Origin of the sequence: Sediminitomix flava (assembly GCF_003149185.1) — a bacterium.
GTDB classification, from domain to species: Bacteria; Bacteroidota; Bacteroidia; order Cytophagales; family Flammeovirgaceae; genus Sediminitomix; species Sediminitomix flava.
This window is the reverse complement of record NZ_QGDO01000002.1, coordinates 461,373-576,715: the sequence shown is the minus strand read 5'-3', so window position 1 is coordinate 576,715 and position 115,343 is coordinate 461,373. Positions and strand designations below refer to the sequence as shown.

The 115,343-nt window shown below is 36.3% G+C and carries 88 protein-coding genes and 1 pseudogene (2 of these 89 cut by a window edge); 52 read left to right on the top strand and 37 right to left on the bottom strand.

Annotated features, from left to right (window positions below):
• From BC781_RS09510 to BC781_RS09500, 3 genes are all read right to left on the bottom strand, one after another.
• On the bottom strand, positions 1-1,319 hold the 5' portion of the coding sequence (locus BC781_RS09510) for a cryptochrome/photolyase family protein (protein WP_109617006.1). It extends 157 nt beyond the left edge of the window; 1,319 of the gene's 1,476 nt are visible here — the first part of the coding sequence; the start codon lies at positions 1,317-1,319; the stop codon falls past the left edge of the window.
• Between the two features lie 110 nt (positions 1,320-1,429).
• A complete protein-coding gene (locus tag BC781_RS09505) occupies positions 1,430-1,834 on the bottom strand; it encodes a hypothetical protein (RefSeq protein WP_109617005.1) in 405 nt (134 codons plus the stop codon).
• Between the two features lie 79 nt (positions 1,835-1,913).
• Complete coding sequence (locus BC781_RS09500; protein WP_109617004.1) at positions 1,914-2,573, bottom strand: class I SAM-dependent methyltransferase; 660 nt, start codon at positions 2,571-2,573, stop codon at positions 1,914-1,916.
• A gap of 176 nt (positions 2,574-2,749) precedes the next feature.
• On the opposite strand from BC781_RS09500, the gene BC781_RS09495 reads away from it, so the two are divergent.
• The 4 genes from BC781_RS09495 to BC781_RS09480 all read left to right on the top strand — a co-directional run bounded on the left by BC781_RS09495 (position 2,750) and on the right by BC781_RS09480 (position 8,781).
• Entirely contained in the window at positions 2,750-3,493 is a 744-nt protein-coding gene (locus tag BC781_RS09495; RefSeq protein ID WP_109617003.1) for an ABC transporter ATP-binding protein, read from the top strand.
• 28 nt (positions 3,494-3,521) lie between these two features.
• The gene (locus BC781_RS09490) at positions 3,522-5,534 is read left to right on the top strand and encodes a CPBP family glutamic-type intramembrane protease (protein WP_109617002.1); all 2,013 of its coding nucleotides are present in this window, start codon (positions 3,522-3,524) and stop codon (positions 5,532-5,534) included.
• A gap of 205 nt (positions 5,535-5,739) precedes the next feature.
• A complete protein-coding gene (locus tag BC781_RS09485) occupies positions 5,740-7,080 on the top strand; it encodes an OmpP1/FadL family transporter (RefSeq protein WP_109617001.1) in 1,341 nt (446 codons plus the stop codon).
• 12 nt (positions 7,081-7,092) lie between these two features.
• Positions 7,093-8,781 carry an SGNH/GDSL hydrolase family protein gene (locus tag BC781_RS09480; protein WP_109617000.1) on the top strand — a complete coding sequence of 563 codons (1,689 nt, stop codon included), beginning with the start codon at positions 7,093-7,095 and terminating at the stop codon, positions 8,779-8,781.
• 96 nt (positions 8,782-8,877) lie between these two features.
• On the opposite strand, the gene BC781_RS09475 is transcribed toward BC781_RS09480, so the two are convergent.
• The 6 genes from BC781_RS09475 to nirB all read right to left on the bottom strand — a co-directional run bounded on the left by BC781_RS09475 (position 8,878) and on the right by nirB (position 19,666).
• A complete protein-coding gene (locus tag BC781_RS09475; RefSeq protein ID WP_109616999.1) occupies positions 8,878-10,332 on the bottom strand; it encodes a rubredoxin in 1,455 nt (484 codons plus the stop codon).
• A 31-nt stretch (positions 10,333-10,363) separates the two neighbouring features.
• Positions 10,364-13,882 carry a nitrate reductase gene (locus BC781_RS09470; protein ID WP_109616998.1) on the bottom strand — a complete coding sequence of 1,173 codons (3,519 nt, stop codon included), beginning with the start codon at positions 13,880-13,882 and terminating at the stop codon, positions 10,364-10,366.
• Positions 13,883-14,026: 144 nt separating this feature from the next.
• Entirely contained in the window at positions 14,027-14,722 is a 696-nt protein-coding gene (locus BC781_RS09465) for a response regulator transcription factor (RefSeq protein ID WP_109616997.1), read from the bottom strand.
• A gap of 32 nt (positions 14,723-14,754) precedes the next feature.
• Entirely contained in the window at positions 14,755-16,590 is a 1,836-nt protein-coding gene (locus BC781_RS09460; RefSeq protein WP_109616996.1) for a sensor histidine kinase, read from the bottom strand.
• 183 nt (positions 16,591-16,773) lie between these two features.
• Positions 16,774-17,142 carry a nitrite reductase small subunit NirD gene (gene nirD, locus BC781_RS09455; protein ID WP_109616995.1) on the bottom strand — a complete coding sequence of 123 codons (369 nt, stop codon included), beginning with the start codon at positions 17,140-17,142 and terminating at the stop codon, positions 16,774-16,776.
• Between the two features lie 31 nt (positions 17,143-17,173).
• Positions 17,174-19,666 (bottom strand): nitrite reductase large subunit NirB, encoded by a 2,493-nt coding sequence (gene nirB / locus BC781_RS09450; RefSeq protein WP_109616994.1) that lies wholly within the window; start codon positions 19,664-19,666, stop codon positions 17,174-17,176.
• A 137-nt stretch (positions 19,667-19,803) separates the two neighbouring features.
• On the opposite strand from nirB, the gene cobA reads away from it, so the two are divergent.
• Positions 19,804-20,571 carry a uroporphyrinogen-III C-methyltransferase gene (gene cobA, locus BC781_RS09445; protein WP_211323716.1) on the top strand — a complete coding sequence of 256 codons (768 nt, stop codon included), beginning with the start codon at positions 19,804-19,806 and terminating at the stop codon, positions 20,569-20,571.
• 545 nt (positions 20,572-21,116) lie between these two features.
• Here the strand turns inward: cobA and BC781_RS09440 are convergent.
• Complete coding sequence (locus BC781_RS09440; protein WP_109616993.1) at positions 21,117-22,301, bottom strand: molybdopterin molybdotransferase MoeA; 1,185 nt, start codon at positions 22,299-22,301, stop codon at positions 21,117-21,119.
• Positions 22,302-22,382: 81 nt separating this feature from the next.
• Here BC781_RS09440 and BC781_RS09435 point away from each other — a divergent pair, with 81 nt between their 5' ends.
• The 8 genes from BC781_RS09435 to BC781_RS09400 all read left to right on the top strand — a co-directional run bounded on the left by BC781_RS09435 (position 22,383) and on the right by BC781_RS09400 (position 31,230).
• On the top strand, positions 22,383-23,081 hold the full coding sequence (locus BC781_RS09435; protein ID WP_109616992.1) for a Crp/Fnr family transcriptional regulator: 699 nt from the start codon (positions 22,383-22,385) through the stop codon (positions 23,079-23,081).
• A 498-nt stretch (positions 23,082-23,579) separates the two neighbouring features.
• On the top strand, positions 23,580-24,851 hold the full coding sequence (hemA, locus tag BC781_RS09430; RefSeq protein WP_109616991.1) for a glutamyl-tRNA reductase: 1,272 nt from the start codon (positions 23,580-23,582) through the stop codon (positions 24,849-24,851).
• Positions 24,852-24,856: 5 nt separating this feature from the next.
• A complete protein-coding gene (locus tag BC781_RS09425) occupies positions 24,857-25,336 on the top strand; it encodes a globin family protein (protein WP_245935602.1) in 480 nt (159 codons plus the stop codon).
• A gap of 26 nt (positions 25,337-25,362) precedes the next feature.
• Positions 25,363-26,178, top strand: coding sequence for a c-type heme family protein (locus BC781_RS09420; protein ID WP_109616990.1), 816 nt, complete (start codon positions 25,363-25,365; stop codon positions 26,176-26,178).
• Between the two features lie 99 nt (positions 26,179-26,277).
• Positions 26,278-26,754 carry a hypothetical protein gene (locus tag BC781_RS09415; protein ID WP_109616989.1) on the top strand — a complete coding sequence of 159 codons (477 nt, stop codon included), beginning with the start codon at positions 26,278-26,280 and terminating at the stop codon, positions 26,752-26,754.
• Between the two features lie 25 nt (positions 26,755-26,779).
• The gene (locus BC781_RS09410; RefSeq protein ID WP_109616988.1) at positions 26,780-27,826 is read left to right on the top strand and encodes a ferredoxin--NADP reductase; all 1,047 of its coding nucleotides are present in this window, start codon (positions 26,780-26,782) and stop codon (positions 27,824-27,826) included.
• 138 nt (positions 27,827-27,964) lie between these two features.
• Complete coding sequence (gene ccsA / locus BC781_RS09405) at positions 27,965-30,472, top strand: cytochrome c biogenesis protein CcsA (protein ID WP_109616987.1); 2,508 nt, start codon at positions 27,965-27,967, stop codon at positions 30,470-30,472.
• A 44-nt stretch (positions 30,473-30,516) separates the two neighbouring features.
• Positions 30,517-31,230 (top strand): cytochrome c3 family protein, encoded by a 714-nt coding sequence (locus BC781_RS09400; protein ID WP_109616986.1) that lies wholly within the window; start codon positions 30,517-30,519, stop codon positions 31,228-31,230.
• A 96-nt stretch (positions 31,231-31,326) separates the two neighbouring features.
• Here the strand turns inward: BC781_RS09400 and BC781_RS09395 are convergent, their stop codons facing one another.
• On the bottom strand, positions 31,327-32,223 hold the full coding sequence (locus BC781_RS09395) for a haloalkane dehalogenase (protein ID WP_109616985.1): 897 nt from the start codon (positions 32,221-32,223) through the stop codon (positions 31,327-31,329).
• Between the two features lie 202 nt (positions 32,224-32,425).
• Between BC781_RS09395 and BC781_RS09390 the strand changes: the two genes are divergently transcribed.
• From BC781_RS09390 to BC781_RS09375, 4 genes are all read left to right on the top strand, one after another.
• Positions 32,426-33,019 carry a Crp/Fnr family transcriptional regulator gene (locus BC781_RS09390; protein ID WP_109616984.1) on the top strand — a complete coding sequence of 198 codons (594 nt, stop codon included), beginning with the start codon at positions 32,426-32,428 and terminating at the stop codon, positions 33,017-33,019.
• Positions 33,020-33,114: 95 nt separating this feature from the next.
• Positions 33,115-33,711: an NAD(P)H-dependent oxidoreductase gene (locus BC781_RS09385; RefSeq protein WP_109616983.1), complete on the top strand. Its 597-nt coding sequence runs from the start codon at positions 33,115-33,117 to the stop codon at positions 33,709-33,711.
• A 252-nt stretch (positions 33,712-33,963) separates the two neighbouring features.
• The gene (locus tag BC781_RS09380) at positions 33,964-34,563 is read left to right on the top strand and encodes a GNAT family N-acetyltransferase (RefSeq protein ID WP_158281434.1); all 600 of its coding nucleotides are present in this window, start codon (positions 33,964-33,966) and stop codon (positions 34,561-34,563) included.
• A 56-nt stretch (positions 34,564-34,619) separates the two neighbouring features.
• Positions 34,620-35,936, top strand: a complete 1,317-nt coding sequence (locus BC781_RS09375; RefSeq protein WP_109616981.1) for a SpoIID/LytB domain-containing protein — start codon at positions 34,620-34,622, stop codon at positions 35,934-35,936.
• A gap of 129 nt (positions 35,937-36,065) precedes the next feature.
• Here the strand turns inward: BC781_RS09375 and BC781_RS09370 are convergent, their stop codons facing one another.
• Positions 36,066-36,458, bottom strand: a complete 393-nt coding sequence (locus BC781_RS09370) for a hypothetical protein (RefSeq protein WP_146201662.1) — start codon at positions 36,456-36,458, stop codon at positions 36,066-36,068.
• Between the two features lie 509 nt (positions 36,459-36,967).
• Between BC781_RS09370 and BC781_RS09365 the strand changes: the two genes are divergently transcribed.
• From BC781_RS09365 to BC781_RS09345, 5 genes are all read left to right on the top strand, one after another.
• Positions 36,968-38,128 carry an efflux RND transporter periplasmic adaptor subunit gene (locus BC781_RS09365; RefSeq protein WP_109616979.1) on the top strand — a complete coding sequence of 387 codons (1,161 nt, stop codon included), beginning with the start codon at positions 36,968-36,970 and terminating at the stop codon, positions 38,126-38,128.
• A complete protein-coding gene (locus tag BC781_RS09360) occupies positions 38,121-41,237 on the top strand; it encodes an efflux RND transporter permease subunit (protein WP_109616978.1) in 3,117 nt (1,038 codons plus the stop codon). Before BC781_RS09365 ends, BC781_RS09360 begins: the two co-directional genes overlap by 8 nt.
• An 11-nt stretch (positions 41,238-41,248) precedes the next feature.
• Positions 41,249-42,634: an efflux transporter outer membrane subunit gene (locus BC781_RS09355; protein ID WP_109616977.1), complete on the top strand. Its 1,386-nt coding sequence runs from the start codon at positions 41,249-41,251 to the stop codon at positions 42,632-42,634.
• A gap of 233 nt (positions 42,635-42,867) precedes the next feature.
• A complete protein-coding gene (locus BC781_RS09350) occupies positions 42,868-43,872 on the top strand; it encodes an NAD-dependent epimerase/dehydratase family protein (RefSeq protein WP_109616976.1) in 1,005 nt (334 codons plus the stop codon).
• 329 nt (positions 43,873-44,201) lie between these two features.
• Positions 44,202-45,116 (top strand): PepSY-like domain-containing protein, encoded by a 915-nt coding sequence (locus tag BC781_RS09345; protein ID WP_158281433.1) that lies wholly within the window; start codon positions 44,202-44,204, stop codon positions 45,114-45,116.
• A 178-nt stretch (positions 45,117-45,294) separates the two neighbouring features.
• Here BC781_RS09345 and BC781_RS25400 read toward each other — a convergent pair whose 3' ends face one another.
• From BC781_RS25400 to ppk2, 8 genes are all read right to left on the bottom strand, one after another.
• Entirely contained in the window at positions 45,295-45,579 is a 285-nt protein-coding gene (locus BC781_RS25400; RefSeq protein ID WP_146201661.1) for a hypothetical protein, read from the bottom strand.
• 335 nt (positions 45,580-45,914) lie between these two features.
• The gene (locus tag BC781_RS09340; RefSeq protein WP_109616974.1) at positions 45,915-47,207 is read right to left on the bottom strand and encodes a porin; all 1,293 of its coding nucleotides are present in this window, start codon (positions 47,205-47,207) and stop codon (positions 45,915-45,917) included.
• A gap of 421 nt (positions 47,208-47,628) precedes the next feature.
• Positions 47,629-49,443: a right-handed parallel beta-helix repeat-containing protein gene (locus BC781_RS09335; RefSeq protein WP_109616973.1), complete on the bottom strand. Its 1,815-nt coding sequence runs from the start codon at positions 49,441-49,443 to the stop codon at positions 47,629-47,631.
• Between the two features lie 250 nt (positions 49,444-49,693).
• Positions 49,694-50,701, bottom strand: a complete 1,008-nt coding sequence (locus tag BC781_RS09330; protein ID WP_109616972.1) for an LLM class flavin-dependent oxidoreductase — start codon at positions 50,699-50,701, stop codon at positions 49,694-49,696.
• Between the two features lie 167 nt (positions 50,702-50,868).
• Positions 50,869-53,628 (bottom strand): T9SS type B sorting domain-containing protein, encoded by a 2,760-nt coding sequence (locus tag BC781_RS09325; RefSeq protein WP_109616971.1) that lies wholly within the window; start codon positions 53,626-53,628, stop codon positions 50,869-50,871.
• A 276-nt stretch (positions 53,629-53,904) separates the two neighbouring features.
• Complete coding sequence (locus BC781_RS09320; RefSeq protein WP_109616970.1) at positions 53,905-56,658, bottom strand: T9SS type B sorting domain-containing protein; 2,754 nt, start codon at positions 56,656-56,658, stop codon at positions 53,905-53,907.
• 138 nt (positions 56,659-56,796) lie between these two features.
• Positions 56,797-57,306: a DUF6702 family protein gene (locus BC781_RS09315; RefSeq protein ID WP_109616969.1), complete on the bottom strand. Its 510-nt coding sequence runs from the start codon at positions 57,304-57,306 to the stop codon at positions 56,797-56,799.
• A gap of 140 nt (positions 57,307-57,446) precedes the next feature.
• Positions 57,447-58,220, bottom strand: a complete 774-nt coding sequence (ppk2, locus tag BC781_RS09310; protein WP_109616968.1) for a polyphosphate kinase 2 — start codon at positions 58,218-58,220, stop codon at positions 57,447-57,449.
• A 325-nt stretch (positions 58,221-58,545) separates the two neighbouring features.
• Between ppk2 and BC781_RS09305 the strand changes: the two genes are divergently transcribed.
• Positions 58,546-59,865, top strand: a complete 1,320-nt coding sequence (locus BC781_RS09305; RefSeq protein ID WP_109617979.1) for an aspartate kinase — start codon at positions 58,546-58,548, stop codon at positions 59,863-59,865.
• Between the two features lie 115 nt (positions 59,866-59,980).
• A complete protein-coding gene (gene porZ / locus BC781_RS09300; protein WP_109616967.1) occupies positions 59,981-62,173 on the top strand; it encodes a type IX secretion system anionic LPS delivery protein PorZ in 2,193 nt (730 codons plus the stop codon).
• Between the two features lie 65 nt (positions 62,174-62,238).
• Here porZ and BC781_RS09295 read toward each other — a convergent pair whose 3' ends face one another.
• The gene (locus BC781_RS09295) at positions 62,239-62,604 is read right to left on the bottom strand and encodes a hypothetical protein (protein ID WP_109616966.1); all 366 of its coding nucleotides are present in this window, start codon (positions 62,602-62,604) and stop codon (positions 62,239-62,241) included.
• A gap of 405 nt (positions 62,605-63,009) precedes the next feature.
• Here BC781_RS09295 and BC781_RS09290 point away from each other — a divergent pair, with 405 nt between their 5' ends.
• The 7 genes from BC781_RS09290 (at position 63,010) to BC781_RS09260 (ending at position 69,237) form a co-directional block, all read left to right on the top strand.
• On the top strand, positions 63,010-64,362 hold the full coding sequence (locus BC781_RS09290; protein WP_109616965.1) for a Na(+)-translocating NADH-quinone reductase subunit A: 1,353 nt from the start codon (positions 63,010-63,012) through the stop codon (positions 64,360-64,362).
• 91 nt (positions 64,363-64,453) lie between these two features.
• Positions 64,454-65,641 (top strand): NADH:ubiquinone reductase (Na(+)-transporting) subunit B, encoded by a 1,188-nt coding sequence (locus BC781_RS09285; RefSeq protein WP_109616964.1) that lies wholly within the window; start codon positions 64,454-64,456, stop codon positions 65,639-65,641.
• The gene (gene nqrC / locus BC781_RS09280; RefSeq protein WP_109616963.1) at positions 65,628-66,425 is read left to right on the top strand and encodes an NADH:ubiquinone reductase (Na(+)-transporting) subunit C; all 798 of its coding nucleotides are present in this window, start codon (positions 65,628-65,630) and stop codon (positions 66,423-66,425) included. Before BC781_RS09285 ends, nqrC begins: the two co-directional genes overlap by 14 nt.
• Positions 66,426-66,472: 47 nt before the next feature.
• Positions 66,473-67,123 carry an NADH:ubiquinone reductase (Na(+)-transporting) subunit D gene (locus BC781_RS09275; protein ID WP_109616962.1) on the top strand — a complete coding sequence of 217 codons (651 nt, stop codon included), beginning with the start codon at positions 66,473-66,475 and terminating at the stop codon, positions 67,121-67,123.
• Positions 67,124-67,162: 39 nt separating this feature from the next.
• The gene (gene nqrE, locus BC781_RS09270) at positions 67,163-67,774 is read left to right on the top strand and encodes an NADH:ubiquinone reductase (Na(+)-transporting) subunit E (RefSeq protein WP_109616961.1); all 612 of its coding nucleotides are present in this window, start codon (positions 67,163-67,165) and stop codon (positions 67,772-67,774) included.
• 85 nt (positions 67,775-67,859) lie between these two features.
• The gene (gloA2, locus tag BC781_RS09265) at positions 67,860-68,258 is read left to right on the top strand and encodes an SMU1112c/YaeR family gloxylase I-like metalloprotein (protein ID WP_109616960.1); all 399 of its coding nucleotides are present in this window, start codon (positions 67,860-67,862) and stop codon (positions 68,256-68,258) included.
• Positions 68,259-68,316: 58 nt separating this feature from the next.
• Complete coding sequence (locus BC781_RS09260; protein ID WP_109616959.1) at positions 68,317-69,237, top strand: phosphodiester glycosidase family protein; 921 nt, start codon at positions 68,317-68,319, stop codon at positions 69,235-69,237.
• A 55-nt stretch (positions 69,238-69,292) separates the two neighbouring features.
• Here the strand turns inward: BC781_RS09260 and BC781_RS09255 are convergent, their stop codons facing one another.
• Positions 69,293-70,780 carry a SusD/RagB family nutrient-binding outer membrane lipoprotein gene (locus tag BC781_RS09255; RefSeq protein ID WP_109616958.1) on the bottom strand — a complete coding sequence of 496 codons (1,488 nt, stop codon included), beginning with the start codon at positions 70,778-70,780 and terminating at the stop codon, positions 69,293-69,295.
• Positions 70,781-70,791: 11 nt separating this feature from the next.
• Positions 70,792-73,986: a SusC/RagA family TonB-linked outer membrane protein gene (locus BC781_RS09250; protein WP_109616957.1), complete on the bottom strand. Its 3,195-nt coding sequence runs from the start codon at positions 73,984-73,986 to the stop codon at positions 70,792-70,794.
• A 493-nt stretch (positions 73,987-74,479) separates the two neighbouring features.
• Here BC781_RS09250 and BC781_RS09245 point away from each other — a divergent pair, with 493 nt between their 5' ends.
• Positions 74,480-74,986: a hypothetical protein gene (locus BC781_RS09245; RefSeq protein WP_109616956.1), complete on the top strand. Its 507-nt coding sequence runs from the start codon at positions 74,480-74,482 to the stop codon at positions 74,984-74,986.
• A gap of 285 nt (positions 74,987-75,271) precedes the next feature.
• Here the strand turns inward: BC781_RS09245 and BC781_RS09235 are convergent, their stop codons facing one another.
• Positions 75,272-75,784, bottom strand: a complete 513-nt coding sequence (locus BC781_RS09235) for a cupin domain-containing protein (protein WP_109616954.1) — start codon at positions 75,782-75,784, stop codon at positions 75,272-75,274.
• On the bottom strand, positions 75,781-76,881 hold the full coding sequence (locus BC781_RS09230) for an NAD(P)/FAD-dependent oxidoreductase (protein WP_109616953.1): 1,101 nt from the start codon (positions 76,879-76,881) through the stop codon (positions 75,781-75,783). Before BC781_RS09230 ends, BC781_RS09235 begins: the two co-directional genes overlap by 4 nt.
• A 105-nt stretch (positions 76,882-76,986) precedes the next feature.
• Here BC781_RS09230 and BC781_RS09225 point away from each other — a divergent pair, with 105 nt between their 5' ends.
• From BC781_RS09225 to queD, 4 genes are all read left to right on the top strand, one after another.
• Positions 76,987-77,475, top strand: coding sequence for a hypothetical protein (locus BC781_RS09225; RefSeq protein WP_109616952.1), 489 nt, complete (start codon positions 76,987-76,989; stop codon positions 77,473-77,475).
• A gap of 311 nt (positions 77,476-77,786) precedes the next feature.
• Positions 77,787-78,812 (top strand): hypothetical protein, encoded by a 1,026-nt coding sequence (locus BC781_RS09220; RefSeq protein WP_109616951.1) that lies wholly within the window; start codon positions 77,787-77,789, stop codon positions 78,810-78,812.
• A gap of 120 nt (positions 78,813-78,932) precedes the next feature.
• Positions 78,933-79,955 carry a DNA polymerase III subunit delta gene (gene holA, locus BC781_RS09215; protein ID WP_109616950.1) on the top strand — a complete coding sequence of 341 codons (1,023 nt, stop codon included), beginning with the start codon at positions 78,933-78,935 and terminating at the stop codon, positions 79,953-79,955.
• A 64-nt stretch (positions 79,956-80,019) separates the two neighbouring features.
• Positions 80,020-80,376 carry a 6-carboxytetrahydropterin synthase QueD gene (gene queD, locus BC781_RS09210; RefSeq protein ID WP_109616949.1) on the top strand — a complete coding sequence of 119 codons (357 nt, stop codon included), beginning with the start codon at positions 80,020-80,022 and terminating at the stop codon, positions 80,374-80,376.
• A 95-nt stretch (positions 80,377-80,471) separates the two neighbouring features.
• On the opposite strand, the gene BC781_RS09205 is transcribed toward queD, so the two are convergent.
• The 4 genes from BC781_RS09205 to BC781_RS09190 form a co-directional block, all read right to left on the bottom strand.
• Entirely contained in the window at positions 80,472-81,065 is a 594-nt protein-coding gene (locus BC781_RS09205) for a hypothetical protein (protein WP_109616948.1), read from the bottom strand.
• Between the two features lie 136 nt (positions 81,066-81,201).
• Complete coding sequence (locus BC781_RS09200) at positions 81,202-82,662, bottom strand: TolC family protein (RefSeq protein ID WP_109616947.1); 1,461 nt, start codon at positions 82,660-82,662, stop codon at positions 81,202-81,204.
• 93 nt (positions 82,663-82,755) lie between these two features.
• Entirely contained in the window at positions 82,756-86,022 is a 3,267-nt protein-coding gene (locus BC781_RS09195; RefSeq protein WP_109616946.1) for an efflux RND transporter permease subunit, read from the bottom strand.
• Between the two features lie 11 nt (positions 86,023-86,033).
• Positions 86,034-87,224 carry an efflux RND transporter periplasmic adaptor subunit gene (locus tag BC781_RS09190; RefSeq protein ID WP_109616945.1) on the bottom strand — a complete coding sequence of 397 codons (1,191 nt, stop codon included), beginning with the start codon at positions 87,222-87,224 and terminating at the stop codon, positions 86,034-86,036.
• A 531-nt stretch (positions 87,225-87,755) separates the two neighbouring features.
• Between BC781_RS09190 and BC781_RS09185 the strand changes: the two genes are divergently transcribed.
• From BC781_RS09185 to BC781_RS09175, 3 genes are all read left to right on the top strand, one after another.
• The gene (locus BC781_RS09185; protein WP_109616944.1) at positions 87,756-89,648 is read left to right on the top strand and encodes an amidophosphoribosyltransferase; all 1,893 of its coding nucleotides are present in this window, start codon (positions 87,756-87,758) and stop codon (positions 89,646-89,648) included.
• Between the two features lie 217 nt (positions 89,649-89,865).
• Entirely contained in the window at positions 89,866-90,447 is a 582-nt protein-coding gene (locus tag BC781_RS09180; protein WP_109616943.1) for a chalcone isomerase family protein, read from the top strand.
• Positions 90,448-90,656: 209 nt separating this feature from the next.
• Positions 90,657-92,711, top strand: coding sequence for a transketolase family protein (locus BC781_RS09175; RefSeq protein ID WP_109616942.1), 2,055 nt, complete (start codon positions 90,657-90,659; stop codon positions 92,709-92,711).
• A gap of 95 nt (positions 92,712-92,806) precedes the next feature.
• Here the strand turns inward: BC781_RS09175 and BC781_RS09170 are convergent, their stop codons facing one another.
• Complete coding sequence (locus BC781_RS09170) at positions 92,807-93,547, bottom strand: polyprenol monophosphomannose synthase (RefSeq protein WP_109616941.1); 741 nt, start codon at positions 93,545-93,547, stop codon at positions 92,807-92,809.
• Between the two features lie 196 nt (positions 93,548-93,743).
• Here BC781_RS09170 and BC781_RS09165 point away from each other — a divergent pair, with 196 nt between their 5' ends.
• The 4 genes from BC781_RS09165 (at position 93,744) to coaBC (ending at position 97,248) form a co-directional block, all read left to right on the top strand.
• Positions 93,744-94,553, top strand: coding sequence for a hypothetical protein (locus BC781_RS09165; RefSeq protein ID WP_146201660.1), 810 nt, complete (start codon positions 93,744-93,746; stop codon positions 94,551-94,553).
• Positions 94,554-94,748: 195 nt separating this feature from the next.
• Positions 94,749-95,579 (top strand): outer membrane protein assembly factor BamD, encoded by an 831-nt coding sequence (locus tag BC781_RS09160; RefSeq protein WP_109616939.1) that lies wholly within the window; start codon positions 94,749-94,751, stop codon positions 95,577-95,579.
• A 78-nt stretch (positions 95,580-95,657) separates the two neighbouring features.
• On the top strand, positions 95,658-95,960 hold the full coding sequence (locus tag BC781_RS09155) for a DNA-directed RNA polymerase subunit omega (RefSeq protein ID WP_109616938.1): 303 nt from the start codon (positions 95,658-95,660) through the stop codon (positions 95,958-95,960).
• Between the two features lie 91 nt (positions 95,961-96,051).
• Positions 96,052-97,248: a bifunctional phosphopantothenoylcysteine decarboxylase/phosphopantothenate--cysteine ligase CoaBC gene (gene coaBC / locus BC781_RS09150; protein WP_109616937.1), complete on the top strand. Its 1,197-nt coding sequence runs from the start codon at positions 96,052-96,054 to the stop codon at positions 97,246-97,248.
• A gap of 119 nt (positions 97,249-97,367) precedes the next feature.
• Here the strand turns inward: coaBC and BC781_RS09145 are convergent, their stop codons facing one another.
• Entirely contained in the window at positions 97,368-97,946 is a 579-nt protein-coding gene (locus BC781_RS09145; protein ID WP_109616936.1) for a superoxide dismutase family protein, read from the bottom strand.
• A 411-nt stretch (positions 97,947-98,357) separates the two neighbouring features.
• Between BC781_RS09145 and BC781_RS09140 the strand changes: the two genes are divergently transcribed.
• The 3 genes from BC781_RS09140 to BC781_RS09130 all read left to right on the top strand — a co-directional run bounded on the left by BC781_RS09140 (position 98,358) and on the right by BC781_RS09130 (position 101,368).
• Entirely contained in the window at positions 98,358-99,074 is a 717-nt protein-coding gene (locus BC781_RS09140; RefSeq protein ID WP_158281432.1) for a DUF2490 domain-containing protein, read from the top strand.
• An 83-nt stretch (positions 99,075-99,157) separates the two neighbouring features.
• Positions 99,158-100,057, top strand: coding sequence for a type IX secretion system protein PorD (gene porD / locus BC781_RS09135; protein WP_109616934.1), 900 nt, complete (start codon positions 99,158-99,160; stop codon positions 100,055-100,057).
• A gap of 153 nt (positions 100,058-100,210) precedes the next feature.
• On the top strand, positions 100,211-101,368 hold the full coding sequence (locus BC781_RS09130; protein ID WP_146201658.1) for a hypothetical protein: 1,158 nt from the start codon (positions 100,211-100,213) through the stop codon (positions 101,366-101,368).
• Here BC781_RS09130 and BC781_RS25860 read toward each other — a convergent pair.
• The 4 genes and pseudogenes from BC781_RS25860 to BC781_RS09110 form a co-directional block, all read right to left on the bottom strand.
• Positions 101,358-101,879 (bottom strand): annotated as a pseudogene (locus BC781_RS25860) (IS630 family transposase); the annotation flags it as partial. The gene BC781_RS09130 and the pseudogene BC781_RS25860 sit on opposite strands and share 11 nt — an antisense overlap.
• A 40-nt stretch (positions 101,880-101,919) precedes the next feature.
• Positions 101,920-102,342, bottom strand: coding sequence for a helix-turn-helix domain-containing protein (locus BC781_RS09120; RefSeq protein WP_109616932.1), 423 nt, complete (start codon positions 102,340-102,342; stop codon positions 101,920-101,922).
• A 238-nt stretch (positions 102,343-102,580) separates the two neighbouring features.
• Positions 102,581-105,571, bottom strand: coding sequence for a protein translocase subunit SecDF (secDF, locus tag BC781_RS09115; protein ID WP_109616931.1), 2,991 nt, complete (start codon positions 105,569-105,571; stop codon positions 102,581-102,583).
• Between the two features lie 151 nt (positions 105,572-105,722).
• Complete coding sequence (locus BC781_RS09110) at positions 105,723-106,094, bottom strand: hypothetical protein (RefSeq protein WP_146201657.1); 372 nt, start codon at positions 106,092-106,094, stop codon at positions 105,723-105,725.
• Positions 106,095-106,561: 467 nt separating this feature from the next.
• Between BC781_RS09110 and ade the strand changes: the two genes are divergently transcribed.
• The 6 genes from ade (at position 106,562) to gpmI (ending at position 113,199) form a co-directional block, all read left to right on the top strand.
• A complete protein-coding gene (gene ade / locus BC781_RS09105) occupies positions 106,562-108,193 on the top strand; it encodes an adenine deaminase (protein ID WP_109616929.1) in 1,632 nt (543 codons plus the stop codon).
• Between the two features lie 287 nt (positions 108,194-108,480).
• On the top strand, positions 108,481-109,236 hold the full coding sequence (locus BC781_RS09100; protein WP_146201656.1) for a hypothetical protein: 756 nt from the start codon (positions 108,481-108,483) through the stop codon (positions 109,234-109,236).
• 207 nt (positions 109,237-109,443) lie between these two features.
• Positions 109,444-109,980, top strand: coding sequence for a hypothetical protein (locus BC781_RS09095; RefSeq protein ID WP_109616927.1), 537 nt, complete (start codon positions 109,444-109,446; stop codon positions 109,978-109,980).
• 13 nt (positions 109,981-109,993) lie between these two features.
• Positions 109,994-110,581, top strand: a complete 588-nt coding sequence (locus tag BC781_RS09090; RefSeq protein WP_158281431.1) for an outer membrane beta-barrel protein — start codon at positions 109,994-109,996, stop codon at positions 110,579-110,581.
• A gap of 139 nt (positions 110,582-110,720) precedes the next feature.
• Complete coding sequence (locus tag BC781_RS09085) at positions 110,721-111,467, top strand: hypothetical protein (protein WP_109616925.1); 747 nt, start codon at positions 110,721-110,723, stop codon at positions 111,465-111,467.
• 223 nt (positions 111,468-111,690) lie between these two features.
• Positions 111,691-113,199, top strand: a complete 1,509-nt coding sequence (gpmI, locus tag BC781_RS09080) for a 2,3-bisphosphoglycerate-independent phosphoglycerate mutase (protein WP_109616924.1) — start codon at positions 111,691-111,693, stop codon at positions 113,197-113,199.
• A gap of 133 nt (positions 113,200-113,332) precedes the next feature.
• Here gpmI and BC781_RS09075 read toward each other — a convergent pair whose 3' ends face one another.
• Together BC781_RS09075 and BC781_RS09070 are read right to left on the bottom strand one after the other, a co-directional pair.
• Positions 113,333-113,965 carry a bifunctional nuclease family protein gene (locus tag BC781_RS09075; protein ID WP_109616923.1) on the bottom strand — a complete coding sequence of 211 codons (633 nt, stop codon included), beginning with the start codon at positions 113,963-113,965 and terminating at the stop codon, positions 113,333-113,335.
• Positions 113,966-114,193: 228 nt separating this feature from the next.
• Positions 114,194-115,343 carry the end of a TonB-dependent receptor gene (locus tag BC781_RS09070; protein WP_109616922.1) on the bottom strand. The gene runs 1,235 nt beyond the window's last position, so the window shows 1,150 of its 2,385 coding nt (coding positions 1,236-2,385); its start codon lies beyond the right edge, outside the window; its stop codon occupies positions 114,194-114,196.

The following is a 115,343-nucleotide window of genomic DNA, read 5'->3' as shown; positions in this document are numbered from 1 at the left end:
TCCCATATCGGTTCCCAATCTCCTTTCGGATAGTCACTCATTTTACGAATGTAATTTGATCCTCCGATGTAAGGTTTTGTAGCAAACAGTCCTCCATCTGCAAACTGACTCATGCCATAGACATTTGGAACCATCACCCAATCATAAGCATCTATAAATAACTCCATGAACCATCTGTAAACTTCATTGGGATCAAATTCGCAGAGTAACATGAAATTGCCTAAAATCATCAAACGTTCAATATGATGACAGTAGCCTGTTTCGAGTACTTTCTTAATTGTATGATCAATAGGCGCAATTCCAGTAGTAGCATCGTAGAAGCTTTGTGGAATTTTTCTTGAAAATCCCCAATAATTCTTAGTTCTAGATTCAACTCCTTTACAGATATACATTCCTCTTATAAACTCTCGCCATCCAATAATCTGACGGATAAATCCTTCGGTAGAGTTTAGAGGGATTTCATTTGTTTCAGCATAGGCTAAACTTTGCTCAATGATATCTTGTGGCAAAATCAAACCTGTATTGATGAGGGGAGAAAGTATGCTGTGATTGAGAGTAGATTCATCCTTAACGATTGCATCTTCATAAATTCCGAATTCATGAAAACGTGTAGCTAAGAATTGTTTAAGCCAGTTTTGAGATTCTTGAAAAGTGAGAGGATAAAGAGGGCTGTCTGTGAGTTTTCCTAAATTATTATCGAAGTGTTTTTGAATATAATTGACAGCGTCTTTCCATAATTCTGAGGTCTTTGGGAATTCTACGGCAGGTGGTGTTTTGCCTTTCGGATATTTCTTTCGGTTATCTTGATCGTAAGTCCATTTTCCACCAACAGGATTTTGTGTATCATCTATGAGAATACCTCTTTTCTTTCGCTCTTGTTTGTAAAACGTTGTTTGGAAAAAAGACTTCTTATCAGCTCTAAAAAAAGCGGAAAGCTCTTCTTCTGTATTTAGAAAAGATGGATTATCGTAGAAAACTATTTTCTTTCCTTGACTACATTTTTGAATTCGTTTTTCTAACCAATCATCTACGGGATTGAGGATATGAATTTCTGAAACATCAGTAAGCTCAGAGAGTAAAACCCTTATATCAGATCGCTTTTCATGAGCCTCAATATATACTATGTTTATGCCTTTCTTTTCCAAATAGCTTTGGTAGGCTTTCATACTAGCTCGGTGAAAGGCTAGTTTTTGTTTATGAAATGAGTATTGTCTAAAAAAAAGAAACTCTTCAATAAGGTAAATTACATTTCCATTTTTCAATAATGGACTTTCTTGAAAGAGTTGATGAGGAAAAACGAGGTTAATAGCTTTACTCATATTTTGGGTATGAATTTGTTTAGAGGTATAAGCTATTAAAATTAGAAATGTTTACAGATTCAAACCAATAAAAAAGAGCTAGTCTGTGTATTTGACTAACTCTTCTTACGTTAAGCATTACTAGGTTCCATTTCAGGAGAAGGTTTCCAAAAGCTGAAACTTCTTAACCATGGATCGCTCAATGTCTTTTTAACCATCAGATCCATTTTATCATATATTTCTTGAATAACGGTTTTGGCTTTGTTTGCACTATATTCTGTTTTGTTGAAAACCAATCGTACATCTATGGCATCTCCATAGGCCATAAACTCAACAAATGAAGCTTTACCGATATGTAATAATCTATTTTCTTTATCGTATTGGAGTTTATTAGGTCTTGTAAGATAAGTAGTGAATTCTTCCCCCAATTGTTCAGATAGAAGAAAACCACCCATTTCAAGATCAAATTTTAATAGGTATTCAAATTCCGAAGTGCTGTTTCCCTTAACAAGGCACTCTTTAAGTTTTACAACCATTGTTAGTGTAGTTAAAAAGTTATTAGTTTAAAAATCTTAAGCTTACAATTTATAATACAATCTTTGTACCTCTATTGTTTTAATCAGATGACATCTCTATGAATTCTGAGGGTTTTTGAAGTTTTATAATTCTGAAAACGCCATTAAATCCTCCATTCTGATTTTCCTCTATTTTCAGATTTGTAGAACTCAGAATATTTCCAACTTGGCGATTGATGTCTGAAAAGACAACGGACGTGACCATATTCAGAATCTTTCGTCCTTGTGAAGGAACTTCATGATCAGGGAGAAATTTATCAAAAATCATTACATGTCCGCCAGGTTTGAGTACACGTTCTACCTCTTGAATACAACGGACAGGGTCTGGGATGACAGCAATGATAAGGTGAAGAATGACTGCATCAAAGTGTTTGTCTGGAAAATCGAGATGATGACCATCCATGAGTTTTATATTCACATCAACTTTTAGATCATTAGCCCTTTTTCTCAATTTATTAAGCATCGCAGGCGTGATATCTATGGCAGTGATATCATTCTGATTTTTAAGATAGGGTAAATCTAAACCTGTACCAGCACCTAAAATCAAAATCTTGTCATTAGGTTCAGGTGCTAACATATCTATAGATCGTTTTCTTTGCGTACTAAAATACGATGCTACCCAATCATACAGTGGTTCAAGCAAGGTGTATCGCATTTTATTCCAGTCATTGGAATGAATCATATTTTGAGAGTGTGGCATAAGTGAAGGTTTAATTGATATCGGAGCAAAAGTGACTCTATAAATATAAACACATAATCGTTTTTTTGCAGTTCATATTTGTATGGACGTATGATATTGAGTGACTTAAGTACATATAGGTAATTAGTAATAAAAAGTTTATATTTAACATTATACTTTTACTTACCCAATTTTTTATGAGTAACCTACTTGAATTAAATCATATTCATAAGTCTTTTGGTACCAAAGAAATCATCAAATCCCTTAGTTTATCTTTGGAAGCAGGAGAAATTTATGGTTTGTTAGGCGTAAATGGCGCAGGAAAAACCACAACCCTTTCCATGTTAGCAGGCTTGCTAAAACCGAATGAAGGAGAAGTTTTTGTAAACGGAGTCGATATGATTGCTGAGAGTATTTCGGCACGAAAACATCTAGGCTTTCTTACGGGAGAAATGAAACTTTATGATCGTTTGACAGCCAAAGAACAACTTGAATTTTTCGGTAAATTGTACGGCATACCAAAGAAAGAAATAGCTCAACGAATAGAAGAGTTGATCGATCTTTTTCAGATTGAAGAATTTAAAGACCAATTGTGCAGTACACTTTCTACAGGTCAGAAACAACGAGTAGCAATTGCTAGATCCGTAATTCATAAGCCATCTGTTATTGTATTGGATGAGCCTACTACAGGTTTGGATATTATGTCTGCCGAGCAAATAACAAAATTTATCCATCACCAAGCTAAGGTGGAAGGTAGAGCTGTGATTTTCTCAACACACAACCTGTCTGAGGTAGAGCGTTTGTGTGATCGAATTGGAATTATTCATGAAGGACATTTAGCGTTTCAGGGTACACTTTCTGAAATCTTAGATCAGACGGAATCGAAACATCTTCATGAAGCCTTTTTTACTTTGGTAAATAATGAGGCTGTAACCATCTAATTTTTTGAACTAAATCACTACTCATACAATGAAAGCTTCAAAATTTATTTTTCAGAAAGACCTTTTGGAAATTAAACGTGATAAGAAAATGCTTTTTCTATCACTGCTTCTTCCTATGCTGATGTATCCTATGATTTTTTTACTCATGGGAATTGTACAACAAGCAGATCAGCCTAAGAAAAATGATATTAAGGTGGTACTACCTTTAGCTTTAGAAAATACAGCTTTAGCAGATTCTCTGAAGAAAATAGAAATTCTAGAACCTAAGTTTGTCGAAAAATCAGAGATCAATTTTGACAGTCTAGGAAGCACTATTGCGATTGATAGGACAGTAAAAATAGACAGTAATCAAGTCGAAAGTTATTCGTATAAGCTTTACTATGACAATACTTTAGGGAAGCTAGACGATGCTGTCCACAAGGAAATAAAACCGCTTTTTAAAGAGCTTAATAAGCAAGTTGCAAAAGAACGATTGGCGAGCCTTAACCTTACTGATGATTTTTTAAATCCTGTAAAACACGAATCAGTAACGCCAAAGTCAGATAAAGAAGGACTTTTTCTCAAGATTGTTCAGTTTATCCCCGCTTACTTTTTGTTCTTCATTTTGATTGGTACAAGTGGAGTTGCCGTAGACCTAATTTCTGGTGAAAAAGAACGTAAAACGCTTCAAACGTTATTTACAGCACCAATTCAAGTAATGGATTTGATTTGGGGTAAATTTATGTCGATCTCTACTGTGGCGACAGGAGCGGCAATAGCCAACCTTACAGGACTCTTTGTTGGTGTCACTATTCAGATGAGCGTTTTAGGGGCTAATACATCTAAAATTCCGATAAACATAGGATTAGAGCAAATCTTGTTGATGCTCCCAATTTTGATTTTGGCAGCAAGTCTGATTAGTGCTGTGTATATCGCTTTATTGGTGCAAGCTAATACCTTTAAAGAGGCTCAGAGTTACATGGGGCCAATAATGATGATCTTTATGGTACCAATGTTTTTAGTTGGTAATTTAGATTGGAATATGATGACAACAGCTATTCCGATCATGGGACCACTACTAGCTATGAAAGAAATTGTACTTGGGCATATGGATTGGAGTTTATGGATAATCACAATGCTTTTCCAAGTCTTTTATGTTGGTTTAGCTATCTATTTTGCTCAATTGGTATTTATGAATGAAGGTATCGTTTCTGGCGAAAAACTGAACTTCAAATCAATGGTTCAAGATGTGAAAAAGGATACAGGGCATATCGGTATGCAGTATGCTTTATTATTCTTTGGAGTTGCACTTTTTATCATGGTATATGGAAGTGCATTATTATTCAAAAGTCTAGATGCCAAGTATGCTTTACCAACGGTGCAATTGGTTACTTTTGGAGGATTGACCATTTTATTTACTAAATGGTTGAAGTTAGAAATGAAGCCTACGCTATCATTGAATAAGCCAAAGTTGAAAGAAGTAATTGGAACATTATTTATGGCGGTAGGATTCTTTTTCCCGATTGCTGCTTTTGTTACCTACCTATTCGACGATTATGTGATGATGTCACCAGAGTTGATGACAGACTTTTTTGAGAAAGAATCACTCATTGTACTGTTGCTTGTAATTGCAGTTACTCCAGCTATTTTTGAGGAATTGGCATTCAGAGGCTTTATCTATAAAGGTATATTACAGAGTTTTGGACCTAAAGTAGCTATTGTAATTTCAGCATTGATGTTTGCCTTTTTCCATGGAAATTTATTCCAATTACCAGCTACAATCTTGATCGGTTTAGTAACAGGTTATATGATTTGGAAAACCAGATCGCTATACCTTACTGTTCTATATCACTTTATTCATAATGGTTTAGCTGTAGTAAGTTCTAAGCTAGGTAAAAATGAGGTAGCCGTTTATCTTGAAAGTCAGCAATTATTCTTCATAGTAGGAGGGCTATTGTTTGGTGCTTTTGGTTTATGGTTAGTAAGTTCTAGAAAGAATACAGAACAGCTTGCTGAGGATAAAGTGGAGAAGCCTGAGGAAGAAGTTTTAGAAATTGGATAAGAGTTGATTACTATATCTAAATATGGAGACTGTCTTTTTGAGGCAGTCTTTTTTTCATTCTAAATTTATCGTTAGCCTTAATTAAATGGTCAATAAATTGTAAAATAAACATTTCTGTCAACGGAAATTTGTGTAAACCATGGGCTACAAATCTGATCGGTATAAATTAACAATGGTCGCTATACAGCCATAATGTTAAACTACTATGAAGATCAGAAGTCGTTTCATATTCTATATACTTTCATTATTATTTATCCCTTTTGAGTTAATCGCAGGAGGGTATCAAGTAAATCTGCAAGGAACAAGACAAATTGGTAGAGGGCATGTAGGGGTTGCATTTTATCCGGATGCGTCATCGCTATTCTTTAATTTGGGAGCAGCCGCTTTTGTTGAGCAAAGCCAAATTACATTAGGAGGGAGCCTAATTTTGGGAGGGACTACTTTTCAATCTCAAAATAACCGTGCTGAAGGTTTATTTGGTACAACTCAATATGAGACAGATAACAAAGTAGGTACGCCATTTTTTGCTTACGGGATTTATGTTCCTAACACCGATAATGAGATTTTATCAAGAATGACATTCGGCTTGGCTGTTTTTACGCCATATGGTAATAGTGTTGATTGGGAAGATAATTGGATCGGTCGCTATGCCTTTGAAGAAATTACACTAGAGACATTCTTTATTCGACCTACTGCAAGTTTTCAGATTACAGAAAATTTGGGTTTTGGAGCAGGTCTTGACTTTATATTCTCAAATGCAAATTTACAAAGCCAGTTACCTATTGATGGAGAGCCTTCGGGTTATGGAGAGTTTGATGGTTCTGGAAACTTAGCAATAAGTTTTAGCGCTGCTTTATATTGGGATATCAATGACCAATGGTCTTTAGGTTTTAGCTACAGACATGGAGTAGATGTAAAAGTGAGAGGTGATGATTTTAACTTTAGATCTCCTTCAAGTCTAATTTCTGATACACCTTATGACCCTGATACTTTTGACCCAAATAACTTTTCTCCTACTCAAAGTTTCTTCCAAAATACGAAGTTTGATACTGAAGTACCATTGCCTTCAACATACACTTTAGGTGTTGGATATTTTCCTACCGATCGGTGGTCTATTGGTTTTGATGCAACTTTGGTAGGTTGGAGTGCTTACGAAGAACTTAGGTTTGAGTTTAATCAGCCTGTACAAGGCTCCTTTTTTACTACAAGTGTACGAGATTATTCTGATGGATGGATTTTTAATATAGGAGCTGAATATGACTTGTTGGTTGACCAATTAATAGTGAGAGCAGGAGCTTACTATGATGTATCTCCTGTAGATGATGGCTATATGACTCCAGAAACTCCAGATGCGAATGCTTTGGGTATCTCAGCTGGTTTGAGTTATCAGTTTACAGATCGATTTGGAATAGATGTAGCCTATCTTTTTTTGGATAAAGAAAAGAGAAGTAATACCGTTCCAGAGGGAGTTGAAACCAATGGTCTGAATGGTACTTATAAGTCTCAACTTCACATCCCAAGTTTTGCACTTCAATACAAATTTTAATTGCGAAGAAGTATGAAAAAAGCATTCTACTATCTCTTTCTACTATTTAGCTCTTTGGTATTTGGATGTGCAGAAATAGATGCACCAAGCCCGAGTGCAAGAGGTGAAAATGTAACGCTAGATTTTACAAATTATATCGCAATAGGAAATTCACTGACAGCGGGGTTTTCTGATGGCGCTTTATATCTAGAGGCACAAGAGACTAGCTTCCCCGCTATTTTAGCAGAACGTTTTCAAACGGTAGGTCTGGAAGGCTTTGAACAACCATTGATGCCAGAAGGAAATGGGGCAAATGGATTAACTGAAGGAAATGGTTTAGCTGGACATATTAGCTTAAATGGATTTGATGAAAGTACTGGTGCTCCAATACTAGGTGTTTTACCTCCAAGTGCTAATCCTTATGAGAAGGTAAGTAATACAGAAACGCTTAATAACTATGGTGTACCAGGTTTGAGAGTCTCTGAAATAAATATTCCTGGTCTAGGTATAAATACAGAATTAGGAAACCCGTTCTTTTTCCGAATGATTTCAAGTGATGATGCAATGAGCACTTATCAGCAAGTAGTCGTGGAGAAAGACCCTACATTTTTTACGTGTTGGTTAGGGAGTAATGATATCTTGGGTTACGCTTCCTCTGGCGGTGTTGATGGAATAGAAGGCAATGCTGAAGGAAGAACAGGCCTGACACCGATCAGTGATTTTGAGAATGCTTATAATGCATTCATAGATGCACTTATTGCAGATGAAGAAACACAAGGGGTATTATTAAACCTTCCAAGTGTTATGGCTACCCCTCTTTTTACAACAGTTCCTTGGAATGGTTTGCCTCTAGATGCAGCTACCGCCAATGTTGCTAATTTAGCTTTAGCAAGTATTTTAGACCCTCAAATTGAAACACAAGCTATTGTAACTACTGTAATTCCATCGGTTGTTGATCAGCTTGTACAAGGTGGGCAATTATCTGAAGATGATTCTGCGGCTTATATTGCAGATTATACCGCAGCATATATAGAAAACCCAGAAGATCCACAACCTGAAGGAGGCTGGGACACAAATATAGTAGATGCAACAACAGCAGGGGTAAATCAAGTTATTGCTTCAGATGAGTTTCAAACAACGTTAGCACAGCAAATCGCAGGGTTGAAAGCTTTAGGTTTTTATCCTGATTTTGTAGAAGGAGCTAATCCTTTAATTGCAATTGATGAAACGAGTCCTACTGGATTTAGAAATTTAGTAGAAGGGGAGTTAGTATTGCTTACAGCTTCCTCAAAGTTGAGCTTATTGGCACAAGTAATTGCAGAAGGTATCGCTAGTGGTTCGCTAAGCCTTGAAGATATTTTACCTGCTTTATTAACAGATGAAAACTTTCTGAATTTAGAAGAAGTAGAGAATGTGAATACTTTTACAGAAGCCTATAATCAGGTTATAGAGAATAAAGCAATGGATGAAAATCTAGTTTTATTAGATATCAATTCCATTCTTAATGATATAGTGGAAAACCCTGTCTCACAAGATGGCTTAACGCTCTCTACAGATTTTATAAGTGGAGGCCTATTTTCTTTGGATGGCACTCATTTAACTCCTAGAGGCTATTCTTTTTTAGCCAATGAAGTGATTAGGACATTGAATCTAGGGTTTGGTGTTCGAATACCTTCTGTCAGTATTTCTCAGTATCGTGGTGTTATTTTTCCAAATAATTAATCATAGAGGAAATCTTAGTTTTTTGTGCATAAAAAAGAGCCCTTGACAACTAAGCCAAGAACTCTGCGGTCTATTTTGATGTGTAGTTGCTGTTATTTATTCCACATTTGCATTTCCATTACCAACCATTTCTACGAAAGTGTCTTTCGGATTTCCGCAGACACTACATTCGTAGTCATCGGGTAATAACATAAATAAAGTGCCTTCTTTAATATTCTGCTCAGGGTCTCCCAAACTCTCATCATATACTGTCAAGCAGTTAGGACATTGATAGTTAAGTTGAACCTTATGTTCTACTGGAGTATCAGATTCAGATAAATAAGAAGGAGTATCAAGTTGCTCATAATACATATGACTTACTTCAATCATGAGAGTCGGAAGTGTTTCTTTCCTAACATCCCTTGCGTAGTAAGTATATTCTGAGTTGTTTGGATCAAAGCCTTTCGCATAAAGGATATTGTAGGTATCGTTATTCCAATTATCATCCTTTAGCGTACGTTCAATAACTACTGTTGTAAACAGAATTAGTGCATTTTTCTTGATTGTGAAAGTCAATCCATATGTACTGATATCTTGCTTGTCTAAAGCTCTTACTAAGTAATTCTTAAGTGCTAATGCTTCTTCATCCAAAACAGGAAGGTGCCAATTCAATTCAAGAGCTGAATGCCTAACGTTCAATCCGAACTTTCCTAGCAGTTTTTCCCAAGTGATCAGCTCACGCTTGTCAATTCCTTTTACAATAAAAGATTTCCAAGGAGTAAGACTAATCTTCCCTACTTTAGTGTCTTGACATAAGAGGCAAAGTACTTTTAGAAAAGAAATGCTGTATTTATTATTTCTCCAATAAAGCCCTAACCAATATTTTCCATCAGGTAAACGGTTCATTCCTTCATAGTAAGGGAATGGGTCAGATGGAACAGCCAATTGATTTTCTATTGGAACAGTATTTAATTCTAAAGATGAAGACGATTTTATTTTCTTCCATTCTTCATCCCAGTTTGTGTCTTCATTTAAGAGCTCATTTTGCTCAATGAATCGAGATATTTTTACAAGGTCAAAGCTGTAAATCAGTTCAGGACATTTCCAAAGCTTGGTATCTGAATCCGATGATCTGATATAGCAGAACCAATAGTTTTCTTTCTCAGAAGCAATAAAATTGAGATGCCCAGTGTATAATGGAACCATACTTTGGGCAGGGTCTACTACATTGATTTTTATATGAGGTTGGTAGTCAAAGGTATCAAGAATGTAATGATACATATGAGGGGCCAACCAAGAACTCGACGCCATAACGTCAAGTGCAGCGTATGAACTTACTATATTTTGATAGCCATCTTCATCACAATCATATTGTGTCTGAATAGATTTGAAGGTAGCTTCTAGGGTATCTCTTTTTTTCTCGGCAACAGGGAATAGGATATCTTGTCTGGAGCCAAAATGAATATAATCAGCTCCAAGTTCTTCTGCCGTAATGATAATTTTTAATAGGTCACCAGGAGAAATTATTCCCCCTTTCACAAATACACGTACTAAGTCCCTTTTGTTCAGCATGATAATGATGCGTTAATGTTGTTCCTTGATCTTACACTGAAGCTTGTGCTTCTATCAAGTATTGATCCAAGATATCTTTGACCTCAGGTTTACAACTACCACAGCCTAGACCTGCCCCAGTCTGTTCACAAAGCTTTTTGTAGTCGGTACAACCCGATTGAATATGTTGTTCGATATTGCCTTTTCCTACATTTCCACAAGAGCAGACAACTTCGCCCAATACTTGTTGTTTGTCTGAAGAACCTCTTAAAAGTTCTTCCCTTTTCTCTGAGAGTTCTGTTTGATTGGCTATAAGATTCTTGTATTCTGCAAACTCAGCTTTATCGCCCATCAAGACAGCCCCTACCAATCTGTCTTTATAAACGATACACTTTTTGTAGTATCGTTTTGCTTTGTCTAGGAGTATTATCTCGTCGTAGCCTTTCGCTTTTGAAGGAACATCTACCATACCTAGTGAACAAAGGTCGAAGGTAGAAAACTTCAAAATGTTCATCGGTACTGTGCCTTTGTAGAGTGTCAGGCGATCTCCTGCTATAAATCTAGACATGATATCAGACATTTCCTCCGCAGCAGCGGTTGTTCCGTTTAGCTTTTGTTCAAACTCAGCAACTTCACCAACTGCAAAAATATCTGGGTCTGATGTCTGAAGATAAGCATTTACTACTAAACCTCTGCTAGTAGTTAGCCCAGCTTCTTTACCCAGTTCTACATTTGGTCTTGTTCCGATAGCATAAACTACGGCATCACAGTTAAGTAATTTACCACTTTTCAGCTCAGCATAGGCAGAATTATTTTCGCTATCATAATTCACTTCTTGAACTTGATCGTTGGTATAAACTTGAATACCTAAATCTTCAACATGTTCTAGAAGTAATGAACTAGCCATTGGGTCTAACTGACGTTCCATCAGACGAGAAGCAAGCTGAACGATAGAAACGTCAACATCCATCTCTCTTAGTGCAGAAGCTAACTCTAAACCAAGCAATCCTCCTCCAACTATAACGACATGACCTTGTCCATTGATATACGTTTTCAAGGCATCTGCATGAGATTTATTACGCATAGTGAATACGCAAGGCAGATGAACGGGTGTTCCTGGAGGTAAAAAGGCTCTACTTCCTGTGGCAATAATCAAACGGTCATAAGTATACGTTTGCCCCCTGTTATCGGTGATTTCTTTATTTTTTCTGTCAATATGATCTATGGTTGTATTGACATAGATCGAAGCATTTAAGGCTTCAAATTCTCCTTTTCTAAACTTTAAAAGTGATTCAAAATCTAGTGATTCATTGACGTATTCGGGTAATAAAACTCGATCATAGAAAGGAATCTGTTCTTTTGAAAATACTAGGATTTCATCTTCTTGATTCAATGAACGATAGGTCATTAAGAATCGGTGAGAAGCAGCTCCAGCTCCCACTATGATGATGCGCTGTTTTTCTTGTTTATATTTTTCAACTTGAACTGCCGCATATTTGAAATCAGGTTCACCCGATATTGGATCAAGAATTCGGCTAGTCAAGTTATTTGTTCTTGCGTATGAATGTTCTAGAATTTTTCCCCAGTGCATCGGAAGGAAAACAACTCCTTCTCTGATTTTGTCTGTGATTTGTGCTTCAACTCTAACATTTCCTCTTCCGTTCGAAATTTGTACAATATCTCCTTCCGAAATGTTTCGAGCGTCTGCATCTGCAGGGTGAATTTCTAGATAAGGTTTTTCAATGTGCGTGTTCAGACGGTTAACCTTTCCTGTACGCGTCATTGTATGCCAGTGATCTCGGATACGCCCAGTTGTTAGTACTAGTGGATATTCTGAAGTTAGGGCGTCCGAGTCATTGGTATTTATTGAAGTGTGAAGATGCGCTTTACTATCTTCTGTATAAAATTTAAAGTCGGTGAAGAGACGTTCTGTCCCTTTATCTTTGTCTTTTAGGTATGGCCATTGGATCGAACGATGTTTTTGAATGGTTTGGTAGTCCAAACCATCAATGTCAATCTTCGTTCCTTTGGTCATCTGTGTATATTCTATAAATACTTCTTCTGCATTTTTTTGGTTAAAGCCATGATAACCCATTTTTCTTGCAAAACGAAGGAATATTTCTAAGTCAGGTAAAGCTTCTCCAGGAGCGTCAACTACTTTAGGTAAGTAGCTAATTCTTCGCTCTGAGTTTGTCATTGTACCTTCTTTTTCCAACCAACCAGCAGCAGGTAATACCAAATCTGCAAATTGTAAAGTATCAGACCTTCCAGAGATATCTTGAACAATCACAAAACGAGCTTTTTTGAGGGCTTTTTCTACTAAGTTTGAATCAGGTAAACTGACCATTGGGTTTGTACAAACAATCCAAATGGCTTTCATATCACCTCTTTCCAAGGCTTCAAACATTCGAGTAGCAGTGTAGCCAGGGTTTGGAGAAATAGCATCTACTCCCCAAAAATCAGCTACTTCAGCTCTGTGGTCAGGATTCATCAGATCACGGTGAGCTGCAAGTAAGTTTGCCATACCTCCAACTTCTCTACCGCCCATGGCATTAGGTTGACCTGTAAGTGAGAATGGACCTGCACCTGGTTTACCAATTTGACCAGTGATCAAGTTTAAGGCTAAGAGTGAAAGGTTCTTATCAGTTCCTTTTGCACTTTGGTTAAGTCCCATCGTCCACATGGTTAAGAATCCTTTCGATTCACTAATCCATTGAGCAGCTAACTTGATATCACCCTCAGGAAGACCACATATTTCAGCATACTCACTTAGGCTATGCTTGAAAACTTCCTCTTTGTAAGCTTCGTAACCCGAAACATGTTTTTCAATAAAATCTACGGCAATATTTCCTGTTTCAATCAGATGTCTTCCGATAGCGAAATGAAGCTGAGCGTCAGTTCCAGGTTTCAATTGTAAGTGTAGATCGGCAGAAGAACAGGTTTGTGTTTTACGAGGATCAACCACAATGATTTTTACATTAGGATTTTCCTCTTTATGTTTTTCAATTCTTCTGAATAGAATAGGGTGACACCATGCAGGATTTGCGCCTGTGATAAAGAACGTATCGGCTAGTTCGATATCATCATAACAAATCGGCACAGCATCGTCACCTATAGTTTTTTTATAGCCAACAACGGCAGAACTCATGCATAAGCGTGAGTTGGTGTCGATATTATTTGTTCCAAAAAAACCTTTGGTTAATTTATTTGCGATGTAATATTCTTCTGTAAGACATTGCCCCGAAACGTACATTCCGACTGAATCAGGACCGAATTTCTGAATAATTGACCTGAATACGGCTGTAGCTCTTGTGAAGGCTGTATCCCAATCTACTCTTTTAAGCGGATGGTTTTTACTCCATCGCATTTGAGGGTAGAGAAGTCGGTCTTTGGTGTCAGAAACTACGTAATTGAGATTCATTCCCTTCGAACACAACATCCCTTTGTTAACAGGGTAATTTTCATCTCCTGTTACTTTTATTTCTCCTTTGAGGCTTTTTTGAACCTCAATTCCACAACCTACACCACAATATGAGCAAGTTGATTTGAATTTAGATGTTGTTTTATTCATGGTATTATTTCTTGAAGTCAATTCATCCTACCACGAATATAAGAATTAAAATTAAAATAAGTAAAAATACGTACGTAATTTTGTAATTATACGTAAATAGTTTTGTTTGGGGAGTTTAAGGGCTTAAAAAGACGGGTTTTATTCTTATTTAGAAATAAGCAAATTATATAATTCTGGTTCTTCGCTGACCTTACGTACGAGTTCAACGGCTGATTTTACTTCTAGCTTTTTCATGATATTGAAACGATGAGCCTCTACAGTACGTACTGATTTACCAATTTCTTGTGCAATATCTTTACTACTTAAACCATCAACGACATAAGAAAGAATCTCTTTTTCTCTTTTAGTGAGGTCGATATGTTTTTGAGGAGTAGAAGGTTTAACTACTTTTTTACTAAGAAAGTCTTCACCTTGTTGGCTTAAATATTTATTTACCAAAACATTGGATACAGCTCCACTAAAATATTTACCTCCGTTATTAATGGTATGTATTGCTCTTAGAAATTCTTCATTTCCAGCATCTTTTAATACATAGCCCATCGCACCTTTATTAACTGCATCTAGGATATATTCTTCATCATCATGCATGGAAAGTATCAGAATTTTTACATCTGGATTTAATCTCTTCAATTCTGTGGTCGCCTCAATGCCATTCATTTGAGGCATTTGAATATCCATTACAATAATATCGGGCTTAAGTTCCTTGTATTTTGCAATAGACTCTAAGCCATTAGATGCTTCATCAATTACTTCAATATCTTTTTCATTTTCGAGCAACATCTTTATGCCATTTCGGACAATGACGTGGTCATCGGTAAGTAAAATATTAATCTTGTTCATTTTCTTTTGATTTTTTGAGTTAACTAAAGTGTTTAGTTCATAGAAGAGATTATTCCGTTAAGTGGGACTTTAAGCTCTGCTTTGGTGCCCTCTCCAACTGTGGATCTTAATTTGAATTCTCCGTTTATGAAGTTCGTTCGTTCTTCCATATTGATTAGACCAAGCCCTTTTTGGTCTTCTTCCATTTCGTGAAGTTTAAAACCGATACCATCGTCAATGACTGAGAGTGTGATCTGACGAGTATCGTGCTCAAGGAGAATTTTGATATTTTCTCCATCGGCATATTTTATGGCATTATTTACTGCTTCTTGTACAATTCTGTAAACATTGACTTCAACAGCAGGCTCTAATCGATTCATAAAGCCTGTTGTATTGACAAATTCAACATTGTACTCAGAAAGTCTATCTGCTTCTTTGGCAAATTTATTTAGTACCGAAACGATGCCGTAATCACTCAGTGAAGAAGGAGCAAGGTTAAAAGCAATTCTTCTAGACTCAGAGATAATTCCTTGTACAAGTTCTTTGATTTCCTTGATCTGCTGATATGCCCTTTTTTCATGTTTAAGGTTGACAGATTCAAGTTTGAATTTTAATCCCGTTAGCAATTGGCCAACTCCATCATGTATATCTTTTGAAATCCTTTTTCGTTCTTCTTCTTGCCCTTGCATAATGAGGGCAGAACGAATCTGTTGATCCCTGATTTCTTTATCTATTTTTTCTCTATTGATTTCTTTAGACACTTCCTCAGCTTCTTTCTGAGTGGTTAAATCTGCACCTACCATCAAGATAAACGTACGACCGTTGTTGTCAACTTTGATGATATTCATGTCAAACCAAATGAAATCGCCTTCCAGAGAAGTTACTTTCACCTCACCATTCCAAACACCTTTGTTGAGAACTATATTCCACAAGTTTTCCACGAAGTCTTTTGGATAGCCTTCTTCGATAAGCCATGTTTTGATATTTCTGACAGCTCTTTCGCCTTGAGGATATTCCATTAAGTTTGTGAAGAAATCTGTTTGAAGGAAGGTGTTACCCTTCTCATCTGCTTTTGCTAAAAGTTGTGGAGGAGGGGTTTCTTCTTCTTCTTTATCCGTTAGCACTTGATACGCTAACCCTAAAGAGTGATATAAACCTTCTGTTTCTTTCAGTAATTTTCTTGTGTGAGCTTTAGAGTCTTCTAACTCTTGTACTGTTTCTTTTACTTGGCGAGCAGTTGGTCTAAAAATGAAAAAGAGTTCGAATGCTACAATACTTAAAGAAATCAGTAATAGCATTAACTCTGTATCTTTTAATCTTTCTACTCTTTGGTCGGCTTCGTGATTGTACTGAAATACAATTTTGTCCATGAGGTTGAGGTAATCACTTTCATTGGATAGAATTGTATTGAGATTTGCTTTTAGTTCTTCAGGGCTAGATTGGTGATTAAGAATAGAGTCTGATGCATTTAAAATCTTTATATAAAAAGGACTCATCTCTTCGTATAAGGCATTTACTTTAGAGCTGTTGAGTGAGCCATCGGTAAAAAATGAAGAGTTCTTGAGTTTAGTGTGTGAATCATTCCAAAGTGATCGAGCTTGCTTTAGTTCTTCTTGTAAGGAAGGTAAATCTGCATTTTCTACAGGGTGAATAATCTGTAAGGCTACTTTTGTGATTTTCTGACTAAGCATACGTTGCCTACCTGCAATATTGACTACTGTAGCATCTTGTTGTTGGCTATTGATGAAGTTCTGAATGAGAACTTGTGTAGCAAGCATAACAATTACAACAATTGAAATTGCTACGATATACAGTCTTCCTAAGCCTCTAAAGTTTAACTCACGTAGTTTTGTGTATAGGTTGGCGATATAGGTTTGCTCTTCGTTCACACTGGTATATTTAGTTTTTGAAAATCAATAGATTCACTAAATATACATATTCTAAGTATTTGTACCTATTGAATATGTAAAAAGCCTATTTGAGTATTGTGAAAAGAAGGTTTAAAAGAAAGGAAATCTTCAACTCAAAATTGGTGAATGAGCCAAAGCCCATTCACCTTGAGTTTACTTGAGTTAGGATAGTCCGATATATACGTTTTCGTTTTCAATTTTTACAGGATAAGTAGCGATAGCACTTTCATTTCCATTCAAATTCTCTCCAGTTTTTAGAGAGAAAGTTTTCTTATGGAAAGGACAGGCTACCTTTGGTTCATCTCCATGTGAGCCAATCATACCTCTAGATAAGATGGCTTGCATTTTATGAGGACAAACATTTTGACATGCATACCATTCGCCTCTGCTTGTAAAGTTGAATACAGCAATTTGTAAATCACCCACCTTTACACATTCTCCTCCTTCTTTTGAGAAATCATTTACATGTCCAACGAGCTCCCACTTAGTCACTTCCGTTGAAGCTACAGTTTTATAAATAGTATCGATCATGATTCAAAATTTTAAGTCTAGAAGAATTGGATTACCACTTTACAGGTTTCTTTTGCTCTCGCATCGGCTCGAACTTGATGTTTGGATCTTTTTCGTCGCTATTCGCAAAGTGTCTGAATTTCTTACGAAGTTCTGGGTTGTTTACCACTTCAGTCCACTCACATTTGTAGACATCGATCAATTGTTGCATATCTCTTTCGAGCTCTTCACCAATTCCAAGCGAATCGTTGACAACAACATCAATTACGTAGTCGAGTCCACCTTCCAATTTGTTCATCCAAGTAGCCGTACGGTTCAATGGTTCAGCCGTTTTGATGTAGAACATCAGGAATCTGTCTAAGTATTTGATACAGTCTTCGGAAGAAATATCAGCAGCAAGTAGCTCGGCATGTTGAGGTTTCGAACCACCGTTACCACCTACGTACAAGTTCCATCCTTTTTCAGTAGCAATGATACCGAAGTCTTTACCTCTAGCCTCTGCACATTCACGGATACATCCAGAAACACCACCTTTCAATTTGTGTGGTGCACGAAGACCTTTGTATCTATTTTCTACATCGATAGCAAAAGTAACGGAGTCATGCAGACCGTATCTACACCAAGTAGAACCCACACAACTTTTGACTGTACGAAGTGATTTACCATAAGCATGACCACTTTCAAAACCAGCATTGATCAATTCTTCCCAAATATCTGGTAAATCACCTACGTGAGCACCGAACATATCGATACGCTGACCACCAGTGATTTTCAAGTACAAGTCATATTTCTTTGCGACTTGACCAAGTACAATTAGTTTGTCAGGCGTGATTTCACCACCAGCAACTCTAGGAACTACAGAATAAGTACCTCCTCTTTGGATATTTGCAAGGAATCTGTCGTTGGTATCTTGAATTGTGGCTTGCTCAGTGATAAGCTCATTCCAAGTACTCGCAAGAATAGAAGCTACAGCAGGCTTACAAGTTTCACATCCGTTACCTGTACCGTATTCTTTCAGTAGTTGGTCGTAAGTACGAATGTTTTTCACCTTAATGATACTAAGCAATTCTTGACGGCTGTAATCGAAGTGTTCACAGATTACGTTTTTCACTTCTTTACCCATTTTCTTATGAACATCCTTCATAAGATCAGTCACCATAGGAATACAACCACCACAACCTGTACCCGCTTTTGTACAAGCTTTGATTTCGTCAAGATTAGAAAGTTCTTGTTCTTCAATAGCTGAACATAGTCCACCTTTAGTCACATTTTCACAAGAACAAACTTGAGCTGTATCTGGTAAATCTGCTACGCCATTGCCAATTGGTGCTCCACCTTCACGTTGTTCAGCGATGAGATCTTCAGGGTGAGGAGGAAGAGGCATGTCGTTGAGTACCATCTGATGAAGGATATTGTAGCGAGAAGTATCTCCTACAAGAATTCCACCTAATAGCTTTTTACCATCTTCTGAAATATTTATTCTTTTATATAGTTTGTTGTATTCGTCTGCTACAACAATTGTTCTTCCTGTATTTTCTTCTAATAAAGCATCACCGAAACTACCGACATCAGTACCTACAAGTTTTAGTTTTGTAGACATGTCTGCACCAGTAAATGGAGTGAATTCTTCTTCAGCAATTTGAGAAGCTACAATTTCAGCCATATCGTAACCAGGTGCTACAAGACCGTAAATCATATCTCTATAAAGTGCAACTTCCCCTATAGCATATATACTTGGGTCACTTGTTTGTAATTGGCTATTAACCACAATACCACCACGAGGACCTACCGCTAATCCACTTTGTCTACCTAGTTCATCTCTTGGTTTGATACCTGCAGAGATAATGACCATATCGGTAGGGAGCGTTTCATCATTTTGGAATCCTAATGCTTCAATTGAACCGTTTCCTAAAACTTTCTCAGTTCTTTTAGATAAATGGAATTCAATGCCCATTTCTTCCAAACCAGATTGAAGCATTTGTGCGCCTCTATCATCCAACTGACGAGGCATCAGACGGGGAGCCATCTCGACAACCTTAGCTTTAAGCCCCATATCGATCACAGCCTTTGCAGCTTCAAGACCTAAAAGACCGCCACCAATTACTGTAGCATCTTTACATTGCTTTCCATAATCAAGAATTGCATCAAGGTCTTCTAGGGTTCTGTATACAAAAACACCTTTCTTATCAACTCCCGGAATTGGAGGTACAAAAGCAGATGAACCAGTAGCGAGTACTAGGTGATCATAACTTAATTCTTGTCCGTCATGTGTTTTAATAGATTTATCTTCTCTATTAATATCTGTGACAAGTGTTCCTGTGATCAGTTCGATGTCATTTTCTTCATACCATTTTCTAGAAGCCATAAATAGGTCTTCTTTATTTTTAGATTGGAAGTAGTCACTTAGGTGTACCCTGTCATAAGCAGGAAGTACTTCTTCTCCGAAAACGGTAATTTTTATTTGACTGCCTTTTACTTTGGCTCTGATTTTCTCACAGAATTTATATCCCACCATTCCATTCCCTACAACGATTACATGCTTCATGTGCTTTTGAATTTAGAAGTTGAACCTGTCTTTTACGTAGTTTTTTTATTTAATTTTTAAATTAAATACGTAATATTACTTAAATTTACTTACATTTAAGGAAGAAATGCAAGTAACTACTCAAAAAATCACTCAAAATGATGAAGAATAAATACGCAAAGCTCACTTTGGTGGGTGCAGGACCCGGAGATGTAGACCTTATAAGTGTAAAAGGAATAAAAGCATTGGAAGCTGCAGATGTAGTTTTATATGATGCTTTAGTTAATCCTAAGTTATTAGATTATGCTACTAAGGCGATCAAGATATTTGTAGGGAAGAGAGCTGGAGATCATTATAAGTCTCAAGATGAGATTAATGAGTTGATTATTGAGAATGCTTATGAGCATGGACATGTAGTAAGATTAAAAGGTGGTGATCCTTTGGTTTTTGGTAGAGGACAGGAAGAAATAATTGCCGCATCAGCACATGATATTCCAATAGCAGTAGTGCCAGGTATTAGTAGTGTGACGAGTGCTCCGTCTTCAATTGGAATTCCAATTACAAGAAGAGGAGTGAGTGATAGCTTTTGGGTGATTACAGGAACAACACAGTCAAACTCGCTATCGAAAGATTTGAATTTGGCAGCGCAGTCTTCAGCTACAGTAATGGTTTTAATGGGACTTAGAAAGTTATCTCTGATTGTACAACTCTTTAGTATGTACAGAGATGCCGATGAGCCAGTGGCAATTGTTCAGAATGCTACTTGTGAAAACCAGAAACATGTGGTTGGAACACTTTCAGATATAGAAGAACTAGTTGAAAAAAATAAGATAGGAACTCCAGGAATTATCATGATAGGGGAGGTGATCAAACATAGGACACCTTCGGAATTAGTAGAGCTATGTAATGTTCAAAGACAAAATTGATAGAGAGTAATTTTATAGAGTAAGGGCGGCGTGTTACGCTGCCCCTACCTCATTATCTATCTCGTGGTAAAAAATAAATTAATTAGTATTGAGTAGTAGAAAGGGAACAGGGCTTTGCTCTGTTTTCCTTTTTTTAGTTTATAGTGACTTATGTATAAACTAATTTTGAATCTATTTTATTTTAAACTTCCTTTTACAGTAGGTAAAGTAGTTCATTTACTTTCTTGTAGTCTTCATTTTTTGTCTTGACACAAAAAACGAAGCAAAAAAAGTCAAGTCCCATTCAATCGTCCTCCCCACATTCAGCCCAAGCTACGCACGATGGGACAAACCGCCCTATTATACGTGTTTGCGGGTTGTTCGCCACAAAAGCGGAGAAGCGAATGCAAGTGGGCTGACCGTTTTTTATGTGGCTTGATTTTCTTTGGTTCGTTTCTTTGATCAAGCAAAGAAATGAACACTAACATTTGAATAAGAAAGACAATACCCTCTGTGAATGGATTAGTATGAATGGAAAACAAACATATTTTCTTTCGCTAACCTTCTTAAAAAACTCTCACTTCCACCAACTCACCTTCTTTAACTTCAGCCTGTTCAGCAGAGATATACACATACCCAGAAGAGTTTATAAATGAACGTAGCATAGAAGAGGCTTGCTTACCCATCACACTCACTTTATGATTTTCTATTTTAGCCTTTAAAAATTGAGCACGATCTCCCTTTTTCTTAAAATCATGAGCTAAGGGAATAAGAAAAGTGCTTAACTCTTTGAATCCATTTCCTGAAAATTGATGAAGAGCAGGAAGGACATACTCATAAAAACAAGTAAGAGATGCTGCGGGATTTCCAGGAAGTGCAAAAACGTAGCAGTCGTTTAGTTTTCCGAAGAATAATGGCTTACCTGGTTTTTGTTTCACTTTATAAAAAATCTCTTGACAGCCTAACTCTCGAAGACTACTCCCTATATAATCATAATCACCAACTGATATTCCTCCAGAAAGTAAAAGGAAATCCATTTCGGTCGTAGCTTTAGAAATTGCTTCCATCACTTTGATTTTATTATCTGGAAGATGTTGAACTGAGGCTACAGGAAAGTTTGTATTTTCGACGGCTGCTTTCAGTCCTAGCGAATTTGATTCATAAATTTGACCGAACTCTAATTCTTGACCTGCTTTTATGAGTTCATCTCCATTAACGAAAATGCTGATTTGTGGCTGTTTTTGAACGCATAATTCAGTTATTCCGAAAGATGCGATAAAACTCAGTGTTTCGGGGGTGAGTAAAGTACCTTTAGCTACAGCTACTTCTCCTTTTTGTATCTGCTCTCCGATAGGTCGGATATTTTGCATTGCTTTCAATTCTTGTGCATCAAAACGGACTAAGCCATTTTCCTCTTTTGCTTTTTCTTGTACGATAATAGCATCAGCACCATCGGGGATAGGAGCCCCTGTAAATATTCTAATAGCCTTTCCTTTTTCTAATTTTTCTAACTTGGTATGACCTGCAGGAATAATAGTCTGAATTTCAAATATTTTTTCGTCACTAAAATCTTCAATGTTGATAGCATATCCATCCATTGCTGATTGGGCAAAAGGAGGGAGTGAAATATTTGCATGTAAATCTTTGGCTAATATGTAGTTGAGTGTTTTTTCAATTGGTAAATTGAGGTGCTTATCAGATGTTTTTATATGCTGTTTAACTAATTCTTTAGCTTCTTCCACTGAGATCATAGTGTGTATATATTTTGAGTGATTGATTATTATTTTTTAATAAAAGTACGTATTATTACGTATAAATAAAATAAGTTGTTTATGGATTGTATCAGTTGCGAAAATACAAATTGCCTTATTAAACAAAGTTGCTTTACTACTAATATAGCCGAGGAAGACCTCTTTATCAATGCGATTAGGTGCAAAAAAGGGCAAACATTTATATTAGAAGGAAGTCCTATTTACGGTTTGTACTTTATTCAGAGTGGTAGAGTAAAAGTGAGTACAACAGGTTATCAAGGGAAAGAACAAATTCTTCGTTTTGCAGGAGAAGGGGAAGTCCTTGGGCACCGAGGCTTTGGGGTGAGCGAAATATACCAAGTGAGTGCTACTACTTTGGAAGATAGTGTGATCTGTCACGTTTCAAATAGTAATCTCGAATCCCTTTTTGCTAAATATCCTGAGTTCACCTTTAATATGATGCAGTTTTATGCACAAGAGCTGAATAGAAGTGAAACTAAGGTTAGAAAGTTGGCTCAAATGAGTGTTCGTGAAAAGGTGATTGATACTTTATTGTATATCAACCGCAAATTTGGACACAATTATGCCTATATGAGTTTGGAGCTTTCTAGGAAAGAAATTGCGGATTATGCAGGTACTACGGATGAACAAGTTATTCGAATAATATCGGCACTTAAAAAAGAAAAGTTAGTGATCTCACAAGGTCGTAAAATTGGAATTCCTGATGTAGATCTTTTGAAAAGAGAGATTGCGGAACATAATTTTTACCTAGATTCTTAGCTTTATGACTGAAATGATGTACCAACAGATATAAACTCAGACTATGATATAAAATAGTCTGAGTTTTTTTTATCTAAATATGTAGATGGACAAATGTTTTTAGTATTAAAAATACTGTTTTTAGAGTTGCTATAAGAACTCATAAATGTAGGAGAGAGTCTAAAGACTCCTGCTTTCATCCTCAAATCCTTAGATCACTTCGTTAACTCTAAGGATAGTTACACTCGTTTTCTTATGTCCTAGTACTTAGATAGAATAGAAAATCCTTATTTAGCGGTAGAACTACTTATATTGAAAGCTGTTGATAATAAGGGTATTACTTACTTTTTTGACTAAAACTGCTAATTCGCAGAATTATTTGGGATAAAAAGCCCGTCATCTACTGAATTTTAACATAGGAACGATCTACGTACCACTATAACTTTGTAACAGAAAGTTCAATCAAATCTTGCTATCTCAAAGTTGATGGCTTGAGAGTAAGAAAATTAAAACGGTGGTATGTTAAAGAAAGAACTCTATATTTTTTCAATTTCTCATCAATCAGCTTCTGTAGAGCTTAGAGAAAAGTTTTCTATTTCAAAGACAGAAACAGCAGACTTTCTACGTAAACTCAAAGAAGTTTTAGGGATAGAAGAAGCAATTGTTTTATCTACTTGCAATCGAACAGATATCTATTACTTGCACCCAATCGGGATGCGTTCTGCAATCTTGAAATTTATTTGTGCTTTTAAGACTGCAGGAGAATCTGATGTGTACAAAAAGTATGTTTTCAGTTGTCAGGGCGATGATGCTTTAAAATACCTTTTCCGTTTAAGTATTGGCTTAGAATCTCAAATCTTCGGAGACCTTCAAATCTATTCGCAACTAAAAGATGCATACCAATTAGCAACTGATGCAGATATGGTGAAAAGCTATTTACACCGTTTAATGCACTCCATCTTTTATACGCACAAACAGATTTTGAATCAGACCTCTTTCCAAGAAGGAGCACTTTCAGCGTCTTATAATACAGCCAAGAAAATCAATCAATTGATTGAAAGTCGATCTGATAAAATGGTCAATGTGTTGGTTATTGGTGCTGGTCAGATGGGGAAAGACCTTTGCGATCACTTGGCAAAGTTTGGAATTGAAAATGTAGCAATTACAAATCGAACATTAGAAAAAGCTAAGGCTATTGCTGATGCATATGATTTTGCCATTTTTCCTTTTGATGAGCACAAAGACTTAATTCCACATTTTGATATCATAGTGAGTACGATTGAACAAGGAAGTTTCCTGTATCAGAAATCAGACTTTTTAAATGCAACGACTTTAGCTGTTTTTGATTTGGGAGCACCTCGAACGGTTTCTCCTGAGGTGGCGGAGCTTTGTGAGTGTTTTTATGATATCGACCAAATTGCGGCTTTAACAGAAACGACTTTGGCTTTCAGAAAAAATGAAGTACCCAAAGTAGAACAACTTATTGACGAAGCTGTCGAGCAATTTAACCTTTGGTTGGATGAATCTTCGTTTACGCCTACCGTTCGCCAATTTAAAGAAGCCTTGGAAGAACTTCGTAAGTCGACACTTTCAAATTATATGAAAGAAATGTCTACAGCAGATTATGAAGTAGTAGAAGAGGTGACTTCAAAAGTGATTCAAAAAATAATAAATATACCAGTAGTTCAATTGAAAACTGCTTGCCAACGGGGTAATGTTGAACAATTGAATCAGTCTCTTAAAGAGCTATTTATGCTGGATGAAAATCAATTCTCAGAAACTAAATCCTAAACATTATGAGTTTTTTCAAATCATTATTCGGTAAAAAGAAGAAAGAAGTAGTAGAAGAAGGTCCGATCTCTACAAAGCAGAAAGAGCTAGTACAAAGTACTTTTGCCATTGTAGCACCTATTGCAGACAAAGCTGCCGAGATTTTTTACAATAAGCTTTTTGAACTAGATCCTGCACTTCGTCCACTTTTTAAGGGCGATATGTCTGAGCAAGGTAATAAGTTGATGACAATGCTTGCAGCTGCTGTGAAAGGACTTGATGATTTAGGAGCCTTAGTTCCTGTAGTACAAGATTTAGGTAAAAGACATGTTGACTATGGCGTAGAAGATTCACATTACGATACTGTAGGAGCAGCCTTACTTTCTACCCTAGAAGTAGGATTGGGTGAAAATTGGAATGAAGAGGTAAAAGAAGCGTGGACAACAGTTTATACTGTATTGGCTACAACTATGAAAGACGCTGCGGCTACTGTAGAAACCGTCTAATTTTTTTCAATACAAAATACATTTTTATGATCTCATCTACTTACAACAAATTTCTATTAGGCATCAGCTGTGTACTAACTTTAGGAGCCTGCCAACCCTTACCTGAAGAAACAGCTGAAGCAAGTACTGATAAAGTTTACTCTATTGAGGAAGCTTTCGAAATCGTAGCTAAGGAAAACGATATTGCCCGAACCCTTTACACCAAAGCAATTGTAGGGGCAGGGAAGAAAAAAGGATTGAAATTCGATGAGGACTGGGAGAAAGACCATGTAGAAGCAGGTCCGCTACCAGCACTATTTTTAAGAGGAATTGCAGGAGATATCCGTAAAAAAGGCGAGGTACCTTTGGGCTTGTTCTTAGGTTCTGATTTTCCGATTCGTAAATCGAATAAATTCAAAGGAAAACAAGCAGAGCTATTTGCTGAAATGAGAAATGACTCTGTTCCGAAGTTTTTCTTTGACGAAGAAAATCAGCTCTATACTGCCATGTTCCCCGATTTCGCTGCAGCAACTCCTTGTGTGAGTTGTCATAATGATCATCCTGAAACTACAAAAACAGATTGGAAGATGGGAGACATCCAAGGTGCAACTACTTGGACTTACCCTAAAGATTCTGTTTCCTTCAAAGAATTAAAAGAAATAATTATGGCTTATCGTGGTGGTGCAACGGCAACGTTCAACGAGTATATCGCGAAGACAAAGTCATTTAAAGAGAATGAAATTCCTAATGTAGGTGAGTTATGGCCTACGGCGGGGTATCAGATTCCGAGTTCGGAGGTATTTATTGATAGTGTGGCTATCCTAACATCTGAAGAAACCCTAGAAGGTATTCTTCAACTCTAAAACTAGAAAAAACCAATTCAATATAACTAACAAGAGATAGTCCAGATTAACTGAGCCTCCTTTTCCAAGGAGAAGGAGGCTATTTATCCCCGAAAAATCATGAATACAAAACGCTATTTGAGTATCGGAGGGACTTTATTTATCCTCTTTCTGCTTCAAGAAATATTTGAGTTGAGGTGGGTAGCTTTGGAAGAACTTCAAGAAACACAATCATACAGAAGATGGTCTGGTTTAGGATTATTCCTAATCATTGCTTTCCAATGGACATTAAGCTTAATTCGTGTTGTTCCATCTTGGCAGACGTTATCCATAACCTTTAAAAGCATTCATAATTGGCTAGGGGCTTTTACACCTTTGCTATTTTATGTACACTCTATGCATTTGGGTTTTGCTTACCTGTTTGTACTTAGCTTGACTTTCTTTGGCAATTTCATTCTAGGTATGTTTAACCTCGATGTCCTCAAATCCCGATCTCAAGTCCTATTTCAAGGTTGGATGATCCTTCATGTAGCCTGTTCTTTCTTTATCACATTCCTCACGGTCTATCATATCTGGATCGTATTCTATTATGAATAAAAAATAATAAACGCGACAACACATCATGGAAAGAATTACTAAACTCAAAATTGTAGATGTAATACAAGAAACAGCCGATGCTGTGAGTATACATTTCAAGCAACCCTTCTTCAAGAAAATCAAATATACCTCAGGTCAATTCCTTACACTATTGGTAGAAATAGATGGAAAGGTAGAACGAAGATGCTATTCGTTAAATTCTGCACCCAAGATTGATAAAACAGTAAGTGTAACGGTTAAGCGAGTAAAAGACGGGAAAGTATCAAACCATTTATTTGAAAATGTAAAAAAGGGAATGAGCATGAAAGTGCTTTACCCCATGGGAAGTTTTACAACCGAACCTAATTTAAAAAACAAAAGACATATCGTGCTCTTTGGAGCAGGAAGTGGTATTACTCCACTCATCTCAATTTTGAAAACCATTTTGCACGGCGAACCTCAAAGCATTGTATCACTATTCTACGGAAACAGAGATGTAGAATCGATCATCTTTAATAAAGAATTAAACGATTACAAATCTCAATTTGAAGGAAGGTTAAATCTGATTCATATTCTTGAAAGTCCAGGTGATTTTGAAGAATGCTACAAAGGCAGAGTTGAAAGAACTCAAGTACCCGAATTACTTTCTCAGATTCCAAAGTGGGAGGCAGAAAAAACAGAATACTTTATTTGTGGTCCTTCGGGAATGATGAATGAGGCTGAAGAAGGTCTTAAGTCTGCAGGTGTAGAATCGAAACAGATTCACATTGAAAGATTTTCTGCTCCGCCAGCCGAAGCAGTAGCCAAGAAAAAGCAAGAGGCACAAGATATCCAACTTATTCTGAAGAATAATACACACAAAATCCATGTAAAGGCAGGGCAAAATATCTTGGACGCTGCTTTAGATGCTAAACTCAAAGTACCTTATGTATGCTTAGACGGAATTTGTGGAAGCTGTAAGGCAAACTGTACTTCTGGAGAAGTAAAAATGAGAGGTGGGCATGTACTTTCAGAAGCAGATATAGAAGCTGGCTATGTTTTGCCATGTATCAGTCATCCTACTTCTGAAGAAGTGGTGATTGAATATGCTTAAACAAGAAAAAACTATCGTAGAGACGTCGATTTATCGCGTCTTTGGGTATGAGTTAGACGCGATAAATCGACTTCTCTACATGTAAATTCTATAAAATATTTCAGATCGATTTTTTTCAAACTTCTTAAGAACAATCTTATGCTGTGGGGCGATATCGGACATTTTGGATTAATATTCAGTTTTGTAACGGCTATTCTTATCGTTGGAATCTATGCCTATGCGAATGCGGCAACTACCAATAAAAAAGAATGGTTGGGCTTTGCTCGTGTACTCACACTCACTCATGCTTTTGCGGTCTTCACAGCAGTGATTGTTCTTTTTTTTCTAATACTACTACACAAATACGATTACCATTATGTTTGGCAACACTCCTCGAACCGTTTGCCACTCCACTTTATGATTGCCTGTTTCTGGGAAGGGCAGGAAGGCAGTTTCCTCGTTTGGATTTTTTGGAATGTAATCATCGGCTTTATTCTTCAGCGAACAGCTAAAGAATGGGAGGCCCCCGTGATGACTATTTTTTACACCATTCAGACGCTGCTATGCAGTATGCTTTTGGGGATTTATTTCTCAGATGATTTCAAAATCGGAAGTTCTCCTTTTGTGTATTTGTATGATGTGATCGAACCAATAAAAGGAGCAGAGGGAATCATCCCTACAGACGGAAATGGTCTTAACCCATTATTACAAAATATCTGGATGGTCATTCATCCACCCATTATCTTTTTAGCTTATGCAATGGCTGCTGTGCCATTCTGTTATGTTATTGCCGCTTTATTCAACAAGCAAATTTCAACTTGGATTTCTAAGACAAAAGTTTGGTTTCTGAGCACAACAGGTATTCTCGGATTGGGTATCATGATGGGAGCCTATTGGGCTTATGAAACACTAAACTTTGGTGGATATTGGAATTGGGATCCTGTAGAAAATGCTGTTTTTATTCCTTGGTTAGTAATGCTCGCAGCTGTACACAGTCTTTTTCTGTATGTGAAAAAAAAGAAAGCTTTACTGCTCACTCACATTCTGAGTATTGCTAGCTTTATATTAGTTGTGTATGCCTGTTTCCTCACAAGAAGCGGAATACTTGGAAATGCTAGTGTTCACTCTTTTACAGACTCGGGACTTTCATCCCAATTGCTGATTTTTTTACTTTTAAGCATTTTCATACCCTTTACTTTACTCTACTTCAGACGAAACTTATTTACCAATAATAATTCTGATGAAGTAAGTTGGAAGAGTTTTGAACTGTGGATGACATTAGGCATCGGACTTTTATGTTTATCTGCTTTTCAAGTATTGTTGCCAACTTCAATTCCTGTTTATCAACAATTGATGTTAGAATTTGGAGTAGATACCAAAATAGCTCCTCCATCTGATCCTGTTGCATTTTACTCTAGTTATCAGCTTTGGTTTGCCATCTTATTTTGTGTGCTGTCTGTTATAGGGCAGTTAGTCTATCGAAAGTTATTATCTGATTTGTCAAACTTGGAAAGAGTCTTAGGCTTTCCACTCATTTTTTCACTCTTGATCGCTTCTATTTTGTTGTTTGTTTTTCAGATGACAGATTGGAAGTATATACTACTATTTAGTGCCGCCCTTTTTGGGCTTACTCTCAATTTCAATTTTATCTACCAGCAGTTACAGGGGAATATTCTTACTGCTGGTGGGGTTTTTTCACATCTCGGTTTTTTCCTTATGCTTATCGGATTTATTTTCTCTGCTGGGCATGCTAAGTTATTGACCCAAAATGTACGACTAGCCGAAAATAATGAGCATATTTTTCAAGAAAATATCTTACTGAACAGAGGGCAATTTAAGTCTATGTCAGATTATTTGGTACGCTATGTAAATGTATGGCGAACGGATATTTCTCAATCCGTGAAGTATTTGGAAGAAGACTTACTCGCTACCAATCATGCAGATGTTTTTCTACTAAAAGAAGATCAGTTCAATGAGGGCAGTTTGGTCGGTTTGAAAGGAGATACCGTAATACTTGATCCCGAAAATAGATTTTTTGAAGTAGAGCTAAAAAAAGAAGGGAAAAGTTATACGCTATTTCCTCGGATGCAGAACAATCCTAAAATGGGATTTGTAGCATCTCCATCTATTCAGTCTTATTGGAATAAAGACATTTATGTACATGTGAGTAATTTCCCCGATCCCGAGAAAGTAGAATGGTCTACACCTCAAACAATTGATTTGAAAAGAGGAGATCAGTTTTCATATCAAGGATTGAAAATAACTTATGAAGGCTTAAAGCCTCTTCAAGAAATGGTCGGGATTCAACTACAAGAATCGGACTTGGGACTTCAATCTATTTTTACAGTAGAAGATCAAGGAAATGAGTATCAAGCAGCTTCTCAGTTTTTGATCAGAAATAATCGAATTCAACTTATAGAAGATCATATCCAAGCTTTAGGGTTAAAACTATTGACGACCCAAATTGATCCGCAAACAGGAAGTATTGCATTAGAAGTTAAGCATAGTCAAAGGGATTGGATCGCAATTAAAGCACAAGAAATGCCCTTTATTTCATTGGTTTGGCTTGGAACACTGATCATGTGTTTTGGAATCGGATTATCTGTCGTCGGTAGCTTGGCTCGAGTTGCACAGCCCCGTCGTTTAGCATTAGAATTAGTAAAGTAGAAATGCCGATTTATCGCGTTTTACATAACAAAAGACATAAAAAAATGATAACAATAAGTAGAAAAAGAAGGAGACAGTGGATAGGTTTTGCTGTCGGACTTTTTATCACAAGTATCTGTTATGTGGTATTATCTCTTCCTATCAATGAACAATTTTTATCGAAAGGCCCGATGAATACGGGGCATGAAGAATTGAGCTGTGAATCTTGTCATACACCTTCAAGAGGAAATACGTTTCAGCAGTTACAGGCAAATATTATGTTTACGGTTGGTCTTCGTAAGACAGAAGCTAATTTTGGAAGTGAAAATGTAGATAATAAAAAGTGTTTGGAATGTCACGAAAGAGCAAATGACAGACACCCTTTACATCGTTTTGAAGAACCAAGATTTGCCGAAGCTCGAAAAGAATTGGGCGTGACTTATTGTGAATCTTGCCATGAAGAACATAATGGTGTGCGTGTCACTCAAGTAAATGTAGGTTATTGTCAGAGTTGTCATGAAGATACAGAACTAAGCAATGACCCTTTAGAGATTTCTCATAAAGACTTGATAGCAGAAGAACAGTGGACAACCTGTTTGCAGTGCCATGATTTTCATGGGAATCATATTTATCATGCAGCAGAGAGTATGGCAGACACCATCCCGATGATTGCCCTGAAAGAATATTTTGATGGAGGAGAATCACCTTATGCAGGTATCAAAAAGTTTTATGCTTTGAGCGAAGAACTTTGGGCGCAAGAGCAGCTAAAAACCAAGTAGAGATTTGCTAAATTTAGGAATGAAAACAGAGTCAATTTTTCAAAGAAAAAGCTCAAATTAGTGTGTACTAGTTTGAGCTTTTATTTTTTCGGTTTCTTATAATTTGAAATATTCTAATCCTTTTTTTGCGATTAGTTCACCTCCAGCTTCTTGTACAAAATGTCCTCCATTTTCAATTTCTAAAGGTTCGGGACAGCCTTTGATGAGAGCCTTCATATGTTGCATGACAACAGGGCCAAGCATTTTATCTTTCATCCCTACTGCCATAAAGGTTTCTCCATTCCATTTTGAAGCCCAAAATTCAGCGGCTTTTAATGAAATATCTACGCCTTCCAAGTGAGGTTCTTGTGCTACTAAAACAGGGAATTTTCGGACTCCAGCTTTATATGTTCTGTCGGGGAATGGAGCTTCATAAGCAGCCGCATCTTGTTCGCTGATGCCAGGTGCGTGTTTCTGAAATATGGTAGCTAAATCTACATTTTCGGGCTTTACGATTGCATCCATCCACTCAGCAAATACAGGTCCTGCTGGTTTCCCATTTATAAGAGCGGTATTCATAATTAATAAACGTTTGAAGCGATCTTCCATTTCCATTGGCAATGTTAGACCTAATAAACCACCCCAATCTTGAACAACTAATGTGATATTTTGAAGATCTAATCGCTCAATAAACTTTAGCAGATAATTTCTGTGGAAATGGAAAGTGTACGTGTCTTCGTCTACAGGTTTGTCAGATTTACCAAAACCTAATAAGTCGGGTGCTATAACTCGTCCTTTTTCAGCGAATACAGGAATCATTTTTCGATACAAAAAACTCCAACTCGGCTCTCCGTGAAGTAACAAGAATACATTTTCAGCATCTTTTTTTCCTTCATCTACATAATGAATTCTTAGATTTTTATAGCCCTCTAAATCATCAATATAATTAGGTGTGAAGTCGTAATTTGGTAGGTTTTGAAATCTTTCTTCGGGTGTACGTAGTGCTTTGATCATGATTATTTGTTTTATCAGAATACAAATTTACGCAACCTATTTAGTCGAGATGTAAGACATATGTCCAAAAAACAATAAATAGAAAGATCATTTTGTATCCGAATCAATACAGAGCCAACATTTGTGATAAAGCAAGCGTATAAGTCTCCATTTGAAATTTTATATCGCTCTAAAGACTTATAAATTCAAATACCGATTTCAAATGAAAAAACAGCTATATAGTAAAGAAAATCTAGCGGCATATCTTCGCGCTTTTGAAATTCTTACAGAAACAGATATTGATGCTTTTCTAAGATTAGTAGAACCCTCGCACCTCAAAAAAGGAGATTTTCTTATTAAAGAAGGGGAGGTCAGTAATTATATTGCATATATCCAATCGGGTATTTTTCGATCATTTTATCATTCTTCAGAAGAGGAGGAAGTAACCTTCTGTTTTACTTTTCAAAATCAGATCATTACTGCTTATACGTCTTGGATTTCTCAAGAAGTATCGAGAGAAAATATCCAAGCACTTAGCAAAACAGATTTATTCGTGATTTCTAAAGAGAATGCGAATCTCTTGGAAGAGGAATATCCGAATTGGGTAAAATTCTTCAAGCACATTGCTGAACAAGAATATATAAACCTTGAAAAACGAGTCTATCTTTTACAAAGGGAAACTGCGGAAGTCCGATATCAAGACTTAATAAAAAATTATCCAGAATACTTTCGTTCAATCCCTCTTCATTATCTGGCTTCTTATTTGGGAGTCACCCAACGTCATTTGAGTAGAATACGAAAGAACATCGTTTTTTAGACATATGTCCTCACAAACAGAAGAATACTGTCCGTAACTTTGCAGTGAAATCAGGTGAATAAATCATCTGCTACTAAACAACAAACAAGCATCAAATGAAAATTTTACATTTAGTATTTCACCCAAACCTAGAGAATTCGAGAGTCAATAAAACTTGGAAAGAGCAGTTACAAGAAAGTGGAAAGGTCACGACTTCTCGCGATATGTATAAAGAGTACCCAGACTTTAAAATTGATGTAGAAAAAGAGCAGGAGTTATTATTAGCTCATGACCGTATTGTGATTCAATTTCCGTTGTATTGGTACTCGATGACTCCTCTTTTGAAACAATGGCTAGATGATGTACTTACCTATAATTTTGCCTATGGTAGCAAAGGAATTAAGCTAAAAGATAAAGAGTTACAAATTATTTTGTCGGCAGGTGGTTCAAAAGAGAACTTCTCTGGCTTTGACAAATTCTGTACAATATATGATTTGCTAAAACCTTTTGAGCTTACAGCAAACCTTACCAAAATGAAATACTTGGTTCCTGTTTGGATGTACAGAGCCGATGCTGTTTCTGAAGAAATTATTAAGCAATACGGACAAAAATGGGTTGAAATCATTGATGACCCCAAACGTTCAAATCCGATTGAATCTATGAATGAGCAAATGGATTCAGAAACGGATGAGTTTTATGAGCAGCTCTCTTAAAAAAAAGTATAGTTGAAGTTTAAGTAAAAGTCCAAACAAGTATCAGTACTCGTTTGGGCTTTTGTTTTTATTTGATGTTTCTAGTTAGAAAATAGTTATCTACCACAAGGGAAATATTCCCTTTATTCTCTTTCTAGATTTCGATTAGTTTAAAGGTGAATTTTTTAACTTTAATTCGTTGTATGAATCATTCGATTTTTAAAAAAAATCGCAATATTATACATGCTTAACATATCATACAACACTAGAATAATGGAACATCAAAACAACAGTTTTCTTCTTGGTGAGAAGGTCTATCTAAGAGCCTTTGAAGAAGGGGACGAAACGATGATTGCTCGAATTGAGAATCATCCAGATCCGCGAACAACACTTTTTTATGCACTTCCCACTTCAGTAAAACAACAACTCCACAAAACAGAGAAACAGCTTTCAGATCCAAACAGTATTTTATTTACCATATGCAGTAAGCATAATGATGTAGCGATTGGGCAAACAGCTTTTTTCCGCATTGATTGGATTGGGCGTATGGCAGTTTTCTATATCGGTATTGCAGACAAAGAGAATTGGTCAAAAGGTTATGGTTCTGAAACTGTAGCGCTAATGCTTGAATATGCTTTTGATACGCTCAACTTAAACAGAGTTCATTTGCATGTAGCAGCAGAAAATAAAGCCGCTGTAGCTGTATATAAAAAATGCGGTTTTATTCAGGAAGGTACACTCCGAGAGGCCATGTTTAGAAATGGACAATATTCCGATTTTTATGTGATGGGATGTTTAAAGAAAGATTGGAAAGAAGTCCAAACAGCGTCACTTCAGAATTATACCTCAGACAAAAGAACTCAACTGAATTAAAAAGTTGACAAAAAGAACATACTGCTAAAAGAAATAACCTATAACAAACACATCAAATGAAAAAGACAATTCTATTTGCTATACTAATTCTGATTTTTGGCTGTCAAGAAAAGACACAGAATACAAACAAGCTTTTTGATGCTGAACCTGAAGTTAGGGTGCGTATCATAAATACACTCAGTGAAATTAATGTAGCCTTACATGACAAATGGACGGTAAAGATCGATGATTCATCGGAGGCTATGAGTTTTAGTAATGGCGATTCGCTAAAACTAAGTGCTGTTGATGGAAAAATTACATTCTCAGCCAATGGAAAAAACCTCGCTACCGAGATAGATCATCTTAAAATTAATGGCATAAATAAATCTTCAACATTAGAAATTGCCGATGTTCCTTACGGAATTGGCTGGTGGTGGGCTGGAAAGCAGAACAGAATTTATGAAGGTGATATGCATATATATGTCGGAATGGATAATACTTTGGAATGGGTTGTAAAACTTCCGCTCGAAGAGTATCTCAAAGGAGTTGTACCTTACGAAATTGGAGGAGATTCACCTCTTGAGGCGCTTAAAGCACAAGCAGTAGCTGCTCGTTCGGAAGCAATTATTGCCTTAACCTCAGGTTTGTACAATGGTGAGTATCATGACCTAACTTCTGATGTAGAGTGTCAAGTTTTTAGCGGAAACAACAAACGAACGACTGAATCTGACTTGGCAGTGACTGAAACAGCTTCTGTTATTATTTCGGAAGAAGGAAAGCCGATGAATGCTTATTATGCTTCAAATTGTGGTGGACATAGTGAGCTTATTGAAAATGTTTGGCCTGACCGTCCAAGAATGGCTTCTTACGCATTGGCGGTCACAAATGATGTCAAAGCTGCAGCACTTGATCTTAGTAATGAGAAAGTAGCACAAGATTGGATAAACTCAGAACCTAAAACATATTGTAATCCAAATTTGGGTATTGAGCTACCTCTTTATAGTCAACAGAATTTCCGTTGGAAAAGAGCGTATACAAAAAAGGAAATGAGTGAAATGCTTTCTACCGATAAAGACTTAGGAGAGTTTAAAGAGTTGGTTGTAAAGAAGCGAGGTGTTTCGGGCAGAATGTATTTAGCGGATTTTGTATTTGAGAAACAAACAATAAGTGTTGAAGGGGAGCTATCGATACGTCAGATGTGGAAACCTGCACTGCGTAGCGCCGCTTTTTATATTGAAGAAAACGATGATAGTTACACTTTGATAGGAGCAGGTTGGGGACACGGCGTAGGAATGTGTCAATCGGGAGCTGTTAGTATGGCAAAACAAGGGAAAGAGTATAGTGAAATACTGCAGCATTATTACGCAAAAGCTGATTTGCTTGATATTTATTAATGACGTAGAAAGCTAAGAAGGTTAGTTTTTGTCCTTTGTATTTCTCTAAAACATAAAAGAAAGCTGAGTCTATTCCTTACATAAGGAAAGCTCAGCTTTTTTATAGGACAGATAGACTTTAATATAAGTTTATGATCTTACTAGAATAACTTGTTTTCTAGCAGTAAACTTTTTTTGTACAATCAGCAGTTTAGCAGACCTAAATTCCCTTAGTTGTTTGTCGCAGTAAATCAATCCACCATTTGGCGATTTATACATGTGATAGTTTTGATTTCCTTTTTTTCCAATATACTTCAAGTTGTCCAAGCTGTAATCTTGATCACCAACTTTGATCGTCATATCTCTATTGTTTGGGGCAAGTTTTACGACACACCTCTTTACAGATGCTTTTTGTCTGTGGAATTCTACCTTTCTGTTTTGAGCTTCTCCATTTGCGATATAAGATTTGTTGAATCCTTTCACTTGTGCAAATGACATGATAGATAGAAGGCTAAAAATAGCCAATAGTACAGTTTTTTTCATGATTAAAGTTTGGTTGGCGCTCCAATCGGAAGACCTAGTTTGTTTATTTTTCAATGTCAACCCAATGAAGTACTTGGGCAGGTAAGTAATAGCACAAAGGACTATAAATCCTTTTTCCAATGCGTCCAAATGAATTAACCCGTCAGATTTGGACGTCCAACTAGGCATGTTATAACTGAATCGTATTTAGTTGTACGTTTGATTTATCGGTGTTTTTCGATGTATTTAATCGAGTCTGATATCTTTTCAGAAAGGGAGATTTTGAAATCTCGCCTTAAGTTAAATTAACCAAAATATAACCCACTACTATTTAAAATTCCTTAGAGTATTTCAATGACTTTAAATGTTAACACTTGTTCCGATAGTTTAGCCTGTTAACGACTTTGAAGCTGCGTCTTGTCTTTGTGTATATCATAAAACAAACAAGCAACTATTAAACCTTTGACTTTTCAAAGTGACCTTCTAAAGGTTAGAATATCGATGATTTTGGTGGGACTTAATTATTACGAATGAACAAGACAAATGCTATCAAAGGATTAACGAGTATCGTGGTGATACTTTTTATAACTATCTCATGCAATAATAAAGAACAAGATTATCAAGCACCTGTAGTCTCTACTATAGAAGCTAAAAGCAAAGACGTTGAGATATTTGGGAATTATGTAGGACTTACGCGAGCCTTTCAAGAAGTTGAAGTTAGAGCAAGGGTAAGTGGATTTTTGGAAAAAGTAGCCTTCAAACAAGGAGGAAAGGTCAAAAAAGGAGACCTACTTTATGAAATTGATGAAAGACAGTACAAAGCAGAAGTAAATAGAGCAATTGCTCAAGTAAAATTAGATGAAGCGGGGGCTGTAAAAGCAGAACGTGATTTGACGCGTTTGAAGCCTTTGATTGAGGATAATGCCGTTTCACAAGCCGATTTTGATAATGCTGTGGCAGCAGATGCCTATGCTAAAGCCAATGTAAATAAGAGTAAGTCTGATCTAGCTTTGGCGCAATTAGATTTAAGTTTTACAAAAATAACATCGCCTACAGATGGTTATATCACAGAGTCTTTGGTGGATTTGGGTACGCTAGTGGGTACAGGAGGTAAGTCTCTTTTGGCTACTGTGGTAAAGACAGATCCTATGTTTGTTAACTTTTCTATGACAGCTTTAGATTATTTGTCTTCGAAAAGAAGAAATATGTCTGAAGAAAATGGAATGGATAAAGACCTCATCAAAGAAGTGGTTTCGATCACTCTTGCAGATGGTTCAGCGTATGAGTTGAAAGGCGATTTGAATTTCGCAGAACAGAAAATTGATCCAGAAACAGGTACTTACAGTGTACAGGCTGTATTCCCAAACCCAGATGGTGTATTGCTTCCAGGGCAAGCTACAAAAGTAAATATCCTATTGGCAATTATGGATGAAGCTGTGGTCGTTCCTCAGCGTACCATACAAATTGAAGATGGTGGTCCGTATATCTATGTCGTAAAAGAAGATCAGACCGTAGAGAAAAGATTTGTACAACTTGGAGAGCAGGTTGGTAGCAATACGATTATTCAGAAAGGAATTATTGCGGGTGAGCAAGTAATCACTGAAGGTGTACACAAGGTACGCATAGGTCAGAAAGTAGCAGTTAGAAATAACGTTTACTCCAAAGATAAAAAGGAGGTGAGCAATGAATAGTTCTTACTTCATTGATAGACCGGTACTTTCATCGGTTATCTCTATCCTCATCTTTTTAGTAGGTCTAATTTCTCTTAAGTTATTGCCTATTGATCAGTATCCAGAAATTACTCCACCTCTTATTCGAGTGAGTACCTCTTATCCTGGGGCTGATGCAAAGACCTTAACCGAAGCTGTAGCAACGCCTATCGAACAGCAGCTAAACGGCACGCCAAACATGTTGTACATGGAGTCGACCTGTAACAACAGTGGTGGTCTTACGATAATGATTACATTTGATGTAGGAACTGACCCTGATTTGGCAGCTGTAGAAGTACAAAACCGTGTAAACTTAGCGCAGTCTCGTTTGCCTGGAGAAGTAATTCTTAATGGTATCAATATTGAAAAAAGATCACCTTCTCAGTTATTGACGGTATCTCTGACATCAGATGACCCGAAGTTTGATGAAACTTATCTGAGTAACTTCGCCACATTGAATGTACTCGATATCATCAGACGTGTAAAAGGTGTAGGGCGTGTTGCCAACGTGGGTAGCCGTTACTATTCGATGAGAATCTGGATGAAGCCCGATTTGTTGGCTGCTTATAAGTTGACAGTTTCTGATGTGACGAGTGCGATCAAAGATCAGAACCGTGAAGCTGCCGCAGGTTCTTTAGGACTTTTGCCTAACGATGGAGGGATTGATATGACGCTTCCAATTACGACAAAAGGACGTCTTTCTACAGAACAAGAATTTGGAGATATCATTATCAAAGCCAATCCTGATGGTTCGATCATTAGAGTAAGAGATATCGCAGATATTGAATTGGGTTCAAACAGTTATTCGCAAGAGTCTGGTTTGAATGCAGGAAATGCAGCCATGCTAGATGTATTTATGCTACCTGGTTCAAATGCGGTAGAAGTTGCAGACAATGTAAAGAGCACCGTTGAGGAATTGAGTAAAGCTTTCCCCGAAGGGATTGATTATGAATTTTCATTCGATATTACTTCTTATATCAAATCTTCGATCAATGAGGTTTATATCACGTTGTTAGAGGCAATTTTGCTTGTAATCTTGGTAGTTTATTTATCCTTGCAAAGTTTTAGAGCAACCTTGATTCCTGCTATTGCCGTTCCAATTTCTTTGATTGGTACATTCTCGGTAATGTACATGCTCGGTTTTTCAATTAATACATTATCCCTTTTAGGATTGGTACTGGCTATTGGTATTGTAGTAGATGATGCCATTGTCGTAGTAGAAAACGTAGAGCGGATTATGGCTGAAGAGAAGATTGGAGCAAGAGCTGCAACACATAAGGCCATGAAAGAGCTTTCGGGTGCATTGGTAGCTACTTCATTGGTATTGGCGGCGGTATTCGTTCCTGTAAGTTTCTTAGGGGGTATTTCTGGGCAATTATTCCAACAGTTCTCCGTGACGATTGCAGTTTCGGTATTGATTTCTACGATAGTTGCTTTAACGCTTTCACCAGCTTTATGTGCTATTCTGATGAAGCCTAAGAAAGAAGGCAACAAAAATATTGTATTTAAGAAGATTGACCAAGCCCTTGATTTTGGGAATAATAAATATACAGGTTGGGTAAAAAAAGTATTAGGCAATAAAAAGAGAGCTTTAGTAGGTTTCGGAATGACAGTCGTGTTTATCTCTTTATTCGCGAAAGTTATTCCTACGAGTTTCTTGCCTAGAGAAGATCAAGGATTCTTTACCGTAAACTTTGAATTACCTGATGGTTCATCTTTCCCTCGTATGAGTGAGGTAGTCGATAGAGCTGAAGAGTACATCCTTCAACATCCTGCCGTAGCCTTTACACAACACTTGAAAGGTGCAGGAGGGCAGTCGAGAGGACAGATTATTGTCATCTTGAAAGATTGGGAAGAAAGACAAAGTCATGAGTTGCATGTCGATCAAGTGATGGAAGATATTCGTCAAGAATTTTTCAATTATCCTGAAGCGATTGTACGTGTGATCAGTCCTCCAATTATTCCAGGTTTGGGTGAAGGAGGTGGTTTTGAACTGAAAATGCAAGACCGATCGGCAGGGAACTTCCAAGTATTGGCAAACGCAGTTGATTCACTTTTATATCATACCGAACAACGAAAAGAATTGACAAATGTAACTTCCAATCTTCAAAATAACATTCCTTCGTTATACTTTGATTTGGATAGAGATAAAGCAAAGCTTTTGGGTATTCCGTTATCAGAAGCATTCAGTACATTGAGAGCATTCTTGGGGTCTATTTATGTCAATGATTTCAATATGTTCAACCGTATTTATAGGGTAAATATCCAAGCCGATGCTCAATACAGATTGAAGCCAAGAGATTTGGATATGCTTTATGTGAAAGCCAATAACGGAAAGATGGTTCCGATAACTTCCATCGGACAATTAAAAATGGCAGCAGGACCTGGAGTGATCACTAGGTTTAATATGTTTAATGCCGTTACGGTCACTGGTATGGCATCGCCAGGTTACAGTTCTGGTGAAGCAATGAAGGCCATCGAAGAAGTTTTTGATGAGCATATGCCAGATGGTATTGGCTATGAGTGGAGTGGTGTTTCATTCCAAGAAAAAGAAGCTGAAGGCCAGTTGCCGATTATTATGGCTTTAGTACTTCTATTCGTATTCCTTTTCTTGGCAGCACAATATGAAAGTTGGTCTATTCCTTTGGCGGTATTACTGTCGTTACCTATTGCCGTTCTGGGGGCTTTCAGTGGTGTTTGGTTGAGAGGTTTAGAAAATGATGTCTATTTCCAAATTGGTTTGGTAGCCTTGATCGGTTTGGCGGCAAAAAATGCCATTCTGATTGTAGAGTTTGCCAAAGAAGAATATGAAAAAGGAATGCCTTTGAAAGAGGCGGCTATCCAAGCGGCAAGTCTACGTTTTAGACCTATCGTGATGACTTCATTGGCATTTGTCTTGGGTATGATTCCTTTGGTTATCGCATCGGGAGCTGGTGAAGCAAGTAGACATTCAATTGGTACTGGAGTATTTACAGGAATGCTAGCGGCAATTAGTATTGGTATCCTGTACGTGCCATTCTTCTTCTACCTAATTGGGCAGATGCAAGAGAAGTGGTTCCCTCATAAGTCTAAAGAAACACTCACAGCCTAAGTCCTATTTTTATGAAAAACACGATTAAATATATCTATTTTATCGGTTTCCTTTTGGTCTTAGCATCCTGTAAAGTAGGACCTAATTACCAAAAGCCTGAATCCGAATTGCCAACTCATCTAAGATTCGGAACTCTTGAAACTTCCACCTTGGCAGATACGCCTTGGTGGGAGTTGTATCAGGATACTGTATTGCAAGAACTGATTCAGACGGCTATCGATTCGAACAGAAATATGCGAATAGCAGCACAAAGAATCATAGAAGCTGAAGGCGTAAGAAGAGTAGCTGGAAGTCCTATGTTTCCGCAATTGGGCGTAGCTTCAGAAGTGAATGCCAATGGAGATAAAAGCAGTAGTTCTGCTACAGAAAGTGAATTCTTCGGAGTTTATTCTTGGGAGTTAGATTTGTGGGGGAAAATCAGAAGAGGGAAAGAAGCCGCTTTGGCAGAATACCTCGGTACGGTAGAAGCTTATAAGTCAATCACACTTTCTTTGGTGAGTTCGGTAGCAGGTGGTTATTTCGAATTATTGGATTTGGATTACCGTCTTTCGATTACAAGAAGTACAGTGATTGCCCGACAAGAAGCTTACAGGATAGCCAAATTGCGTTTTGAGAATGGTATTACTTCGGAATTGGAACTTCGACAAGCAGAGGTAGAGCTTTTCAAAACAGAGGCAACTTTACCCGATTTGGAACGTCAGATGGCTCAAAAGGAAAATGAGATTTGTGTACTTTTAGGGCAGACACCTCAGGAGGTAAAAAGAGGAATGAACTTGATTTCTCAACCGTTGCCACCAGAAATTCCATCAGGATTACCTTCGGAATTGCTTCAGAGAAGACCAGACGTTCTACAAGCGGAACAAGGTATTGTAGCAGCCAATGCAAAGGTGGGGATTACAAAAGCAAATTTCTACCCTACAATCCGTCTGACGGGTGAAAATGGTTTAGTTGGAAATGATTTATCAAGCTTTTTGAGTGTACCTTCTTGGGAAAACTTAATAGCTATTTCAGCACCAATTTTCACTGGAGGAGCCAATAAAGGGCGAATGAAAGCTGCAAAAGCCAACTATGAAAAGAGTGTCAATGCCTATCAACATACCGTATTGACTGCTTTTCAAGAGGTGAGTGATGCACTGGTTCAGAATCAGAAAAATAAAGTGTCTAAAGAAGCTCAGATCAGATACGCAGGTTCCACAGAGCAATACTTGCGTTTGGCGAATCTTCAGTATATCAATGGATTAATTTCTTATATCGATGTACTAGATGCTCAAAGACGATCTTTTGAGGCTGAGTTATCGGTAAGTGTTGCTGTTAAAAATGAATTACTTTCAGTGGTGAATCTTTATAAATCCTTAGGTGGAGGTTGGGAGCGACCAACTGACGAATCCACAAACTAAGAGTAAATTGAAATAAAATAAATATGTAAAAGCTCAAATTAGTAGAAGTACTAGTTTGGGCTTTTTCTATGTCTTGACATTTCAAATTTTATCGTGATTCTAAATCAAAAGCCTGCTGTTTAAACTTCTAACCAACCAATTACTTATAAACATTTTTTAACATTCACTTGTGATTTGCAAGTGAGTTGATTATTATTGCTTGCAAATTGCAAGTAATAATAAAGTCAATAAAGATGAAAAAAGTATTTCTAACAGGAATTTCGGGTTATATAGGCTTACATTGTGCAGTAGAATTATTAAAACAAGGGTATGCCGTTAAGGGATCGGTAAGAAGTATCTCAAAAGCAAAATCAATCATTGATGTGATAAAAACACAAGTAGATCCTAAAGATAATTTAGAGTTCTGTGAGCTGAATTTATTGAAAGATGATGGATGGGATGAGGCTGTTTCGGATTGTGATTTTGTGATGCACGTAGCTTCGCCATTTTTTTCAAAAATACCTAAAAACGAAGATGAGCTTATAAAACCAGCAGTTGAGGGTACACTTCGAGCTTTGAAAGCTGCACATAAAGCAGGAATAAAACGTGTGGTATTAACCTCTTCGATGGTAGCGATGTTGGGCGATGTAATAGGTGACGAAAAGATTACTCAAAATAGTTGGACGAATACGAATGCAAAACACGCTACAGCTTACCTAAAAAGTAAAACATTGGCAGAAAAAAGTGCTTGGGAGTTTATAAAAGATAAAATGATGGAATTGGTGACGATTCATCCAGGTCCTGTTTATGGTCCAACTTTGTCTGATAATCTGTCGGGAGAGTCTATGACTTTATTTAAGCGAGTGATTACGGGTGATCTTAAGCAGATGATTCACACAAGCATTAATATGTCTGACGTTAGAGATGTTGCAAAAATTCATGTTTTGGCACTAGAAAATGAGCAGGCTAGTGGTCAGCGTTTTATTGTTGCAACAGAAAAAGCCTTCCCTTATCAAGAGATTACAAAGTTGTTGAAATCAAATGGATATAAGAAAGTTGGGACGGGAGTAGCGCCAAATTTTATGGTCAAACTACTTTCAAATTTCAATAGTGAAATGAAAGGAATGTTACCTTATGTGGGTAAAAAATATGAGGGAAGCATAAGTAAAACCAAAAGGACTTTTAATTGGGAACCAATCCCATTTGAAAAAATGGTACTAGATACAGCCCAATCTGTAAGTGAAATCTTGAACCGATAAAGACCGATTGAGAATAAATTAGGTTCTGAATATTCATCCGTAATGATATGAAAAGCTCAAATTAGTATTTAGGTACTAGCTTGAGCTTTTCATACTTTTTAAAAGTAAAACTTTACAATTCTTACATTCTCACTTTGTCGTAGTCTTCTGAAATTTTAAGTGCAAAAAATATTTTATTAAATACTTATCGTGGATATTTTCCTGTTTCATTTCCTTATCTAAACAAATAAAAACAGGTGTTCGGAATTTGAGGACAAAGACTATTTTTGCGCCCAATTTTATAGACTATCTATTTAGAAGCCCTTTCTGAATAGTTTAAATCAATGACTATGTTTACAAAAATTAGTTCATTAGTATTGTCAGCGGCTATGGTATTCATTACAATGGGTTGTAGTGATGATAGCGAAAATAACTCGATTCCTAATCCTGTTACACCTCCTAATTCATTAGCAGAACAAACTTTCAATGAAATGTTTGAAGGTGCAACCAATGTAGAGTGGAGTACAAAGAACAATTTTAGTGTTGTAAGTTTTAAACCTGCAGCAACGAATTTACAGAACAGTTCTGCATGGTTTGATGAAGACGGAGAGTGGTATATGACCGAGTATGAAACAGATGAAGAAAGTCTTCCTACAGCAGTAAAAGATGCTTTTGAAGCTTCTGAGTGGGCTATAGCACCTTGGGAAGTTGATGAAGTGGAAAAAGTAGAACGTTTAGGTGTTGAAACGATCTATATCATTGAAGTAGAAAACGAAGCTACAGATACAGAAGTAGAGATTCGTTATTCGGAAGAAGGTGTATTGCTTGATTCAAAAGTTGATTCGAGTGATGACGACGACGATAATAATGATGATTTGCTGCCAACAACTTTACCAGCTGCAATTCAGAAATATATTGATACCTATCATTCTGAGGCTATCATTATCGATCGAGAGACTGAAGACGACCAAATTGAGATCGATATCATGGAAGATGGTGTGAACAAAGAATTACTTTTTGATATCCTTACAAATGAGTGGATTTCTACAAAAGCGGAGTTGACTTCTTTACCTACGGAAATTCAAGAAGCACTATCAGTTCAGTACGAAGGTTACGTTGTTGATGATGAAGATATTGATTATCTGTCAACAGCAACTGAAACATATTACATTGTTGAAATTGAAAATGAGGAAACGGATTCTGAATTGACACTTAAAATTGACGTGCTTGATGAAGAAATCAAGTTTACTGAAATTGAAGACTAACAATTCAAACTGGGTATGTATCCTATTTTTTGCAACTGAAATTTAAAGCGAGGGTAGATACACAGACTTCAATTGTAATTTTAATTCTAGGTAAAAGTAAAAGCTCAAATTAGTATTTAGGTACTAGTTTGAGCTTTTCTTATGGTAAGTTACGGTGGTGTTTTACTCTTTTTGAGGATTAATAATTAGCAAAGAATAGGAATAAAGCGGAGAGAGTGAATAGACTCCAACGGAAGATGTTGAGTTTTTTTGAATACTCTGTTTGTCTGTAGTAAATCATGCTTCCCCACATAGATAGAGAGGTCAAAGCAATGATGTGGGCAGGGAGTGTACTATTGGATAAAACACCACCGCTATTGAATAAGATGATGAAAAAACCACTAGCAGAGTAGATGCAATAAGTGATGATACCTGATAGTAAAATTATTCTTAAAGGTTGAAGTACGTGTGATAAGTTTGTCATATTTTTTAGTTTATATTTTTACATAAAACGGTATGTTATCCATCTGATATAGAAAGACCTAAGTCTTCTAAAATGATGGCTGATTGAACTTGTTCGGTGAGTGTAACGAGAGGTGATTTCTAAAGTTGTTTTTCTTTTGAGACAAGAATGGAAATATCTGAAAATATGATGGTTTTGCGTGGTAAGTACTTGGTGTTTAGTGGTTTGTGTTCTTGTGATCAAATGCTAATGAATGTGACATTTTTTGAATGACAAATAGGAGAGTAAAGAGCATAAAAAATCCTCGTTTCAGATATAGAAACGAGGATGGTATAATAGTGTACTGCTTTTCTAGATTAGAATATAAATCCAATTCCAAGTTCAAACATATTTCCTTCTTCAACAGCCAATCCGCCTCTACTCATACGGAATTGATAGTCAAATTTGAAGGCAATTTCTTCTCTAGGTTTAAAGTTTACACCAACCGTTACAATATCAGTATTAAACATTGTGAAGTTAGCGTCATCAGTAATCAATGCTTCATTGAAGTTTTTATGCGTGTTGATATATTCATATCTCACAAAGATTGGGATTTCTACATTCTGAGGGTCAATAAAGAAGTTTTTATCATTGAAGAATTTTCTTCCGTTAAATAAAGAAAGCAAATCATATCCTCCTTCTAGTAAATAACCGACTGTCTGACTACCCAAAACTTGAGCTTGACCTTGACGAGCTTGCGTTAAGTGGTAAATATCTTCAGTACCATTTAGGAATCCCCAAGAACCAAGTGCCATTAGTTCCCAATCGTGTTTTTTATATCTAGCATATGCCGTGTACAGTTGTACCATAGCATCGGCTGTTTTTGTACTTCCGTCTTCGTAAGTAATAAGTTCTTTATTTCCTGTTTGCCCAATATAGGCAGAAGCACTCAATGAAAGATCTTTAACTCCATTGTAGATCAACTGTGGGTTTACAGCTAAAGTTTGAGGTGCTTCGAAACGAGGTTCACGACCGAGTCTTAACCAAGTCCCTGAAGTAAATTCGGCAGCTTCAATACCTTGAGCTAGTCCAAAAGTATAGCTAAGTTTTGGAGCTATCGTACCATAAAAACTAACCCCCATTGCCATCCAAGTACTTGGGATGATCAATCGTTCTACATCTGAACGGTTCACAGAGTAGAACATTACAGGGTCGTCGTTATTATTGATATACCCCAAACCCAATGGATAAAGACCTGCTCTCACATTGAATTGTTTACTAAGTAATAGGTCAAAGAAAGCCTCAATGATGAATTCATGATGGTCATTTCCTTCTTTATCTCTAAGGTATTCGAACATCACTTCAGAGTTCCAGATAAGTTTGTCTGAAAAACGATAACCAAAGAAACCCGAAAGACGGTAGAGATTCATGTAGGTTAACTCTAAGTCACTGATTCCGTTATCTAAGTGTCCGTTTACGTAGGATATTTCTCCAAATCCACTAATACTCCATGGTTTTTCTGAATAAAAAACTTTGGAGGCAGCTTTAGCTAGTCCAGGTTGTTGTTCAAATCGGGTGTATTTTTCTCCGTTGTTAGTATCTTCTTCTTGTGCAAATAGGCGTGGTTGTGCTAGGCATAAAGCGAACACTGTGAATAGTAACTTCTTCATAGTTCCTTTAATAAAATCGTATTTTACATTGCTTGTTAGTACTCTGTATTAGAGTGTTAGGTAAGTTTCAGTTTGCAAAATAAATAGATTTAGAGCAGTTTATTTTGGTAAAAGGCGTTAAGAAAAGCTATAAAACAATAAATACAGGCAAATTGGGCATCAGTATCTTAGGTGAGTGCATACTGTGTTACGTGTTTTTGCGGGTTTTTATCAAATATTACAAAATGCAGAATTGAGAAATCTTTGATTTCAAGAAAGAAAAGGATCTGTTTAGAAATCAAACCGTGAGTGTGTCTATGTTTAATTTACATTAATAAATAGTCAATGCTTGTTAATTGTTTATATCTAACGAAGTGTGTACTCATTAAAATGAAGAACGTATAGCATTTGCTCAAATTCTATACGTTCTTATTTATTTCACTTAATCTATTTGAGGTACTTGGTCTAACATTGATTTTGCTTTGTGATAAAGACTCATATATGGGTATATCAAATATCTGTTTGAGGTATTTAGTTTAGCGAATGGACCAACGGTATTTTCCTCAACGTTTCTGCTCAGCCCATGAATGTCTGCATCTATAGTTGTGTCAAATGAAAAAGGAAGATTGATTTGATCATTTTTGAGTATCGCTGTAGCGTATTTCGAAAGTTCTTTTTCGATATCAAAAGTTAAGACCATTCCTTCCGAGCCTTCAAAGAGTTTTACCTGAGTTGGTACTGTACTACTAATACTTTTTTGGTCAGAAGTCTGAGCAATTGTAGAGTCGAGCATGGCATTTTGTGAGTAGAATGTATTGTCTTCTACTATTTTGGTATCAAAACCACCTTTTCCCATAAACATATTATTCATCCATCTTGCATCACCAATCTGTACTCTATCTCCCCAAGGCTGATTTTCCCACTTTTGTACACAATTGATAAAAAGGTTATGTACCCAAGCATCTCCTCTCGTGGAATATGAACCTATAGTTGTATTCATCAGAATGTTGTTGGCATAGAGGTTTGGTCCGTCCCAATTGGCTTCACTTAATATTCCATGAGCATCAGTATCAAGAATGATATTGTTACTCACATTCCAATTTGAGTTTCTGAAATCATTCCAAATGCCATGAGCTGCACCAATTTCTGGGTCGATGGTGTAAACACCTCTAATGAAATTATTTCTGATGATGATGCTATCTCCTCCATGGTGTTTGATAGCTGCAGTTTCCCAACCGCCAAATTCTTTTCTGTAGTTGATGTCTTCGATGTGATTGTCGTAAATCTGAGAATGAGAATTATAGGATTGTCCTGCAGTGCCACCTTGTCCACATCGCATGATTACATTTCTTCGGATAATATGGTATCCAGCTTTTTCTGGCGCAATATTTTGGGTAGGAAGTCCTATGGAAATGGCAACAGCTTTTGCATAAAGGATAATATTTTCTTCGAAAGTCCAATGATGCCCACCATTTGTCCCTAACGCTCCAGGCTGAAAAACAGTAGGTGGAGCCCAATGTCCAGCTATATTCATAAATGTAAATCCTCTTACCGTAATGTAGCCTAAGCCTACTTTTTCAGGAAAGAATGCAAATCCTCTACTACTCAGCTCTACATTTTCAGAGTTTGGGTTAAGTTGACCAAAGTTTGCATAGATAACCGTTTCTTCATTTTCTACCTCAACAAACCAAGTAAATCTATTTTCGAGTATTTTACTTAGAGAATCTTTCTCTGTTAAACCTTTTCCGTTAATGATAACATCACCTCTGTGTGCTTTACGTCCGTACTTTAGCCATCCCCATCCGTCTCCAGATTCGTCAGCAGTCACAAATTCATCATGTTTGATCAACTTTTTGAAAGGATTATCTTCTCCGAAAAAAGAATCCTGAAGCTTAATTTTCCATACTTCTGCATTTTCATTTTTCCAACCTTTAGCTTCTTCAGATCCAAGTATTTTTACATCAGCGCCATCGGCAGCTCTGTAAATAATTCGGTTGTCTTCTGAAGTTCCACCTCTTAGAGGTTTGATCCATTCTCTGTAAATCCCTTCTCCAACGATGACTTCATCTCCTGCTTTTGCTACTTGAGCAGCTTTATTGATTGTTAGAAATGGAGCTTCTTTAGTTCCTGAATTTGTATCATTACCAGATTTAGAGACGTATATACTTTGCCCTAAAGTGAAATGATAGATGAAAAAGAATAGGAGAGTGGTTAAAAATCTCTTTTTGTGCTGTTTAACGTAAGATTTGTTTTCCATTAGCTTGATTGTTTTCTATGTGAAATTGGTATGGTAAGCTTTGATGTTATGTTGGTTGTATTGGATTGTGTTGATACAAGTATTCTAAAACTTACTTTTACCAAATATATTTCTTGAACTAATGGAGGATAAGCTTTTTTGAGAAAGGGTTTTACTTGAAGTAAAAAAGACGTGATGAAGTAGGGTTTGTTTGCTTTTGACGTAGTACAAAAAGCAAACAAACCAATGTTATTTAAGTGTGAATAGAGAATTAGTTCAATTCAAATGCTTCTGCTAAAAGCTCATAAGAACGTAGTCTGTTCTTGAAATCATGTGTAATTGTTACAGCCATAATTTCATCTACATCATAATTTTCAGCCAATTGCTCCAGTTCAGATTTAACCTTTTCTGGAGTACCAAAAATCATTCGCTCTCTATTCTGTAAAATTCGCCCTTGTTCTGCTGGAGATAGTTCTACATCTTTTAATTCTTCATAAGAAGCAATAGGAATACGTCTACCTGTTTCAATGTAAAGCATCAGAATATCCATGGTGTGTTGAAGTTCAAGTGCCTTTTCATTTGTGTCAGCACAATGAACAAATACACAAGCTAGTCCATTTGGTGTGTCATTTTCAGTTTGGGGAACAAATGCTTCTTTATAATATTTCATGGCTTCAGCACCTCCATTTGGATTAATAAAGTGAGCGAAGGCAAATCCTACACCTTGTTGAGCGGCATGTCTTGCACCAAATCCACTAGAACTCAAAGTCCAGATAGGAGGAGCTATTTTCGGAAGTGGAGAAGCTGAAAGTGTTCCTACCTCTGATTGAATTGATGAACGTGTATATTGTTTAAGTTCATTAATTTGTTGCGGGAATTTATCTGTGTCGTAGTTTCCCTTATGCGCATTGAGTGCATAAATAGCGGGAGCATCAGTTCCAGGCGCTCTACCGACTCCTAAATCTATTCGGTTAGGATATAAAGTAGCTAATAGATTAAAAGCTTCAGCAACTTTGTAACTGCTATAGTGAGGTAGCATTACGCCGCCCGATCCCACTCTAATGTTGTGTGTATTTGCCGCTAAATGAGCAATAAGAACTTCTGGAGCAGAACCTGCCAATGAAGTACTGTTATGATGTTCTGATACCCAGTATCTATGATAGCCCCATTTTTCAGCAGCTTTAATTAAAGCCGTTGAGTTTGATAGTGCATCAGCAGCAGATTCATGACTAGCGATAGGGGATTGGTCAAGAATACTAAGCTTTATCTTTTTTGACATTTGTGTATTAGTTTAGAAAATTCTAATACACATAATCAATTTTGAACTAAAAGGTTTTCTCTAAATAAAGAATTACTGTCTGAATAATATGATAAAAGAAAAGACTAGTCCAAAAATGAACTAGCCTTTTACTGTTATGAAAGAGAGTAGTGTATTTATTTTTAGGTTTACTTAGGTGCGTTTTTAACTTCGTTAGTGAGGACTTGAATCCATCCTTTGAACCTTTCAGTCTCTTGCGATTCCTCTAATCTGTAAAAAGAAACTTCAGCTTCGTAATAGTAAACACCTGGGCTTACAGGATTCCCATTGGTGTTTGTTCCATCCCAATTAATTAATGGGTCTTCATTGTTTTCATACATAAGTTCTCCCCAACGATTAAACACTTTAAAGTCAACTTCTTTGACAAATCTTGGGCACTTCATTGGTGTGAAGAAATCATTGATCCCATCATTATTAGGACTGAAAGCATTTGGCAATTCAAATAGAGGACAGGTGTCTTGACATTCAATATTACTGAAGTCACTTTCATTTCCATTCACATCTAGTGCTGTTACCGCATAACAGCCAGCAACAGAAACTAGGTCAGAATGTATGAATGAAAGGTCTGTAAGAGAATCAAGAAGTATATAATCTTCTTTACTATCCGAAGGACGTGGACTGTAGTATAGTTTGTAATAAGCTACAGGTTCCGTACAATTTTCATCAGGGTTATTTACCCAAGAAGTTCTGTTTTCAAATGAATCAGAAATACAATCTTCTGTAGGAGAAATATCTCCAATTTGAGGTAAGAGATCACAGTTCAGAAGGTCTAATGTCAGAACTGGAGGGCAAGGTGGAATAGTATCCAATAAAGATGTGATAATTTCTTGAGACCAGTTCTCCAAAGGCTCCCTGATTAGAGGTACTTCGTAGGAACCGAAAGTTTGTACCACATAATTATACTCAGTGAGTTCTTCCAGTGTGAATGGTTCTGCTCCTGTATCGGTATAAGATAGGCCACTCGTTTGAGTAGAAACACTATCAATTAACTGATAGTCGCTTTCATCTTCGGTAGCTAATTTTCGATAGACATAATGAAGATAGGTACTCGTGAGATTCCAAGGAACATCTGCTTTCCAATTTATGGTAATACTTTCAGAAGAAGGTGCAGCTCCTAAACGAACTTGTGTGGTGAGTATTGAACTTGAAATAGAGTCACCGTCCCCTTTTAAAGTAACTTGATAAGCATAATCTTCTTGGGTAGTATTGAGTATCTGATCAATATATGTAGTGTCACTTTCAGAAATATTATCCTCAATTAAAGTCATGGTACCGAGATTACTTTGGGTAGTTCGGTATAAGTCATATGTGATCACATTGTAGTCATCAACCAATTCAGGATCAGGTTGTGTCCATCTTATAGTGATTTGACCACTGTTTGTATCTGTTTCATCGACAGTCACATTTGTCATATAAAATAAGTCTGGTACAAAGGAACATACTTCCGTGGAACTAATACTTTCTCCACCTTGTGGACCTCTAAATACTGCGTAGATTCTGTAACAATAGTTAGTTCCTCTTTCAAGGTCTTGGTCTATATAAGTTGTTTCATCAATTGGAACTTCTCCCAAATATTCATAACCAGTATAATCAGGAATACCTGTTTCACAGACAGGATCAAATTCGAAAGATCCTTTTTTCCTGTAAATAACCATTGTTTCAGCATTTTCACAGGTATAATCATCCCATGTCAACGTGATTTGAGGTAAGCCTTCGTCCAATTCGGCATTTAGGTTTTGAGGTGGAGGACCAACAACTGTTACTCGCCATGTTTTGAGATCGACAAGTTCAGCTATATTTCGACCTCCTTGTCTTTCATCTTTCGCCTTAAATGTAAATTCATAAGGCAATTCTCTAACGGCTCCACAACTAGGACTCCAAGTAAATACACCTTCTTCATAACCATTTGGGGGTTGAAGCCCTAAAACCCTAAAGTCTGGTTCGTCATTTGGAGGTACAATCGTTTCAAGGGATAAAGTTACTCTGTCGGAGTCTGGGTCTATGGCATAAATAGTGTCAAGCAAAATGTCTCCAACAACGATACAGGTATCATTTGGTATAATTAGTTCTGGTCTTTCATTATCATAATCTTCCACAACAATCTGCATATCCCTATTTACAGAACTAATTATTTCTCCATCTCTAAACTCATCTACGAAAAAGGCAACATTATATTCTCCTGCTTCAGATGGTGCATCCCAAACTAAGTCTCCAGTGATGGGGTCAATGTAGAATTGTCCTGGGGTGTCACCGTCCTCAGTCATTTCAGTCCAATTCTCATTTGGATTATTAGGGAAACGGTAATTTTCAACGTCTGTATCTTTTCCTTGTTTACAAATAGTCATACGATATGCAAGACTATCTCCTTCTGCATCAAAAGCACCTGGGTTATGAATAAAACGTTGTCCTATGGCAGCTTTATCAACGGGAGCAATCAGAAGAACAGGTGATGAGTTCAGTCCTAATATTGGATTAATTAAAAAGCTAGATTCGATATAAAAAGGAGTAGCTCCTGAAAAATCCATGTTGAGTACATTATCGTTACGGTTACTTTCTAAATAACTGATATCGTACCAACCAGGAGATGGGAAAATATAAGTAGTCTGATAAAGAAGTACTTCTGTTGTTCCATCATTTATAAAACCTTGCGATTGAGGATTTACACTTTCAGAGTCTCCTGTTCCAAAGCTAATTTCACCAGCTTGAGCAGGAATACCTTCAAAATCACGATACAGGAAAACAGTAATTTCATATTCTAATGAGCTATTACCAATTCTTCTAACAGACAAATCACCTGCACGAATGTGGGTTGCTGAAGCTTCAAAACAGAGTAAGAAATTTAAGCTTAGTAGGAAAAAGGTAAATAGAATTTTTTTTATAGTAAGCATGAATGTGTATCTGCATTTATTGAGTTAATGGGCAATGCAAGAAATTAGGGAAAATTACATCAAAGGACAATTTTCCAAGACTTAGGATTGGGTTCGTTAATCGAAATTCTTTGAATATTGCAGTATGTTAGAAGTATTGTCGAGTACTAAACGTGAGTACTTCTTATTTGAATACTCAAGTCTGTGTGTACTTAATCTTAAAAAGGTGGGTAAAAAAATAACAGCCTATACTTGGTGAATGTATAGGCTGTAATTTATGATTTTAACAGGAATGATTTATGGTGTTTGTCTGATTTCTTCAGACAGAATTTGTATCCATCCTTTATAGATGTCAAGCTCATGCTTTTCTTCTAATCGGAAGAATCGAACTCTAGCTTCGTAGAAATATACACCCGGGCTTACTGCATTCCCATTATTGTCATGCCCTTCCCAATGTATTTGAGGATTTTCATTTCCTTCATAAATAATTTGACCCCATCTATTAAATACAGAAAATGTGATACTTTCTACAAATCTAGGACATTTCATTGGCGTAAAAGTATCATTGATGCCATCTCCATTTGGACTAAAAGCATTTGGGAACTCAATGTATGGGCAATTATCCTGACATTCAATATTGCTAAAGTCGCTTTCATTTCCACTTAAATCGACCGCAGTAACAGCGTAGCAGCCAGCAGCAGAGAATAAATCAGTATCATAAAAATGATGATCATCAGTAGATGCTATTAATGTGAAGGCACCTTTTTCATTTGCTATTCTAGGGCTAAAGTAAATGTTATAGGATGACGGTAGCTCTGTGCAGCTTTCATCAGTATTGTCGACCCATCGTAGTTTATTGGTATAGTTTTCTGATGGGCATTCACCGAATTGCATATTCATAGAAAGTTGTGCTAATACATCGCAATTGAGTTTATCTAAACTCAAAATAGGAGGGCAAGGAGGTATGATATCTAAAAGTTCTGCCACAACTTCTTGTGACCAATTTTCTAGAGGTTCTCTGATATGAGTGACGCCATAACTCCCAAGTGTTTTTACTTTATATTTATATTTTACTAACTCTTCTAAGATGAATGGGGCTTGACCATAATCAATATATTGTAAACCATTTGTGGCTGTAGCAACACTATCAATCAATACATAAGTTTCATCCTCTTCAGCCTCTTTCTTTCGATAAATATAATGCTTGTATTCACTTGTGATATTCCAAGGAACATCAGCTTCCCAATTCAATTCAATAGATTGTTGCTTTGGGGTAGCTTCAAGTCTTACTTGTGAGCTCAAATAGGATTGGGTAATTTCTTTTCCATCTCCTTTTAGGATCACTTGGTAAAAATATTTCTCATTAGTAGTGTTTAAACCCAAGTCTTGAAATGTAGTATCAGTCTCACTCGCATTTTCTTTAACTAATACGGTGTTCTCTAGGTCATTTTCTTGTGTACGATACAGGTCAAAACTTAGAGAGGAATAAGTAGATGATAATGCAGGGTCGGGAGTAGTCCATCGAACAGTAATTTCACCATCTGAGGTTGAAGTCTCATCCACACTAACATTGGTCATGTAGAAAAGATCGGGAACAAACACGCAAACTTCACTTGAACTTAGACTTTCCCCTCCTTTAGGATTGGGGAAAACAGCGTAAATACGATAGCAATAATTTGTTCCTCTTTCAAGATTATCATCAATAAATGTTGTTTCGCCTATCGGAACTTCACCTACCATTTGATAACCTGTGTATGCAGGAATTCCAGTTTCACAAATCGGGTCAAAGTCAAATGAACCTTTTTTACGGTATATTCTCATGGATTGAGCGTTGGCACAAGTATAATCAGACCAAGTGAGTGTTACCTGAGCTAAATCTTCGTTAAGTTCTAAGTTTAGTCCTTCTGGAGATGGAGCAACAACTCTTACTCTCCATGTTTTCAGATCAACGAGTGAAGCATTATCTGTAGGCCTGTCTTTAACTTTAAAAGTAAATTCATAAGGTCTTTCTCTAACAGACTCGCAAGATGGTGTCCAAGTAAATTGTCCTTCTTCATAACCATTTGGAGGCTGTAAGTTTAACGATTCAAAAATAGGCTCTTCATTTGGCGGAATAATGGTCTCAAGACTGAGTTTGATGAAATCTTCATCGGGGTCAATTCCTGCAATGGTATCAATTAAGGTTTCTCCAACGACTATACAGGTATCATTGGGAATTAATAGTTCAGGACGTTCATTATCAGATTCAACAACAATGATTTGCATGTCTCTATTTACGACTCCAATCAAGGTTCCATCTCTAAATTCTTCTACAATGAAGGCTACATTATACTCTCCAGGTATACTGGGAGCATCCCAAACCAAATCCCCCGTTATTTCATCCATGTAAAAAAGCCCTGGGCGAACACCATCTTCAGTTTCTTGTGTCCAATTTTCATTAGGATCATGTGGGAATCGGTAATTGTCAACTTCAAAGTTACGAGCTTGTTTACTCCGTATAAGATGATATGCCATACTATCACCTTGAGCATCAAAGGCTCCTGGATTATGAATATATCTTTGCCCCACAACAGCTTCATCTATTGGAGGAATGAGCAGTGCAGGTGATGAATTAAGTCCAAGGAGTGGATTTATCCAAAATTTGGATTCGATGAAAAAGTTAGTGCCAACGGAATTATCCATATTCAGTATTCCTTCATTCCGATTTCCTTGACTGAAACTCACATTATACCAACCCGAAGAGGGAAATGTGTAGACTGTTTGATAAAGGAGGATTTCAGTAGTTCCTTCATTGATTTTACCTAAATCATCTGGAGAAACGATGACGGAATCACCTGTGCCAAAGTTAATTTCTCCATTTGGGGCAGGGATACCCTCTGTGTCTCTATATAAATAAACAGAGATTTCGTATTGGAGAACATTATTGCCAACTCTTCTCATTGTGATATCTCCAGCTCGGATATGTGTAGAAGAGGCTTCAAGGAAAGAAAATAAGATTAATGCTAAAGTAAACAGTGTGTAATTCAGCAGGGTCCTGATAATGGTAAACATGGGTTTGTCTCAAAAGTTCTGATGGTCAATGGTTTTGAAATATGAAAAACCATGCCAGTGTACAGTGTTATGAGGTTTTGAATTTAAGACAAAGCCCAAGTTCTTTAAATAATACAGAATAAATGAATAATTATTCGATTACTTCATTTCTATTTCCTGTGTTTTTTCTTCACGATCGAAAAGTAAGGTTCTCTTAATTTCCTTGTAAAAGATGTGAACCATATTCTTTTGATCGTCAAATAATTCGGATAGAATGGTGTTTTGGATTATCACAGTATTGATTTTTTTCACCTTTGAAACTTCTCTATAAGCCCAAAGTGATTCCATATCTGTTTCCATCCCAATCCATTGGAAATTGATTTCTTTGTTATTGATCTGCCCCGTGAAATTTTCTTCTATATATAAACGAACATATTTTTCACTTTCAGCATGCTCTTTTTCTGTATGAAGTCTTAGTCTGAGGTTGTATTTCTTTTCAATAGCATCTTCTAAATCATCAATAAAAATCTTGTGAGTTATCTGTAGTGCTTTGCTATCTTGATCGTATTGCATTTCAGTCAGTGATAAGTGCAAAGGGTGTGCAAGAGCAATTCCACAAAGGGTAAGTAGGATTGAAAAAGTGATGCTAGTTTTGTTCCAAAAAGTCATATTTATTATTCTTCAAGTTAAGATCTTTGACCACAGAAAATGTCCATCTTTTTAATTCTGCGCTAAAAGGATGGACATTCTATCTATAGACAAAGAAAGCGAAATATTTATAAAATTACTTCAAGAAATAATATGAATATTTAGTCTTTGTAATGGTCTGGAATGATGGTTTGCTCATCCATTGGAGGTCTGATATATCCCTCTCGATTTATTTTTGGAAGTTTTATAGTAGGGTGTTTTACTTCTTCGTAAGGAATTTGTTTGAGAATATGTGTGATACAATTTAGCCTTGCTTTACGTTTATCGTCAGCTTCTACCACATACCAAGGTGACTGTTTGGTGTCTGTGTAAGCAAACATGGTATCTTTTGCCCTCGAATACGCTACCCAACGACTACGTGCATAAGTGTCCATTTCACTGAACTTCCATCTTTTCATAGGTTTGTTCAGACGTTCTTTAAAACGTTTTTCTTGTTCTTCATCAGAAATAGAAAGCCAATACTTTAGAAGAATAATCCCTGAACGAAGTAGCATGCGTTCAAATTCAGGACATGAACGAAGAAATTCTTGGTATTGGGCTTCTGTACAAAAATTCATTACTCGCTCTACTCCAGCCCTGTTGTACCAACTTCTGTCAAATAGAACAATTTCACCTGCAGCAGGAAGATGAGAAACGTAACGTTGGAAGTACCATTGTGATTTCTCTCTTTCGGTTGGGATACCTAATGCGACAACTTTACAAACCCTGTGGTTTAGTTTTTCAGTAAACCTTTTAATGATACCACCTTTTCCTGCAGCATCTCGTCCTTCAAAAATGATACAGACTTTTAAGCCTTCTTGTTTGACCCACTCTTGTAGGCTAACTAGTTCTTCTTGAAGTCTTACAAGTTCTTTTTCATAAAAATCTCTTTTCATAATGTGCTTTGGTCAAGGTAAAACTGATGTCGTAATTTGATAATATTAAGATAACATGAAGAATTTAAAAATATATCAGTTGGTCGAGTGATTAATTAAGATATGAGTTTTAAATGAGTTTAAATGTTATAAAAATAACACTAAGTTATAATAAAGTATTTTTTCTTTGATTTTTTCTATCTATTCTCAAACTCACTTTAATTTGTGTCAACAATGAGCGAGAAAGCTCAATTGAAAACGAAATTATATTCACAACAACAATCTGTGATATCTGATCTAAGAGACAGGTTAGCGCATCACACCGATTAACTAATAAATGACACATATGAAAGTCTACAAATTTGGAGGAACTTCTGTGGGTTCCGCGGAACGAATGAAACAAGTAGCAGAACTGATCAATGGAGATGAACCGAAGATTGTAGTTCTTTCAGCCGTTTCTGGAATGACCAACCAATTGGTACAACTGACTGAAGCATATAGAATCGGTGATAGTAAAACAGTTCAGGAAGTTGTAGCAGGTTTCCGCCCGAGATATGATGAAATTATCGAAGGATTATTCGGAGATTCAAATTTTGTAGAAGGAGCACAAGCTTTCGTAGCTGAGAAGTACGAGCTTTTAGGATCTTTTGAAACGAACAATTTTGGTGACGAGCAAGAAAAGACAATTCTAGCTCAAGGAGAGTTGATTTCGACAAACCTTATGCAAATGTATTTGGAGTCGATCAATGTAAACTCTGCTTTACTACCAGCACTTTCATTTATGAAGACTGTTGATGGTGAGCCAGATTATGACTACATCACAGATCAAGTGAATGCCGTACTTAGTCAACACCAAGATGTACAACTATTCATCACTCAAGGATACATCTGTTTGAATGAGAATGGAGAAGTTGATAACCTAAGAAGAGGTGGTAGTGATTATTCGGCATCCATTATTGGTGCTTGTGTAGATGCTGACGAAGTTCAGATTTGGACGGATATCGACGGAATGCACAACAATGACCCTCGTTTTGTAGAGGGAACAGAGCCTGTTGAACAATTGCATTTTGATGAAGCTGCAGAGTTGGCATATTTTGGTGCTAAAATTCTTCATCCTGCTTCTGTACTACCAACAAAAGAAAAGGATATTCCTGTAAGACTTTTGAATACAATGGATCCTCAAGCAAAAGGAACAACAATTTCTTCTGCAATTACAGGTGAAGGCGTAAAATCCATTGCAGCTAAAGATGGTATTACAGCGATCAAAATCAGATCAAGCCGTATGTTATTTGCTTATGGTTTCTTGAAAAAGGTGTTTGAAGTATTTGAAAAATACAAAACACCAATCGATATGATTACAACTTCTGAGGTAGCGGTATCATTGACTATCGATGACACTACTTACTTGAAACAAATTGTTGAAGAGTTAGAATCTCTTGGACATGTAGAAGTTGATACAGACCAAACAATTGTTTGTATTGTAGGTCAATTCCTTCAAGAAGAATCTAAAGTTGAAGGACAAATTTTCAATGCTTTACAGCAGCTTCCAGTACGTATGATTTCATACGGAGGAAGCAGTCACAATATATCTGTATTATTAGGTGCCGAGCATAAAGTAACTGCACTTAATTTATTACACGAAGAATTATTTTTACCGGTATGTTAAGCAATTTGGGATAGGAATATTCCAAAAATAATTTTTACCAGTATTGCTCTATGAGTGATACTGGTTTTTTTCATTATTTTCGTTTCTAATTGGAGATTAATCAGATGTGTTTATCATGAAAAAGGTACTTTGTAGTCTACTTTTCTTTATTTTTTTAGGAGCACAAGCTCAAGATATACCTGTAGGAAGCTGGCGAACGCACAACAGTTATCATGAAGGATTGCAGATTGCAGAAGTTCATGATATGATTTATTGCGTAAGCTCTTCGGGGCTTTTTACCTTAGATAAATCTGATTTTTCTGTAGCTCCCTTTACAAAAGAAGATGGTTTAAGTGATACAGGAATAAGTCGAATTTTAGCGATTCCTTCAAAAGATATGCTCGTTGTCGCATATTCTAATGGAAATATAGATTTGATAGAAGAGGATCAAATTGTGAATGTAAGAAGTATTCTGAACGCTTCTTACCCCGATAAAACTATCCATGACTTGGATTTATGGAATGGTTATCTGATGGTTTCAACCGCTTTCGGAGTTTTACAATTTGATGTTGATCACTATGAATTGAAAGATACTTGGGATAGATTAGGTGAAAATGGTGAATTAATACCCGTACATAGTTTTGTAGGCTCATCTGATAGTTTATACATTTTATCCGATCGTCAGTTGTTAGGGATTGAAGCAGATGAACGTGTCAATAAAAAAGATTTTAATAATTGGTCAGAAGAATATGTTTTTGATTCAGATATAAAGTTTCTCAAATCTTATGAGGAAGGCTTAGTATATGTAAAAGACCAAAGAGGAGTTTATACTTTAAACCAAAAAACGGAGACGTCTCTATTAGAAGAAGCTGGAGCTAGATTTGGGGAGTTGACAATCATCGAAGACGAATTATTTATTCCTATTAATCATCAAATATTTAGTTACCTAAATTCTGAGCTTATTGAATTTTTCTCAGATGAAGATTTTAAACCTCAATTTGTCACAGAAGATCAAACAAACATTTTTTGGATAGCAGACCTTGGTAATGGTATTGTTAGGCTGTTAGATTCACACAAAGAATCTTATTTTCCGACAGGAACATTAAGTACCTCTGTTTTTAGAGGAGCTTATGGAAATGGTAATATTCTGCTTAGTGCAGGTGGGCATCAGAACTCGAACTCTTGGGGTATAAGTGCTTCGGCTTATCTTTTCTCAAATGGTTCTTGGGATAATTTTTCTAATAGTGCAACTCTTTCTACGGCCATAGACTTACCTGTGAATACCGATTTGAGCTATGTCTGTTTTGATAGTTATTCCAACCTGTTTTTTGCTACAACTTACCAAGGAGAATTCATTTCTATACATCCAGAAACTTTAGAAGTTACGCAATATGATTTACCTATTAGTGTGAATCGATTGGCTGGAGTAGTTTCTGATGGTTTTGGAAAAGTATGGCTAACTGCTCACCAAAGGTTACTCAGTTTAGACCAATTAACGGGAACGTTTACTCAAGAAACAGTATCATCACTTCAAAATCCAACAGATGCTTTGATTGATGATTGGGGACAATTATGGGTTCGTTTAGAAACAGGTGGTGTTTTAGTTTATAGTGAAGGAAATAGTCGTGTACTGAATAATCAAGTAGGTACTGGAGGTTTTCCTAGCCGAAATATTCTTTCAATGGCAAAACAAAGCGATGGTAGTATTCTTTTCGGAACAGAAGATGGTGTAGCAGAAATATTCAATCCTTATGATGCTCTTACTTCCACGATAGATGCTATAATACCAAGATATGAAGGATATCCACTTTTGAATGAAGAGCAAGTCACAGCTATCGCTATAGATGGTGGAGGTAGAAAATGGATGGCAACAAATAAAGGTGTTTGGTTATTTTCAGCTGATAATAGCGAGATTATAGAATATTTTTCAGCTTCAAACAGTCTTTTATTGTCAGATAATGTTCGAGATATTACAATTAATCAACAAACTGGTGAAGTTTTCTTTTTAACAGATCAAGGAGTAATCTCTTACAGAGGTACAGCAACCTTTGCTGAGAATATCCACCAAAATGTAAAAGTTTTTCCAAATCCTGTAAGACCAAATTATACAGGATTGATCACTGTCAGTGGATTGGCTAAAAATGCATATCTGAAGTTTACAGATGCTGCAGGACAATTAATCTATGAAACAAATGCAGCTGGAGGAACAGCCGTTTGGGATGGTAATGATTATAATGGCAAAAGAGCTGCTACAGGTGTGTATTTCATCTTTAGTACCGATAAAGATGGAGTAGAGTCTTATGTATCGAAAGTAGCGATAGTGAACTAAGCTATTCGAAGAATAACTAAAAAATAAAGGGATAAAATCAATCAGATTTTATCCCTTTATTTTTATCATGGAGTATTGACATAATAAATCAATAGCTTCTTTCCATCTTCTTCTCCTCCAAATACAGGAACCAAGTGAATTACTTTGTTGTCATCTTCAAAAACGATCTTTAGTAAAATACGTTTTGTTGGATTTTCATGCTCCAACACCAAATAACGATAATTAGTAATATCGGTAGTATGGTCTTTGGTCTTTAAAGAAGGTTTTAAATAAGAGATACTCACTTTATAGTGGTGATAATCCCACGTGATTAAGAAAATATTAGCAAGATTGGGGTGGACACACTTTAAAAAATGGAGGTTTTTCACCACTAAAGTATCTGTTCTATAATCAATCTGCTCCCAAATCTTTAAAATATCGGTTTCAGTCATAGTAAATCAATGATTTCAAAATTCAATACCAAAACATAGGCACAGTAAGGCAAACAAAAAAGAAGCCGAACTCTTAGTTCGCTTTAGCTTCTTATAAAGATATCAATCCCAAGATAATATTTTCTTTCTAGTGAAAGTCTTTTCTGATGACTTTTTTCAAAGGGGAAAGTATATTACATCAAGGAGTTGTATTGAGCGAAGTCCTTAAATGTTAAGAAAAAGAAAAAATGTAGAAATTCCTTAATATTGGGTGCTTTCAGGATTTCACAGGAAAAACATTTTAGGGATGTTGACAAATATCAGTGAACTTTTGCGAAAAATGCTGAAAATCTTTATTTCATTCTAAAGAACATTTTAGTAATTTTGCGAGGAATTTTTGGAGCTTAAACTCTCAAACTATATACAATGTCGAAGAACATTACATTAAAGAAAGGGTTTGACATCAAGTTAAAAGGTAAAGCTGAGCTTAACCTTTTGAATGTTGATCAGCCCGAAACGTTTGCGCTAAAGCCAACGGATTTTGTTGGTATGATTAGGCCTAAAGCGTTGGTAAAAGAAGGTGATACAGTAAAAGCTGGTACTCCGATCTTATTTGATGCCAAGCAAGAAGGCGTGATGTACACTGCACCTGTAAGTGGTGAAGTTGTGGGTATCATTCGTGGAGAGAAAAGACGTTTAATGGAGGTAAGGATCTTGGCAGACAAAGAAATCCAGTATGTCGAGTTCCCAAAATATACAGATTTAGCTTCCGTTAGCAAAGAAGATGCAAAAACTGCAATGTTGAGCTCTGGGGTTTGGCCTCAATTGGTTCAGCGTCCATACGCAGTAGTTGCTAATCCTTCTCAAGAACCAAAGGCAGTTTTTGTTTCTGGTTTCGATTCTCACCCACTTGCACCAGACTACGAATTCTTATTCAAAGGTCAAGAGCAATATTTACAAGCAGGTATTGATATCCTGAAGAAATTTGCTCCAGAGGTACATGTGACTACGAACGGAAAAGCAGGTTCTAGTATCCTTGCTGGTTTGAACGCAACTCAACACAAAGTTTCAGGGCCACACCCTGCAGGTAACGTTGGGGTTCAAATCCACCACATCAATCCTATCAATAAAGGTGAAGTTGTATGGACAATCAATCCATTCGGTTTATTACAAATCGGTAAACTTTTCCTAGAGGGTAAATATGATGCGTCTAAACTTGTAGCTGTTGCAGGTTCTGAGCTGAATAAAACAGGTTATGTACAAACATACCTAGGTGCCAATGTGAAGAAAATGGTAGAAGGAAATCTTGCTCAAGACAATGTCAGAGTAATCTCTGGTAACGTATTGACAGGGTCTTCTATTGAGAAAGACGGATACGTAGGTTTCTACGATCACGTAATCTCAGTTCTTCCAGAAGGTGACAAACCTCGTTTCTTCTTGAAAGATGGTTGGTTAGGATTTATCACTGATCGTTTGAGTTTTCACAAAGCATGGGGGCTATTAGGTGGCGCCAGCAAAGAATATGCTTTGGATACTTCTTTGAATGGTGAAGAAAGAGCATTCGTAATGACAGGAGCATTTGAAAAAGTAGTTCCTATGGATATTCTTCCTACGCACCTTATCAAGGCAATTATGGCTAAAGACTACGATAATATGGAGGCTCTTGGTCTATATGAAGTTGCTGAAGAAGATCTAGCTCTTTGTGAGTTTATCGATGTTTCTAAGCACGATGTGCAAGGAATTATCCGTGAGGGTATCGATATGCTAAGATTGAGCTAACAAAAAGCTTAAACAAACAGTTAAACGAAACAAATGGAATGACGTGGAGCTGAATATATTTTTTTAGTTATCACGTTAAAACAAAATTATAATGAAGTTCTTATACGAATTCTTCGAAAAGAACAGACCGTCAAAGGATAGCCTAATGTACTATCCGTATGAAGCTGGTGAGACATTTATGTTTACGCCAAAAACTGTGACGGGTTCTAAAGGCGCTCATGTTCGTGATGCTATCGACTTGAAGCGTATGATGATGACAGTGATCATCGCTATGATTCCTGCTCTGCTTTTCGGTATCTACAACGTTGGTGAAATGCACGCTGTAGCTACTGGTGCTGAAATGGGCTTTGGCGACAAAGTACTTTTCGGTGCAATCAGAGTAATTCCTATTATCATCGCAGCTTATGCTGGTGGTGGTTTAGTTGAGGTTGTTTTCGGAGCATTAAGAAAACACCCTATCAACGAAGGTCTATTGGTAACAGGTATGTTGATTCCTCTAGTAGTTCCTGCTTCTATTCCGTTATGGCAAGTATTCGTAGCGTCTGCTTTTGCTGTATTGATTGGTAAAGAGGTATTTGGAGGTACTGGTATGAATATCTTGAACGTAGCTTTAACTGCTCGTGCATTCTTGTATTTCGCTTATCCAGCACAAATTTCTGGTGACAAAGTATGGTTCGACCTTGCTGATGCTACTGCTGTAGACGGCTTTACAGGTGCGACATTCTTAGGTTTGGCTTCTTCAGCTTCATCTGAAGGTATTGAAGTAGCAAAATATGCTGCTGAAGCTACGGCTTCTTGGTCTGCAGGTTTGTATTCTGCTGAAAACTTGTTCTTTGGTTTTATCCCTGGTTCAATCGGTGAAACATCTACTTTAGCAGTACTGCTTGGAGCGTTGATCTTGGTAGGTACTCGCGTAGGTAGTGGTCGTATTATCTTGGCAACAGTTCTTGGTGCTATGGGTATGGGCTTAATCATGAATGCTTTTGGCGCAAATACTTATATGCAAATGCCTGCTTACTATCACCTAATTGCTGGTGGTTTTGCTTTTGGTGCTGTATTTATGGCAACTGACCCAGTTACAGCAGCTCAAACTGACACTGGTAAGTGGATTTACGGTGCATTGATCGGTATCTTAACGGTAATCATAAGAGTTTGGAACCCAGCATATCCAGAAGGAATCATGTTGGCAATCTTGTTGATGAACGTTCTAGCACCGCTAGTTGATTATTATGTAGTAGAAGCAAACAAAAAAAGAAGATTAAAACGTGCAACAGTCTAACGGATATGTAATCGGTTTTGCAGTCGCTATGACAGTAATCATTGGTGGATTGCTGGCAACAGTAAAAGTAGTCTTGAAAGAAAGACAAGACACTGAGATTGCATTGGATACGAAGAAACAAATTCTTCAAGCAGTAGGTGTGACTGGAGACGACAAACAAGCTCTAGCCGCTATCTACAAAGAAAGAATTCAATCTGTCGTAGTGAATGCTCAAGGAGAGCAAGTTTCTGACTTTGGAGCTAAATCTCCAGAAGATGTAAGCGTTCAAGCAAACTGGAAAGTAATGAAGAAGCAAGTGGCTGCTTTGAAAGGTGGTGACAAGAAAGCTTCTATCGACTATACTTCAGTAAATGATGTGAATCTTCCAATTTTCAAATTCATGAAAGAAGGTTCTAAAACTGAGGTTGAGGCTTACATTCTTCCTGTTTATGGTTACGGTCTTTGGAATGACATCTGGGGATATGTAGCAATGAACCCTGACATGAAGACGATCAAAGGTGCGGTATTCGGTCACGCTGGAGAAACTCCAGGTTTGGGTGCTCGTATGTCTGACGCTGATGTTCAAGATAGATATCAAGGTAAATCAATCGTTGAAAATGGAAAAATTTCTCCGGTTTTGATGATGAAAGGTGAAGGTAACACTGGTATTTCTGACAACGAAGTTGACGGTATGTCTGGTGCAACATTGACTCGTGACGGTTTGAACGAGATGATGGTGAACTACCTAAATCTGTATGAGCCTTATATGCAGAAAATTAGAGGAAATGCAGTTTCTCTGCGCTAATTCCTTACTATTTAATTGATTTTTTCTTTTGAAATTAGAAAATAGCCATGTCTGAAACTGCAGAAGTTAAAGAAGTAAAAAAATCAGAGGAGCTATTATCAAAAAGAAGGAGAGGTATTGTTGCTGACCCTCTTGATGATAACAACCCAATTACAGTACAGGTATTGGGTATCTGTTCTGCTCTAGCTGTAACAGCCAAGATGGAGCCTTCATTGGTGATGTCTATTGCTGTAATGTTTGTGGTCGTGTTCTCAAACTTGATCATCTCTTTGATGAGAAACTTGGTACCACAACGTATTCGTATCATCGTTCAACTTGGTGTAATTGCTACATTGGTAATCGTAGTAGACCAGGTACTGAAAGCTTATCTCTATGATGTCTCTAAAGTAGTAGGGGTTTATGTAGGTCTTATCATTACTAACTGTATTGTAATGGGACGTTTGGAGGCTTTTGCGATGGGTAACAAACCTTGGGATTCAGTTCTTGATGGTCTTGGTTCATCTCTAGGTTATGCTTGGGTGATCTTGGCTGTAGCATTCTTCCGTGAATTGCTAGGTTCAGGTGCTGTATTCGGCGTTCAAGTATTGCCAGATGCATTCCCTAAAGTTGGTTTGATGACTTCTCCAGTAGGTGCCTTTATCATCATCGGTATGATTATTTGGGTACAACGTTGGAGAAACGGATATGTAGAAGAATAAGAGAACACTGATCTTAGAATTTTTAAACAATCGTAAGCAATGGATTTAATTAATCTTGGTATTAAGTCGATTTTTATCGACAACATGGTATTCGCTTACTTCTTTGGAATGTGTTCTTATCTAGCCGTTTCAAAGAAAGTACCTACAGCACTTGGCTTAGGAGCAGCGGTAACTTTCGTATTGACTATTACAGTTCCTTTGAACTGGTTGTTATATAACTACGTACTTAAAGCAGGTGCTTTGGCATGGCTTGGCGAAGGATTCGCAAACATTGATTTGTCTTTCCTTCAGTTCATCATGTTTATTGCAGTAATTGCCTCTATGGTACAGTTGGTAGAGATGATCGTTGAGAAATTCTCTCCATCACTTTACGGAGCATTGGGTATCTTCCTTCCTTTGATCGCGGTAAACTGTGCGATTTTGGGTGCTTCTCTTTTCATGGTACCAAAAGAATTCACTTTTGCTGAATCTGCGGTATATGGATTCTCATCAGGTATTGGATGGTTGTTTGCTATTGTAGCATTGGCAGCTGTTCGTGAGAAGATGAAATATTCTAACGTACCTGCTCCTTTGAAAGGTTTGGGTATCACTTTCATCATTACTGGTTTGATGGGATTGGCATTTATGTCATTCATGGGTATTTCTCTATAATCTGAGTTTACTCTGAAAATACAAGCCCAGTTATCCATTCGGATGGCTGGGCTTTTTCTTATGGTTTTATTTCAAGAAAAATAAAGTGGAAAAGAATCTAGGTCTAAAAAGTGTTCATCATATAGCTATTATCTGTTCTGATTATGAAAGGTCAAAAACTTTTTACGTAGATAAACTCGGTTTAAAGGTAATTCGTGAAGTGTATCGAGAAGAACGAGATTCTTACAAGTTGGATTTGGCTTTGAACGATCAATATGTAATTGAGTTATTTTCATTTCCCTCTCCACCTCAAAGACCGTCATTCCCCGAAGCTAGAGGTTTGAGACATTTAGCCTTTTCTGTAGATGACATAGAAATGGCTGTTAAGAACCTTCAAGCAAAGGGTATAAAAACAGAGATAATTAGAGTTGATGAGTTTACAGATAAACGTTTCACTTTTTTTGAAGATCCTGATGGTTTACCTTTGGAATTGTATGAAGTTTAGTAAATCATCTCAATTCTCTTCTATAAGATGTAATTGAAGTTAATTTTTAATCTGATTAATGAAAAAAAGAACATTATTTAAACTGTGTATTTCTCTTTTTGGAGTTCTATTATTACTCCTTTTTAAACCTCTTAGTAATGCTCATTTTTTATTTACAAATGGAGGCGATTTAGTAATTGATCTGGCAAGAGATACCGTTCTATTGTATGAAAGTGATCAAGTAGAAGTGAGTGAAATAAAATTCCGTAGGTCAAAAATTGGAGATATACAGAAGCTTCTTTACCGAATTTCTAATCCTGAACTTTACTTGATTAAGTTTAAGAAGAATAAATACAATTTTAGTCTTAGCTATAATAAAGAAGGAGAGAGTGCTAGAAGTTTAGTTGATGGAACTACTGTTTTTGCTATAAACAGTTCTTTCTACAATGAGCAAGGTAATTCTTTAGGTGAACTGATTATTGATGGACAAAGGTTTGGAGAAAAAAGCTCTTCTTCGGGTTTCTTTAAAGTAATTAATGGGAAGGCTATTGTAGGTCCTAAAAGTGTTTTTAGTCTTAGACTAGGGCATATTGATTACTCTTGTCAAGCACATCCATCTGTGATGAAAAATGGTAAGATTTGGGATTATATTTCTAGAGAAACACTAAATCAAAACCAATGGAGTAGAAAAACTTACCGTAATCTCTGTGGTATGGATAAGGATGGAAATATCTGTTTCTTAGTTTCGGGGAATGGAGGTCTAGTTTCTGTAAAAGAAATTACTGAAATCGGCAAAAGTGTAGGGATTAGAACTGCTTCACTGTTTGATGCGGGTTCAGCTCTGCAATATCGATTTAGTAATGATGAATTCAGTCTTAACTTTAGTGCTTCAAATAATCTCTTAGATTTAGGAAAAACAGTTGATCGCTTATTCAAAGAGTTAACAGGGAAAAAGTTTTATAATATTTCACCAGTTTTTATTGTTTATGATGATAAATAAGAAAGCCACTTTCTACTGAAAGTGGCTTTCTTATTTTTTAAATCTTTAGAGGGGCTTATTTATCCCACCATACAGTAGATGTATAGAAGTCTCCTCCTGTAATACGAGTAGCTGCTGCTTCTACATTTGCAGTATTAGTAGAGTACTCATCAGAAGCATATGCTCTTCTTCTTGGTATTTGATTAATGATACCATTTGCACTTGGTGTTAGAGTAGGGTAGTCTAAACGTCTCCATTCTGACCATGCTTCTACTCCTTGCATGTATAATGCTAACCACTTTTGTTCTCCAATCATTGCTCTCCAATTTGCATTATCGTAAGCAACAGAAGTCTGAGCTAAATAAGTTGTAATATCATCAGTAGCTACACCATTAAATTCCATTGAAGTAGTAATAGCATCATTATATGCTTTTTCGGCTTCAGTTGCACCACCAGAGATATAACCTCTAGCAATTGCTTCAGCTTTAATAAATAAAACTTCTGAAGCTGTCATAACGATCGATGGAGCATCTTGGTCTGCAAATTTCCCTCCAATTAAAGAAAAATCATCCTGTGATATAGAAAGAGCTACATCATTTGCCATACCGTAAGGTACTCCAATATACTCTGAAGCAGCATCACTAGGAGTAGCATATGAAGCTAATCTTGGATCATTTAAAGAAGTTAAATGGTCTACCATTATATTTGATATTGCAATGTTATCACCACCTGCTGCAATTACATTCGTGTAATAAATTGGATTAGCTTCAGCTTCTGTTGATAAATGATATAAAGCAACTACTTCGTCTGAGCTTGAAAGAATTTCATCAAAATCAGCATCATTGATTAATGCATCAGCTTTTGAAGAATTTACTTCTGAAAGACGCATTGCCATTCTCAAACGTAATGAGTTAGCAAACTTTTTCCACATCATCATTTGCACATCACTCTCCTCGCTACCAAAGAATAAATCGCCTTCCAATTTTGGAGTGCCGTCAACTTTAATAGCAGCAGAAGCAGCTGTAAGTCTAGCAATCAAATCATCATAGATTTCTTCTTGCGTATCATATTTTGAAAGGAATAGCCCTTCATCACCTTTTAAAGCCTCTGAGTATGGAACATCACCCCATACATCAGTAACATTTTGAAATGCCCAAACACTCAAAATTTCAGCTACTGCTTTTTGGTTTTCAAGGTTTCCATAAACAACAACCTTTTCTGCTTTATCAGGGTCATTACAGAGTTTAATGATCTCTTTCAAATCAATCAAAGCACCAGAATATACACTTGCAAAGCTAGATTGTCCACTATCATCATAGTTTGACGGTGCAGGATATTCTACCTGAGAAACTTGCTGTGTGTATTGACTACCCAAATGTCCCATGCTTCCCACAAATCTTCCTGTAATAGCAATCTGAGCATTTGATAATAAGCCAGATGTAGCTGCTTGAGATGGAAGGTTAGGGTTGACATTCATTTCTTCAAAGTGATCACATGAAGAGAATAATGCCGCGACTGCAAATGCAGTTACTTTTATTGTTTTATTAAAAAATTTCATTGTCATCTTGGAAAAAATTAGAATCTAACATTTAGATTAAATCCGATCGAACGAGTACTTGGAGCTTGTCCTGACTCATATCCGATAGCATTTGTAGTAGTTGAGTTTACTTCTGGGTCAAAACCTGGAGTATTTGACTTTAGAAGAGCTAAGTTTCTTCCAACTACAGATAGTGTAGCTGCATTCAGACCAATGTTTGAAAGCAATTTACTTGGAATATTATAAGAGAGTTTTACTTCTCTAAGCTTAACGTAACTAGCATCATAGATAAATTCTTCAGGAAGATATCTCATTCGGTTAAAATACGCTGGAGCTGATACGTATTGTGTATTTACTTCACCATTAGCTCGGACACCTTCAGATAAGATACCACCACCTTCTTCAACTGGATCTCTGTAGTTTTTACCATTAGCATTAATGCCGACAGTTCTAGCAGTTTGTCCTGCTTTCGTACCCCATCTATCCATAAATGAGTATACCAATCCACCTGTAGAGAAGTCGATTTGTGCACCTAATGAGAATCCTTTATATCGGAATGTATTGATAAAACCACCATTAGATTCAGGTATGGCAGAACCCAAATTTACAGGTTCTCCAGAACGTTCGTATAAGCCATTATCATCAACTACTTTATTTCCAGCATCATCATAAACATAGCCTTGGTAAGCATACATATCACCGTATGAACCACCTGCTTCGGCAGAAACCCATCCAGAACCTACACTAGAAATTCGGTAAGTGTCAAGGTCTCCATCGAGTTCATTAACTATTGATTTTACTTTTGCATAGTTGAAAATCATATCCCATTGAAAATCTCCGATTTTTAGAGGAGTAGCGCTAATAACTAATTCAACACCATCGGTTTGTATTTCACCAGCATTGATAATTGCTGTAGAATATCCAGATGTAGAAGGTACTGAAACATCTAAGATTTGGTTTTCAGAAATCTTATTGAAATATGTTGCTTCTAGTCCGATTCTCCCATTGAATAGTTGCGTTTCTAGACCTATCTCGTATTCTGTCGCTAATTCATTTTTTAACTCTGAGTTCGGTAAAGTATTTGGCACTGCAAAGATATTAGCACTACCATATGCCCCTGTAGAATAAGTATTATATAGAGAATAAGCACCAGTACCAGCTCCAGCTTGACCAATACCTGCTCTTAATTTACCAAATGAAAGTACATCTTGACTAGCTAACAATTCAGAGAAGACAAAACTTGTACTCAAAGCTGAATACCCAAAGCTATTGTCATCAGGAGGTAGAGTAGAAGACCAGTCAATACGATGGCTCGCATCTAAGAATAAGAAATCTTTATAGCCAATAGATGCACTTGTGAAAATTGAGTTAATTTGTTCTTCATATTTTGAGCTAAAGAAACCAACTTCTGGATTAACAGTATTTCTCACATGATAATAATTGTCTAGAACAAGTCCATCAGTTGTACTTAATCCTAAAGAGTTTGCTGCGACAGTGCGGATGTTTCCACCAGCAATAACATTTACAGACCAGTCTTCTGCAAAAGTATCATTATAGTTTGCTAAGATTTCAAAGTTATTCTCTTGGGAAATACGTTTGCTTTCACCAAATGAAGGAGTTGTTGTGCCTTCAATACCTACTTGATCTTGAATCTGTAAAGAGTAGTAATCCGTACGTGCAGTAGCTGTAACACTAAACTTCTCATTTAATTTAAATTGAAGTCCTGCATTACCAAATATTCTATCTTTTTGATCTGTCGCATAGATATTTTCAAGGGCCCAATATGGGTTGTTTGACCAACGGATATATGTTCTACCGTCAGCAATATTTCTCATATTCCAAGAAACTTGTTGCCCTAAAGCTTCCGAGTATGTATGCTTTCTTAAAATATCTGGATCGATTTGTCTTTGTGACCAAACACGGAATGATGAACCTATATTTGTACCACTTCCAGAATAACCAAAGCCAGAACGTCTAGTTTCTTGCTTTACATAACTAGCAGAGGCAAAAGCTGTAAAGTATTTGTTGATTTCTGTTTTCGATTTTAATGAAAGCGTATTTCTATCAAGTGTAGAGAATGGTACTACTCCATCTTGGCTTACATTCGTAAATGCTAAACGGTAACTAGATTTCTCATCGCTATTACTCAATGCAATTGAATTTGTTTTTGTGATTCCAGTATCAAATAATCTCTCATAATTATCCTTTTGAGGAAGAAGAGGGACTAATTGATTATACGTATTACTTTCTGGAACAAAAGAATGCCACATCAATACAGGCGTTCCGTCCATTCTTGGTCCCCAACTTTCGTCTGTTCCAGTATTAAGAGTCTTAGCTCCATTAAACTTTTCCCATTCTGGTCCATGAATACTAGGGTCATATTGAAAGCTATAATAATCCATATTGTCACCACCTGCATACTCATTTTGTAAATCAGGAATGATAAATACTCTATCAAAAGTAACCCCAGTATTTATTTCAATACCCAAACCTTTACTTGATTTACCACTTTTAGTAGTAATCATGATGACTCCATTTTTCGCTCTACTTCCATAAAGAGCTGTAGCAGCAGCACCTTTTAGTACTGATACACTTTCCACATCTTCTGGGTTGATGTCTTGAGCACCGTTACCAAAATCATATCCACCTGAAGCAGCTCCTTGGTCATAGTTGCTTACAGGAGTACCATCTACTACATATAATGGTTGGTTAGAACCGCTTAACGACGTATATCCACGAATAACTACACTTGAACTAGCACCAACACCTCCAGAACCAGAACGTATTTGTACACCAGCAACCTTACCTTGTAAAGAGTTTGCAACTGAGGTTGGGTCTTTTACTAAAAGAGCTGATTCGTCTACTTGTTGAGTAGCATAACCAATTGATTTCTTTTCTCTACTTACCCCTAGTGCAGTAACTACAACTTCGTCAAGTTGCTCAATATCTTCTGCAAGTTTGACATCGATTACACTCTGATTCCCGATGGCAATTTCTTGAGTTTGAAAACCAACAAGTCTAAAAATAAGTGTTGAGCCTTCTTCATTTAATGTGATTTTATACTGACCATTTATGTCAGTCGAAACTCCTAATTGAGATCCTTTTACAATAATACCAACACCTGGTATTGGATTATTTGAAGGGTCTGTAACTGTCCCCGTTACTGTTCTTTCTTGGGAGAAACCTAAAAAGACCATCCCGAGAAAGGAAAAAAGTAATAGTAATCTTTTCATTTGAAAAAAGTTAGTATTTGAATTTATTTAATGTCATTTAGAGCAGTCCCAACTAAAAAAAGTATTCTGAATAGATAGAATGATGTTTTATATACTCTTTAGTCATTTGATTTGAAGAGTATTGTATCAGTTGTGAACTAGCTTCATCATTGGGAAACCAGATTTAATCGAGTATTAATGATGAGAGGTATTACTGATGAGCTGTCTATTTTTAATGACCTTTAAAATTCGTTAACATTTAAGCGATATACTTCACTATATAGAGTGATAAGATTGTATCACTGAAAGTTGGTATGATCATTTGGTTTTCAGTGGTTAGTGTTTGATGTACATTTATAATGTTGATGGTGGGCAATGTTATTATGCTTAATGTTAATAGGGTTTTTATTAGAAAGTCAATATTGATTACATTAAAAAGGAAAGGTGTGATTTCATCAGTTTTTAAGTTTAGAATAAGTATAAATTAGATATTAAAATATATCGTGGTTATTCTATGCAAGTAAAAATACGTAGTGGTAAGGTGTTAGCAAGAAAGTTTCTAGCACTCGTTATTTTAGTTTGTGTTATGCTTTTTTCAATTCAAGTGAAGCATGATACCTCTCCTTTTTTAGAGTCAGTATCTACGTACTTAATCAATGTGGTTTGGCTAAATCCGATTTTTATGAAGTTAAGTGAGCTAGGTTTCTTAGCAACTCAGCCTGTGTGGGTAGCTTCAAAGGTTTATTTCTTGTTTAATATTACAATGAGTTTTGCTGCGATTATACTCTTCTTCTACTCCAAACAAATAGTAAAGCGAACTCTAATTATAATGGCTTTAATTGTATTGGTTTCCTTTTCATTAAGTGCGTTAAATAAAGTTACAGGAATTAGAGCATTACAAGTCTTCGCTTATCAATTAATTTCTATGGTGGTTTACCCTTTCACTGCAATTTTATTGATTCCGATATTTGAATTAGTGAAGAAAATGAATCAGGTGGATAAAGCTAAAATGAATAATTAGAAATAAGGGTAGGGGAAAAGATTAAAGTTATATAAATTAGTAAATACCTAATTCACTAATTTATTCTAAGTTAACCCAAATGCGAATTATCAGAGTTGAGCCTTTTCTTCACAGGCAAGAAAAGCGCCTTTTCCTATTCTTTAATTACGATAAAGAGTTAATTTCTATTATTAAGCAAATTCCAACAGCTCGTTGGTCACAGTCTAGACGATGTTGGCATTTAGCCGATAACTCTAAAAATAGAAAAAGGCTTAGGTTTTACTTTTGGGGTAGAGCTTTGGTGGATTATTGACGGCACATCTTTTCAATAATCTCTTTTTGAGTTGGAAAAATTTCCATTAGCTCAGCTGATTTAGCCATTTCGAAATCTTCAAAATCAAAACCAGGAGCGACAGTACAGCCAACAAGGGCATAAGCATTTTCATTTTGGTCAGCTAATCTAGCACCAAACCAAGCTCCAGCAGGAACCATAGCTTGGAAGTATTCTCCATTTTCAAAATTACTCCCTAATTTATGACTGAGCAAGTCTCCTTCAAAGCTTAGTTCCAAAACCTCAAGGGCTGATGTACCCGTGTAGAAGTGCCAAATTTCATCTGAAGCAATCCTATGAAAACTTGAAAAATCATCTTTTTCAAGTAGGTATAAAATACAAGTAGAAGCTGATCTATCCCCAGAAAAACGAGCTGGTAGTCCTTCTATTTTTAGTGTCTGGTCTGAACGATAAGTTTCTTTAAAATACCCTCCCTCTGGGTGCTTTTCCATTTCTAACTTTTCAATCCAATATTGAGCTGTTTTCATGATTTCTTTTTACGATTACGTTGTCTTGGTTTTTTATTTTGGACCTGTTTTTCTTTTCTAAGCGGATCTACCTCAGGCATAAGTTCTACTTTTCCTTCAATTACATCAAGCAAATGTTTAGAGAAATAAGAGGAAAGTGATACACCTTTTGTCCCAAGTCCATTCAGAATCCAGAATGGTTTAATTTCAGGATGTTGACCAACAAATGGGCGGCGGTCGTAAGTCGCAGGACGAATACCTGCCCAGTGATTTAAAATTTTATATGGAGTGTCGGTGATTTGTTCTAATTTTTCAACTAACTGTTCATGACCTTTTTCAGTAGTGCCTTCAGTGAGTTTATAATAATCGTAAGTAGCTCCTACTTTACAGGTTCCATCATTATCAATTGGTAAAATAAATCCATTTTTATTGATAATGTGCTCAAAACGAGCTTCATCGAATTTCACTAAAAATAACTCCCCTTTTACTGCTCTATAAGGTAGGAATGAGAAATGTTCTCTAAGTCTATTTTCATAGCCATCGCAAAAGATCACCTTTTTGAAGGTGTGTCCATTCCATTCTACATGATTTTCATGAATCACTAGTTCGTTGTCTTCCAATTTGGATTCATGATATTGTTGATTTGAATGTAAAAGCTTTTTTACGGCAGCTAAATAGGTAGGAATATCGAGATAGCCAGATTGACCAACTATCATTCCTCCAAATTCACTTTTCAGTGTACCTTCATATCTATTATTATATTCAATTCCTTTTACATATTTCTGATAAGTAGAGTCTGCACTTTGGCTAACCCATTCAGTTTGTCTCTCCTGTGTGGTAAAAGGGAAGTATAAATCTATAGGATGAAAGAATTTTTCATTGGTGATTTTTTCAACTTGAGGATAAAAAGAATGGAGTTCATCAAAGATAACATCGCATAACCATGTTTTAACTAGTTTTCTTCCTGTTATCGGGTTTACAATGCCTGCTGCAACCATAGAGGATGCTGGAGTGTCAGGGTTGTCGATAACTAAAAATGAAGCTTGTTCTTGGAATAATCTCATAGCCACTGCAGAACCTGCAAGTCCTTGGCCTAGAATAAGATAGTCGTAGTTCATTATCCGTGAAATAGTTTTCTTTTATCTTCTCTTTTTAATAGTTTAAGGGGATCAATTGCTCATACTACTACAAAAACCCATAACTCAAACTCAAATTACTATACAATGTTACGCATTTTTACAATTGCACTACTTTTTACATTTCTATTATTTTCATCTTTTGAGGGATTAGCACAACAAAAATTTAAAATCCCGAAGCGAGTTGTATATAAAAGTGAAGAGGATTATCATAAGTACCAAGATGAAATTTTAGCATGTATTGATTGGTTAGACCGTACACCGATTGGCCTTTTTAAATCGAAGAGAAAAGCGACCATTAAGTTTATGATGACTTGGGTTGAAGGTGCTCCACATATTAAAGCTCCTATATCGCATGAAGCTCTTCAGTACATCGATGAAAATCCAGAGCTGATGTTTGCTTATATTTCTGGACGGGTGAGGTATGAAATTACCGAGCAGGACTATGAAGGAGGGCATATTGAAGGTTTGAGGTCTATTTTGTTATGGTACACCTTAGCAATTTCTATCAATAGAGATGAGGATATTCAGAAATTGAGTAAAAAACTACCTAAGCGTAGTGAGGTCGAGTTATAAGTTAAGCTTTGATTTTTTATTCTTCTCCTTATGAAGAAATCGGCTTAACCATTTTAGATTTTTATGTATCAGATAGAATTAGGATTTTACTTATTCTAATGTGAAATCATGTAGGTATAGAAGTGAAAAAATGAATTGAGCTTGTACCTTATTTTATGGGGGTAGTTATAATGGGGAATTAAATATGACGGATACTTACTGAAAAATGAAATATTATATAAGGTCTTATGAAAGTGAGACCTTATGTTTTTTGACGCTATTCACATACTTTGTATAATTGCATTAATTAGCGATTTTAAAAACAAGTCCGAATGAGAATATCCAACCTATCCATAGTTTTCTTTTTGTTAACCTTGATTTCTTGTGATCTGAATGATCCTGTACCTTCATCGGATGTAAGACCTAATACAACTTATTTCCCTTTAGTAGATGGTCAATATCGAGTTTTTTATGTAGAGGATACCTTGACTGTAGAAAATGAGAAAGACAGTACTTCTGTATATTTTTTAAGAGAGGAATATTCTGATGGTGGTTTCATAGGTGGAGATACGCTGTTTTATGTAACAAGATATTCGAGAACTCCTGAAGTTGCATCTTGGACTCAATTGCCAGCTAGATGGGTAGTCAGGAAATCTCCTACCAAGATTGAGGTTCAAGAGTATGGTATAAATTATATAAAATTAGTAGAGCCATTACGTTTTGAAAAACAGTGGAACGGCAATGCGATGAATGCTTTCCCTGATGAATACTATACAGTAATAGAGCATGGACAAGCTTATTCAATTGATACTCTAAATTTTCCTTTTACAGTTAAAGTGAGACATGGTTTGTTTCGAAATAATGCTGCAATTGGGATTGATAGTGTATTTGAGCAATATGCAGAAGGTGTGGGATTGATTAGAAAAGTGAATGTTCAGCAGTCAGAAAATATTATTAACACTTTTGTTTTTAGTTTTAAAGATTCTGTAATCCTTAATCCTTTTGTCGATTATAAAGACCAAGAAGTAATCACCAATTCAAGACAACTCTTTTTTGAGCAGTACAAAACCGATCAATTGCCGAATCCTTTTTATGGCTTAGAAGACTTTGAAAGAGACGATGAGATGGTTTATAATCCGTTGTATAATGTTTCAGACGACTCTATAATCAATTGGTTTATAAAGTATCAGCCTTTTGCTGCTAGTTCAAGTGATGACTGGGAGTATCCTTACACTGAGAATTCAGACACACTTGTAGCTACTCAAGTTGCCTATCCTTATCCAAATTTTGGTGATTCTACACGTAATGGAAGACATTTCGTACAGGAGTTAGTTGAATACGGAATTGACTCAAAATAGTAACAGCTATTAAGTGCAAGTATTTTCGTAATCCAAAAACTTCCATTATCTTGCATCCTCTTAGAGAAATTCTATAATTAATTGTATTTTTTATAATCAGGATTTAGAGATTGGGGAGGTATGGCAAAAACTCCGGATGCGGTTATTAAGGAACTAAAAGCAAAAACATTTGCACCAGTATACTTCCTGCAAGGGGACGAGCCTTTTTATATAGATGAGATTTCACGTCTTATTGAAGAAAATGCGTTGACCCCATCGGAGAAGAGTTTTAACCAAACGATTCTTTATGGGAAGGATATATCGATGAATCAATTATTGGAAAGTGCACGAAGATTTCCAATGATGGCTCAGAGGCAGGTTATTATCTTGAAAGAGGCACAAGAAATGCCAGATTTCGGGCGTAAGACGGCTCAAGAGCAATTGGTGAACTATATCAAACAACCAGTTCCTACTACAATCCTTGTCTTTGTTTATAAGCATAAAAAGATTAATAAAAACACGTCTCTATGGAAAACCATGGATAAAAAAGTCGTGTTGGTAGACTCTAAGAAAATTTATGACAACAAGCTCCCAACTTGGGTCAAAAGTTACGTCAAAAATCTTGGTCACTCGATCAAAGACAAACCAGCAACTTTGATAGCAGAACATATTGGTAATGATCTTACTCGTATTTCAAATGAAATCAATAAGATGATGATCAATTACCCTGATGATGCTGTTGAGATCACTGAGTCAATGATCTCAAAACATATTGGTATCAGCAGAGAATATAATGTGTTTGAGCTTCAAGCTGCATTGGGAAAAAGAGATGTTCTTAAGGCAAATCAGATTATTAACTTTTTTGCTTCAGATCCAAAGAGCAACCCTGTTATCCCTATTATTTCAATGCTATTCTCTTACTTTTCCAAAGTTTTACTAGTACATCATAATGCTGGTCAAACGAAGGAAGAAGCTGCAAAGTTATTAGGTGTAAGTCCTTATTTTGTAGCTGATTATTTCACAGCAGCGCGTAATTATCCTTTACCTAAGACCGTACAGATTATTGATGTTTTACATCAGGCAGATTTACAGTCAAAAGGTGTGGATAGCAGTATTGCAGAAAATCAAATTCTTAAAGAATTGATTTATAAAATCATGCATTAAGAATTTATCTACTAATAAGTTTTAAAAGGTAAAACTTTCCTTGGGTTTAGACCTTTACCTAGCTATGGAAATATTTAAAGAGTTTACATTCGAAGCAGCCCACCACTTACCAAACATGCCTGAGGGGCATCCTTGTGGTAGATTACATGGACATTCTTGGAAAGCAGTTATATATCTTAAAGATGAGATTAAACAACCTTATGGTTGGGTAATGGATTTTGGTGATATCGCTAAGAAGTTTGAGCCTATTCGTGAGCAATTAGATCATAATTATTTGAATAATATAGAAGGCTTAGAAAATCCAACGAGCGAAGTGATTGCTAAATGGGTTTGGGATAAATTAAAACCAGAATTAGAGGCTTTGTCTAGAGTAACTATTTATGAAACAGTAGATTGTGCAGCAACATATACTGGAGAATAATTAGGTTCAATAGTTTTAAATCCCTTAACAAGCTTTCTCTTGGTCTTCTTGAAAAGAGACAGAAGACCAAGACAATAAACTTACAAAGTTACTTTTTATCTACTATAAATATCTCTTACTTCTAATTCCTCAACTCCATTAAATCCACTTTTTTCTAGAACCTTTTGTTTTCTCTCAGAAACTGTAACTTGAACCCCTTTTTGTTGTAATGTTTCAATAATCTTTGAATGGAGTAATTCTTTCTTTTCATTATCGAAGTTAATATTGTTAGCAAAGAATCGAATTTTTTTTCCACCAAACATCTGAAATATTAAAGTATCCAATTCAACATGTAGTTTTCGGACTTTTTTTAATGGAATAACTTTAGGTTTCAATAAAGCTTTGGTTTTGAAGGAAAACTTTTCTTCATCAAGGTGAATAAAGAATCGTTTTCGCTCGGTTGGAATAAAGTTAAACATTAGGTCACTACCAATAATTGTTCCCGTAAAGACTTGTATAAAAAGTAGTATATCATATTCTATTGTTAGTCCTTCAAAGAAATCTGCACCTATAAGAAAAAGGTCAATTCCTAGGATGATACTTTCAATGATCTTTTTCTGAATAGTTCGATTTCTATACTTGTCAGTGCCAACTTGATCGAGTGATTTTCCATCGAATCGGAGTATTAGATTTTGGGCAATTTTATACATGAAAAAAAATAGTTAAAAAATGTACTAGATAGATATACGCTTAGTTCTCAGAAAGGTTCTAAAAAAGAAAACCCTCCGATAAGGAAGGGTTTCTTTAAGTCAACTGTATAAACAAAATAGATATAAAGCGTATGCTTTATTCAGTTTCAGTCATGATACCTCCAGTAAGACGAAGGAGTTTTGCATGTGAATCTAATAACTCAAATTTAGCTTGTGCTGCTCTGAAAGCTGAATTCAAATAGGCTACTTGCACCTGACGGTAATCAAATGAATTGATTGTTCCCATTTGAAGTCTTTCTTGGCTTAGCGTCAAGTTTAGTTGGGCTGCTTCTAACGATTTGTTTGTGATATCTACAATTTGAGTACGGTTGGTATATTGTCCGTATTCTTTCAAAAGGCTATTTTCAACACTCAATTCCAGTCTTTCCGTAGCCAACTGTTGTTGATCGTACTGCAACTTAGCTTCTTGCAAAGCTCTGCTTAATTGTTTTCCTCTGAATAGAGGAATTCTGATACTAGCATTTGCATAATACGGGCTAAAATCATCACCACTTAAAAGAAGTCTATCGCCTGTTTTAACTTGCTGCCCATCAAAACTGGCAACAGAACCAACTTGATTATTTGGGTTGAAGCTTCCCTCTAAGCCATCATCTTCATAAACTGGAGTTCCAGCTGTGATAGTACCGTTTGGTTCAAAGGTCGTTTCATCAATTTTAAACCAAGAATTACTATATGTAAGACCAAAGTCAACACTGAATGTCGGCATCTTATTCGCTTTTTGAAGTGCAATATTGGTCGCACTTAATTTCAAAGCAGTATACTGACGTTCAAGGTTAGCATTGTTATTTTTTGTTTGCTCTAATAGATCTTGAAAAATATAGTCTGGAGCAGTAAACTCTAGATTATCCGTTAACTCATAGGTTTTATCAAGGTTCTCTTCTGAAAGTAAAAAGTTTAAATCTCTGTATGCATTTGCTACTACTTGTTGCTGATTTACATAATTCGTAGAATCAGTATAGTAAATCGTTTCTTCCTGTGACACATCGAAAGACGTACCACTACCTAGTTCTCTTTGCAATCTTACAAATTCAACTCTATCTCTAGAAAGGTTAAGGACAGTTCTTAGTACACTAAGGTTTTCTTCAACCAACTGAACTCTGTAGTATCCAGAAATAATTTGTTGAACGGTATTTTCTATGATAATTGCAGCATCCTGTTCCGTTTGAACTTCTAGTAATTCAAGACGTTCTTTCGTGAATTTGACTCTAAAACCATTAAACAAGACCCAGTTGAAATTCAGCTGTTCGGCTAGTCTGTTCGAACGGTTATTACCCGCTACTGCAAATGGGTTAGCAGGAGTAGAGTTGGTGTAAGAGTTATTACTATTCACTATGAAGTCGATGCTCGGATAACGACCAGCAATTCCCCAAGTGTTATTTTGTTGAGCATTATCGATCTTGCTTTCCTCAATCTTGATATCGAAGTTATTTTGTAACCCGATCGCCAATGCGTCTTTTAATGACAGTTTTTCTTGAGCATTTGACTGAACTGAGAGTGTAAGCAGAAGGAAAATTGTGCTTAAAAAATAGTTTCTCATAATTCTAATATTATTAGAGGAAAAGCAGTCGGAAAGGTAAACCAACCTTTACATACCTCCCGACTACTATAACCATTAGTCTACTTTTAAAAATTAATGGACGGTGTCTTCAATATGTCCATTTAGTTTTGTGAGTGATATTTTTGACTTTGGAGCATGCCCGTTTGAATGTGTGGGAGTGTCTTCCAATAGAAGGTCTTTCTTCGCGTCAATAATTACTCTTTCTACCTCTTCTGCGGTTACAGATTCCCAAGACCATAATCTTCGAGCACTTCTTCTGATATCGTTGAAAATAAGAATAAGTACAGGGAAGAATAATAGAATCAAGATTGTACCAACTAATACTCCCCAAGCAATAGCTAATGCCATCGGGATAAGGATTTGAGCCTGTAAACTTGTTTCCAAAATCAGAGGATACAAACCAACTACAGTTGTAATTGATGTTAGCATGATCGGACGGAAACGAGCGATACCTGCACTAAATGCGGCATCTTTAGCTTTCATTCCTTCTTTAAGGTTTCGGTTGTATTTATCTAAGAATACAACGGCATCATTCACAATCACACCAGCAAGGGCAATCATACCCCATCCGCTAAGCATTGAAATTGGAAGCCCGTGTATACCATGTCCCCACGCAGAACCCAACCAACCTAGAGGAATCATTGCAAGAATAAGAACAGCTTGATAGAATGATCTGAAGTTTAGAAGAATGATAATGAACATCATGACGAATCCAGTTCCGAAAAGGAGCATCATTTGTTGTCCAGAACGTTGACTTTCTTCTGCTTGACCTCCGCTTTCTTTTCTTACATCTGGGAATTTTGCAAGAAGCTCAGGTACAATTTTATTGTCAATTTGCTCAAGAATTGGAGGAAGTTCAGTCTCTGGGTTAACCAATTCAGCATCTACTGACATTGTTCTGTTCCCCATGTAGTGTTTGATACTTGCAACTCCTCGTTCCAATTTATAATCGACTAACTCTTTTACGAAGTACTCTTTGCCTTGGAACTTGACTTTCATGTTTTCAAGTTGAGCAATACTGATACGTCCCATTTTAGGATATCTTACCCAAACTCTGATTTCATCACGACCTTTTTGGAAACGTTGTGCTTCTTCTCCAAAGAAACCTTGTCTGATTTGTCTTACAATGTCATTTCTCTCCAAACCTAAAGCATAGGCCTGTGGCTTAAGATCGATTTGTAACTCTCTTTTACCAATGTCACGGCTGTCATTGATCTGTTGCAGCTCTGAAATGCCTTGTAGTTTCTCTTTCAAGAATGCAGTAGCGTCTTCTAATTGTTGAGCATTGCTACTCATCAAACGAATTTCTACGGGTTTACCAAATTGATTATCGTTACCAATTGATAGTTTTTCAGCTTCTGGTACTTCTCCAATTTTCTCTTGAAGTCTATTTACCAATTCGATATCATCGAAAGGAGCATCTTCAAGTTCTTTGTAGAAAATATCAATTTTACCAGTATGCCCACCACTACCAAATTTACTACCACCAACATCTGAAATTGTAGCGTCAATCCAGTTTGTAGTATCGTTATAATCTCGTTTGAGGTCTTCATTCATTTCCCAAACAAGATCATCAAATCTAGCAATGTAGTCTGTTGTTTTGGTGTCTCTTTCACCTGCTTTAAAAGCAATATCGATACGTAAACTATTGAAAGGAATACGAGGGAAGAATGTTGCTTTGATGTAACCACCAGCTAAAAGTCCTCCAGTAATTGTGAAGGCAGCTAGAATTATAGCCATAGATACATATCTATTCTTTATCGTCCATTCCAATGAAGGAGCATAGATTTTGAATCTTAAGAAATTGATAATGTTTTCAGCCGTATTTCGGAATGAAGCATAAAAGCCTTTTTTATTCGGGTCACGCTTTTCTAGTACGCTAGGACTAGCTAAGTGAGCAGGAAGTACAAGGAATGCTTCAATCAATGAGAAAGCAAGAGAGAAAATAACAACCATTGAAAGGTCTCTCAAGAAGCTTAAACTACCTTCAATCCATAAGAACGGAATGAAAATTACGATTGTAGTACTTACTGAAGTAAATACGGAAGGAATCACTTCCATTGCTCCGTCTACAGCAGCTCTCCAAGGTGTTTTACCTTTCTCAAAGTGAGAATAAATATTTTCGGCAATTACAATTCCATCATCTACCAAGATACCAACAACCATGATCATACCGAATAATGAAATCATGTTGATGGTCAGTCCTGCAAATGCACCAAAGATAAACAAGCCTAAGAATGATGAAGGAATACCCCATGCAACCCAAAGAGAGAGCCTTAAACTTAGGAAGAAACCAAGTGCAATACATACAAGAAGTACCCCAACTGCCCCGTTTGAAATAAGCATATCCAAACGTTGATTCAGCATATCTAGGAATCGGTAAGCTACATTGATGTGAATGTGGCTATTTTCCTTATTAAATTTTTCTACATAGTTAACCGCAAACTCAGATACTTTCTGTAAGTCTTCTGAATTTAACTTTTGGATGAACATGTAGGCTGAAGGCTTGCTATTATAGGTAGAGTAGTTCGGAACATCTTCAAATTCTTCTTTGATCGTTCCGATATCTGAAAGGCGAATAATATTACCAGTGTTAGATGCTCTTAAAACAAGATTACCAATTCTGGCTGCTTCGTTTTCTCTAGCTCTTGAACGGATGATAATTTCTTCGTCATTAGTCTTGATAATACCACCTGAAACATCACGGTTATTATTTCTTACAGCCCTTACTACTTCATCAAAAGTCAATTGGTATTTAAGAAGTGTCTCTTCAGAAACTTCTATAGAAATCTCTCTACTCGGGAATCCAAAAATGTTAATTTGAGACACAACACCACTCGAAAGCATTTCTTCTTCAGCTTTCTGTAATGCTTTTTTCAAATCATTCAGACCTACGCCCTCCTGTTCTGCTGTAAAAGCAAGCCACATTACAGGAGAACGGGCTTTGTTTTTACTTACAATTGGACGTTCAGCACCAGCAGGGAATCCACTGATACCATCAACTGCATTTTTGATTTCGGTAAGTACTTCATCAATATCGGCACTTTCAGTAGTTTCTACGGAAACACTTACAAAGTTCTCTCGAGAAGTAGAATTGATTTTATAAATCCCTACAATATTACGGATTGCCTCTTCAATTCTTTGAGTAATTCCTTCTTCCATTTCCTCAGGTGAAGCACCTGGGTAGGCTACCGAAACATTGATATATCTTGATGGGCGTTCTGGGAAAAAAGCTTTATTGGTAGTCGCTACTGCCAATGCCCCAAAAATCAGTGTCAGGGCTATGATGGTATTGGATAGAATACCATACTTGACAAAGTTTTCAACAATTTTGCGCATAGTTTGTGCTTTTAGTTGTTTTGAGATACTTGGTCATCTGATTCCTGACTTTTTGCTGTATCAGTGTTACGGTTGTAATCTGATAGTCTATAAGCAACCATGTCTTCGTAGGCATTGAGTAATTGTTCGTTCACCAAGTTTGTACCTTCATTTACTCCAGAGATGATAGCTGTTTCAGCATTTATTTTAAGAACATTTACTTCTTGAAGTTTTAGAAGTGTGTCTGAGAGAACATATACATAACTGTTTTCAACTAAAGCTCTTCTAGGAATTTCCATTCCATTTTGAATTGTAGCTCCAGGAATAACTGTCTTTAAGTACATCCCATCATACACTTTATCATCTCCTCTATCTATACTAACAAAAATGTCGATGGCTTGTGTATTTGCATCCATAACTTCTGCAACACGTGTCACTCTACCAGCCCATTGGCTTGTGCCAGCTTCGTTTTGGATATTTACTTTAGAACCAACTTTGATCCATTGTAAATCTTTAGGGTCAACAGGAACTTCTAGCTCAAGATTAGAGCTTTCAAGTACTCTTGCTACTTTCGTTCCTGGGTTTGTAAAAGAACCTGCTTGAAGGAAAACTTCAACAAAAGAACCTGTGAAAGGTGCATAGACATTATATTTTGCAAGACGAGTTTCAGTACTCTTAATTTGATAATAATTGCTGTAAATATTTTGAGTAGCTAAAAACGTTTTCTCTTTAGCCGTAGCATGTTTAGGTAGCGTAGGCAAAGGTTTCGTAACGTCAATTTTCTGGAAGTATGCTTGCCATGTCAAATAACTTTTAGGAAAGTCGATTTTGAAAGTAGGTAGAATACTTGCGATATCTTTTAGGAAACTACTTTTATTTGCTTGAAGCTGTAATTGTGCTTCTCTATCATCTACTTTAAATAAAAGCTGTCCTTTTCTAAATTTTTGACCTTCTTTTAAAGGTACCTGCCCTTTTAATATTTTTCCCTGGTTTTCACTAGTGATATCTAGTGGAGTAGCCGATCTAACTCGACCGTAAGCAACAACCTCAGTTGGAATGTCAGTATAATGAACAGGTTTAGTGGAAACGTAAGGAACAGTTTTTCCAGATTTTTTTACTTCTGGCATTTCTCTTCCTCCAGATAACATCATTGTAAATCCTACTGCTGAAGCAAGGATGACAACTACAATAATAATTTTCGTATGAATTGGCTTAAGTCTCATCTGAGTGAATTACTTTTTTATGTTTTCGAATGTATTTTTTGGCATCAATTGTACCGTTGGGGGTAAGTGTTACTTAATCAGTGATTTAAATATTTTCAATGTTTGGCTGTGGTGTCCGAAAATGATACAACTTGTACATTTTCGCTATACTTTTTAAATATTGTAAAATGCAATGTGGTGTTCACAACCCTTTATTTATATCTATTTTTTAATTGTCATGCACCGATATTTAGTTTTTGGATTTTTCTTACACAGATGCAAACATGATTATTTGAGTTGCTACAGAATTTTTAAAAATAGTTGATCTTTGAAATATCATTAAAATGAGATCGCTATTCTGGAATTCTTATAACATTTTGCGCTCAATATGATAATAGCTAAAGCCAAAAATTGTTTGAGATATATTTTTATAAGGATTGTAGGGTGAAATTTGAAGGGAAAAAAATCACTATTCCTCGTATTAATTGTATTTATTCGGAAATAGTTCTTCCTTTGCGCAAAGGATAGTTACATAATCGTAGTGCAACTCTGATGAGCGACTTTATCAAACATGAATGTGGAATCGCGTTAGTACGTTTAAGGAAACCGCTTTCTTATTACATAGACAAATACAAGTCTCCTAATTACGCCTTGAGCAAAATGTATTTGCTCATGGAAAAACAACACAATAGAGGGCAAGATGGAGCAGGTTTAGCTTCTGTCAAAATTGATATGCCTGCAGGTGCTGAATATATTGATCGTTATAGATCAGTAGAAAAGCAACCTATTATGGATATTTTCAAGAAGGTGGGGAAGAAAATCAATAAAATCGCTTCTGATCCTGATAAATTCTATAACGCAGATTATTTGCGTAAGAATGTACCTTTCATGGGAGATATCTATATGGGGCACCTTCGTTACGGTACGCATGGTAAAAATAGTATCGATACGACGCATCCATTTATGAAGAAAAATAATTGGAGAAGCCGTAACCTTATTGTAGCCGGAAACTTTAACATGACCAATGTTGATGAACTTTTCAATAAGTTGATCGAACTTGGACAACACCCTAAAGACAAGGTCGATACTGTGACCGTGATGGAGAAAATCGGTCATTTCTTGGACTTAGAGGTACAAGATCTTTTTGATAAACTGAAATCTGAAGGTTTATCAAATGTAGAAATCTCAAACCGTATCGAAGAAACTTTGGACCTTCAACGTGTATTGAAGCGTTCTTGTAAAGACTTCGACGGTGGTTATGCCATGATGGGGGTTACTGGTTTTGGTTCTGCTTTCGTAGCAAGAGACAAACACGGAATTCGCCCTGCATATTACTATGCAGATGATGAAGTAGTAGTGGTTGCTTCTGAGAAACCAGCGATCAAAACGTCATTTGGTATTGATTTCGATAAGATTCAAGAAATAAAGCCAGGTCACTCTTTGATCATCGATAAGAAAGGTGATTACAAAGAAGTTCCTTACATCGAGCCAGGTGAAAAGCTATCGTGTAGTTTTGAGCGTATTTATTTCTCAAGAGGTTCAGATCCTTCGATCTATCAAGAACGTAAGGCCTTAGGACGTTTGTTGTGTCCAGATATTCTTGAAAAAGTAGATTACGATCTTGAAAATACAGTATTCTCATACATTCCTAATACAGCCGAGACTAGTTTCTGGGGTATGATGGAAGGTATTGAAGACTATTTGGCTCAAAGACGTAAAGAAGCTATCGAAACAGGCGATGTTAAAGGAGAGGATTTAATTAATCTCCTTAAAATACGTCCTCGTATTGAGAAATTAGTAATTAAAGATGCTAAAGCTAGAACTTTTATTGCTGATGACGCAATGCGTGATGATATGGTAGCTCACGTTTACGATACTACTTATGAGGTAATCAAGAAGAAAGTAGATACCCTAGTTGTTATTGATGATTCTATTGTTCGTGGAACAACCCTAGAGAAGAGTATCATCAATATGCTTGATAGACTAGAGCCAAAGAAAATTTTGGTAGTTTCTTCAGCGCCTCAAATTCGTTACCCAGATTGTTACGGAATCAACATGTCTAAAATGAATGAATTTATTGCATTCCGTGCGGCAATCAGTCTTTTGAAAAAGCGTGGTAAGGAAGAATTACTTGATGAGGTATATTACAGAGCAAAGAGTATGCTTCGTAAGCCAGATCAAGAAATGGAAAATGTAGTTCAAGCAATTTATGAGCCTTTCACTGATACTGAAATTTCAGAGGAAGTAGCTCGTTTGGTAAAACAAGCAAGTATAAATTCTGAGGTAGAAGTTGTTTTCCAATCAGTAGAGAACTTACATAAAGCTTGTCCTGAACATTTGGGTGATTGGTACTTTACGGGTAATTTCCCAACACCTGGAGGTAACAGAGTGGTTAATAAATCATTCGCTAATTTTATGGAAGGAAAAGACGGTAGAGCTTACTAGAGTTTATCGATCTTTATGAAATATACAGCAGTGCAGATTTATTTCTGTACTGCTTTTTTTATGACTAGGTTAAAATGTTGTATTATTTACTATCTCTATTGGATAATTCATAGATGAATATTTTAATATTTTTTGTCATTTTCAGTTCCTTTCTTTTTAGCATTAACTTATATATTGCACTATTCAAACGACCATTTTTAATATATAAATTTTAAATATGAACTTGTCAAAGCGTTTATCAACACTTGTTGCTTTACTATTTATTGCGATCACTAGCTCATTTGCTCAAACTGAGATTGCAGGTGTAGAACTTCCTAACTCTATTCAAGTAGATGGTAAAGATGTAACTCTTAACGGAGGAGGAATTCGTTCTAAGTATTTTATGGACTTGTATGTTGGAGGTCTTTACTTAGAAGCAAAATCTAAGGATGCACAAGCAATTGTAACAGACAATGCACCAATGGCAATTCGTCTGGAAATTGTATCTGGATTGATTACAAGTGATAAAATGGCTTCAGCTACTACTGATGGATTTAAAAGCTCTTTGAATGGAAATACAGCTCCATTGCAGACTGAGATTGATCAATTTGTAGATGTCTTTAAGAAAGATGAAATCGTGAAGAAAGATATTTTCGAATTTAAATATCAACCTTCAGCTGAAAAAACATTGGTTTACAAAAACGGTAAAGAACTTTTGGCTATCAAAGGTTTAGCATTTAAAAAAGCACTTTTCGGAATTTGGTTATCAAACAAGCCAGCTGATAAAGATTTGAAATCAGGTATGTTAGGTAAAAACTAATATTTGATTTCTATCAAATTATGAACGGAACGGTTCTTCTCTGAAATGAGAAGAACCGTTTTTTTATGTATTCAAATGATATAGAATTATAGAAAAAAGTACTGAAAATCATTAGTCAAATCAGAATTCACCAAAACAGTACTTCACTTGATTTTTATTGAGTCATACAGTCAAGCTTTTTGTTTTAGTCTAAAATATTGAACTGTATTATGGCACATAACAAACAAACAAATATAGATCTTACCAATAAAGCTGTAAACAACATCAGAATTTTATCTGCTGCAATGGTAGAAAAAGCAAAATCGGGACACCCTGGTGGAGCGATGGGAGGAGCTGATTTTATACATATATTATATTCTGAGTTTCTGAAATTCAACCCTAGTGATCCGACATGGATACATAGAGATCGCTTTTTTATGGATGCAGGACATATGTCTCCTATGTTGTACAGTATTTTGACCTTGCAAGGTAAGTATGACATGGAGGAGTTACGAAATTTTAGACAATGGGGAAGTTTGACTCCTGGTCACCCAGAAGTGGATATTTTACGTGGAGTTGAAAATACTTCAGGACCTTTAGGGCAAGGTCATGCAATGGCAGTTGGGGCTGCTATCGTCGAACGTTTTCTTTGTTCTAAGTTTGGAGAATGGATGGCGCATAAAACATATGCCTTTATTTCCGATGGAGGAATTCAAGAAGAAGTATCTCAAGGAGCAGGGAGAATTGCAGGTTTTTTAGGGTTGAGTAATCTGATCATGTTTTATGATGCAAATAAGATTCAATTATCAACCCCTGTAAGTGAAGTGACAGATGAAGATACAAAGGCTAAATATGAAGCATGGGGATGGAATGTAATCGAAGTGGATGGACATGACCATGTACAAATTAGAAAAGCTCTTACAAGTGCAAATGAAGAAACGAAGAAGCCTACCTTGATAATTGGCCACACAATTATAGGGAAAGGAGCTGTTGATGAAGATGGGAATCCTTTTGAAGGTAAGACCTCACTACACGGTCAACCCTTGAGTGGTGCAGGAGCTTCTTTTGAAAAAACAATTGAAAACCTAGGAGGAGATATTAATGACCCATTTCAAGTTTTCCCTGAAGTGGCTAGCTATTATGATGGCGTAAATAAATGTATGGCTGAATATGTGAGTAATAAACAACATTTTCAAGCCAATTGGGAGATGGAAAAGCCTGAATTAGCACAGAAGCTCAGAGATTTCTTTGAGATGAAAACCATTGAGAAGGTTGATTTTTCGTCAATAGCTCAAAAATCGGGAGCTCCAACAAGGGCTGCTTCCTCTTTGGTACTTTCCACTTTTGCTGATGAAATTGAGAATATGATAGTGGCATCAGCCGATTTGAGTAACTCAGATAAAACGGACGGTTTCTTGAAAAAAACAACTGTAATGAGTCGGGATAATCATGGAGGGAGGTTTCTACAAGTTGGAGTTTCTGAGTTAACCATGGCTTGTTTAGCAAATGGGATGGCTCTTCATGGTGGGGTAATTCCTGTAGTAGGTACATTTTTTGTTTTTTCTGATTATATGAAACCGGCTTACCGCTTATCTGCTTTAATGGAGCTTCCAGTGAAATTTGTATGGACACATGATGCTTTTAGGGTAGGAGAGGATGGACCAACGCATCAACCTGTTGAGCATGAAGCTCAAATACGATTGATGGAAAAACTCCAAAATCATAAGGGAAAGAATAGTATGCTAGCTCTTCGTCCTTCCGATGCTGAAGAAACGACTGTAGCTTGGGAAATGGCTCTTAAAAATACAGAAACACCATCGGCTTTAATTCTTTCAAGACAGAACATTAAAAGTCTTCCAACTCAAAATGGAAGTTCAAGATACGAAGAAGCGAAAGGGGCAAATCAAGGAGGATACATTGTTTTAGATAGCGACCAACCAGATGTAATATTGATTGGTAGTGGCTCTGAAGTCTCAACTCTTGTAGGAGGTGCAGAATTACTAAAAGAGTATAAAGTGAGAGTAGTAGCGATTCCTTCAGAAGGGTTGTTCAAGATTCAGCCACCATCATATCAGGATAAAGTATTACCAAATGATATTCCTAAGTTTGGGCTTACGGCAGGTCTTCCAAGTACTTTAAGAGAATTGGTTGGCGATAAAGGGCAAGTTTGGGGGTTGAATCACTTTGGACATTCTGCGCCTGCTGGTGTCTTGGATGAAAAATTTGGTTTTACAGCTGAAAATGTAGCCAAAGAAGTTCGAAGTTTTCTGAAGTCCTTGGCTTAAGAGTTAAGTTTTAGAATAAATAAAAGAGAGTCACTCTGTAAAATCAGGGTGACTCTCTTTTCAAAGATACTTTTCAACTAATGAAATAGTCGTATTTATTTTTTACTAGAAGAAAACCAGCTATTTATTGTCATACTAATTACCCCAAAAACGGCTTCTTTAATGATGTGATGAGACATTTTAGATTCACCTTTTGTACGGTCAGTAAAAATAATTGGGACTTCTTTTATTTTAAATCCTCTTTTCCAAGACTTGAACTTCATTTCAATTTGAAAGGCATAACCCACAAATCTTATATTGTCTAGGTCTATAGTTTCTAATACTTTACGGCTAAAACATTTGAAACCAGCTGTTGGGTCCATGATCTTCATACCAGTAATCATACGAACATAGACTCCTGCAAAGAATGAGAGTAGAACTCTGCTCATTGGCCAATTCACTACATTCACACCTCTAATATATCTTGAGCCTACAGCCAAATCATTTCCTTCTTTGGAACAAGCTTCATAAAGTCTGATAAGATCTTTAGGGTTGTGTGAAAAGTCGGCATCCATTTCAAAAATATACTGATAACCTAGCGCCAAGGCTTTCTTAAATCCATGAATATAAGCTGTGCCTAAGCCTGATTTTTCAGTTCTTTGCTCAAGAATAATCTGATTAGGAAATTCTTCAGCCAATTCCATTACTTTTTGAGCTGTACCATCGGGTGAGTTATCATCAACCACCATGATATCAAAATGGACCTCTAAAGCTACAACGGCACGAAGGATATCTTCGATGTTTTCAATTTCGTTGTAGGTCGGTATGATTACAATATTTTCTCGATTCTCCACCATACAAAATTAAAAATCAACACATGTCCAAAAATTGAAAGATGGCTATTTAACATAAAATAACGAGGATATTGTATTTAATCACCCTCAGTAAAGTATTAAACGAGATAAACGTTTACCTTTATTTGCTGAATGATTATTTATAGTTTTGATGAAACTTTTTGGCTCTTGTTCTCAAAAAGTAACCAACTTACTTGCCATGAACAGATTTTACTTTATTCTAGGGGTTTTCTTATGCTTTGCATGTGTAAAAGGTACTAAAGCCCAAAATATGAATTCACCGATTTTTAAAAGAATCCAAAATTGGACTTTCCCATTGGATAAAGAAGCCCTCGAGAATGGAGAAGTTGTAGGGTATATCGAGTTCTTGGACAAGAATTATGAAAGCTTTGAGAATCATAATGATGATAGTAAAGATTTCTTAGAGCATGTTAAAGCACTCGATACAGAGAGCGACTTTGATAAGAAAGATGAAGACTATTACATCTTGGGGACTAAAGTTGTTTACTTGGTAGATGCTCCAATTGACTATTTTAATAAAGACAGACTAACAAATTTAGATTATTTCCAGTCAACAATGCCTGGATATAAATTACAAGATTTGAATAATAATACTTTTGCTATCCAAGGAGGAGTGATGGAGCCTGACTTTAAGTTTAAAGTTGCTTATGTAGATGTCGAAAATGATCTTGAGCGAAAAGGAAATGATTTGAAGAATGTTTTCAGAACTTATAAAAGAGATCAAATCATGCCATCATCATTCACTTGGCAAGAAAACTTTGACTACGGTCGAGTTATGTTCCATAAGACTTCTGAAATGTCAAAAGTTCTGACGGTATACTATCCTTATGAAGGGAATAGAACTTTAGTGGAGTGCTATACGCTAAATTACCTTTATAATGTACCGCCTGCACTTATGGGTGGTCCGAGTATGTTGATTGACGATTTAAAAAGTGGGATTCTTTCTTATGTACAATCATGCAGAAAGATCGCAAATCAAGCTATCTAAAATAAAAAGTTAGTTTCTGAAAAGGCGAATTATAAATTTAATACAGTAAAAACTGTTGATAGAAGAGATAACTATGGTTATCTCTTTTTTTATTATAAGAGGTTTTAACAAAATTTATTCTCTCTTTTTAAAGAATAGGTTAACTTCGAGATTTGATTTTGTTTAGCTTTGAAAGAGGAAAATTTATAAAAGAGGATGGCAAAGAGAATATTGATATTGCTAGCGCTAGCACTTTTTAGCTTTTCATGTGGTAATTTTAATAAACTTATGAAAAGCTCTGACATTGATAAAAAGTATGATGCAGCGCTGAATTACTATAACGAAGGAGATTTTTATAGAGCAGGTTTATTATTTGAAGACCTAATGCCAAGTATGACAGGTACAGACCGTGCTGAACAACTTCAATTCTATTATGCCTACTGTCATTACGAGCAAAAGCAATATATTTTAGCTTCAAGTTATTTCCGTCAATTTTTTGATACCTACCGTAGAAGTCCAAAAGCTGAAGAGGCTTTGTACATGAGTGCTTACTCACTTTACAAAGATGCTCCAGACTTTAATTTGGATCAGTCTAATACGAACGATGCTATTGATGAGATGCAAAATTTCTTGAACCGTTTCCCAAGAAGTGAGTATGCTACACAAGCAAATGAAGTGATCAATGAACTTCGTGAAAAATTAGAATTGAAAGCTTTTGACAACGCTAAACTGTATTCTAAAATCAGAAAATATAAAGCGGCAACGGTTGCTTATGATAACTTCATGAAAGATTATCCAGATTCTGATTTTAAAGAAGAAGCAATGTATAGAAGAATTGAGGCTTTCTATGAACTTGCTGAAATTAGTGTTTATTCAAAGCAACAAGAGCGTTATCAGTCTGTAATTGAGGTTTATAAGGAGTTTCAGAAAAAGTATCCTGAATCTTTGTTGATGAAAGATGCGGATAAGCTTTACAATAATGCAGATAAGAAGATCAAAGTGATTATTGACGCGACAGAAGAAGTAGAGGAGAAAAAAGAAGCTTAATTTCTTCGAAATAATTTTAATATTATTTCATAAATCATATATTTGTCGTTTGCTTACAATATCTTAAACAAAAATTCAATGGCAAAAGCAGAATTAGTCACAAGAGACCTTCCAGAATTGATCGTTGAGACAGAAAACATTTATGAGTCTGTTGTTATCATCGGTAAAAGATCAAGACAAATATCAAGTCGTTTGAAGGATGAATTGAAAGGGAAACTGGAAGAATTTGCGACCACTGTTGACAATTTGGAAGAGATCCACGAAAACAGAGAACAAATTGAAATTTCTAAGTTCTATGAAAGAATGCCTAAGCCAACAACTTTGGCTACAGAGGAATTCTTAGATGGAAAAATCTACTTTGATAGAACTCCTATCAGATAATTGTTCCTAAGATTTTTAATACAAAACTTCCGTTGGTATTTTTGAACCATCGGAAGTTTTTTTTTACCCTATTCTTAAAGAGGATCAAGAGATGCTAAAAGGAAAGAAAATATTATTGGGAGTTACTGGAAGTATAGCCGCTTATAAAGCCGCTCTACTCGTACGATTGCTGAAGAAAGAAGGTGCAGAAGTACAGGTTCTCATCACAGAAGCAGCCAAAGAATTCATCACACCTCTTACATTATCAACCCTTTCGGAAAACCCTGTATTGTCTGATTTTACCAAAGGAAAAACGGGAGAATGGAATAGTCATGTAAAGTTAGGTCTTTGGGCTGATCTTATGGTTATAGCTCCAGCTTCGGCTCAAACTATGGCAAAAATGACCTCAGGACTTTGCGATAATTTATTGACTGCAGTTTATTTATCAGCACGCTGTCCTGTAATGGTTGCCCCAGCCATGGATTTAGATATGTATTTACATCCTTCAACAACAAGAAATATTAATACTTTAGTTGAATACGGACACCACATTATTGAAGCAGAAGAAGGTGAGTTGGCAAGTGGATTGGTAGGAAAAGGAAGAATGGCTGAACCTGAGCATATTTTGACTCATATTCAAGATTTTTTTAGACCTAAAGGCGCTCTGAAAGGGAAAAAAGTAGTTTTAACTGCTGGCCCAACAAAAGAATTTATTGATCCTGTGCGATACCTTACGAATGCTTCGAGTGGAAAAATGGGATATGCAATTGCACAAGAGTTTATCAATGCAGGAGCCGAGGTTACCCTTATTAGTGGGCCTGTGGAATTAACTCCTCCAGCACAACTCGGACAGTTTGTAGCTGTAAATACGGCTGAAGAAATGTATGAGCAAACTAAAAAATATTTCCTAGAATCTGATATTGCAGTCTTTACAGCCGCTGTAGCAGATTATTCTCCTGAGGTGGCGGAAGAGCAGAAGATCAAGAAAACAGGAGATACCATGAGTCTTCAGCTTCGTAAGACAAAAGATATAGCCAAAGAAATGGGCATATTGAAAAAGCCGCATCAAATAACAATTGGTTTTGCACTAGAAACAAATGATGAATTGGAAAATGCATCTGCAAAATTGGAGAAGAAAAACTTTGATTTTGTAGTACTTAATTCTCTCCAAGATAAAGGTGCTGGTTTTGGACACGATACGAATAAAATCACAATTGTCGAAACAGAAGGCAAAACAACCTTTGGATTGAAATCGAAAAAGGAAGTAGCTAAAGATATTGTTAATCATCTTATATCAAAGCTTTCATAAATGATAAAACTCTTCTCAAGTTGAACTTGGGAAGAGTTTTTTGTTTCAATTAAAATGAGAGATTTCATCAATCGTTTTTACACAAGATTAGAGAAACAACTCTTTTCTTAGTTAAAAACTTATTTTTTTACCTCAATAACACCACAGCCAATTCGAGCGCCTGCAGCTCCAGAAGGTTGAGATTTGAAGTCATCGGCTTTTGCATGAACAATAATGGATTTCCCTACAATGTTTTTAGTCTGATCGTCACAGTCAATACACCAGAGTTCTGTTTCCAATTCGATTTGTCCTTTTCCTGAACTGCCTACTATTAGGTTTCCAATATCACCTTTATGAAAATGCTCTTCTTCCCACTTCCCATGATCATGTTCAGTAGGGTTCCAGTGACCTCCTGCTGAAGTTCCATCGTCTGCGCTACAATCTCCAACAGCGTGGATATGGATTGCATGTTCTCCTTCTGATACATTTTCAACTAAAGCTTGCATTCTTACTTTTCCATCTTTTTCAATAAAAGTAACTTCTCCAGAAAGACCGCTATTGTTTTTAGCACTCAAAACAGCTACCGCAACTTTCTCTGTCGTAACTTCTTCAACTTCTACTTCCTCTGTAGTTTCTGATTTTTTTGTTTCTGTTTGACAAGAGACGAAGAGGAAAAAAGGAAGTGATATAAGGAGTGGGGTAAATATTCTAATTTTCATGTTAAGTAAATAGTTTGGGTTCAATGTCTAGAACAGTAGAATTTAGCTTAAAATTATCAGCTACAGCGATTTTATTGAATACTTGAAATTTTTTAGAGGATTATAAACAGTAAGGGAGTAATCTGTATAAATAGGGGGCTAATATTAGTAAGTATAATATTTTGCAACTCTTGATACATTCGGAGTTTTATTGTTTGCATATATTTGAAAAAGTCGATTTAAAATAATTTTTAGGGCTATTTATTTAAATTTTTAGGATAAAAAAATGCTTCATTTTTTTACTCATTTGTAAGTGAAATAGAAGTGATTTTATGCCAATTAATTTTCACTTAGCCCAATAGTTCATACTTCAAACAAACAATAAATAACGTTGTGAGTACGCTATTTTCTCATATGTCAAGATTTTCGCTCATGCACCAAAAAATTAGAGTATTTCTGATTTTAGGCCTGTTTTTTTTGGCTTCAAAAGGGAATGCTCAAGACAATAAATCTATTCTGTGGTTAGACCTTAATGCTAATCATTATTTGAATGAAAATACGCAAGTTGTTTCGGATGTTCGTTTTAGACAAGGAATAAATTCTAGTTTACAACAAACACACTTGAGAGCTGGTCTCCGAAAAAATATACTGCAGAACTTTGATATGACCGCAGGGGCGGGATATTTTAAAACTCTAGGTTCTGAGAAAGAAATCGTGAGGTCAAATGAATATCGATTTCATCAGGATTTTAGGTATAAGCATCGTCATATTGGTAAAATAAAGTATATCTACATCGCGAGATTGAGGTTTGAAGAGCGATTTTTCTCTGATACTTTCTTTGGTGAAGACACTAAATCCTCGTACCGTTGGAGAATTAATTCTCAATTTCAGTTTCCTATCCGAATCCCTGTTATCAGTTATAACTACTTTGATTTAAAAGTCTTTGATGAGATATTCAGTAATTTTGAGAGTAAAAAAGAATCCTCTTTTATAAATAATAATAGATTAGGTGTAGCACTGAAATATCAGTTAACCTCTACCACAGCACTTGAGGGAAGTTATATTTGGGAGCAATCTTTTGGTGAGAATATTATTGAACTCGGAGAAGCAACCAATATTTTCCGACTTTCGATGTATCTGACCCTCTAATTTGATTCTTAAACAACTAAAGTTTTTGAATCACTATAAAATTTGACAATTTTGGGAATAGACTGTAACAATAAATCTAAGTTATGCGAATTCTTCTCCCAATCATTTTTTTCATTTTCCCATTTATCTCTTTTGCACAAGAAATAAATAGTACTGTAATGTTGAATAAAGACCGTGTTCAAACTCAGGAAACACAGGTTCTTGATGATCTTCAAAAAAACATTGAGAAGTTTATTAATCAGCAGAAATGGACAAAAGATAGTTTTAAGGAGGTTGAGCGTATAAAACTCAATATACAATTGACGTTGAAGGCAGAAACAAACCCTCAGTCAAATTACTTCGCAGCCGATGTTCAAGTACAGTCTTCTCGCCCAATTTTTGGCTCAGACTACGAATCTGTAGTATTAGCATTTCTAGACAGCAAGTGGAATTTTAGCTATAACGAATCTGATCGTTTGATCTATAATGCAAATATCTATCAAAGCGAATTAGTCGGTTTGATCAGTTACTATGTCTATATGGCTTTAGGAATGGATTATGATACTTTCAAAAGGAATGGGGGAACAGATTATTATCTTCAAGCACAGAAAATCATGAACCAAGCTCAGAATAGTGGAGGTGCTGGATGGAGTGCTTTCGGAGATAAAAGAGACCGTTATTTCTTAGTTGAGAATATTCTTGATCCTCAATTTTCTTCATTCAGAATTGCACTCTATGAATATTACCGATTGGGAATGGATAAATTTAGTGAAGACCCAAAAGAAGCAAGAGCTAAAATTCTTGGTGCTTTACAGAAGATTGAAAATGCCAAGAAAAATAAATCCATTTCGATCTTAATAGACCTATTCTTTGAAGCAAAGCAAAATGAGCTAGTTCAAATTTTTTCACAAGGCGATCCTGAAATAGCTAAAGATGCAGCAGAGTTATTAATGCAATTGAATCCTGCCAATGCAAACAAATATCGAAAACTGATTCAACTTTAAGTTGAGTGTTGAAGTTGTGGAATTAAGTCGATATATCTTGATGGGATGGGGGCATTTATTTTATTTTTTGGGATACTGATTCTTTACCAAGTCAAAAAAACTGAAATTCATAGACATTTTATACCTGCACTCTTGTGTAAAATGTTTGCTGGAATGGCTGTAGGTTTAGTTTATAAGTATTATTATCCAAATGGAGATACTTGGGGGTATTTTCATGATGCTTCGTATTTACTGTCCTTAGCTGATCAAAATTTTAGCTTGTACATTGATTTTATGTTGCATGGAGGGGAATTCAATTCTCCTGAAATTCTTCCATTTTTAAAACATCATAATGAAAGGGCAATCTTGATGTCAAAGATAGTGAGCCTTTCACTTCTATTCTTTGGGAAGAATTACTGGTTTGCATCTCAAATATTTTCATTTCTAAGTTTTTCAGGTTGTTGGCTTTTGGTAAATCAACTGGTCAGTATTTATCCAAGGCTTAAAAATGCAGCCTTAGTTTCATTTCTTTATTTCCCTTCTTTTGTTTTTTGGAGTTCGGGTATTCTTAAAGAATCCTTATTAATTGCTACAATTACTTTTTGTGTAACTCTAGCTTTAGCTTATAAAAAGGATATAAGCAGTTTTAAGAAAATAATTTATGGGGTTTTAATTGTAGGAGGTTTAATCTTCATTTTTAAGCTTAAATACTACTATGGTATTGTCTTAAGCCCTCTTTTAGCATTATTTGTTCTATATCATTGCTTTATCAAGAAATGGGATAAACGTGTGGCGATTGTATTAGGTGGAATAATCCTGATTGGTAGTTTCACTTTGCTTTCGAGAGCGAATAGTAACTTGAAATTTGAAAGAGTACTCAGCGTGATTGTGGACAATAATCATATGATGCTCAGATATAATGATGAGCCGAATAATAATATACTCTTGCCCAATTTAGAAGCAAATGTATTTTCTTTCTTAAAGTATACACCTAAAACAATTTGGGAAGGCTTTTTTAGACCTTATTTATGGGAAGTACATAATATTACTTCTCTAGTTATTTCAATTGAAAATACCCTTATTTTACTTCTGATTTCCTTAAGTCTGTATTCTTTTAAGGCTAATAGTTCTTTCAAAATGTTGAGCTCAGACGCTAAGCTTGAAATGATCTTGGTCTTGATTTATAGTTTTGTACTTCTATTGTTTTTAAGTCTAGCTGTACCAAATCTGGGGGCTTTGAGTCGGTATAAAATAGGGTTTATGCCATTCTTCTTAATGTTAGTTTTAGCACAATTAGAGGTGGGTTTTATAGACGATCCGATTAAACATTAAAGAAGTTTACATCTTTATGTTTCAAGAAGCTTATAATTAAGTTTTTCTTGATCGATATTCTATCCATAGCTTCAATTACAGCTACTTCTAAGGCTTCCTTGGTTTTGTAGAGTTGATTTTTCAGTTCTACATTCTTGAGGCGATTCCATACTTGCTCACTGGCATTAACCTCTGGACTATAAGGTGGTTGAAAGCGTAATTCAAGCCTAGGATGAGTGGCTACAAATTCTTGGACAACTTTCGCTGTATGACATCTAGCATTATCCCAAATTAGGATGATCTTCTTACTGGTGAATTCTAATAACCCCTCAAGAAAAGTAATTGTACTTTCAGCCTTACTGCCTTTCTGTATCTGGTAATAGAGATCACCTTGATGGCTAATGCCTGCTTGTATTTTTACTCCACCATAACTTAGACCATCTTTGATTATTGGTGTTTGTGCTATTGGAGCGTAGGTTTTCTGTAATGAAGGTAGGAGCTTTGCACATGCTTCATCTGCAAAAAATACTAACGTATCATCATCAAGACCTTCAACAAGCTCTGAAAGATCGTTATGCTACTTCTCTACTTTTTCGGAATCCTGACGGTAGTCTTTTTTTTGGTTTTTGCCAAGACCAGCCAATCTCTTTCAGAATATTCGATATTTGACTTGTTCCATATTTCACACCAAACTCTTTCTCAATTACTGCTTGAACTCTAATTAGAGTCCATATATCTCCTTTAAAGCCATAATACTCTGCTCCTTTTTTCAATTTTTCACCTAAGTCTAATTTATTCTCTTTGCTTAAACGGGGAGTAGCACCTCTATTTCCTCCGTCATAAACAGGAATTTCACCACTCAGATGATAGTTTTTAAGAATTTGACTAACTCTACTTTCTGATAATTCTAGAACTTTAGCTATTTGATATTGCCTCATGCCTTGATCTGAAAGTCTACATACAGTCTTCCATTGATATGATATTAATTCTTTCATCTTATCTCTTTATCAGAGATAACAGATTCATTCAACAATTGGATCATCTATAAAAGAGGTGTAAAGAGAATGTAGTTTAGTTATCCATTTTATTGAGGATAATTTTTACCCTTTTTCATAAAGCTAAATTTTGGTATGTCTTTTTTTTAGGACGAGACATAATATATAAAAAAACGTCCAAGCCGATTTCTCAGCTTGGACGTTTTATATTTTTAGATCAAATGATCAAGAAGTCAAATTAAGCTTGTACTTCAGCGTCATCAGTTTGCTCTTCCTCTCTCAACTTATCGTGGTCAGTAGTTGAGTAAACGATTGGAGAAGCGATGAACAATGATGAGTAAGTACCTGCAATGATACCAACGATCAATGCGAATGAGAATCCTCTCAATACTTCACCACCAAAGAAGAACAAGATAAGAACTACTAGTAAAGTAGTGAATGACGTTACCAACGTACGGTTAAGCGTACTGTTCAAAGCAGCGTTCATTACTTTTGATACAGGAGATGTAGTATCTAATGAGAACTCTTCACGAATACGGTCGAATACAACCACTGTATCGTTGATAGAGTAACCTACTACTGTAAGCAATGCCGCTACAAATACTTGGTCAATTTCGAAAGCGAAACCTAATACATCTGCAATAGCGAAGATAGAGAATACTACCAATACGTCATGAACCAATGCAGCCCATGCACCCATACCGAATCTCCATTGTCCGAAACGAAGAGTGATGTATAGGAAGATAGCAGCCAAGGCAAACAATGTAGCCTCAATAGCTGAAGCTTTCATGTCGTCTGCAATAACAGCACCTACTTTAGATGTAGAAGGAATAACGAAAGTACCTTCAATAATTTGATCACCTTTTTCGTATTTCTTACCTGAAATCTTCTCAATTGCAGTAGCAATTGCATTTAATGATTTAGTATCAGCATCTTCAGAAGTTTCATCTACCAAGTAGTTGGTAGTGATTTTCAATGTATGGTTGTTACCGTAAGTCTTAGCGTCAACAGAAACAGCATCTTCAGCACCTTGACTCAACTCTTTAGATACAGCTACTTTGTAATCAGAAGCAACAACATTGTTTCCTTCCTCAAATGCAACAATGTAAGAACGACCTCCTTGGAAGTCTACACCTAGGTTCAAGCCATTCATGAATGTCAAGCCCATACCAACTACGATCAAGATCAATGAGCCAACATAAGCAATCTTACGTTTTCCGATGAAGTCGATGTCGTATTTCTTGATTTCTTTAACGATAGAAATCTTGAAGTTAGAAGCATCGCCATTTTTCTTAGTCCACATGTGCACCAATACTCTAGATACGAATACGGCAGTGAAGAATGAACAAAGAATACCGATGATCAATGTAGTAGCGAAACCTTTGATTGGTCCAGAACCGAAGATTACCAAGAAGATTGCAGTAAGCAAAGTAGTAATGTTGGCATCAAAGATTGACCAGAATGCTTTTCCGTAACCCAATTCGATAGCTTTCAACAAGCCAGCACCTTTTGCTTTTTCTTCTCTAATTCTTTCGAAGATAAGTACGTTAGCATCGACAGACATACCGAATGTCAATACGATACCTGCAATACCAGGAAGCGTAAGAGCTGCACCCATAGATGCAAGTACTCCGAAGATGAAGAATACGTTCAATAACAATGCTGCGTTAGCGATCAAACCAGCGTTAGCGTAGTAGATCAACATAAACACGATTACTGCAGCCAAACCTACCAAAATAGAGATTAGACCTTGTGCTTGTGCTTCTTTACCTAGTGTAGGACCTACAACAACTTCTTCAACAATTTGAGTTGGAGCAGGAAGTTTACCCGCTTTCAATACGTTTGCAAGGTCATTAGTTTCTTCTAAAGTGAAGTTACCAGTGATTTCTGATCTTCCTTCTCCGATTTCTGATTGTACAGTTGGAGCAGTATATACAAGGTTATCAAGAACGATAGCAACTCTTCTACCCAAGTTAGCACCTGTCAATTTCTTCCAGATACGTCCACCTTCTGGGTTCATAGACATAGAAACTGCAGGACGTCCCATTTGGTCTCTTGAAGCAAAAGCATCAGCAACATATTCTCCAGTAAGAGGAGCACCTTTCATTCCTTTTTTCACAGGAACAAGCTCGAAGAAGTCTTTTCCACCTTGTGACATGTTTGGCTTGTTACTCCACAAGAATTTCATGTCTCTTGGAAGAAGAGAAGCAATTTGCTTGTCAACTAAGAATGCATTTACTTCAGCAGTATCTGCAGTAGCAAATAACATAGCACCGTATGGAGTAGGTAGCATCTTAGCGAAGATAGGAGACAATTGTTGCTCTGGAGCTACAGCAGCAGTGTCAGCTTCTGCAGTTGCAGAGTCACCTTCAGCACCTTCAAATAGACTTGAATCTTCAGCTTTTTCTTCTTTAGCTTCTGGCTCAGCAGCATCGTCTGATTTTGGAGCCATGTTAGCCATCCAGTATTCGTTAGCTTTTGCAAGCATTGGAGAAACTTCTTGTGCGTTATATACTTCCAAGAACTCCAATTTAGCTACACCAGAAAGAAGCTTACGAACACGCTCAGGGTTAGAAACACCTGGTAATTCCAATTGGATACGGTCAGTACCTTGAACTCTTTGAATGTTTGGTGAAACAACACCGAAACGGTCAATACGATTACGGATTACTTCTTCCGCACGGCCTACAGCACCATCTACTTCACCACGAACAACGTCTTTTACCTCTTGGTTACTAGAGTTGAAGTTGATTCTGTCACGGTTAGTAGCGTTTGCAAAGAAGTTTGCAAAAGGCTCTCCGTTTGCTTCTTCTTCTAAAGCGTCAAAGAACAAATCAGTGAAAGTTGCTTGGCTATTCGCAAGACCAGCTTGAGCAGCAACCAATGCTTTACCAAAACGAGGATCAGAAGCATTAGGACCAGCATAAGCTTTCAACATTTCTGCAGGATTCACTTGAAGTGTCACGTGCATACCACCTTGAAGGTCAAGACCAAGAGCAATTTTCATTTCTTGCACTTCGCCATTTGTATATCCAAATAATCTTGGCTCATTTGAGATTGAGTCTAAGTAGAACTGTTTTTTTTGGTAGTCTACTTGTCCTTTTTCGTTTCTAGCGAATTCGTCAGCCTCTGATTCAATACTGTTAGAGACGTACGTAAACGATAGATAGAAAGCACATAGTACAGCAAGTACTATTGCGATAAAGTTAATTCCACCTTTATTACGCATGATAAAATAATATTAATTAAAACGGATGTTTTCGATATATATGAATGACTTATACTCAGCTTGAGCATAAGATGTATTCCAATAAATGAAATGTGTAGAGATTTGCCTTTTCAGAGATGAATGGCAAAAGATAAGTGAGTAAGCTTAAAAATTATGGGGCGTTGGTTACGATAAAGTATTCGAACAAACGCTGGTAGTAATCCAATGTAGCTGGATGTACCAAAAAGTTTATTGTAGGATTGACTACAAGGTCAATAATGAAATCTGTGTTGAATTGAAGTAAGGCTTCATCAAAACTTGTTTCCCACATGATTTGGAGTGATGAAGACGTATAAGTGTAAGCATCCACATAACTTTGAAGTTCTGGAAACTCTTCATCTTTTTCATCTTCTTGGGAAAGCACGATTTGAGTAGGTGAACTTTGATAAATACAAGTCACCCCAATGCCGACAGAACTCAGCATTAGAAAAAATAGCACTATGGCTTTTGAAGATATCGTGATATGGTTTATCCCTTTTTGCATCCAACTGCGAATTTAAGAGTAATTTACAATTACACAAAATCCATTTCATCTTAAAAGGGATAAAATGACACTTCAATGTAAGCTTATTTGATAAAAAGAAAATACAATTCTACTAATTCCCACTTGATCTGCTTTTTATCCTAGTAAAAAATTAAGTCCCTAAAAGTAGTTCACTTTTAGGGACTTAATAAAGGCTAGCAGTCAATCTTAGGACAAGGAAGTGCATCGCCTGGTTTCCACTTGGCTCTTTTCTTTTGTGGGTTTGAAGCACAAGCAGTTATTAACAATAAACTTCCAATAAGTAGAAGAAATCTTTTATAATTTATTCTCTTTAAATTCATAAATATCAGATTTGAATAATTTCAGCTAAATTTGTCGCTAAAGATTGGGTTGTGCAAATTTTTCTCCAAAGCTGTTCATCCTTCTATCAAATTACATACTATCAATACACAAGAAGTCGTAGTCTTATGCAAAAAATTACTGCAAACTTAATTGACATACCTAAACAAAGTATCTATCCTGCTGAAGTCCTTTTTGAGAGTGGACGTATCATTGAAATCAACGAACTTCCTGAAAATACTGAGCTAGAAGGATACATTATGCCGGGCTTTGTAGATGCTCATGTGCATATTGAAAGTTCGATGCTAGTTCCTTCTGAGTTTGCACGACTAGCAGTATTACACGGGACGGTAGCTACTGTTTCTGACCCTCATGAGATTGCAAATGTAAATGGTATAGAAGGGGTGGAGTTTATGATTGAAAATGGGAAAAAAGTACCATTGAAATTTTACTTTGGAGCACCTTCTTGTGTTCCTGCTACCAATTTTGAGACTGCGGGAGCAAATATTGGCCCCGATGGAATTCGTCAACTTTTAGAAAGAGATGATATTGTCTATTTGGCTGAAATGATGAATTTTCCTGGGGTGATTTATGGAGATAAAGAAGTACATGAAAAATTAGCAATAGCTAAAGAACTCAGAAAGCCAATTGATGGGCATGCGCCACAAGTACGAGGTGAAGATTTACTGAAATATATTGACGTAGGTATATCAACAGATCATGAATGTACAACTTTTGATGAAGCAAAAGAGAAAATCCAAAACGGAATGTTAGTACAAATCCGTGAAGGCAGTGCCGCAAAAAACTATGAAGCTTTACATGCACTAATTGATGAATATGCTTCACGAATGATGTTTTGTACTGATGACATGCATCCCAATCAATTAATTCATGGACATTTGAATAAATTAGTGGCTAGAGCTATTAATGATGGTCATGAACTTTTTGATGTACTAAATATGGCTTGTGTCAATCCTGTGCTTCATTATAACCTGAATGTAGGTTTATTGAGAGAAAATGATCCAGCCGATTTTATTTTAGTAAAAGACCTTACTTCTTTTGATGTTTTACAAACTTATATTGATGGTGAATTAGTTGCTCAAGAAGGACAGTCATTTATAAAGTCAGTAGAAGTTAAGCCAATCAATAAATTCTATAGTTATGAAGTCAATGCTTCAGACTTTAGAATAAAACCAGAAAGTAAAAACTTGAAAGTTATTCTAGCTGAAGACGGACAACTGATCACAAAAGCGATCCAAGAAAGTGCCTTGATTGAAAATGATAATGTGATTTCAAATTCTTCTGAAGATATTCTCAAATTGACAGTCGTAAACCGTTATTCAAAAGAGAAACCAGCAGTTGCTTTCATCAAAGGTATAGGACTTAAAAATGGAGCGTTAGCATCTAGTATAGCACACGATTCCCACAATATTATTGCAGTAGGGGCTGATGATGAATCATTAGCGAAAGCAGTAAATGAAATTATGAATAATCAAGGAGGTGTAACTGCATTTGATGGAGAAAAAGTACATTCTTTGGCGCTAGGAGTAGCAGGTTTGATGACTGAAGCGGATGCTTTTGAAGTGGCTAAAGATTATGAAGCAATCGTACAAAAAACGAAACAACTTGGGGTAAATCTTCATGATCCTTTTATGACTTTATCATTTATGGCATTACTCGTTATTCCTGAATTAAAACTGTCTGACAAAGGATTATTTGATGGAAAAAGCTTTCAGTTTACATCTGTTTTTGATGCTTAAAAATTTTAAACCGAGCTAGTTTGAGAAAAGACTTTAATTTCATGATGAAAAACTGTTAAAACTAATCTTTAAATCCAACGATAGTACCAAATTAGCTGTCATATAATGTTAAAGATCTTTAGTTCGCTGTTAAATGCAAGAGCTAAAGGAAAAGTGATTATTTATTTATCACACAATTTTAGATATTAGGGAAGAACGGACTTAAAAAGCAATTGTTAACGAAGTTGTACCAACAAACAAGCGTTTTTACTCGTTCAATTAGGTAGTTTTTAAAATCAGGTTTCTATATGAAATTAAGATATAAAGTCATATTCGCATTTCTTTTTATGCCATTTGCAAGTCAACAGCTTATGGCTCAAGAAGAAGTAGTGGAACAAGATTCAGTACAGGCTACACTTGAAATTAGTGAAGATACAAAAGCTTTCATTGAGGCTGAAGGTCTTGAAAGCAAAGACTCTTACCTTAATCAGAGAATTGGAGAACCCCAAGTACAGGTTGAAATGGGGACAAGCGTAGGTTCGATGTGGGGAGGAGGAACCTTTACCAATAACTATGTAGCACCAACTGTAGGTTTGGAAGTTAGTCCTAGAATGTCTGTAGATATCTCTGTGGGTTATTCATATAATACAATGAATGGCTTCGCTCCTTACTATCCTTTTGAGGTTGAAGGGCAGGAAGTTTCGAATAACATGCAAGGACATACCATTGCTACAAGAGTAGGTGTAAACTATAAAGTAAATGAACGTTTGGATGTAAGTGCACATGTCTTTTATGCCCAAAACCAAATGAACAGTGGTGCACCATATCGTGATGGAAATATGAAAGGCTTTGATGTTAGTATGCAATATAAAGTCAATGACAATATCACGATCGGAGGACGATTTATGTATGCTGAAGGAAATGGGATGATGCCAGGTTATGGCTACGGAATGTACGGAAGACCTTATGGTATGTATGGAGGCTTTGGTGGATTCGGCGGATCACCATTTAATAATAGATTTGGAGGAGGATATGGATTTGGTAGTCCATTTTTCCCTTATTAATAATACAACTGTTTAGTATAAAAAAGCCCTCAGAAACGTTACTTTCTGAGGGCTTTTTTTATACCCAAACGAGAAAAAGAAACTATTTTTTATTACTATAAACTTTTCATTCTTTGACTCTTCTCTGTATTGAGTTGTCTGAATGTAAATACTTTATTCTTTTTTAGGGGAAGTTCTTCTATTACTTTTTAACGAATCATTTTTATTATGGAAACAGACCAATTTCAAGATGCCTTATCTAATTTAGATTCTCAACAAATTGAACAACTGACAGGAAAGCTTGATCAATTATCACCTGATGATGTTCTAGAGCTTCAAGCAGAATTATACAGTAGAAATCTAAAGCAACTATACCCTGTTCTGAGGAAATATGTAGAGAAAAAAGGAAGTAATTATTTTGGAATTACTTCAGTTGATATCAAAGAAATGGTAGAACAGAGGTTAGCAATAGGTGAAAACCTTGAAAGTATCAAACTAGATTTCAAAGAAAGAGGTTTTGACATCTTTGAAATCATGAATCAGCAAATAGAGAAAGAAACTGAGGTTTTAGATAAATATGATGACTTGGTAAGTCAAGGTTTTTCAAAAGAAGAGATTTCAGCTCAATTAGGTACTAAAAACCAAAATCATGATCAGCTAGAGCAAAAATCTAAAGAACGTTCCTCTTGGAAGAGAACGCTAGGAATAGCTTTGTTTATTATTGCCATCCTTCGATTAATTATTAGAATTTTTGATTTAAACTAAAATCATGAAACTCATGAAAAAACTTTTTTACTTTCTGATACTATTTTTAATGTCTCACTTAGCTTCTTCACAAGACCGTCAAGGATTATCATTTAGTTTTTCACCTGTTAAGAGTACTGTAAGGTATTTTGAAGCATTAGATGGTGCTGCAAGTACTGATGGTAAGTCTGCAAAATTGTTTGGTGTAAACTATCATCTATTTTTAGGGAAGAAATTCGCTTTGAGGAGTGGATTGAATTATGGAGAACATATTTTAGAAATAACGCCAGCTTTTACAGGAGAAGATCGACCTTCATATGATATAGAAGTGATTCTTTATTCTATACCTGTCTACTTAGATTATTCATTCAATAAATATTTTTACATGGGAGCTGGAGCTTTATTCGACTTTGAATTTAATGGATCTTCGGATAGAGGTTTAGACGATCAAACAGGAATTGGCTTTGGCGGACATTTGGGAACAAAATACCAGATATGGAAGATTTTTGCTTTTGCAGAAGGATTTGTAAGAGCTCATTCTATTTTTCCTCAAGCAAAAACAAATCATCAAGAACACTTGATGGAAAGAGGGTTTAATTTTGGCATTGGATATACGTTCTAACAAGATTAGATTCCACCGAAAAATATGGTTCTGATTTTTTATTCTCAAAAAATAGATTCACGTTACAACCATCGCTTCTAAAGTACTGTCTTAATGAGTGTAAACGATTTTTTATTCTGAAAACTAAACCATATTTCTCATGAAAAGACTATGCTATTTTCTACCTCTATTACTTCTCTTATTCGCTTGTGATGAAAGTAGTCAATTAGAAGATAAGGCTGATTTGGAAAAGCTATATGCACAAATTGTCGAACTCTCTGAAAGTGTTCCTTGTGAAAATGCAGATGATTGGAGGTTCACCTCATTTGGTGAGTCCCTATGTGGAGGACCGAAGGGGTATATCCCTTATGCAAGTTCGATTGACACTGTAAGCTTCTTAATGCTTGTTGAATTGTACACAAACAAAGAGATATCTTATAATGCTAAGTATGAGGGAGTTCAAATTTGTCAATTTGTATATTATACTTATCCTTTGGGTGTTGAATGTGTAGAAGGTAAAGCTGAAATTATCTATAATAATGATTTATGGGAAATGTGTAGCGGAAGTGAAAAAGGACATTTGATCAGTAATCAATATTGTTACGAATCAACATATACAGAAGGATACGAAATTGAAGATGCTGTCATTGAAGGTGACTCTCTTTCATTTACGCTACATTCAAGCGGCTGTGATGGAAATTCTTGGGAAGTAGCTTTGATTGACTCAGAGGTAATCGCAGAATCTTATCCTGTACAGCGGTATTTCAAAGTCAGCTTAACAAATACAGAAGCTTGTTTTGCAGTTATTTCAAAGACCTATACTATTGATATTTCTGCTCTCAAAAATGACTCCGATAAAACCATACTTCATATCGAAGGACTAGAGGAATCTCTTTTATATGAATAGTGGATGAAATTATTCATCTATTTTGATTTTTTAAGAGTCTTCTAGAACTCAGTGAACTCTGATTATCAGTCCAGTCGTTTCACTAAGGAAGGCTTACAAAATTCTGTGATATTAGTCATTTAATAAGCCATCTTTCACAGCTAATTTTACGCCCGAAATAGAGACATTCTATTGTGTCTGATTAAAACGTGAATTAGAGCATACTTCTAAGACAAACATAAAGATGAATAAAAAAGCTATTCTGATGATCCTTGACGGGTGGGGTCATGCAACTGACAAATCCGTTTCAGCTATCGACGCAGCGAACACTCCTTTTATTGATTCTCTTTACAAAAAATATAAAAACTCTGAACTTGAGGCATCAGGCCTAGCGGTAGGTCTTCCTGAAGGACAAATGGGTAACTCTGAGGTAGGTCACATGAACTTGGGTGCAGGTCGTGTGGTATACCAAATGTTGGTTCGTATCAACAAAGCTGTTGAGGATGGATCAATTGCAAAGATTGACAAATTAGTAGAAGCATTTGACTATGCGAAAGCTAATGGTAAGAAGGTTCACTTCATGGGACTTGTTTCTGATGGTGGTGTTCACTCTCACATCAATCACTTGAAAGGTCTTCTGACAGCAGCAAATGATGCTGGTGTTGAAGATGTTTTCGTACATGCTTTCACTGACGGTCGTGATTGTGACCCTATGTCAGGTAAAGGATTCATCGAAGACTTGAATGCGCACATCGCGAATACAACAGGTAAATTGGCTACATTGATTGGTCGTTACTACTCAATGGACCGTGATAACCGTTGGGAGCGTGTGAAGTTGGCTTATGATGTGATGGTAAAAGCTGAAGGTACTGTTGTTGCAGATGCAGCTGCTGGTATCCAAGCTTCTTATGACGAAGGCGTAACTGACGAATTCATCAAGCCAATGGTAATCGAAGGTGTAGATGGTAAAATTGAAGAAGGCGATGTAGTAATCTGCTTCAACTTCCGTACTGACCGTGGTCGTGAGATTTCTCAAGCGCTAACGCAAATTGATTACCCAGAGCAAGATATGAAAGCATTGGATGTAAAATACATCACAATGACTAAATATGATGATAAGTTCAAGAATGTAGGTGTTCTTTTCGAGAAAGAAAATATCACTAAAACTCTTGGAGAGGTATTGGAAGCAGCTGGTAAAAAACAAATCCGTATTGCTGAAACTGAGAAATACCCTCACGTTACATTCTTCTTCTCAGGAGGACGTGAAGAGGAGTTTGAAGGTGAAAAGCGTTTGCTTTGTCCATCTCCAAAAGTGGCTACTTATGATCTAAAACCGGAAATGAGTGCTGAAGATATTCGTGATGCAATCATTCCTGAGTTACAAAAAGGTGAAGCGGACTTTGTATGTTTGAACTTCGCAAACCCAGATATGGTAGGCCACACAGGTGTGTTTGAAGCAGCTATCAAAGCATGTGAAACTGTTGACGCTTGTGCAAAAGCAGTTATCGAGACAGGTTTGGATAATGGATATTCTACATTCGTGATTGCTGACCACGGTAACTCAGATATGATGAAGAATCCTGACGGATCTCCAAACACAGCTCATACAACGAACTTGGTACCATGTATCTTTGTTGATCCTGATTTTGATGGAGAGATCAAAGATGGTAAGTTAGGTGATATGGCTCCTACAATCTTGAAAGTAGTTGGAGTAGATCAGCCAGAAGAAATGACAGGAGAGTGTTTGATCTAATTGAATCGAACTTCTGAAAAATCAAATATATGGAGCTAATAGGCTCTAAAAAACAAAATCGGTGCTGTAAATATTCAGCACCGATTTTTTTGTTCTTTATAATAAAGGCTAAAAGAATAACACTTTTAATAAGTTATCCTCTTTTACTTAATTCATCTCTGATTGTAGCAGCCCTTTCGTAGTCTTCTTTTTCGATGGCTTTCTCCATCATCTGACGAAGTTGCTCAGTAGGAAGTTTCTTCAAGTCCTCTTTAGAAAATTCTTGAATCGGAGCAGATTCTTGGTAAGCTTCAACAGTTGGTTCAGATTCTATCTCTTCAGTAAGGTCGTCAACCTCTTCCTCTTCTTCTAACTCATCTAATCTGATACCAGCTTCTTTAAGAACTGTTTCAGCAGCAAAGATCGGTGCTTTAAATCGAACAGCTAATGCCACAGCATCAGAAGGTCTAGCATCCATTTCTGTTACTTTGCCATTTTCGTCTGCGCAACGAATTGTAGCATAAAAAACCCCTTCTTTGAGGTTCGAAATAATGATTTCTTCTATATGAATGTTGAATTCTAGGGCAAACGCCTTGAATAAGTCATGTGTCATCGGTCGGTTTGCCACAATTTGCTCCATCTCTAGAGCTATTGCTTGAGCTTCAAACATACCTATAATGATAGGGAGTCTTCTGTTGCCTTCCGTTTCTCCTAATACCAATGCAAAGGAGCCAGACTGTGTATGACTCGGAGATAATCCTAGAATCTTAAGTTTTACCTTGTCCAATGTAACTACCGCTTTAATTCCTCCTACAAAAGTAAGTATAAAAAGCTAAATTCCGAACCATTCTAACTTGAGCTGAAAGAAAGCGCTTAGAAATTCATGATTATCTTATCATTATTCCATAAAAGCACTAACTATGAGCTTTTTTAAATCAAAATAGATGAGTTAGAAATAGAATACAGATTAGCTAACTTAAATCACTTCAAGTTCAATTTAGTAAAACCTTTTAATTTAATACCTCAAAATCATTTTTAAGTTGTAAAAACGTTGAGATAAACTGTTTGGAACTGCAACTTGAAAGCCATCAATGGTATCAACCCAAGTAAAAGATAGATTATTGTTTGACCCAAGAAGGTTTAAAACTTCAACTCCTACCCAAATAGACTCCATGAAAGCATCACTTTCTTTGAATTCAAATATTTTGGAGAATCCAATATCAACACGTTGATAGTCTGTATTGGCTGAGTAAGCATTCCGATTTTCAATGTCGCCAGGTATACCATAAGGTAAACCAGAACCATACATAGCCCTCAGATACATTCTTATTGTAGGGTTATTAGGTAAATGATCTTGGAAAAACATATTGAATGTAATTCTTTGATCTGATGGTCTTCTGACCCAACCTTTATCTACACCTTCTATTTTTTCTCTTGCGGTGAGAATACTTAATCCTAACCATGATTCTGCACCAGGAATAAACTCACCACTTACACGAATGTCTGTTCCCAGAATGTGACCGATAGCATTATTTTCACCCTGATATTTGAGGCGAACATTATCTACTTCATAAGGAATCAAGTTCCATAAATATTTATAGTAACTTTCAACAATTAACTTGAAAGGACGTCCCCATTGAGTGAAATTATAATCAAAACCAAGAATTGCGTGGGCTGAAGATTGAGCTTTGATATTTTCATTTAAAGAACCATCAGGGTATCGCATTTCTCTATAAAATGCAGGTTGGTGGTAAATACCTGTTGAAGCTCTCCAAACAATATCCTTTTCCCATTCAGGTTTGAAGGAATACTGAACCCTTGGGCTCCAAACAGTTTCGTTAGAGTAATTCCAGTAATTCATTCTGAGGCCATAAATGAGTTGATGTTTGTCCCAAAAGTGAGAGTGTTGGTAATAAGCACTCAAGCGATCGCTTTTGACTTGATTTTTTGCATTGATGACGTCTTTATATTCAGTGACATATCCTGCAGAATCTATGAAAGCATATTCATTGATCTTGTCATCTATATTTTCATGATCATAGCGTACACCGAATTCAGAGATTAACTGATCTGTAATTTGCCATTCATTCCTAATTTCAGAAGTAAGAATATAGGCATTTAGTTGATTTCGAGCATATGCATATTCTGTTCCAATACCTAAAACT

Coding starts and splice junctions, on each gene's coding strand:
- queD (WP_109616949.1), top strand. CDS start 80,020: ATGGAAATATTTAAAGAGTTTACATTCGAAGCAGCCCACCACTTACCA.
- porD (WP_109616934.1), top strand. CDS start 99,158: ATGCGAATTCTTCTCCCAATCATTTTTTTCATTTTCCCATTTATCTCT.
- BC781_RS09325 (WP_109616971.1), bottom strand. CDS start 53,628: ATGCTTACTATAAAAAAAATTCTATTTACCTTTTTCCTACTAAGCTTA.
- BC781_RS09140 (WP_158281432.1), top strand. CDS start 98,358: ATGCACCAAAAAATTAGAGTATTTCTGATTTTAGGCCTGTTTTTTTTG.
- BC781_RS09490 (WP_109617002.1), top strand. CDS start 3,522: ATGAAAGCTTCAAAATTTATTTTTCAGAAAGACCTTTTGGAAATTAAA.
- BC781_RS09410 (WP_109616988.1), top strand. CDS start 26,780: ATGGAAAGAATTACTAAACTCAAAATTGTAGATGTAATACAAGAAACA.
- BC781_RS09225 (WP_109616952.1), top strand. CDS start 76,987: ATGTTACGCATTTTTACAATTGCACTACTTTTTACATTTCTATTATTT.
- BC781_RS09180 (WP_109616943.1), top strand. CDS start 89,866: ATGAACTTGTCAAAGCGTTTATCAACACTTGTTGCTTTACTATTTATT.
- BC781_RS09130 (WP_146201658.1), top strand. CDS start 100,211: ATGGCTGTAGGTTTAGTTTATAAGTATTATTATCCAAATGGAGATACT.
- BC781_RS09350 (WP_109616976.1), top strand. CDS start 42,868: ATGAAAAAAGTATTTCTAACAGGAATTTCGGGTTATATAGGCTTACAT.
- BC781_RS09500 (WP_109617004.1), bottom strand. CDS start 2,573: ATGCCACACTCTCAAAATATGATTCATTCCAATGACTGGAATAAAATG.
- gpmI (WP_109616924.1), top strand. CDS start 111,691: ATGAATAAAAAAGCTATTCTGATGATCCTTGACGGGTGGGGTCATGCA.
- BC781_RS09165 (WP_146201660.1), top strand. CDS start 93,744: ATGAACAGATTTTACTTTATTCTAGGGGTTTTCTTATGCTTTGCATGT.
- BC781_RS09355 (WP_109616977.1), top strand. CDS start 41,249: ATGAAAAACACGATTAAATATATCTATTTTATCGGTTTCCTTTTGGTC.
- BC781_RS09345 (WP_158281433.1), top strand. CDS start 44,202: ATGTTTACAAAAATTAGTTCATTAGTATTGTCAGCGGCTATGGTATTC.
- secDF (WP_109616931.1), bottom strand. CDS start 105,571: ATGCGTAATAAAGGTGGAATTAACTTTATCGCAATAGTACTTGCTGTA.
- BC781_RS09290 (WP_109616965.1), top strand. CDS start 63,010: ATGTCGAAGAACATTACATTAAAGAAAGGGTTTGACATCAAGTTAAAA.
- ade (WP_109616929.1), top strand. CDS start 106,562: ATGCAAAAAATTACTGCAAACTTAATTGACATACCTAAACAAAGTATC.
- BC781_RS09470 (WP_109616998.1), bottom strand. CDS start 13,882: ATGAATAAAACAACATCTAAATTCAAATCAACTTGCTCATATTGTGGT.
- BC781_RS09295 (WP_109616966.1), bottom strand. CDS start 62,604: ATGACTGAAACCGATATTTTAAAGATTTGGGAGCAGATTGATTATAGA.
- BC781_RS09390 (WP_109616984.1), top strand. CDS start 32,426: ATGAAAAAACAGCTATATAGTAAAGAAAATCTAGCGGCATATCTTCGC.
- nirD (WP_109616995.1), bottom strand. CDS start 17,142: ATGATCGATACTATTTATAAAACTGTAGCTTCAACGGAAGTGACTAAG.
- BC781_RS09340 (WP_109616974.1), bottom strand. CDS start 47,207: ATGAAGAAGTTACTATTCACAGTGTTCGCTTTATGCCTAGCACAACCA.
- BC781_RS09170 (WP_109616941.1), bottom strand. CDS start 93,547: ATGGTGGAGAATCGAGAAAATATTGTAATCATACCGACCTACAACGAA.
- BC781_RS09485 (WP_109617001.1), top strand. CDS start 5,740: ATGAAGATCAGAAGTCGTTTCATATTCTATATACTTTCATTATTATTT.
- BC781_RS09195 (WP_109616946.1), bottom strand. CDS start 86,022: ATGCGCAAAATTGTTGAAAACTTTGTCAAGTATGGTATTCTATCCAAT.
- ccsA (WP_109616987.1), top strand. CDS start 27,965: ATGCTGTGGGGCGATATCGGACATTTTGGATTAATATTCAGTTTTGTA.
- nqrE (WP_109616961.1), top strand. CDS start 67,163: ATGGATTTAATTAATCTTGGTATTAAGTCGATTTTTATCGACAACATG.
- BC781_RS09400 (WP_109616986.1), top strand. CDS start 30,517: ATGATAACAATAAGTAGAAAAAGAAGGAGACAGTGGATAGGTTTTGCT.
- BC781_RS09505 (WP_109617005.1), bottom strand. CDS start 1,834: ATGGTTGTAAAACTTAAAGAGTGCCTTGTTAAGGGAAACAGCACTTCG.
- BC781_RS09205 (WP_109616948.1), bottom strand. CDS start 81,065: ATGTATAAAATTGCCCAAAATCTAATACTCCGATTCGATGGAAAATCA.
- BC781_RS09145 (WP_109616936.1), bottom strand. CDS start 97,946: ATGAAAATTAGAATATTTACCCCACTCCTTATATCACTTCCTTTTTTC.
- BC781_RS09200 (WP_109616947.1), bottom strand. CDS start 82,662: ATGAGAAACTATTTTTTAAGCACAATTTTCCTTCTGCTTACACTCTCA.
- BC781_RS09085 (WP_109616925.1), top strand. CDS start 110,721: ATGAAAAGACTATGCTATTTTCTACCTCTATTACTTCTCTTATTCGCT.
- BC781_RS09245 (WP_109616956.1), top strand. CDS start 74,480: ATGCAAGTAAAAATACGTAGTGGTAAGGTGTTAGCAAGAAAGTTTCTA.
- BC781_RS09425 (WP_245935602.1), top strand. CDS start 24,857: ATGAGTTTTTTCAAATCATTATTCGGTAAAAAGAAGAAAGAAGTAGTA.
- BC781_RS09440 (WP_109616993.1), bottom strand. CDS start 22,301: ATGATCTCAGTGGAAGAAGCTAAAGAATTAGTTAAACAGCATATAAAA.
- BC781_RS09255 (WP_109616958.1), bottom strand. CDS start 70,780: ATGACAATGAAATTTTTTAATAAAACAATAAAAGTAACTGCATTTGCA.
- BC781_RS09220 (WP_109616951.1), top strand. CDS start 77,787: ATGAGAATATCCAACCTATCCATAGTTTTCTTTTTGTTAACCTTGATT.
- BC781_RS09235 (WP_109616954.1), bottom strand. CDS start 75,784: ATGAAAACAGCTCAATATTGGATTGAAAAGTTAGAAATGGAAAAGCAC.
- BC781_RS09380 (WP_158281434.1), top strand. CDS start 33,964: ATGGAACATCAAAACAACAGTTTTCTTCTTGGTGAGAAGGTCTATCTA.
- BC781_RS09175 (WP_109616942.1), top strand. CDS start 90,657: ATGGCACATAACAAACAAACAAATATAGATCTTACCAATAAAGCTGTA.
- ppk2 (WP_109616968.1), bottom strand. CDS start 58,220: ATGAAAAGAGATTTTTATGAAAAAGAACTTGTAAGACTTCAAGAAGAA.
- BC781_RS09275 (WP_109616962.1), top strand. CDS start 66,473: ATGTCTGAAACTGCAGAAGTTAAAGAAGTAAAAAAATCAGAGGAGCTA.
- BC781_RS09420 (WP_109616990.1), top strand. CDS start 25,363: ATGATCTCATCTACTTACAACAAATTTCTATTAGGCATCAGCTGTGTA.
- BC781_RS09250 (WP_109616957.1), bottom strand. CDS start 73,986: ATGAAAAGATTACTATTACTTTTTTCCTTTCTCGGGATGGTCTTTTTA.
- BC781_RS09230 (WP_109616953.1), bottom strand. CDS start 76,881: ATGAACTACGACTATCTTATTCTAGGCCAAGGACTTGCAGGTTCTGCA.
- porZ (WP_109616967.1), top strand. CDS start 59,981: ATGAAAAAGGTACTTTGTAGTCTACTTTTCTTTATTTTTTTAGGAGCA.
- BC781_RS09435 (WP_109616992.1), top strand. CDS start 22,383: ATGGATTGTATCAGTTGCGAAAATACAAATTGCCTTATTAAACAAAGT.
- coaBC (WP_109616937.1), top strand. CDS start 96,052: ATGCTAAAAGGAAAGAAAATATTATTGGGAGTTACTGGAAGTATAGCC.
- BC781_RS09285 (WP_109616964.1), top strand. CDS start 64,454: ATGAAGTTCTTATACGAATTCTTCGAAAAGAACAGACCGTCAAAGGAT.
- hemA (WP_109616991.1), top strand. CDS start 23,580: ATGTTAAAGAAAGAACTCTATATTTTTTCAATTTCTCATCAATCAGCT.
- BC781_RS09305 (WP_109617979.1), top strand. CDS start 58,546: ATGAAAGTCTACAAATTTGGAGGAACTTCTGTGGGTTCCGCGGAACGA.
- BC781_RS09370 (WP_146201662.1), bottom strand. CDS start 36,458: ATGAAAAAAACTGTACTATTGGCTATTTTTAGCCTTCTATCTATCATG.
- BC781_RS09190 (WP_109616945.1), bottom strand. CDS start 87,224: ATGAGACTTAAGCCAATTCATACGAAAATTATTATTGTAGTTGTCATC.
- BC781_RS09095 (WP_109616927.1), top strand. CDS start 109,444: ATGGAAACAGACCAATTTCAAGATGCCTTATCTAATTTAGATTCTCAA.
- BC781_RS09385 (WP_109616983.1), top strand. CDS start 33,115: ATGAAAATTTTACATTTAGTATTTCACCCAAACCTAGAGAATTCGAGA.
- BC781_RS09100 (WP_146201656.1), top strand. CDS start 108,481: ATGAAATTAAGATATAAAGTCATATTCGCATTTCTTTTTATGCCATTT.
- BC781_RS09330 (WP_109616972.1), bottom strand. CDS start 50,701: ATGTCAAAAAAGATAAAGCTTAGTATTCTTGACCAATCCCCTATCGCT.
- BC781_RS09475 (WP_109616999.1), bottom strand. CDS start 10,332: ATGCTGAACAAAAGGGACTTAGTACGTGTATTTGTGAAAGGGGGAATA.
- BC781_RS09360 (WP_109616978.1), top strand. CDS start 38,121: ATGAATAGTTCTTACTTCATTGATAGACCGGTACTTTCATCGGTTATC.
- BC781_RS09465 (WP_109616997.1), bottom strand. CDS start 14,722: ATGAACAAGATTAATATTTTACTTACCGATGACCACGTCATTGTCCGA.
- BC781_RS09110 (WP_146201657.1), bottom strand. CDS start 106,094: ATGCAAAAAGGGATAAACCATATCACGATATCTTCAAAAGCCATAGTG.
- BC781_RS09120 (WP_109616932.1), bottom strand. CDS start 102,342: ATGAAAGAATTAATATCATATCAATGGAAGACTGTATGTAGACTTTCA.
- holA (WP_109616950.1), top strand. CDS start 78,933: ATGGCAAAAACTCCGGATGCGGTTATTAAGGAACTAAAAGCAAAAACA.
- BC781_RS09090 (WP_158281431.1), top strand. CDS start 109,994: ATGAAAAAACTTTTTTACTTTCTGATACTATTTTTAATGTCTCACTTA.
- BC781_RS25400 (WP_146201661.1), bottom strand. CDS start 45,579: ATGACAAACTTATCACACGTACTTCAACCTTTAAGAATAATTTTACTA.
- BC781_RS09185 (WP_109616944.1), top strand. CDS start 87,756: ATGAGCGACTTTATCAAACATGAATGTGGAATCGCGTTAGTACGTTTA.
- BC781_RS09365 (WP_109616979.1), top strand. CDS start 36,968: ATGAACAAGACAAATGCTATCAAAGGATTAACGAGTATCGTGGTGATA.
- BC781_RS09260 (WP_109616959.1), top strand. CDS start 68,317: ATGAAAAAAAGAACATTATTTAAACTGTGTATTTCTCTTTTTGGAGTT.
- BC781_RS09495 (WP_109617003.1), top strand. CDS start 2,750: ATGAGTAACCTACTTGAATTAAATCATATTCATAAGTCTTTTGGTACC.
- BC781_RS09415 (WP_109616989.1), top strand. CDS start 26,278: ATGAATACAAAACGCTATTTGAGTATCGGAGGGACTTTATTTATCCTC.
- BC781_RS09395 (WP_109616985.1), bottom strand. CDS start 32,223: ATGATCAAAGCACTACGTACACCCGAAGAAAGATTTCAAAACCTACCA.
- BC781_RS09335 (WP_109616973.1), bottom strand. CDS start 49,443: ATGGAAAACAAATCTTACGTTAAACAGCACAAAAAGAGATTTTTAACC.
- cobA (WP_211323716.1), top strand. CDS start 19,804: ATGATGAAGAATAAATACGCAAAGCTCACTTTGGTGGGTGCAGGACCC.
- BC781_RS09315 (WP_109616969.1), bottom strand. CDS start 57,306: ATGACTTTTTGGAACAAAACTAGCATCACTTTTTCAATCCTACTTACC.
- BC781_RS09320 (WP_109616970.1), bottom strand. CDS start 56,658: ATGTTTACCATTATCAGGACCCTGCTGAATTACACACTGTTTACTTTA.
- nirB (WP_109616994.1), bottom strand. CDS start 19,666: ATGAAGCATGTAATCGTTGTAGGGAATGGAATGGTGGGATATAAATTC.
- BC781_RS09375 (WP_109616981.1), top strand. CDS start 34,620: ATGAAAAAGACAATTCTATTTGCTATACTAATTCTGATTTTTGGCTGT.
- BC781_RS09155 (WP_109616938.1), top strand. CDS start 95,658: ATGGCAAAAGCAGAATTAGTCACAAGAGACCTTCCAGAATTGATCGTT.
- BC781_RS09480 (WP_109617000.1), top strand. CDS start 7,093: ATGAAAAAAGCATTCTACTATCTCTTTCTACTATTTAGCTCTTTGGTA.
- BC781_RS09160 (WP_109616939.1), top strand. CDS start 94,749: ATGGCAAAGAGAATATTGATATTGCTAGCGCTAGCACTTTTTAGCTTT.